Raw genomic sequence first — 115,343 nt, forward strand, 5'->3', positions numbered from 1 at the left:
TCCTGATCTGTCAAGCGTTTTTGTTTCGATTCTGTTGCCTCGAAACCGCCTGGCGATCGACCCGGAAGCTGTTCGCTTGCCGTGTCAGGGAGGCGTATGTTAGCGAATTCTGAAGGCTTGTCAACCCCCCCTTGCCACTCACTTTGTTCGATATGGCCGTCGCGGCGCGGGTGAAGAGGCTGCGCTTTCTATCCGATCTATCCGGTATACCGACATATGGGGAAGCATGTCCAGCATCACCCCACTCAACCTGACCGGCACACAGGGTCAACTACCCGGGGCCCAGCGCATTGGGGGAAGTCGACAGCGCCGTTTGCTCCAGCAATCTGCGAAGCTCAAAAACGCTGCCAAGCTAACTATAGTCAGGGGAAAAGCTCACCCGGGTTTGCGTAGTTCGTTCGGCGTGCTGCGCCACAACGTGCCGGGCCGGCACCTGGATATCGTCGCACGCATGTAACCCCGCAGCACCTTTCGACGGCCGGCTGACGCTCCATGCCCGGCACCTGCCAAGCAACTACAGGAACTCGGAAAACACCACTGGCTTGATCGGATAGGGAAAAACGCCCACCTTTATCGCGGCGATGGCTTGTTGAGATTTCTGTATCAGGTCGTCATGGTCTAGCCCCAACTCCAGAACCAGCTCGGCGCAGGAGCAGACTCCTCCTCGTGATGGCCTTCCACCCGTAGCACTTGTGGAAACGGGTATAGCGACGCGAAAGACGCTGACCCAATGGAGGCTGCCGCCTGGCGCGGTATGCGCAGCGAATTCCAGGCGCAAAAAAAACTTTCACATTTCAGTTAGTTAATGTATAGTTCGTCCCGCTTTGGCAGGAACCGCAAAGCATCGTCGGGGCGTAGCGCAGCCTGGTAGCGCACTTGCATGGGGTGCAAGGGGTCGAGTGTTCGAATCACTCCGTCCCGACCAAATACTGAAAACCCAATCATCGAAAGGTGATTGGGTTTTTTAATGCCTGCAGAACGGGTAGAAAACGGAAACAGCGGGGGGGGGGGGGGAATCGCGGCGGGGACCCGGGAGGGATTCACCGCGAATGCACACTCAGTGGGTCTTGAGCACCTGCAGCACTTCTTCCAGCTCGGCGATGGTCTGGCGGATCAGCTGCTTGTAGTGGCTGTTATCCTCCTTCGCCTCCTCACCTTCCAGACGCTGGCGGGCGCCGCCGATGGTAAATCCCTGATCGTACAGCAGCGAGCGGATCTGGCGGATCATCAGCACATCCTGACGCTGATAGTAGCGCCGATTGCCGCGCCGCTTGACCGGGGACAGCTGGGGAAACTCCTGCTCCCAGTAGCGCAGCACGTGGGGTTTGACCGCGCAGAGCTCGCTGACCTCACCAATGGTGAAGTAGCGCTTCCCGGGAATAGCCGGCAGTTCATTATTGTGGCTGGGTTCCAGCATAGGCTTCTACTCGGGCTTTGAGTTTCTGACCGGGGCGGAAGGTGACCACGCGCCGGGCGGTGATGGGTATTTCCTCGCCGGTCTTGGGATTGCGACCGGGCCGCTCGCGCTTGTCGCGCAGGTCGAAGTTGCCGAAACCCGACAACTTCACCTGCTCGTTGTTTTCCAGCGCGTTGCGGATCTCTTCAAAAAACAGTTCCACCAGTTCCTTGGCTTCACGCTTGTTGAAACCAAGCTCCTCGTAGAGATGTTCCGCCATTTCTGCTTTTGTCAGAGCCCCCATACGCACTTTCCTATTTTCTCAAGATGGCATTGAAGTCCTGCTCGAGTGAACCCAGTACCCTTTCCATGGTGGCGTTCACTTCGTCATCAGTAAGAGTGCGCGAGGAATGTTGCAAGGTCAAGCCGATCGCCAGACTTTTGCTTTCCGGATCAATGCCTTTGCCCTGATAAACGTCAAACAGTCTGAGGTTTTTCAGCACCGGCCCAGCCTCGTCGCGGATGCGCTGCAGCAGGTCGCCGGCGACAACGGACTGCTTCACCACCACGGCGATATCCCGTCGGACTTCTGGGAACTTCGAGAGTTCCGCGAAGGCCGGCAGACGTCCCTCGGTGATACCGGCAAGGCGCAGCTCGAAGAGGAAGACCGGGCCATTGAGGTCCAGCTTGTCCACCAGCTGCGGGTGCAGGGCACCGATCCAGCCAACCAGCTCGCCATCCCTGAGGATGCGGGCGCTCTGACCGGGATGCAGGGCGGGATGTTCAGCCGCCTCGAAGCGGAAGCTGTCCAGCGCACCGCCCTGCCCCAGCACCGCTTCCACATCGCCCTTGACGTCGTAGAAGTCCAGCTTGTCGGCACCATTGGCCCACCCCTCGGGCAGCCGGCTGCCAGTGGCGATGCCGGCCAGCATCGGCTCCTGCAGCAGCTCACCGCTGGGCTGGGGCACAAAGCGCAGCCCGCTTTCGAACAGCCGTACCCGTGCCTGCTGACGGTTCTGGTTGTGCTGTACCGCCTTGGCCAGACCCGGCCACAGGGAGGAGCGCATCACCGCCATGTCGCTGGAGATGGGGTTGGCCAATGCCAGGGGCTCGATCTGCGGATCGAACAGCCGGTTGAGGCCGGGCTCGACGAAACTGTAGGTAATCGCCTCCTGATAACCCCGGGCTACCAGCAGCCGGCGCAGTACCGGCAGCTCGTTCCGGGTTTCCGGGTTGGCGCTGAGGTTCAGCGATGCCCTGGGCGCGCTGACCGGCAGTCGGTTGTAACCGTACAGGCGGGCCAGCTCCTCGATCAGATCGATTTCCAGGGTAATGTCGAAGCGATGGCTGGGCACTTCCACCTGCCACTCCCCCGCCTCGGCACGAACCACCCCGAGCTCCAGGCCACGCAGGTAACCTTCGACTTCCTCTTCGCTGATCTGCAGCCCGAGCATCTGACTGACACGCTCGTTACGCAGGCGGATGCTGACCGGAGTCGGCAGCTGGGTCTCGGCCACGGCTTCGATAACCGGGCCCGGTTCACCACCCACGGTCTCCAGGACCAGGGCGGTCAGACGCTCCATGGCCTGACGCGGCAGTTGCCAGTCCACGCCGCGTTCGAAGCGGTGCGAAGCGTCGGTGTGCAGACCGTAGTTACGGGCCTTGCCGGCAATGGCGATCGGGTCGAAGAAGGCACTTTCCAGGAACAGGTCGGTGGTGTTCTCGTTGATGCCGCTGTGCTCGCCACCCATGATGCCGGCCATGCCCAGCGGACGCTCATGATCCGCGATAACCAGCGTATCGTTGCGCAGGGCGATTTCCTGGCCATCCAGCAGAGTCAGCTTCTCACCCTCCTCGGCCAGACGCACACGGATGCCACCGCGGATTTCCGCCAGATCGTAGGCGTGCAGCGGTTGACCGAGTTCGAGCATCACATAGTTGGTGATATCCACCACCGGGTCGATGCTGCGGATGTCACTGCGACGCAGGCGCTCGACCATCCACAGGGGCGTCGGGCGGCTCAGGTCGACATTGCGAATGACCCGACCGACAAAGCGGGAGCAGGCCTGGGGCGCCAGCAGCTCGACCGGGCGAACCTCATCATGCACAGGTGCCACGGCTTCGATGGCGGGACGGCTGACCGGCGCACCGTAGTTGGCCCCGACTTCCCGGGCCAGACCGGCGATCGACAGACAGTCACCCCGGTTGGGCGTCAGGTCGACCTCGATGATGGCGTCATCCAGACCCAGGTATTGGCGCAGGCACTGGCCGACCGGCGCATCCGCCGGCAGCTCGAACAGACCATCGTGGTCATCCGACAGCTGCAGTTCGGCAGCCGAGCACAGCATGCCGAAGGATTCCACGCCACGCAGCTTGGCCTTCTTGATCTTGAAGTCCTCGCCCAGCACGGCGCCAACCATGGCAAAGGGCACGCGAATCCCGGCGCGGGCGTTGGGTGCACCACAGACCACCTGGAACTCCTCGGAGCCATTGCTCACCCGGCAGACCCGCAGCTTGTCCGCATCGGGATGCTGCTCGGCGCTGAGGATCTCGCCAACCACCACGCCGCTGAACTCGCCGGCAACCGGGCTGACACTGTCGACCTCGAGGCCGGTCATGGACAGGCGCGCCACCAGCTCGTCCCGGGTTACTTCCGGATTCACCCAGCTGCGCAGCCACTGTTCACTGAATTTCATGTTTCATTCCTGCTTCAAAAGGGTTGCGGTTACGGCGTTCAGCGGAACTGCGCAAGAAAACGCAGATCGTTGTCGAAGAACAGGCGCAGATCATTGACGCCATAGCGCAGCATCGCCAGGCGCTCCACGCCCATGCCGAAGGCAAAGCCCTGATACTGCTCCGGGTCGATTCCCGAGGAGCGGAACACGTTGGGGTGCACCATGCCGCAGCCCATGACCTCGAGCCAGCCGGTCTGCTTGCACACCCGGCAACCGCAGCCGTTGCACATCACGCACTGGATATCCACCTCGGCGGACGGCTCGGTGAAGGGGAAGAACGAGGGGCGGAAGCGCACCTGCAGGTCCTTCTCGAAGAACACCTGCAGGAACTCGGCGATGGTGCCCTTGAGGTCGGCAAAGCTGACCTCCCGGTCGACCAGCAGCCCCTCTACCTGATGGAACATCGGCGAGTGGGTCAGGTCCGAGTCGCAGCGATAGACACGACCGGGGCAGACGATGCGGATCGGCGGCTTCTGGCTTTCCATGGTACGCACCTGCACCGGTGAGGTGTGGGTACGCAGCAGGGTGTTGGCATTGAAATAGAAGGTATCATGCATCGCCCGGGCCGGATGGTGGCCGGGGATGTTGAGTGCCTCGAAGTTGTGGTAGTCGTCCTCGACCTCGGGGCCTTCCGCCACGGCATAGCCGACGCGGGAAAAGAATTCTTCGATGCGCTCCATGGTACGGGTCACCGGGTGCAGACCACCGCTGGTCTGGCCACGGCCCGGCAGGGTCACGTCCACCCGCTCGGCCGCCAGCCTGGCGTTGAGTGCCGCCGCTTCCATGTCGCTCTTGCGAGCATTCAACTCGCCTTGCACGCGCTCCTTGGCCTCGTTGACCATGGCGCCGACTCTGGGCCGCTCTTCAGCGGGAATGTTGCCCAGGGTCTTCATTACCTGAGTAAGTTCGCCCTTCTTGCCAAGGTACTGGACGCGCAACTGCTCCAGTGCGTTGACATCTGCCGCCTGCTTTACGGCTTCCAGGGCCTGGGAAACTAGCGCGTCCAGGTTTTCCATTTAACACTCCAGAAACAAAAATAGGGGAAGAGCTGCAAGGCTCTTCCCCTATTAATGACGTTGCCAACCGGCGCAAGCGCCGGTGATTGTCGTAACGAGGGCTTAAGCCAGGCTAGCCTTTGCTTTTTCGACAATCGCAGTAAACGCCGCTTTTTCGTTCACGGCCAGATCGGCCAGAACCTTACGGTCGATTTCGATGGAAGCCTTTTTCAGGCCGGCAATCAGACGGCTGTAGGACAGACCATTCTGACGGGCACCAGCGTTGATACGGGCAATCCACAGAGCACGGAACTGACGCTTGCGCTGCTTGCGGTCACGGTAGGCATACTGACCAGCCTTGATGACCGCCTGCTTGGCAACCCGGAATACACGCGAACGTGCACCGTAGTAACCTTTGGCGAGTTTCAGAATCTTCTTGTGACGCTTGCGCGCCATTACACCACGCTTAACACGAGCCATTCTCTAGATCCTCAACCTTGATTAACGGAGACGCAGCATGCGTTCAACTTTCTGGACGTCTGCAGCATTGAGCTGAGAAGTGCCACGCAGTTGGCGCTTACGCTTGGTGGTCATCTTGGTCAGGATGTGGCTTTTGAAAGCGTGCTTGTGCTTGATGCCACTGCCAGTCACTTTGAAGCGCTTGGCGGCACCACTTTTGGTCTTCATCTTTGCCATGTTCATGTACTCCAAATAGAGTGGATAAGATAATCACAAGGCCTGGCGTTGCCCTGGAGATTACTTTTTCTTCTTGGGTGCAAGGACCATCATCAACTGACGACCTTCCATTTTCGGGTGCTGTTCAACGGTGCCGTATTCGGCGAGGTCGGCTTCGACCCGCTTCAACAGCTCCATGCCCAGCTCCTGATGGGCCATTTCCCGGCCGCGGAATCGCAGGGATACCTTGGCTTTGTCACCCTCGCTGAGGAACTTGATAAGGTTGCGAAGCTTGACCTTATAGTCCCCTTCTTCCGTCCCTGGACGAAACTTGATTTCCTTGATTTGAATCTGTTTCTGATTCTTCCGGGCGGCAGCCTGCTGCTTCTTCTTCTCGAAGATATGCTTGCCGTAGTCCATGACTCGGCATACAGGCGGCTCTGCATCGGGGGAGATTTCAACCAGGTCGAGCCTGGCCTCCTCGGCGGCGGCCAGCGCTTCCTGAATGGAGACGATACCGATCTGTTCACCTTCGGGGCCAATCAGGCGAACTTCACGCGCCGTGATGTTTTCGTTGATCGGCGGGCGTTGTGCGGCTCTTTTGTCTTGTCTCATCTCGCGTTTAATCTTTATTGCTCCGAATTCGGGCGGCCTCGTTGTGCGACGGCGCGGGCGAGGAACTCGGAGAACTCGGCAATGCTCATCGTACCCAGATCTTTACCCTCCCGCGTGCGCACGGCCACAGTGTGCGATTCGACTTCCCTATCCCCGATTACCAGCAAGTAGGGAGTCTTGTGCAAAGTATGCTCGCGGATTTTAAAGCCGATCTTCTCGTTTCTCAAGTCCGCGACGGCGCGATAGCCCATTTCATTGAGCGATTTCTCGACTTTCCGACAGAACTCGGCCTGGTTGTCGGTGATATTCAGCACCGCCACCTGGGTCGGCGCCAGCCAGGCCGGGAAGTCACCGGCGTAGTGCTCGATGAGAATGCCGATGAAGCGTTCGAAGGAGCCGAGGATCGCCCGGTGCAGCATCACCGGCGTCTTGCGGGTGCCGTCCTCGGCCACATACTGGGCATCCAGACGACCCGGCAGCATGAAGTCCAGCTGCAGGGTGCCGCACTGCCACACCCGGCCCAGACAGTCGCGCAGGGAGAACTCGATCTTGGGCCCGTAAAAGGCGCCCTCACCCGGCTGCAGCTCCCACTTCAGACCGGCCTCGTTCAGCGCCTCTTCCAGACCGCGCTCGGCCTGATCCCAGTCGGCATCATCACCCATGCGATCTTCAGGACGGGTCGAGAGCTTCAGCTCGACATCATCGAAGCCGAAATCGCGGTAGACCTGCAGAGTGAGGGCAATGAAGTTGGCCGCCTCGGTCTTGACCTGCTCATCGGTACAGAAGATGTGCGCATCGTCCTGGGTGAAGCCGCGAACCCGCATCAGACCGTGCAGCGAACCGGAGGGTTCGTTGCGATGGCAGGAACCGAATTCGGCCAGGCGCAGCGGCAGATCACGGTAGCTCTTGAGCCCCTGGTTGAAGACCTGGATGTGGCACGGACAGTTCATCGGCTTGACCGCGTAGTCGCGGCTCTCCGACTCGGTAGTGAACATGTTCGCCGAGTAATGCTCCCAGTGACCGGAACGCTCCCACAGCACACGGTCAACGACCTGCGGCGTACGGATTTCCTTGTAGCCGCTGTCCTTCTGCACCTTGCGCATGTACTGCTCGAGCACCTGGTAGACAGTCCAGCCGTTGGGGTGCCAGAACACCATGCCCGGCGCCTCTTCCTGTGTGTGGAACAGGTTCAGACGCTTGCCGAGCTTGCGGTGGTCGCGCTTTTCGGCCTCTTCGATCCGCTTGATGTAGGCTGCCAGCTGCTTCTTGTCAGCCCAGGCGGTGCCATAGATGCGCTGCAGCTGTTCGTTCTTTGCGTCGCCGCGCCAGTAGGCGCCGGAGATGCGAGTCAGCTGGAATGCCTTGAGGAAGCGGGTGTTGGGCACGTGCGGACCGCGGCACATGTCCACGTATTCCTCGTGGTAGTAGAGCCCCATGGCCTTCTCGTCGGGCATGTCCTCGATCAGACGCAGCTTGTATTCCTCGCCACGCTCGGTGAACACGCGGATCACCTCGTCGCGGGGCGTCATCTTCTTGATGACGTCATATTCGGTATCGATCAGCTCGCGCATGCGCTTCTCGATGGCGGCCATGTCCTCGGGGGTGAAGGGACGTTCGAAGGCGATATCGTAATAGAAGCCTTCTTCGATCACCGGACCGATGACCATCTTGGCAGTCGGGTACAGCTGCTTGACAGCATGACCCACCAGGTGAGCACAGGAGTGACGGATGATCTCCAGACCTTCCTCGTCCCGCGGCGTGATGATCTGCAGGCTGGCGTCCTGCTCGATCAGATCGCAGGCATCAACCAGGCGACCGTCGATCTTGCCGGCGACTGTTGCCTTGGCCAGACCGGCACCAATGGATTGCGCCACCTGATACACGGTGACCGGGGTATCAAATGTGCGCTGACTGCCGTCGGGGAGAGTGATTACAGGCATGGTGTCGCTCCTTTCTCAGTGGTGACCGCTACGCAAGGCCACGTGATGGAATACAGAAATGATAGAAACAAAAAAGCCCAACCACAGGTGGTCGGGCTTTGTATCTGGTAGGCACGATTGGATTCGAACCAACGACCCCCACCATGTCAAGGTGGTGCTCTAACCAACTGAGCTACGTGCCTGCGATGGAGGCGAACTATACGCACCCACCCGGAGGGCGTCAACCCCTAAGTCACTGAATATCTGCAAAAAGATCGGTACTGCAGAGAGCCGTCCCAGAGCCTCTTCCCGAGCTGTTCACAGATTGACCAGTCGCTCGCGCAACTGCTGTATCTCGTCGCGCATCTGGGCCGCCGCCTCGAACTCCAGATCCCGGGCATGCTGGTACATCTTCTCCTCCAGCTGGCGTATGCGCTTGGTGATCTCGGCAGGTGAACGCAGCTTGTCGGCCTGGTAACCCGCGCCCTCCTCGGCCACCTTGGCAGCGCGCCGCTTGTTGTTCCGGCTGCCGGGAACCACCGCACCCTCAAGGATGTCCTGCACGCTCTTGACCACACCCTTGGGCGTAATGCCATGCTCCTCGTTGAAAGCGATCTGCCTGGCCCGCCGGCGCTCGGTCTCGCCGATGGCCCGCTCCATGGAACCGGTGATCCGATCCGCATAGAGGATGGCCTTGCCGTTCAGGTTTCGCGCCGCGCGGCCGATGGTCTGGATCAGCGAGCGCTCTGATCGGAGGAAGCCTTCCTTGTCCGCATCGAGAATCGCGACGAGGGAAACTTCAGGCATATCAAGACCTTCGCGCAACAAGTTAATGCCGACCAGCACGTCGAACACCCCCATGCGCAGATCGCGGATGATCTCCACCCGCTCGACGGTATCGATATCGGAATGCAGATAGCGCACCTTGACCCCGTGGTCGGCAAGGTAGTCGGTCAGATCCTCGGCCATGCGCTTGGTCAGGGTCGTCACCAGTACGCGCTCGTTACGCGCGGTGCGCAGCCCCACCTCGGACAGCAGATCATCCACCTGGGTAGTGGCCGGGCGCACTTCGATTTCCGGATCCACCAACCCGGTGGGCCTGACCACCTGCTCAACCACGCGGCCCGCATGCGCCTCCTCATAGGGTCCCGGGGTGGCGGAGACGAAGATGGTCTGCGGAGAAATCGCCTCCCACTCATCGAAACGCATCGGGCGGTTATCCAGCGCAGAGGGCAGACGGAAGCCATACTCGACCAGGGTCTCCTTGCGCGATCGGTCGCCCTTGTACATGGCACCCACCTGGGGCACGGAGACGTGGGATTCGTCTATCACCAGCAGCGCGTTGGCCGGCAGGTAATCGAACAGGGTCGGCGGCGGCTCGCCCTCCGGGCGCCCGGACAGGTAACGGGAGTAGTTTTCGATGCCATTGCAGTAACCCAGCTCCATGATCATCTCCATATCGAAGCGGGTACGCTGCTCAAGCCGCTGCGCCTCGACCAGCTTGTTCTGGCTGTGAAGCACCTCAAGCCGCTCCCTGAGCTCGACCTTGATCTCCTCAACCGCCTCCAGCAGCTTCTCCCTGGGAGTCACATAATGTGATTTGGGATAGATAGTTACGCGAGGAACCTTGCGTAAAACCTCACCTGTGAGCGGATCAAAGAAGCTGATGGTTTCCACCGTGTCGTCAAACAGCTCGATACGGATTGCCTCCAGATCGGATTCCGCAGGGAACACATCGATCACATCCCCCCGCACCCGGTAGGTGGCCCGCGCCAGCTCCATGTCGTTGCGGGTGTACTGCAGCTCGGCCAGACGACGCAACAGCGCGCGCTGATCCAGCTGATCACCCCGGTCCACGTGGAGCACCATGCGCAGGTAGGACTCGGGGTCACCCAGGCCGTAGATGGCCGACACCGTGGCCACTATGATGGCGTCCGGCCGCTCCATGAGGGCCTTGGTCGCCGACAGGCGCATCTGCTCGATGTGATCGTTGATCGAGGCATCCTTCTCGATGAAGGTATCCGATGCCGGCACATAGGCTTCAGGCTGGTAGTAGTCGTAATAGGAAACGAAGTACTCCACGGCATTGTTCGGGAAGAATTCGCGGAACTCGCCATACAGCTGCGCCGCCAGGGTCTTGTTGGGCGCCATCACTATGGTCGGACGCTGGACCTGCTGGATGACGTTGGCAATGGTGAAGGTCTTCCCTGACCCCGTCACCCCGAGCAGCGTCTGGTGAGACAGGCCGGCCTCCAGGCCCTCCACCAGTTGCGCAATGGCCACCGGCTGATCGCCGGCCGGCTTGAAACGGGTTTGCAGCTTGAAATGTGTCATGACAGGGAAAGTACCACGGGTCAGAAGAACAGCCTCCATCATAGCACCGCAATCCCGCCCAAATGCAGGACCACCGGACTCGCACCCGCCCCCTCTCTCTGTTTATAATGTCCGGCCGCCTGCGGCACAGCCCGACAACTTCATTCACCTGTTTCGAGTCTGCCCATATCATGAGTCTGTTTTCCCCCGTTGAAATGGCGCCCCGCGATCCCATTCTTGGCCTCAACGAGGCGTTCAATGCCGATCCGCGCGCAGAAAAAGTCAATCTGGGTGTTGGCGTCTATTACGACGAGAATGGCAAGGTCCCCCTGCTGCGCGCTGTTCAGGCAGCAGAAGCGGCCCGGGTGGCCGAGGGCGCACCGCGCACCTACCTGCCGATGGAGGGTCTGGCGCCCTACGATCAGGCTGTGCAGAAACTGCTGCTCGGCGCAGACTCGCCGCTGCTGAGTTCCGGCCGTCTGGTCACGGCCCAGTCGCTGGGTGGTACCGGCGCACTCAAGCTCGGTGCAGACTTTCTCTACCGCCTGGCCGGCAAGCGGCTGGTAGCCATCAGCGACCCCAGCTGGGAAAACCATCGGGCGCTGTTCGAAACCGCCGGCTACGAAGTGGTGACCTACCCCTATTACGATCCGGCGACTCATGGCCTGAACCTGCAGGGCATGCTCGACGGCATCAAGGCCCTTCCCGAAGGCAGCGTGGTGCTGCTGCATGCCTGCTGCCACAACCCCACCGGGGTCGATCTGAACGTCGAGCAGTGGAAGCAGGTCATCGAGGTCATCCGCGAGCGCGGCCATGTGCCCTTCCTGGATATCGCCTATCAGGGCTTCGGTGACAACCTGGAAGACGATGCCGTGGCGGTACGCCTGTTCGCCGAGTCCGGCCTGCCCTGCGTCATCTCCAGCTCCTTCTCCAAGTCCTTCTCCCTGTATGGGGAGCGGGTCGGCGCGCTGACCTTCATCACGGGTACCGCCGAGGAAGGTGAGCGGGTACTGTCCCAGCTCAAGCGGGTGATCCGCACCAACTATTCCAACCCGCCGACCCACGGCGCCAAGGTTGTCGCAGCCGTGCTGAACAACCCCGAGCTGTATGCCATGTGGGTGGAAGAGCTGGCTGAAATGCGCATCCGCATCAAGCAGATGCGCAGCGCCCTGGCGGAGAAACTGCGCGCCGCCGGCGTGCAGCAGGATGTCAGCTTCATCGAGCAGCAGCGCGGCATGTTCTCCTACTCCGGTCTGAGCCGCGAGCAGGTCAGCCGCCTTGCCGAAGAATTTGCCATCTACGCCGTGGGCAGCGGTCGCATCTGCGTCGCCGCGCTCAATAACAGCAATATCGACACTGTGGCCAATGCCATGGCCAAAGTCATGCTGGAGGCCTGAAAGCGAGGCTGCGCATTTTCACTAAAATGCCTCTCAAGGTGTTGACTTGAAAAGTTTTTTTGGTAAAGTGCGCACATCGATTCCGCGATAGCTCAGTCGGTAGAGCAAATGACTGTTAATCATTGGGTCCCTGGTTCGAGTCCAGGTCGCGGAGCCAAACACGAAGCCCGACATCCTCACGGATGCCGGGCTTTTTCGTATGCGCCGATCATTCGCAGTCGATGGTGATCCGCACCCGGTTGATGGCCCGGCGGAAGAACTGACTGACCACCTCCTGCTTGCCCGGGTGCAGGGTAATGTGCCGCGGCACCGGGCGCTCCGGCCCGTTGACGAAGGCGACCCGACAGTCCAGAACAGCGGACTCCCGGCTGGTCATCAGCACCGCCGCCATATTGGCCTGATCCACAGTCCCGACAGCAATATCGAACTCCGCAGGTTGAATCTGCACATCGACCGGGAAGGCCCAGGCGGGCAGTGCCAGGGCCAGGGCCATGCCGAAAGCCAGAAAAACTTGATACATTGAGTCTCACCTTCATCAGGAAACTGAAACATCAACATAGACCGAAGGTCATTCGGATGAAAGCACCCCGGGTCACACTGGATCAATGGCGAACCCTGCAGGCGGTAGTCGACCATGGCGGCTTTGCCCAGGCGGCAGCGGCACTGCATCGTTCCCAGTCCTCCGTCAGCTATACCGTGGCCCGCATGCAGGAGCAGCTGGGCGTTCCCCTGCTGGAAATCGTCGGGCGTCGCGCGGTGCTGACAGACGCCGGCGCTGCCCTGCTGCGCCGCTCCCGGCACCTTGTGCAGCAGGCTCAGCAACTGGAAGAGCTGGCAAGAAATATGGACCAGGGCTGGGAGGCCGAGGTTCAGCTGGTGGTCGATGCCGCCTACCCCACCGAGCATCTGTCCTGCGCCCTGGAAGCTTTCATTCCCCAGAGCAAGGGCTGCCGGGTGCAGTTGCGTGAGGAGGTACTGTCCGGTGTCGAGGAACAGCTGCACAGCGGCAGCGCCGATCTGGCCATTTCCAGCATCGGCATCGCCGGGTACCTGCCGCAGCAACTGGGTACGCTGCAGTTCCTGGCCGTGGCCCATCCCCAGCACCCCCTGCACCAGCTCAGGCGAACTCTCAGCCATCAGGATCTGGAAGGCCATCTGCAGGTGGTCATTCGCGATTCGGGCCGGCGCCAGCCCCGGGACGAAGGCTGGCTGGGCGCAGAGCAACGCTGGACGGTTACCAGCCTCTCTACCGCTGCCAAGCTGGTATCACGCGGCCTCGGCTTCGCCTGGCTGCCCCGTCACGACATTGCCGCCCAGCTGGAACAGGGCACTCTGGCCGTACTGCCACTGGCCCAGGGCAGTGAGCGTGCCGCGCCCATCTACCTGTACGCCCGCAAGGACAGGCCCCTGGGCCCGGCCGCGCGCATTCTCGCCGATCTGATCATCAGCCATTCGCAATCAGACTGACATTGCCTGCGCAGGGCGTTGAGCCCCGCCGCGCTTGTGCTTACACTCGCCGAACAACACCAACGTACACCCATCTGTCCGGAGTCCTGAATGCTGAAAAGAATCATCGGAACCTGCGTCCTCGCCCTGCTCGCCAGCGCTGCCCTGGCCGACAACCCCCGCGTCCTGCTGAGCACCAGCCATGGTGATATCGAAATCGAGCTGGATGCCGAGGCGGCGCCCATCACCGTGGAGAACTTCCTGCGCTACACCGATGCCGGGCACTATGATGGCCTGATCTTCCACCGGGTGATTCCCGGCTTCATGATCCAGGGCGGCGGCTTTGACAGCAACATGCGCCAGCGCCCCGTCGGCCAGCCGATCAGGAACGAAGCCGATAACGGCCTGAAGAATGATCGCTACACCATTGCCATGGCCCGCACCCAGGTGCGCGACAGCGCCACCAGTCAGTTCTTCATCAACCTGGCCAACAACGACTTCCTCAACCACGGCGCCCGTGACTTCGGCTACGCCGTGTTCGGCAAGGTGGTCAGCGGCGAGCACGTGGTCGAGACCATCGGCAAGGTACCCACCGGCCGGCAGGCAGGGCACAGCGACGTGCCGGTCAACCCGGTCACCATCAACAGTGTCAAGCGGGTTACAAGCGACGACTGATCAGCTGATGCCTGCCGCAGGGCCCTGCTCGGCCCTGCGGTACGGCAGATAGGCCATGGCATCCTGCTGATATTCCCGTACCCCTTCCCTTTCCTGCTGCAGATAATCCGCTACCGCCTCATGCAAGCCCGGCTGCAGTCTGTGCCATGACCGGGTCAGCACGGGCTCGAATCCCCGCAGCAGCTTGTGCTCTCCCTGGGCGCCAGCATCGAAGCGCTGCAGCCCTTCGGCAATGCAGCGCTCCATTCCCTGATAGAAACAGGTCTCGAAATGCAGACTGTCATACTCCTCCAGACAGCCCCAGTAGCGCCCGTAAAGACAGTCATCCCCCACCAGAAACAAGGCACCGGCCACATCCCGCCCCCAGTGACGGGCAAATACCAGACGCACTGATTCAGCCACACCCGCGCCCAGCAACGGAAAGAATTCCGGTGTCAGATAGGGACGCCGGCCGCGCTTGAGATAGGTGGCAGCGTAGAAGGGATAGAAGCGCTCCCAGTCCGCCGGTGTTATCTCTTGCCCGGCCAGCCACTGGAACTCGATGCCCGCCCCAAGAATGCGTTCGCGCTCCCGGCGGAAGTTCTTGCGTTTGCGCGAGTTGCACGCCGCGAGAAAATCATCGAAACACCGGTAACCCCGATTGAGCCAGTGGAACTGGCAGCCCAGGCGCAGCAGCCAGCCCCGCTCCGCCAGCCAGGCATCCTCGCGCCCATCGTTGAACAGCAGATGCAGGCCGGACACCTGCCCCTCGTGCAGTTCCAGGTCCAGGTCATCGAGCAGACATCCGGCCACCTGTGCATCTTGCGCCAGCAAACGCGGGCCCTGCACCGGCGAAAAGGGAACCGCCGACAGCGCCTTGGGATAGTAGCGCCGCCCTGCCCGCTCCCAGGCGTCGGCCCACTGGAAGTCGAACACATACTCGCCGTAGGAATGGCTCTTCAGATACAGCGGCATCAGGCCCGCCAGCCTGCCATCAGCGCGCACCACCCTGTGCGCAGGCTGCCACCCGGTGGCAGCGCAGACAGACCCGCTTGCCTCCAGCGCCTGAAGAAAGCCGTGACGCAGAAAGGGGTAGCCAGAGGGGATCAGGCTGTCCCACTGCTCGGCAGCTATCTGCGAAATACTGTCCAGGCGTTCCAGACTCAGTGTGCTCATCCGCCCCTCCCCCTTGGCATGCAGCCGAGAGTATCGCACCACAGACATGAAAAAGCCCCCGCAAGCGGGGGCTGAAGGAGCAACAGACAGATACCGACCGGCTTATCTGGCCCAGTCGAGGAAGGCTTCCCGGCTCGCGGGGCTCATCAGGCGCCACAGCTGCTTGAGGGTGGTCAGGGTCGCATCGTTATGCGGCAGGGTTTCCTCGGCCTGATCGCTGGCGTCGAGGCTGGCCTGCGGACTGGGGTGCGCAGCGGCATTCAGCGGGGCGACCGTGCTCGCGGCGTCTGCCGCACCTGCCCCCATCAGCGAACTGAGCAGCGAGCTGTTGCGCTGACCGCGCTCGGCTTCCACTCGTTCACCGGTACGGGTATTGACCGCCCAGCTGATGAACTCGTCCTGCAGCAGGCGGGCCTCGGCCAGGTTGGCCGGACGCTCGAACTCCAGCTTCCAGGTCTCACCCGACTTGCCATCAATGCTGTATACCGCAGAGCGCCCCCGCACCACCTCATGACTCAGACCGCCATCCACATCAAATACGTTCTTGTAGAAGGCATTGATGCGGTACTGGCCGGGCTGCAGATGCAGGGTCTTGTCCTGGGTGCCGAACAGGGCGTTGGCTGCCGGTACCTGCTCACCGTTGATGCTCTGCACTTCCAGCTCGTAGGGCACCACCACCGTCAGCACCTGACTCTGCTGTTTGGCTGAGCCGGGGTACAGCTGCACATGGGATTGCTGCGCACAGGCAACCAGCAGACAGGACAGTGCAAGAACAAACAGGCTACGCATGAAAACTCCTTGGCATGAATGGGCGGGATATGAACCGGATCGGTTACAACCTGGAAACAAGGATAAGAAGGATTCATGTCATTCAGATGACAAAAAACCGGGTTGCCCGAAGGAACAACCCGGCCGGATACCTCCCTGTACCCACTACCGACTCAGAAGTCGTAGCGCAGACCCACCGACAGGGCGGAGGCTTTCTCACCTGCGGCACCACTGGGCGTGGCAGAGCGGCCCTGCCCCCAGGGAGTCAGGCTGCGACCGTCATCGTTGTCCACGACAGCGTAGTTGGCGTAGACCCGAACGGCCTTGTCCAGCTTGTGCTCCACACCCAGAACCCACATATCCGCATCGGCATTGTCGGCATCCGAATCCAGGGTCATCCACATGGCTTTCAGTGCAGTGGCATCAGTGAGCTTGAACTCGCCACCCAGACCGTAGGTGTCGGTGGTGTTCAGATCGCGCACCGCATCGGTAGTATCGACAACACCGTCATACTCTGTGGTCTGATAGAAGCCGACCATCTTGAAGGCGTCGGTCAGGTTGTAGGATGCTGCGGCGCGAACGGCGTCACGCTCGCCACGGCTATCGGCTTCCTCTTCAACCTTTTCGTAGGCCAGCGAGGCAGCAAAGGGGCCGGCGGCATAGTTCAGCGAGGTGCTGAACGCATCGGCATCCTGATCTTCAACCGCGGACTGTCCCGCATAGACCGAGTAGGCTACCGCCAGATTGAAACCACCGAAGCTCGGGGTGGTGTACTGCAGGGTATTGTCGTAACGCTCGTCAAAACGGGCGTTGCCGGTACGCGCCAGGTTGCGCATATCGCCCACCTGATCACCGAACAGGTTGGCCGGGCCACGGGCTTTCTTGAACGGGCTGTCAAAGCGACCCATCTGCACGGCACCGAAGTCACCCTTCAGGCCGACAAAGGTGTCGCGGGTAGCAAAGCTGTTGGAGCCGTTGCTGCCGGTGGCGAAGTTGATTTCCTGCTCGATCTGGAAGAAGGCCTTCAGGCTGGGGTTGATTTCATGATCGCCCTTGAAACCGATACGGGAGGAGTTGCTGGACAGGTTGGTTTCGGAGTAGTCGGCACCGTCGTCCAGGAAATCCACGGACACGTGGGCACGACCATAGATGCTCACATCAGCCAGCGCCAGAGCCGGCATGACAGCCGCAGCACCAACAGCAATCGCAATCAACTTCTTTTTCATCGTGAAAAGCTCCTTCGGGTATGTATGACGTCGTCCTGTCGGGCGTTGACGTCGTCGTTTTGTTTCGACGGGAGCGATTATGGAAAGCGCATATGACAGCGGGCTTGCTGTTATATGAAGATTTGAAGACAGGGGAACTTTTCAAAATTCGAAGATATAAGCAGCGGCGGCGAGACGTGCGGTTGCGGTTGCGGTTGCGGTTGCGGTTGCGGCAGGAAGGAAACGCCGAACCCGCCATGGTTGCCATGGCGGGTTCCTGTGCGGGGGCTCAGCGCTTGCGAACGACCACGCTGCCGATCGAGTAGCCGGCGCCGAAGGAGCAGATGACGCCCAGACTGCCTGCAGGCAGATCATCCTGGAACTTGTGGAAGGCAATGATCGAGCCGGCGGAACTGGTATTGGCGTACTCATCCAGCACCACAGGCGCCTCCTTCTGCAGGTCCGGATCACGTCCCAGCAGCTTGCGGGCAATCAGCATGTTCATGTTCAGGTTGGCCTGGTGCAGCCAGAAACGGCTGACCTCGGTCACCGGAATGTCCAGCTGTTGCAGCTGCTCGGCGATCAGCTCGGCCACCATGGGACAGACCTCGCGGAACACCTTGCGCCCTTCCTGGACAAAGAGCTTGTCCGGCTTGCCGATACCCGACTCATCGGCACGGTTGAGAAAGCCGAAGTTGTTGCGGATATTGTTGGAGAACTGGGTCAGCAGCCGGGTGCCCAGAATCTCGTACTGATAGGGCGAGGTGGCCTGATCTGCCCGCTCCAGGATCACGGCAGTGCAGGCATCACCGAAGATGAAGTGGCTGTCGCGGTCACGGAAGTTCATGTGCCCGGTGCAGATTTCCGGGTTGACCATAAGGATCGCCCGGGCCTGACCGGTGCTGATGCTGTTCACCGCATTCTGGATGCCGAAGGTCGCCGAGGAACAGGCCACGTTCATGTCGAAGCCGAAGCCCTGGATGCCCAGCGCCGCCTGCACTTCAATGGCCACTGCAGGATAGGCCCGCTGCAGATTGGAACAGGCCACGATGACACCGTCGATATCCGCGGCAGTACGCCCGGCACGTTGCAGCGCTTCCTCGGCAGCCTTGACCGACATCTCGCACAGAATCGACCACTCGTCATTACTGCGTTCCGGGATGTAGGGCACCATACGATCAACATCCAGAATGCCCTGCTTGTCAGTGACATGCCGGCTCTTGATACCGGAGGCCTTTTCAATGAACTCGCTGCTGGACAGCGGTGCCGGCTCCATCTCCCCGGCGGCAATGGCGGCAGCATTCTCCGCGTTGAAACGTTCCGCCCAGGCATTGAAGCTGGCCACCAGCTCGTCGTTACTGATGCTGTTCGGGGGGGTGTACAAACCTGTGCCACTGATGACTACTTTATGCACGGTCGGGCCTCTCTGGATTCAATCTGTTCAGGTGTCAGCAATGCGCGGCCTTGCAGGGGACTCTCCGGGAGTCCGACTGCGCATCCAGGACGGTATAAATGGAAAATGATCTTCGACGGCCTGAGTCAAAATCATCACCCGGGTCGCGCCATTTCGGGTCATTTTGCCACATCAGCGCCCCATCATGCAGCTGTCATGCAATATCCCGGCTGAATCCATCGGCCGGCGGGGACACGGCTCCTGTCCATCTGCCGATTGCCGCAGCCCGGGCTCCGTTGCCGGCCACCTCAGCCGGTGATCTCCTGCCAGTGTTTCTTCAGTCGCTTGTCGGATACCGGCATGCGCGTTCCCAGCTGTTGCGCGAACAGGGATACCCGGTACTCCTCCAGCATCCAGCGCCACTGATCCAGGCGTTCATCCTCACGCCCCTCCACCCGGTAACGCTGGCTGAGGGACTGGTACTGCTGCCAGAAACCCTGCAACTCATCGGTCCAGACCCGGTCGCGCTGCACCTGCCCCGGCAGCTTGTCCAGGCGCTGGGCAATGGCATTGAAGTAGCGGGGATACTGGTCCAGCCACTGGGCCGGCACCTCGCGCACGAACCCGCGGAACACCAGATTGTCCAGCTGCGTGCGAACGTCGTTCATGGCAATCGCATGGCTCAGGTCGATACGCCCCTTGAAACGCTTCTGCAGGCCGTGCCAGAGCTTCATAATCTCCAGCACCCGGGCTCCCAGCTTTTCCGCCACCGGTATCAGCTCAGCGCGACCCCGGGCGGCACAGGATTCCAGCTCCTGCGGACTGCGCGGCAGGGCACTGCCCGGTGCCAGACAGGCACGGTCGATCGCGGCCAGCAGCAGATCCTCGGTCAGCTGCTGCTGAGTGCCGAGATCCCGGTAGTAGATCGCCGCTTCCTTCGCGGTCGTCAGTTTCTGCCGCAGATACTTGACCTGCTCCGGCAGGCGCTGCAGCAGCAGGCGCTGAACCCCGTGCCTGTGCGCCTGCGCGGCCTGCAGAGGGTTGTCGAACAGCTGCTCAACGACCGCCTCGCCCTGCTCCACCCAGGCCGGCCAGAAATCCACATCGATGCCAGCCTGGCGCCGACTCACCTTGGCCGGTAACGGGGCCTGGCCTGCCTCGGCGGAAGCCTTCTCGGGTGCCGCCGCTACCGGAGCATTGACCCGTTGCTCACTGAGCTGACCGGCCATGCGCTGGCACAGCGCGCCGTAGTCCCTGCCGCTGGCCAGTTCACGGCCGTCCTCGTCGACCACCCGGATGCGCATCAGCAGGTGATCTTCCAGGCTGACCTGGTCCCAGCTGTCCTCATCCAGGCGCACGCCGGTCATGCGGGTCAGCTCGCGACTCAGCGCCTGGGTCAGCCGTCCTTCACCAAAGGACATGCGCTCCAGCGCCGCGCTGACGAAATCAGGCACCGGTACGAAATTCTTGCGTATCGACTTGGGCAACCCGCGTACCAGCGCCACGCACTTGTCATACAGCAGCCCCGGCACCAGCCACTCCAGACGCTGCTCCGGCAGCTGACGCAGCAACGCCAGCGGCACCGTCAGGGTCACCCCATCGGCCTCGTGCCCGGGCTCGAAATGGTAGCTCAGCGGCAGGGCAATCCGCTCCCAGCGCAGGGTGTCCGGATACTGCTGGGCACTGACCTCATCGGCCTCGCGCTGCAGCAGGTCGTCCCGGGTCATGTGCAGCAGCTTCGGCTCCTGCTGGCTGGCGCGCTTGAGCCAGCGTTCGAAGCCGGCCAACTGGTGGATATTGTCCGGGACACGCTGATCGAAGTAGCGATACAGGGTTTCCTCATCCACCAGGATGTCCCGCCGACGGGCCTTGGCTTCAAGTTGATCGAGTTCCTCCAGCAGCGTCTGATTGGCCCGGTTGAAGGCGGCCCGCCCATGCCATTCCCCGGCCACCAGCGCCTGACGGATGAAGATCTGCCGGGACACCACAGGATCGATCGGACCGTAATGCACCTTGCGCCTGGGCACTATGATCAGCCCGAACAGGGTTACCTGCTCATAGGCCACCACCTGCCCACGGCGTTTCTCCCAATGGGGCTCGCTGTGGCTGGTACGGGTCAGGTGTGCAGCCAGCGGCTCGACCCACTGGGGCTCGATGCGCGCCGCGATGCGACCGTAAAGCCGGGTGGTTTCGGTGAGCTCGGCCACCATGACCCAGGCCGGACGCTTCTTCGCCAGCGCCGATGACGGGTGCAGCAGAAAGCGCCGCTGCCGCGCGCCCATGTAGTCGCCATCCTCGGTCTTGTTGCCCAGATGGCTGAGCAGGCCGGCCAGCAACGCGCGGTGCACGGCATCATAGCCGGCGGGCTGGCTGTTGAAGGTCATCTGCAGATCGCGGCAGGTCAACAGCAACTGGCGATGGGTTTCCCGCCATTCGCGCAGGCGCAAATAGTTGAGAAAGTGGCGTCGGCACCAGGCGCGCAGCTGATTCTGGCTCAGCTGCTGGCGCTGCTCCTCGAAACCACGCCAGAGATTGATGAAGGCGGCAAAATCCGAATGCTCGTCGCGCCACTGGGCATGGGCCTGATCAGCGGCCTGCTGGCGCTCCACCGGCCGCTCACGCGGGTCCTGCACCGCCAGCGCACTGGCAATGATCAGCACCTCCTCGAGGCTGCCCTGCTCCGCCGCCTCGATCAGCATGCGGCCGATGCGCGGGTCCACCGGCAGCCGTGCCAGCTGGCGACCCACCTCGGTGATCTTGCCGTCCCGCTCGACTGCACCCAGCTCCTGCAGCAGATTGAAACCGTCACTGATGGCACGCCCGTCCGGCGGCTCGATAAAGGGGAAATCCTCGATGCGCCCCAGGCGCAGATGCAGCATCTGCAGTATCACCGCCGCGAGGTTGGTACGCAGTATCTCCGGGTCGGTAAAGGCCGGGCGGCTGTTGAAGTCCTCTTCGCTGTACAGCCGCACGCAGATACCCGGCGCCACCCGCCCACAGCGGCCCTTGCGCTGATCGGCACTGGCCCGGGAAACCGGCTCGATGGGCAGCCGCTGCACCTTGGAGCGCGGACTGTAGCGGCTGATGCGCACCTCGCCCGGATCAATCACGTAGACGATACCCGGCACCGTGAGTGAGGTTTCCGCCACGTTGGTCGAGAGAATCACCCGCCGACCCGCATGGCGGGAAAAGATCTTCTGCTGTTCGGCCACCGACAGCCGTGCATAGAGCGGCAGTATCTCGGTGTGTCTGAGGTTGGCCCTGCGCAGGAATTCGGCGGTATCACGGATCTCACGCTCGCCGGGCAGAAACACCAGCGCATCGCCCGGCGGCTGGCCGTTGGCGCGCTCATGCTGCTCCAGCTCGCGCAGGGCCGCGAGAATGCCCTGATCTATGGTCAGGTCTTCTTCAACCCGGTTACCGTCCTCATCGGTCTCGGCGGCCAGCGGGCGGTACCAGACGTCCACCGGGTAGGTACGGCCGGATACCTCGATGATCGGCGCCTGATTGAAGTGCGCGGAAAAACGCTCCAGGTCGATGGTCGCCGAGGTGATGATGACCTTGAGGTCCGGGCGCCTGGGCAGGATGGTCTTGAGGTAACCGAGCAGGAAATCGATGTTCAGACTGCGCTCATGGGCCTCGTCGATGATCAGGGTGTCATAGCGGCTCAGGTACCGATCGTTCTGGGTTTCCGCCAGCAGGATGCCGTCGGTCATCAGCTTGATCAGCGTGCGCTCGTTGCTCTGATCGGTGAAACGCACCTGATAGCCGACCAGCTCGCCCAGCGGCGTACCCAGCTCCTCGGCCACCCGACTGGCGACGTTGCGCGCTGCCAGTCGACGGGGCTGGGTATGCCCGATCAGCCCATGGCTGCCGCGACCCAGCTCCAGACAGATCTTCGGCAACTGGGTGGTCTTGCCGGAGCCGGTGGCTCCGGCGATCACCACCACCTGATGCTCGGCAATCGCCTGGCGGATTTCCTCCCGTTTGGCAGCAATCGGCAGACTGTCGTCATAGCGCAACGGCGGCACACTGGCTGCCCGGCTGGCCGCCCGCGCACAGGACGCCGCCAGACGACTCTGCCACTGCTCCAGACGGCCCCTGTCGGGATTCTTGCCAAGGCTCTGCAGCTGGCGCAGCAGGCGATGGCGGTCCGCAGACATGGCGGCGTCAAGTTGAGAGGCGAAAGTACTGAGATCGGTCATGCTTTCCCGTCAGAAGTCAGAAGGTTCATTGCTCGCGGCAGGGAGCGATCTCCAAACCCCACAAGGTGAGTCCGCACAAAAAAGCCCCAACCGGAAATACCGGAAGGGGCTATTGTCGCAAAGATGCGGACTCAGGTGTTATGCGGCGCCGAGTTTCTTCAGTTCCTCGTCACGCAGCTCGCGACGCAGGATCTTGCCCACGTTGGTGGTCGGCAGACTGTCGCGGAACTCGACCTCCTTGGGCACCTTGTAGGCGGTCAGTTTGTCACGCATGTGACTGCGCACATCCTCCGCGTTCAGCTGAGCACCGGGCTCCTTGACTATGAACACCTTGATCGCTTCGCCGGTCTTCTCGTTCGGCACACCGATGGCAGCACACTGCAGCACACCCGGAATGGCGGCCATGACATCTTCCAGCTCGTTGGGGTACACGTTGAAGCCGGAGACCACGATCATGTCCTTCTTGCGGTCGACAATGCGCATGTAGCCATCTTCCTGGATGATCGCTATATCACCGGTACGCAGCCAACCCTCGGCATCCAGCACCTCGTCGGTGGCCTCGGGGCGCTGCCAGTAACCCTTCATCACCTGGGGGCCTTTCACGCAGAGTTCACCAGGCTCACCTATGCCCAGCTCGCGGCCGTCATCGTCAACCACCTTGCACAGGGTCGAGGGAACCGGGATACCAATGGTGCCTACCTGCACCGCGTCCGCCGGATTGACCGAAACCACCGGGCTGGTCTCGGTCATGCCGTAGCCTTCGGAGATCTCGCAGCCGGTAACCTTGTGCCAGCGTTCGGCGGTCGCCTGTTGCAGCGCCATGCCGCCGGACAGTGTCAGTTTCATGCCGCTGAAGTCCAGCTGACGGAACTGCTCGTTGTTGCACAGCGCGGCGAACAGGGTATTGAGGCCGACGAAGGTCGAGAAGCGCTGACGGGCCATGTCCTTGACCGTCGCCGGAATGTCCCGCGGGTTGGTGATCAGGATATTGTGGCCACCGAGCATCATCACCGCCATGCAGTGAAAGGTGAAAGCGTAGATATGGTACAGCGGCAAGGGACAGATGATGACCTCCTCGCCTTCGCGCATGTTCGACGGCATCATCACCTTGCACTGAAGCATGTTGGCGATCAGATTCCGGTGGGTCAGCATGGCACCCTTGGCGACGCCGGTAGTGCCACCGGTGTACTGCAGCACGGCAGTGTCCTCGGCCGCCGGGCTGGCTTCACGCAGGCTGCAGGCCGCACCGGCCTTCAGCGCCTTGACGAAGGGCACGGCGCCCGGAATGTTGAACGCCGGCACCATCTTCTTCACCCGCTTGACCACGGTATTGACCAGCAGGCGCTTGACCGGCGGCAACATGTCGCCGACCTCGGTGACGATGACGTGCTTGACCCCGGTCCTGGGCACGACCTGTTCGGCCAGATGCGCCATGTTGGCCAGACACACCAGCGCCTTGGCACCCGAGTCGTTGAACTGGTGCTCCATCTCGCGGGCGGTGTACAGCGGATTGGTATTGACCACCACATAGCCGGCGCGCATGGCGCCGAAAACGACGATCGGATACTGCAGCACGTTGGGCAGCTGCACGGCAATGCGGTCACCCGGCTGCAGCCCGGCGTGGGTCTGGAGATAGGCAGCGAACTCCCCGGACAGGCGGTACATCTCGCCCCAGGTGATGGTCTTGCCCAAGTTGGTGAACGCCGGCTTGTCGGCAAAGCGTTCGCAGGATTCCTTCAGGACTGCCAGAACATTGGGGTACTGATCTGGATTGATCTCGGCGGGAATACCCTCCGGATACTTGTCAGCCCAAAAACTCTCTTGCATGAAGCCCCCTGGATGCGTCCGATTGCAGTGTTGCTGCTGTTTTATTTGGTAATGAACAGTACTGATCTCGACCCGTTCGTGAATATTAAGCTCATTCCGGTCGAAAAGTGGCTGAAGCCTATCAGTTTTTCAGAAACCCGGCCAGAGTTTCTGGGAGGCCCGTTACAGACCCTTACACAAGCCGGAAAACGGACCCTGAAAAAGCAAACCGGCGGACAGCGAAATACGCTGCCCGCCGGTTTGTCTGGGATGTTACCTAGGCGTCGCGAAGCTCCCGGCGCAGGATCTTGCCTACCGGCGTCATCGGCAGGGACTCCCGCAGTTCATAGTGTTTCGGCACCTTGTATCCGGTGAAGTTGGCCTTGCAGTAGGCCTTGAGCTCATCCACCGTCAGATCCGGCGAGGAAGGGACGACGAACAGCTTCACCGCTTCTCCGGATTTCTCGTCCGGCACGCCGATGGCCGCCGCGTTGGCGACTTTGGGATGGGCGGCGACCACATCTTCGATCTCATTGGGATAAACGTTGAAACCGGAGACCAGGATCATGTCCTTGATACGGTCGACGATGCTGACAAAACCGTCCTCGTCGATCACCGCCACATCGCCGGTACGGAACCAGCCCTCGCTGTCCATGACCTCGGCGGTTGCCTCGGGACGCTGCCAGTAGCCCTTCATGACCTGGGGCCCCTTCACGCAGAGTTCGCCACGTTCGCCGATCGGCAGTTCATTGCCCTGCTCGTCGATCACCTTGACCGCGGTACCGGGTACCGGCAGGCCGACGGAACCGAGGCGGGCCAGGCCGTCCCCCGGGCTGGCGCAGACCACCGGGGAACACTCGGTCAGACCATAACCCTCGCCGATGAGCACCCCCGTCTTGTTCTGCCAACGCTCGGCGGTGGCCTTGACCAGCGCTGTGCCGCCGGAAGTGGTGCTCTTGAGCCTGGAGAAGTCCAGATCCTTGAATTCGGGGTGATCCATCAGTGCGACAAACAGGGTGTTGAGGCCGACGATGGAGGAAAACTTCCACTTCTTCAGCTCCTTGACGAAGCCGGGAATGTCGCGGGGATTGGTGATCAGCACGTTGTGCTGACCGGACAGCATCATGCACATGCAGTGCACGGTGAATGCATAGATGTGATACAGCGGCAGCGGTGCAATGACCACCTCGCCCCCCTCTTCCATCAGGCGGTTGCCCTCGCGATCCAGCTGCTGCATGTTGGCGTGCACCTGCAGCATGTTGGCCACCAGGTTGCCGTGGGTGAGCATGGCGCCCTTGGCCACACCCGTAGTGCCTCCGGTGTACTGCAGTACGGCAACGTCATCCAGCGTCCGTGTAACCGGAACCGGGCTGACGCCTTCGCAGCGTGCCAGCGCACTCTTGAAGGAGACGGCCTGCGGCAGGTTGTAACGCGGCACCATCTTCTTCACGTGCTTGACCGCAGCATTGACCAGAAGACCCTTGAGCCCGGGCAGCATGTCTCCCATGCGCGCCTCGAACAGGTACTTGATGTCGGTATCGGGCAGCACCTGCTGAACCAGATGACCGAAAATGTTCATGTAGATGAGCGCGCGCGCACCGGAATCGGTGAACTGATGGCGCATTTCCCGGGCGGTATACAGGGGATTGGTATTGACCACAACCAGACCGGCGCGCATGGCGCCGAAAACCGCTATCGGAAACTGCAGCACGTTGGGCATCTGGATGGCGATCCGGTCACCCGGCTTCAGATCGGTGTACTTCTGGATATAGCCGGCAAAGGCCGCAGAGTAGCGTTCGATATCCCCCCAGGTCAGGGTCACACCCATATTGGTAAAGGCCGGGCGGTCGGCATGGGTGGCGCAGGAGGCGTCAAACACCTCGAGGATAGAGCCGAACTGGCTCAGGTCGATATCATTGCTGACCCCATTGGGGCGCTTGTCATTCCAGAACGATGCTTCCATTGGCTCCATCTCTCCCGTTGGAGTAAGCCAAGCGTCCATTTCATGCCTCGATGGACACTTGTGTTGTTATTATTCAGCCCCTAGCCGTGGCTCTGCGCCAAATTACCAGCAATACGGCAAAATACAAAACGCGCTTTTGTTTCATTTTTGTTTCCTGACACTTCCGGAGCGCTCGCGCCGGTCCGGATCAAATGGAGTCTAGTCGATGTCGATGTTGGAAAACCGTACCTATGAAGAGCTGTCCGTCGGCGATACGGCCAGTGTCACTCATCTGGTCAGCGAGCGGGATCTGATCCTGTTCGCCACTGTCTCGGGGGATGTGAACCCGGTGCATCTGGATGAGGAATTTGCCGCCGCCACCCCATTCAAGGGGCGGATCGCCCACGGCATGCTGTCCGGTGCCCTCATCTCAGCTGCCATTGCCTGTGAATTGCCGGGGCCCGGAAGTATCTATATCGGTCAGGAACTGAGCTTCCTGCGCCCGGTACGCCTGGGCGATGACATCCGCATCGAGCTGGAAATCCTGGAGAAGCTGCCGAAGAACCGGGTCCGCATCGCTACCCGGGTAGTCAATCAGGAAGGCAAGAAGGTGGTTGACGGTACCGCCACCGTGATGGCGCCGACCGACAAGGTGAAGATCGACCGGCCGACCCTGCCGCCGGTAACCTGCTGAACCTGACGCAGAAATGACAACGGCCGCTCCCTCCCCGGGGCGGCCGTTGTCGTTTCAGGCGTTGCCAGCGTTATTTCTGCTGGACGCGCGGGTCCGCCGCCAGTTCCTCGGCGCTGCGGTTGCGGGTACGAATCCAGCTCATGGCAATGGCAATGATCAGCACCAGACCTACCACACCCAGCATGGGATACACGGTACCCACCAGCTTGGTGAAGCCGGCCTGACTCAGCCCCAGACCGATGACCGCGAAGATGGCGCTCAGCACCTTGAAACTCCCGGTTTCCGGGGTGGCGAAGCGCGCACCGAATGCGAAGAACATGCCTACCGCGGTGCTGTAGATCATGCAGATCAGCGCCAGCGACATCAGCACAGCCAGCCACGGATGGATTGCCTGGGCCAGCAGCAGGGTCGGAATCTCCACACCTACCAGTCGATCAAGGTTGGCGAACAGGCCGATGTTCAGCACGATGATCAGGAAACCCAGCCCCAGGCCACCACCGATACCGCCGAGGGCTGCCGCCTTGGGCTGCTTGGTCAGACCACCGATCACCGCCAGCATGGGGAAGCCCACAGCAATGTTGAAGGACGCATACAGCAATCCGCTCAGCGCCCAGTTCGGCACTTCAGCGCCGAGGAAGGTGATGACCGGAATGTCCTCGGATACCGCCGACAACTCGGCCTGAGAACCCGTGCTGGTATAGATGGAATAGATGGTGATCGCCAGCACCATGACCAGCAGGAAGGGCATTACGGCACTGATCAGGTTGATGATGCCCTTGACGTTCAGGCACAGAGTACCGATGACCAGCACCGTCATCAGGATGGAGCCCACCAGGGGCGCCAGACCGAACTGCTGGGCCAGGGTCGAGCCCGCACCCGCCAGCATCACCACACCCACGCCATACAGGAAGAAGGAGAGGATGACATCCACTACAAAACCGGCTTTCTCGCCGAACAGGATATACAGCACCTGCTTGTGCGAACCGGCCTGCATGATCGAGCTGATCCGCGCGATCTGCATGCCCAGGAAGGCAAACAGCACCGCTGCCACTACCGATCCCGCTATACCGGCGAGGCCGTACCCGGTAAAGAACTGCAGCACCTCGTTACCGGAGGCAAAACCACCACCAATGACCACGGACATGTAGGCCAACGCGATCTGCAAGGAGTATTTATTCATTCTTCTATCTCAACTGTAATTTTATAATTCTAGTCGGCCGTCTCACTCACGCTTGACGGCGGTTACTGACATTTCCACCAGGATGTCGGACTCGCACATCCCGGCCTCCACTGTGGCCCGCGCCGGGGCAACGCCCTCGGGCAGCCAGCGATCCCACACGGCATTCATGCCGGCGAAATCGCGCTCCATATCTTTCAGGTAGATGGTTACCGAAAGAATATGCTCCTTGTCGCTGCCCGCCTCGGCGAGCAGCTCCTCTATGGCCTGCAGCGTATCGGCGGTCTGCTGCTCGATACCCGTATCGGTGTTCTCGGCGGTCTGTCCGGCCAGATAGATGGTGTCCCTATGGATCACGATCTGGCTCATGCGCCTGTTAGTGTGCAGTCGCTGGATTGCCATGCTTGCTGGCCTCCTTGTTGTTGCTGTAACGGGAAATGGCCAGACCCTCGGTGCTGATCTGGGGCTTTTTCCTGGCCAGGAGATCGGCCAGCAGGCGACCGGAGCCACAGGCCATGGTCCAGCCCAGGGTGCCGTGACCGGTATTCAGGAACAGGTTGCGGTAGCGGGTCGGCCCGATGATCGGGGTACCGTCCGGGGTAGCCGGGCGCAGGCCTGTCCACAGATTGATCTCGCTGGTATCGGCAGCATCCGGGAACAGATCATTGACGATCATCTTCAGGGTTTCACCCTTGCGCGGGTCGATCTTCAGGTCGTAGCCGCGGATTTCCGCCATGCCACCGACGCGGATGCGATTATCGAAACGGGTAATGGCCACCTTGTAGGTTTCATCCAGCATGGTGGACACCGGCGCCGCATCGGGATTGATGATCGGCACGGTGATCGAGTAACCCTTCAGCGGGTAGATGGGCGCCTTGATGCCCAGCGGCGCCAGCATCTGCCGGCTGTAACTGCCCAGCGCCAGCACGTAGTTGTCGGCGGTCAGCAGCTTGCCGTCAACCCACACACCGTTGATACGGTCACCGGCATAATCCAGACGCTCGATATTCTGGTTGAAGCGGAATTCCACACCCAGGTCACGGGCCATCTGCGCAATGCGCTGGGTGAACAGCAGGCAGTCGCCGGTCTGGTCATTGGGCAGACGCAGACCCCCGGTGAGTTTGTGGGCGACCTTGGCCAGCCCCGGCTCGGCGCTGGCCAGCGACTTGCTGTCCAGCAGCTCGTAGGGCACGCCCATCTGCTCCAGCACCTTGATGTCCTTGGCCGCCCCCTCCAGTTGCGCCTGGGTACGGAACAGCTGGGTGGTACCGCGCTGGCGGTCCTCGTAAGTGAGACCGGTCTCCACGCGCAGTTCATCCAGGCAGTCACGGCTGTATTCGGACAGACGCACCATGCGCTCCTTGTTCACCGCGTAACGGGCAGCGGTGCAGTTGCGCAGCATGCGCGCCATGAACAGGTACTGGTTGATGTCGGCAGTGGGCCGGATCGACAGCGGCGCATGCTTCTGCAGCATCCACTTGATGGCTTTCAGCGGCACCCCGGGCGCAGCCCAGGGCGAGGCATAGCCGGGTGAAATCTGTCCGGCATTGGCATGACTGGTCTCTTCCGCGACCGCCGGCTGACGGTCGATCACCGTCACCTGAAAGCCCTGCCGAGCCAGATAATAGGCGCTGGTGGTACCCACAACGCCGCTGCCAAGAACCAGAATATGCATTGCCTAACTCCTCGTCCCCGGTCGGGGGTCAATCACGAATGCCGGATTATAGGAGAGCCGTCACAGTTGATTTCACTGTTTTACCCGCTATATTTAGCGCTTAATCCCGTTCAATTAGCTTAAGGTCTAGTCAGATTCACCAATGAGAACCAAACATAAAGCCCAACGCGAGTTGGACCGAATCGATCGTCATATCCTTCGTGAACTGCAGGCCGAAGGCCGTCTGGCCTTTACCGAACTGGGCGAACGGGTTGGACTGTCCACTACCCCCTGCACCGAGCGCGTCCGTCGACTGGAGCGCGAGGGAGTCATCATGGGCTACAGCGCCCGTCTCAACCCCGAGCATCTGAACGCCAGCCTGCTTGTGTTCGTGGAGATCAGCCTGTCATACAAATCAGGCGACATCTTCGAGGAATTCCGCCGAGCGGTGCTGAAACTGCCGCATGTGCTGGAGTGCCATCTGGTATCCGGTGACTTCGACTATCTGATCAAGGCACGCATCAACGAGATGGCGTCCTACCGGAAATTGCTCGGAGACATACTGCTCAAGCTGCCCCATGTCCGTGAGTCGAAAAGCTACATCGTCATGGAAGAGGTAAAGGAATCGCTGGCGTTACCGGTTCCTGAATAACCAGGGGACTGTGGCCAGCCCCCTGGTCAATTTCAGCTTAGCTCAGCTTTGGGGTGATTGCTCGATCACGCCCTGTGCCTTGAGTTCGGCCAGGCGGTCCTGACTCAGACCCAGGCGCTCGCTCAGAACGCGGTCGGTATCCTGTCCGAGCATCGGCGGCGGCCGATGGTAACGGACCGGCGAAGCGGACAGCTTGATCGGATTGCCGACCATGGTGAAAGCGCTGTTGCGTGGATGGGGAATATTCACCAGCAGGTCCCGCGCCTGAACCTGGGGCTCGGCCAGCGCCTGGGCGATATTGTTGATCGGCCCGACCGGCACCTTGACCGCCTGGATACGCTCAACCCACTCGTCGGCGCTGGCCCCGAGAAAGTGTTCTGACAGCAGGGCCACCAGCTCCTCGCGGTGCTGCACCCGGTCGGCATTGCGCACGAAACGCGGATCTTCCGGCAATTGCGGCAGGCCTATCGCCCCACACAGGGCAACGAACTGGCTGTCATTGCCGCAGGCAATGATGAACTCCCGATCTGATGCCCTGAATACCTGATAGGGCACGATATTGGCGTGGGCGTTGCCGTAGCGCCCGGGCACCCGGCCGGATACCAGGTAGTTCATGTTCTGGTTGGCCAGGGTAGCCAGCTGGACATCGAACAGCGCCATGTCGCAGTGCTGCCCCCGCCCCGTGCGCTGGCGGTCGATGAGGGCGGCCTGGATGGCAATGGTGGAATAGAGTCCGGTCATCAGATCGGCGACCGCCACGCCGGCCTTCTGCGGCCCGCCACCTGGCAGATCGTCACGCTCGCCGGTAATGCTCATCAACCCCGCCATACCCTGGATGATGAAGTCATAACCGGGCTCCTCTGCCCGGGGGCCGGTCTGGCCGAAGCCGGTGATGGAGCAGTACACCAGACGCGGATTCAATGCGGACAGCGAGGCGTAATCCAGCCCGTAACGGGCCAGGGATCCCGCCTTGTAGTTCTCGATAAGCACATCGCAGTCCGCCGCGAGTGCCCGGACCAGCTCCTGCCCCTCGGCGGTTGCCAGATCCACCGCCACCGAGGATTTGCCCCGGTTGGCGGACTGGTAATAGGCTGCCTCGCCGCTGGAGCCGCCCTGCTCGTCCGGCATCCAGGGCGGTCCCCAGCCACGGGTATCGTCACCGCTGCCGGGTCGTTCTATCTTGATCACCTCGGCCCCCAGATCCGCCAGGATCTGCCCACACCAGGGCCCGGCCAGCACCCGACTCAGATCCAGTACCCGTATTCCTGACAGTGCGCCCATTATTCTCTCGCTATATTCTCAGTACGTCGTGGAGGCATCTTAAAAGACCCGAGACCCGGATCACACACCTCGCTTAAATTCCGCAGAGCGGTATTTGGTTTTGTTATTATTGATCATTGCCCCCGCACAGCGCTACCATGCTGCAGGCAAATTCCCCCTAACGGGACTATTTTCAAGGCACATACCGGCCCTCAGGAGAGACCATGATTCGCGATCCGGAAACCCTACAGATTCTGCTCGACTCGATCCGCCAGTTCGTCAATCAGGAACTGATTCCCCGTGAACATGAAGTCGCAGAGACCGACAGCATCCCGGCGGATATCGTCGAACAGATGAAGGAAATGGGCCTGTTCGGTCTGACCATCCCGGAGCAGTACGGCGGCCTGGGCGTGACCATGGAAGAGGAGGTGAATATCGCCTTCGAACTGGGTCGCACTTCCCCGGCCTTCCGTTCCTATATAGGCACCAACAACGGCATCGGTTCGATCGGCATCCTGCTGGATGGCACCGAAGAGCAGAAGGCCCACTATCTGCCACGGCTGGCCGCCGGTGAGTACCTGAGCTCCTTCTGCCTGACCGAGCCGGACTCCGGCTCCGACGCCGCCTCGCTGAAGACCACCGCGGTGCGCGATGGCGACTTCTATGTGCTCAACGGCACCAAGCGCTTCATCACCAACGCTCCGCACGCCGGTATTTTCACCGTCATGGCACGTACCAACCCGGAGATCCGCGGCGCTGGTGGCATCAGTTCCTTCATCGTCGAGCGCGGCACTCCGGGGCTGACCATCGGCAAGCCGGACCAGAAGATGGGCCAGAAAGGTGCGCATACCGCCGACGTCATCTTTGACAACGTCCGCGTGCCGGCCGCCAACCTGATCGGCGGCAAGGAAGGCGTCGGTTTCAAGACGGCCATGAAGGTACTGGACAAGGGCCGTCTGCATATCGCCGCCCTGTCGGTCGGCGCCGCCGAGCGCATGCTGGATGACTCCCTGCGCTATGCGGTCGAGCGCAAGCAGTTCGGCCAGCGGATTGCCGATTTCCAGCTGATCCAGGCCATGCTGGCCGACAGCAAGGCCGAGATCTATGCCGCCCGCTGCATGGTGCTGGATGCCGCGCGCAAGCGTGACGAAGGCCGCAACATCAGCACCGAGGCCTCCTGCGCCAAGATGTTCGCCACCGAAATGTGCGGACGGGTAGCCGACCGGGGCGTGCAGATCCATGGCGGCGCCGGTTACATCAGCGAGTACGCCATCGAGCGGTTCTACCGCGACGTGCGCCTGTTCCGGCTGTATGAAGGCACCACCCAGATCCAGCAGGTGATCATCGCCCGCAACATGATCCGCGAGATCGAGGACTGAGCTCCTCCGTAGGGCGAGGCCTGGGCCTCGCCCTGTCCCGTCACCCTGCCGTCTGCTGCAGGGTACGCCGCACGAACTCCACGCAACGCTGTGGCTGGGTCAGCGGCAGCATGTGTCCCCCTTCTACCAGCTCCAGCTCTCCTTTCGGCAACTGATCGGCCAGCACCCTGCCCTGTTCCTGCGGGTCCAGGATGCGGTCGCCCCAGCCATACAGGATATGCACGGGCAGCTGCAGGTCCTCGTAGCCTTCCTGCAGCCGTGGCAGTACCGGCTCAAGTGCCACCAGATCCCGGGAGGCGGCGATATAGTTGCTGGGACGCATGGCCTGGGCGCCACCGCCACGCAGGGCAAAGTGCGCAGGTACGGCCTCCGGACCGAAGGCCGTCTGCATGATCCTTTCACGCTGGCGCGCGGCCAGCGGCAGCATCAAGGTCCAGGCAAACAGCCAGCGCAGCCAGTGCCAGCGGATCCTCAGGCTGGCGAAGATACCGGGTGGCCCGCCGGCCGGCATGCGGCTCAGAGGGGCGATCAGCGCCAGCGCGCTGATCTTGTCCGGGTGCCGCAGGGCAGCAGCCAGCGCTACCGCGCCACCGAGGGAATGCCCTACCACTACCGGGCGATCCAGCTGCAGGGCATCAATCAGCCCGGCGATCACATCCGCCTGCACCGCCAGGGAGGCGGATGAGCGCAGCGGGCGCTTTGAGTAGCCGCTGCCCGGCCGGTCGATGGCTATCACCCGGCAATCCCTGGCCAGCTCGCCCAGCATGGCATAGGTGAAGTTCTGCAACACGCCGGTCAGGCCATGCACCAGCAGAACGGTGCGGGGGCCGGAGCCCTGCTCCACGTAATGGATGCGGTTGCCCATGATGGTGATGAAGCGCCCTTCGGGTGGCAGCCCCAGCTCGATCCGCCGGGCCGTCAAAAAGCTGAACACCATGAGCCCGGCGACGATCAGCAGCACAAGCAGTAACAGATATCCCATCTCTCTTTTCCTTGTTGAAACTCCGGGGTCAGGCCTTGTCGATTCCCGGCAGCAGTCGCCAGTAGTTCACCGGCATCAGGCGTTCCAGCCAGGACAGGATCAGCGCATCCTTGCCGACAATGACCCGCTCCCGGTCACGGCGAATGCCGTCGAGTATGATCTGCGCCGCCCTGGCCGGCGGCATGCGCAGCAGCTTCTCGGTGCGGCGCATGCGCTGCTCCCGTTCCGCCTCGCACAACCCCTCGGGAACCCGGGCACTGGTGGCGATGGCCGTGGCAATGCCTCCGGGGTGCACCACGGTAACCCCGACCGGACCACCGCGCAGCTCCAGACGCAGGGCGTTGGAGAAGCCCCGGACGGCAAACTTGCTGGCACAGTAGGCGGTCTGGCCCGCCGGTGTCACCAATCCGAACAGGCTCGACAGGTTGACGATGCGGGCCACCGGGCGCTGGCGCAGCAGCGGCAGAAAGGCCCGGGTCATGCAGACCACGGCATCGAAGTTGATCGCCATCAGCCAGTCGAAGTTCTCCACCGTTACCTGCTCGAAGGTTCCGCCCAGGGCGACCCCGGCATTGTTGATCAGCAGGTCCACCCTGCCGTGCCGGGCCAGCACCTGCTCCGGCAAGGCGGCCACCGCCTGCCGGTCCGCCACGTCAAGCGGGTGCTCGGAAACCACCACACCCTGGTGCCTGGCCTGCTCGGCAGTCTCCTGGAGCCGAGCCGGATCTATGTCCACCAGTGCCAGATGGCACCCCTGCTCTGCCAGCGCCTGCGCCAGCGCGCGACCGATGCCGCTGCCGGCACCGGTCAGTACTGCCACACATTCCCTGATATCCATATTCGCCCCCGGTAGTTACTGAAACCGCAGAACGCCGTCATCCAGCTCGCCATACTGGATCATCAGCTTGTCCTTCAGATAGCTCTGGTGCACGCGCCAGGCTGGCTGGTCGCCCTGTTTCGGCAGAATGTCCGCCGCGCGCTGTACATAGCCGGAGGTGAAGTCGATGAAGGGCTGCTCCTGCACGTCCGGCGTGCGCCGGGCCACTGCGACCCGCAGCCCGCGGCGATCCATGTAGCGCAGCAGCCGGGCCAGATAGTTGCAGGTCAGGTCCGCCTTCAGGGTCCAGGAGGCGTTGGTATATCCGAACACCTGGATGAGGTTGGGTACATCGCTGAGCATCATGCCCTTGTAGGTCAGGCATTCTCCGGTGTTCACCGGCTGTCCATCCACTTCCAGGCGCACCTCGCCGAGGGCGGTCAGCTTCAGGCCCGTGGCTGTGACTATGATGTCCGCCTCCAGCTCTGCGCCACTGCTCAGCTGTATACCAGCCGGGGTGAAGCGCTCTATGGTATCGGTAACAACCTCCAGCTGCCGCGCCCGCAGCATATGGAACAGATCCCCATCAGGCACGGCGCAGACACGCTGGTCCCAGGGCTTGTAGTCGGGGGTGAAGTGGCGCATGTCGACGTCCGGCCCCAGCTGCCGCTGGGCCAGTTGCAGCAGGTAGCGGCTGGCCTCCTCCGGCCGGCTGCGGGCCCGCCGATAGAAGAAGCTGCCGAGCAGCACGTTCTTCCAGCGGGTCAGGTGGTAGGCCAGCGGCAGTGGCAGCCATTTCTGCATGCCCTGGGCCAGGCGGTCGACCTGGGGACGGGCAAATACATAGCTTGGCGAACGCTGCAGCATGGTGACATGGGCGCCCTCCCGAGCCAGGGCCGGCACCAGGGTCACGGCCGTTGCACCGCTGCCGATCACCACCACCCGCTTGCCCCGACAATCCAGCCCTTCGGGCCAGGCCTGGGGATGGATGATCTGCCCGGCAAAGCTGGCTTCGTCGGGAAACCCGGGGCGATATCCCTCGTCGTAGCTGTAATAGCCGGAACAGGAAGCGATGAAGCGGGCCTGCAACTGTTCTTCTCGCTGGCCTGTGCCGTCGGTGATCTGCACCCGCACCGTCCACAGTGCCTGCTCGCTGTCCCAGCTGGCGGAAAGCACCCGGTGGCCATAGCGGATGTTGTGCACCGCACCGGATTCCTCAGCCGCTTCTTCTATATAGCGTTTGATATCCGGCCCGTCGGCAATGGCCTTGCGCCCGGTCCAGGGCTTGTCCGCATAGCCGAGGGTATACATGTCCGAATCCGAGCGGATACCGGGGTAGCGAAACAGATCCCAGGTACCGCCTATTGCTTGGCGCCGCTCAAGGATCAGATAACGCTTGTCCGGACAGCGCCTTGTCAGCGCCCTGGCCATCCCTATCCCGGACAGACCGGCACCTATGATGAGTACATCGAGGGGAGTCGGCTGAAATTGTTCTTCTTGTTGTTGATGCATGCAAGCTCTCCTGCTCCATGAAAGCAGAAGCCCCGACAGATTGCTCTGCCGGGGCCTCAATCAGCTACCGATAATGTACCTCGGTTTGCCTTCCGGGTTCAGCTATCACACACGCTCAAAAATGGTGGTGATACCCTGACCCAGACCGATGCACATAGTGGCCACGCCGATGGTGCCGCCATTCTGCTTCATCACGTTCAGCAGGGTGCCGGAGATCCGCGCACCGGAGCAGCCGAAGGGGTGACCCAGGGCGATGGCGCCGCCGTTGAGGTTGACCTTCTCGTCCATCTTGTCCAGCAGCTTGAGGTCCTTGAGCACAGGCAGCGCCTGGGCGGCAAAGGCCTCGTTCAGCTCGACGTGGTCGATATCGTCCATGGTCAGACCGGCACGCTTGAGCGCCTTCTTGGTGGACGGAACCGGACCGTAGCCCATGATGGACGGATCGCAACCGGCCACCGCCATGGAGCGGATCACCGCCATGGGCTCGATGCCCAGGGCCTTGGCGCGCTCGGCGGACATGACGATCATGCAGGAAGCACCGTCGGTGATCTGCGAGGAAGTACCCGCGGTCACGGTACCGCCCTTGGGGTTGAACGCCGGACGCAGGGCGGCCAGGCTTTCCAGGGTAGTCTCGGGACGGATGGTCTCGTCTTCGGTGAACAGGCGCAGGAAGCCGTTCTCGTCGTGACCTTCCATCGGGATGATCTCATCCTTGAAGCGGCCTTCGACGGTAGCCTGGTGCGCACGCTGGTGCGAACGCACACCGAACAGATCCTGCTGTTCGCGGGTAATGCCGTGCATCTTGCCGAGCATTTCCGCAGTCAGACCCATCATGCCGGCAGCCTTGGCTGCGTACAGCGACAGGGCCGGGTTCGGATCAACACCGTGCATCATGCCGACGTGGCCCATGTGCTCCACGCCACCGACCACGAACACATCGCCATTGCCGGTCATGATGGCCTGGGCAGCGGTGTGCAGCGCGCTCATGGAAGAACCGCACAGACGGCTGACGGTCTGGGCGCCGGAGGTGTGCGGAATCGGCGTCATCAGCGACGCCATCCGGGCAATGTTCCAGCCCTGCTCCAGGGTCTGGTTCACGCAGCCCCAGATGACATCTTCAACTTCGGCCGGGTCCACTTTCGGGTTGCGCGCCAGCAGCCCGGTGATCAGGTTGGCGGACAGGGTTTCGGCACGGACATTGCGGTACATGCCGCCCTTGGAACGGCCCATGGGGGTGCGACCGAAGTCGACAATTACAACGTCTCTCGGATTGAGGCTCATAAATTCACTCTCGCTCTGTACGTTCCGCGGTTAACCGAAGAATTTCTGGCCGTTGGCAGCCATCTCACGCAACTTTTCAGTCGGGTGGTACATGGGGCCAAACTCGGCGTATTTGTCAGCAATGGCCACGAACTCGGCCACCCCAATGGTATCGATGTAGCGCAGAGCGCCGCCCCGGAAGGGAGGGAAGCCGATACCGTAGATCAGACCCATGTCGGCGTCTGCAGCGGTCTCGACGATGCCGTCTTCCAGGCAACGGGCGGTTTCCAGGCACAGCGGAACCATCATGATCTCGACGATCTCTTCATCGGTCAGCTCGCGCTGCTCCTGCACGATCGGCTTGAGCAGTTCGTAGGCTTCGGGATCGACCACCTTCTTCGGCTTGCCCTTCTTGTCCACTTCATAGGCGTAGAAGCCCTTGCCGGTCTTCTGACCCAGGCGGTTGGCCTCGTACATGACGTCGACGGCGGTCTTGGTCTTGTCAGCCATGCGATCCGGGTAACCTTCGGCCATCACATCACGGCCGTGGTGACCGGTATCCATGCCCACCACGTCCATCAGGTAGGCCGGGCCCATCGGCCAGCCGAATTTCTCCATGACCTTGTCGACGCGCTGGAAGTCGGCACCCATGCCGATCAGGCGGGCAAAACCGCCGAAATACGGGAAGAGCACGCGGTTGACCAGGAAGCCGGGGCAGTCGTTGACCACGATCGGGGTCTTGCCCATCTTCTTGGCGTAGGCCACGGTGGTGGCAATGGCCTTCTCGCTGGACTTCTCGCCACGGATGACCTCAACCAGCGGCATCATGTGTACCGGGTTGAAGAAGTGCATGCCGACGAAGTTTTCCGGGCGCTTCAGGGCCTGGGCCAGGTAAGTGATGGAGATGGTCGAGGTGTTGGAAGCGATGATGGCGTCTTCCTTCACATGCTGCTCGACCTCGGCCAGCACGGCGTGCTTGACCTTCGGATTCTCGACCACGGCCTCGACCACGATGTCGACGTTGCCGAAGTCGCCGTAGGACATGGTCGGGCGAATGGCGTTCAGTGCCCTGGCCATCTCGGCGGGCTTCATGCGGCCCTTCTCGACCCGCTTGCCCAGCAGCTTGGAGGCTTCGTCCAGACCCAGCTGGATACCCTCTTCGCGGATGTCCTTCATCAGGATCGGCGTGCCCTTGTAGGCGGACTGGTAGGCGATGCCGCCGCCCATGATGCCGGCACCCAGTACCGCTGCCAGCTTCACTTCACCGGCCAGCTTGTCGTACTTCTTCGCCTTGCTCTTGAGCGCCTGGTCGTTCAGGAACAGACCCACCAGGGATGCAGCCACGGTGGTCTTGGCCATCTTGGCAAAACCGGCTGCCTCGATTTCCAGTGCCTTCTCGCGACCGTGGTTGGCCGCCTTCTGCATGGTCTTGATGGCTTCCAGCGGCGCTGGGTAGTTCGGACCGGCCTGCCCGGCAACGAAGCCCTTGGTGGTTTCAAAGGCCATCATCTGCTCGATGGTGTTGAGCTTGATCTTCTCCAGCTTGGGCTGGCGCTTGGCGCGGAAATCCAGCTCACCGGCAATGGCGCGGCGGACCAGATCCAGAGCCGCATCGCGCAGCTTGTCATCGGCTACCACGGCGTCCACGACACCGGCCTTCAGGGCGGCCCCGGCGCGCTGCTCGGCGCCACCGGCAATCCACTCGACGGCGTTGTCCACACCGATCAGGCGCGGCAGACGTACGGTGCCGCCGAAACCGGGATAGATACCCAGCTTGGTTTCCGGCAGACCGATCTTGGTGCTTTCAGCCATGACGCGGAAGTCGCAGGCCAGACACATTTCCAGACCGCCGCCCAGGGCCAGGCCGTTGATGGCCGCCACTGTGGGCACGTTCAGATCTTCAAAGGCGTTGAAGATGCGGTTGGTTTCGATGTTGGCCGCAACCAGCTCCTCTTCGGACAGCTTGAACGCATGCACGAACTCGGTGATGTCGGCGCCGACAATGAACACGTCCTTGCCACTGGTTACGATGACGCCCTTGATGTTGCTGTCGGACTGGATCTTTTCAACGGCTGCCTTGAGTTCGGCGAGGGTAGCCTGGTTGAACTTGTTGACCGACTCGCCCTGCAGATCGAACTTGAGCTCGGCGATGCCGTCGTCAAGGATTTGAACCGTGATGGCTTTACCTTCGTAAATCATCAACTGATCTCCACGCTGTGAAAGCACATGAGAAACACCGGTCCGACCCACTGCCGGACGGTGTCATGATTGTTCCCGATAACTATGAAGTGCTGCCTGCCTGGCAAATTCATACGCTCGTTTGATTCGGGTACGCACACCTTTATGGAAAACGCGGGCGTTGTCAATCTGCGGCGGGCAACTGACTACAAAAAACACTATAGAGCCGTTACCTCGGGAAGTCAGTTCGCAGGGGGCCGGATCAGACCCCGCGCAGGGGCTGCAGGGCTGTCACCAGCTGGTCCAGCACGGCAATATCGTCCGGCTCGCGCCAGTACACCACCACCGAGAGACTCTGGCGGTCGATACCCCGCACCTGCTCGGGCAGGCGCTCGAGCACCTCCATGCAGTGCGGCGTGGCGGCCGAGCCGCTGAGCCACAACCAGCCCTCTTCCCCTCTCCGACAGCTGAACTCGGCATCCACCCGACAGCGCTCCAGCGGCATGCGGTAGGCGATGCAGCCTGCCAGCTGGTTGACCTGCTGCGACTCGCGCAGCCACTCCACAGCCAGACCGCGATGCCTGGCCTGCTCGCGCAGCCGGTGCAGGTGAAACTCCCGGCCACGGGGCATCAGCTTGAACAGACTGGAGATCAGGATGGCCGCCACCACGGCGACTATTACCCAGGTAGGCATGATTTCGATTCCTCGTGAGGTTTTGCGTGGCCGCAGGCCGGTAAACTGTGGACCTGCCGGCAAAGACTGCTAAGATCAGCGAAAACAAGGAAGGAGAGACTCTGCATGCTCTACTCACATGTGCTGGTAGCTGTAGATCTGATTGATGAGTGTCGCGCCGTGGCCGACCATGCCCAGCAGCTGGCCAGGGCATTGGGCGCCAAGCTCACCGTACTGCATGTGGTCGAACCACTGGCCATGGCCTATGGCGGTGATGTCCCCATGGACCTGTCCATGCTTCAGCAGCAACAGTTCGAGCAGGCCAGGGAGCGCATGCAACTGTTCGCCGGGGATTACGGACTGCCCGAAGAGCAGATGCAGATTGCCTTCGGTCACCCGCGTCAGGAGATTCACCGGGTCGCCACCGAATTCGGCTGCGATCTGATCGTGGTCGGCAGCCACGGCCGACATGGCCTGGCCCTGCTGCTCGGCTCCACCGCCAACGACGTGCTCCATGGGGCCCCCTGTGACGTGATTGCGGTCCGCCTGAACAAGACCGAGAACACCTGATCTGACACGACCCTACCGATAGAGGGCGCCGCTGGCCGGCTCAGCCGGCCATGTCCTCCAGTTCCGCCCAGCGTTCCAGCGCCTGATCCAGCTCGGCCTGCTTGCTGTCCAGGGCCGCCAGAACAGGCGCCGTCTGCTCATGGGGCTGCTGGTAGAACTGCGGATCACTGACCTGCTGCTGCAATGCTTCGAGCTCGGCTTCCAGGCGCTCCAGCAAAGCCGGCATGGCCTCCAGCTCGCGCTGCAGCTTGTAGCTGAGCCTGGGCTTGGCCGCCGGCGCTGCCGTGCGCGCAGGCTCGATCACCGGAGCCGGTTGTACCGGTTTCGGTGCCGGCTCATCCAGACGCTCGGCCAGCAGTTCGACTCGGCCTCCCTGGCGCAACCAGTCGGCGTAACCGCCGACATATTCCCGGACATTGCCCTGCCCTTCGAACACCAGCGAGCTGGTGACCACGTTATCCAGAAAGGCCCGGTCGTGACTGACCAGCAGCACTGTGCCGTCGAAGCCCGCCAGGACATCCTCCAGCAACTCCAGGGTTTCCACATCCAGATCGTTGGTGGGTTCGTCCAGCACCAGGACGTTGGCCGGCTTGCTGAACAGCCTGGCCAGCAGCAGTCGCGCACGCTCCCCGCCGGACAGGGCCTTGACCGGCGTACGGGTACGCTCCGGCGAAAACAGGAAGTCACCCAGGTAACTGATCACGTGGCGGCGCTGACCGTTGATCTCGATGAAGTCGCGACCCTCGGAGAGGTTGTCGATCACCGTCTTTTCCAGATCCAGCTGATCGCGCAGCTGATCGAAATAGGCCACTTCCAGTTTGGTACCGTGCTTTACGGTACCGGAGGTGGGCTGGAGCTGGCCGAGCATCAGTTTGAGCAGGGTGCTCTTGCCCGAGCCGTTGTTGCCGATCAGGCCGATGCGGTCCCCCCGCAGCACATGGGTGGTCAGCTCACGGATCAGCGGCGGCTGGCCCGGCCAGGCGAAGCTGACCTTGTCCAGCTCGATCACCCGCTTGCCCGACGCATCGGCAGTCTCCAGCTGGAAACTGGCCTTGCCCTGACGTTCGATACGCCGTGCGCGCTCCTCGCGCATGGCCTTGAGTGCCCGCACCCGGCCTTCGTTACGGGTGCGCCGGGCCTTGATGCCCTGGCGGATCCAGGCTTCCTCCTGGGCCAGCTTCTTGTCGAACAGCGCATTGGCCGTCGCCTCGGCCTCCAGCTGCTGCTCCTTGTGCTCGAGGAAGCTGCGGTAGTCCCCCTGCCAGTCGATCAGCTGACCGCGGTCCAGCTCCAGGATCCGCGTCGCCAAGGCCTGCAGGAACTGCCGGTCGTGGGTGATGAAGAGGACCGCGCCGCGGAACTCCAGCAGCACCTCTTCCAGCCAGGCGATGGTATGGATATCCAGGTGGTTGGTCGGCTCGTCCAGCAGCAGCACATCCGGCTCGGATACCAGAGCCTGGGCCAGCAGCACCCGCCGGCGCCAGCCGCCGGACAACTCCGACATGCTCTTGTCCGCCGGCAAACCCAGTCGGGTCAGGGTAGTCTCCACCAGCTGGTTCAGCCGCCAGCCATCCCGGGATTCCAGCTGATGCTGGACCTTCTCCAGACGCGCCAGTTCGGCCTCGCCCATCTCGCCGGTAACCAGGGCATGGTACTCGGCCAGCAGTTCACCGACCCCGGCCAGGCCCTGGGCTACCACGTCGTAGACCTTGCTCGCATCCGCTTCGGGCAGCTCCTGGGGCAGCTGGCCGATCTTGAGGCCCGGGGCAAACCAGATCTCCCCTTCGTCCGCCGCCTGCTCGCCGGTCACCAAGCGCAGCAGGCTGGACTTGCCGGCACCGTTACGACCGATCAGACACACCCGCTCGCCCCGGTCCAGCTGGAAACTGACCCTGTCCAGCAGTGGATTGAGGCCATAGGCCAGGGAAACGTCGGTAAAGGAAAGCAGAGCCATAACACACCTTTTTCAGATTCAGGGTCGCATTCTACCCGCAGGCCTGTGTAACTGCATGTTTATTGCGGCCAACGGCTTTGAAGGAGACATGCAAACAGCTAAGCTGAGCTCAGCCCCGGATCCCCCGGGCATTCAGACAAGCCAGTGTCAGGTCTCCCATATCTATGCTCGTGCACGCGTCCTCTACCCTGCTCCGCGCCATTCGCCTGCTGTGTGTCAGCCTGTTGCTGCTCAGCCTGCCTGCCCAGGCCGACCGTCTGACGGAACAGCGCAGGCAGTATGACCAGGCCAGGGCCGCTCTGGAGCGCGGTGACATGGAAAGATTCAACAGCCTGAGCAGCGCGCTGACGGATTATCCGCTGTACCCCTATCTGGTCATGGAGTCGCTGCGCAAGCGCCTGGACCGGGCGCCGCACGGTGAGATCGAGCAATTTCTCAGCCGCCATGGCGACCTGCCGGCGGCCAGCAGCATCAAGGCCACCTGGCTCAAGCGGCTCCGCGCCGAAGGGGACTGGCCCCGGCTGCGTCGTCACCTCGACGCGGACAGCCTCACCGCGGAACTGGAATGCCCGCTGGTCCTGCAGGACTGGAACGAAGGCAAGGTCGAGCAGGCCCGCGAGCGTGCCCGGGAACTCTGGACAGTCGGCCATTCCCAGCCGGATGCCTGTACTCCGCTGTTCGAGCGCTGGCGCGCCTCCGGCGGCTTGACCGAAGCCGTAGCCTGGGAACGTATCCGCCTGGCCCTGCTGCACCGCCAGGATGCCCTGGCCAGGTATCTGCTGCGCTATGTTCCGAGCCAGCAGGCCCTGGCCGAGCGCTTCGTCGCCACGGCGATCAATCCGCGCATGCTGTCCGATGTGAGCAAGTACCAGCCGGGCGCCAACCAGCCACCCGAGCAGCTGACCGACATAGTGACAGTCGCCCTGCGCCGCCTGGGCCGGGACGACGCCAGCGCCGCGCTGGCGCTGTGGCCGCACTATCAGCATCTGCCCTTCAGTGACGAGCAGCGCCTGGCCCTGACCCGGGATATCGGCGTGCGTCTGGCCCGCCGCCATGAACCCCGGGCCCTGGCGTTCATGGCCGCCAACGACCCCGAGCTGAAGGATGACACCGTCACCGAATGGCGTGGTCGGCTGGCGCTGCGCACCGGTCAGTGGCACAACGTACTGGATCTGACCCGACACATGCCCGAGCACCTGCGCCAGCAGAGCCGCTGGCGCTACTGGGAACTGCGCAGCCGCCAGCTGGCCAATTCCGCCGTGGGTGAACTGACCGAGGATTACGCCAGCCTGGCCGGCGAACGCGACTTCTATGGCTTCCTCGCCGCCGAGCGCAGCCGACGCCCCTACGCCCTGAATCACCAGCCGGTGGCGGTGGACGCCCGCGCCGCAGCCCGGGTAGCCAATACCGCCGGGATCATTCGCGCCAGGGAGTTTCATGCCCGTGGCGACTATCTGGATGCCCGGCGCGAGTGGTACCACGCCGAGCGCCTGTTCAGCCGCGAAGAACTGATCGCTCAGGCCGCACTGGCCCGGCAGATGGACTGGTATTTCCCCGCCATCCGCGGCATCAGCAAGGCTCAGCACTGGGATGACCTGGAGATCCGCTTCCCCCTGGCCTACCGCGAACCCATCGTCCGTCAGGCACGCCTGCGTCAGCTTAACTCCACCTGGGTCTACGCCATTACCCGCCAGGAAAGCGGCTTCATGACCGACGCCCGTTCCCATGCCGGTGCCCTGGGGCTGATGCAGCTGATGCCCGCCACCGCGCAGGAAACCGCTCGCCGGAACAATATTCCCCTGGCCAATACCAGCAGCGCGGTACTGGACCCGGAACGCAACATTGCATTGGGAACGGCCTATCTGTCACAGCTGTACAGCCAGTTCCGGGGCAACCGGGTGCTCGCCTCCGCCGCCTACAACGCCGGGCCCGGTCGTGTACGTCAGTGGACAAGGGATCTGCCGGCGATGCCCGCGGATATCTGGATCGAGACCATCCCCTTCGACGAGACGCGCAGCTATGTGCAGAGCGTCCTGACCTATGGGGTGATCTACGGAGAGAAGCTGGGCATCCGCCAGCCGGTGATGGAGCCGCACGAGAAATACATCGAGTAACGGCACAGGGCGTGTAACGCACGCCCTGTATTCAGCACTCAGTAGTAGGCATTTTCCGTGACCGAATGGTCGGTCACGTCACGCACACCGGTGATTTCCGGAATACGCGCAACCAGGGTCTTCTCGACCCCTTCCTTGAGTGTTACATCCGCCATGCCGCAGCCCTGGCAACCGCCACCGAACTGCAGCACCGCGATACCACCTTCAACCACGTCGATCAGCTTGATCTCGCCGCCATGGCTGGCCAGGCTCGGATTGATCTCGGTCTGCAGCAGGTAGTTGATACGGTCATTCAGCGGGCTGTCCTCATTGACCATCGGCACCTTGGCATTCGGCGCCTTGATGGTCAGCTGACCGCCCATACGGTCGGTGGCATAATCCACCACCGCGTCCTCAAGGAAGGGCTCACTGACCGCATCCACCCAGACCGGAAAGGCCGCCAGGGAGATGAGCAGATCCTCCGCCTTCTCCTCACCCGGCTTGCAGTAGGCGATGCAGGTTTCAGCGTAGGGAGTGCCGGGCTGGGTGATGAACACGCGGATGCCGACACCGGTGGTGTCCTGCTTCGACAACAGCTCCGCCAGATAGGTCTGAGCAGCCTCGGTGAAGTGAATACCTGCCATGAAATGCCTCTCGGTCGATGACGTAATGCGTGTATTGTACGGGATAAGGCCCCCCGAATAAAGACCCACCAATTCACTTGGTTATTAATCTTTCGTATCCCTTTCATCAAGCTGAACCATCACGACAGGCCACGACGGGGCGTAGCAGTGCGCAGGCATGCACGTAGATGCAACCGCGTAAAACCGCGTTAACACAAGCAGACACCAACATCTGCTTGAATCAAATCAATAGCATCATGAGTTCCATTCATATCAGGCACGGGCGCCCGTCTGGTAGACTTAACCGTTTATTTCATTGCTGATCCCGGAGCTCCCATGTCTGACCTGAGTACCCGCCTGACTCTCCTGCACGAGGCCCTGCGCCAGCGCATTCTGATTCTCGACGGCGGCATGGGCACCATGATCCAGAGCTACAAGCTGAGCGAAGCGGATTTCCGCGGCGAGCGCTTCGTCGACTGGCACCGGGATCTCAAAGGCAACAACGACCTGCTGATTCTCAGCAAGCCCGAGGTGATTGCCAGTATCGAACGGGCCTATCTCGACGCCGGCTCCGACATCATCGAAACCAACACCTTCAACTCCACCCGGGTATCCCAGGCCGACTACGGCATGGAAGACCTGGCCTACGAGCTGAACTACGAAGGTGCCCGCCTCGCCCGCCGGGTCTGTGACGAAAAGACCGCCGAAACCCCGGACAAACCGCGCTTCGTAGCCGGCGTACTCGGGCCGACCAGCCGCACCTGCTCCCTGTCCCCGGACGTCAACAACCCCGGCTACCGCAACATCACCTTCGATGAGCTGGTAGACAACTACAGTGAAGCCACCCGCGGCCTGGTCCGGGGTGGCGCCGATCTGATCATGATCGAAACCATCTTCGACACCCTTAACGCCAAGGCTGCCATCTTTGCCGTTCAGGGCGTGTTCGAGGAACTGGGTGTGGAGCTGCCGATCATGATCTCCGGCACCATCACCGACGCCTCCGGCCGTACCCTGTCCGGCCAGACCACCGAGGCCTTCTGGAACTCCGTCCGCCACGCCAAACCGATCTCCGTGGGCCTGAACTGCGCGCTGGGTGCCCGCGAGCTGCGTCCCTATCTGGAGGAGCTGTCCAACAAGGCCGACACCTATGTCTCCGCCCACCCCAACGCCGGTCTGCCCAATGCGTTCGGCGAGTATGACGAAAGCGCCGCCGAGACCGCGGAACTGGTCGCCGAGTTTGCCCAGTCCGGCTTCGTGAATATCGTCGGTGGCTGCTGCGGCACCACCCCCGAGCATATCCGCGCCATCGCCGAAGCGGTGAAGGACATCGCCCCCCGGCAGATCCCCGATATCCCAAGGGCCTGTCGCCTGTCCGGACTCGAGCCCTTCACCATCGATCGCAACTCCCTGTTCGTCAACGTCGGCGAGCGCACCAACATCACGGGCTCGGCCAGGTTCGCCCGGCTGATCCGCGAGGAGAATTACACCGAAGCGCTGGAGGTGGCGCTGCAGCAGGTAGAGGCCGGCGCTCAAGTCATCGATATCAACATGGACGAGGGCATGCTGGATTCGAAGAAGGCCATGGTGACCTTCCTCAATCTGATCGCCGGTGAGCCCGACATCTCCCGGGTGCCGATCATGCTCGACTCCTCCAAGTGGGAGATCATCGAGGCCGGCCTCAAGTGCATCCAGGGCAAGGGCATCGTCAACTCCATCTCGATGAAGGAAGGTGTCGAGGAGTTCAAGGCCCACGCCCGCCTGTGCAAGCGCTACGGCGCCGCGGTCGTGGTCATGGCCTTCGACGAGCGCGGCCAGGCCGATACCGCCGAACGCAAGAAGGAAATCTGCCAGCGCTCCTATGACATCCTGGTCAATGAGGTCGGCTTCCCGCCGGAAGACATCATCTTCGACCCCAACATCTTTGCCGTGGCCACCGGCATCGAGGAGCACAACAACTACGCGGTGGACTTCATCGAAGCCTGCGCCTTTGTCCGCGACCACCTGCCCTACGCCCTGACCTCCGGTGGCGTGTCCAACGTGTCCTTCTCCTTCCGGGGCAACAACCCGGTGCGCGAGGCCATCCACTCGGTGTTCCTGTACCACGCCATCAAGGCCGGTCTGAACATGGGTATCGTCAACGCCGGTCAGCTGGAGATCTACGACCAGATCCCCGAGGACCTGCGCAACAAGGTCGAGGATGTGATTCTCAACCGCCACCCGGGCGCCACCGAGGCCCTGCTGGCGATCGCCGAGGACTACCGGGGCGACGGCTCGGTCAAGGAAGTGGAAAACGAGGAGTGGCGCAGCCTGCCGGTGGACAAGCGGCTGGAGCATGCCCTGGTCAAGGGCATCACCACCCATATCGTTGCTGATACCGAAGAAGCACGCCTGCAGTACGCCCGCCCCATCGAGGTGATCGAGGGGCCGCTGATGGCCGGTATGAACGTGGTCGGTGACCTGTTCGGCTCCGGCAAGATGTTCCTGCCCCAGGTGGTCAAGTCGGCCCGGGTCATGAAGCAGGCGGTGGCCCACCTGATTCCCTTCATTGAAGCGGAGAAAGGCGACAAGCCCGAAGCCAAGGGCAAGATCCTCATGGCGACCGTCAAGGGTGACGTGCATGACATCGGCAAGAATATCGTCGGCGTGGTGCTCGGCTGCAACGGCTACGACATCGTCGACCTGGGCGTGATGGTGCCGGCGGACAGGATCCTCAAGACCGCCATCGAGGAAAAGTGCGACATCATCGGCCTGTCCGGCCTGATCACCCCGTCCCTGGACGAGATGGTCCATGTCGCCCGGGAGATGCAGCGGCAGGGCTTCAACCTGCCGCTGATGATCGGCGGCGCCACCACCTCCAAGGCCCATACCGCGGTGAAGATCGACCCGCATTACACCAACGATGCGGTGGTCTACGTCACCGACGCCTCCCGTGCCGTGGGCGTGGCCACCACCCTCCTGTCGAAGGAGCTCAAGCCGGCCTATGTGAAGGACATCCGCGACGAGTACGCGATGATCCGCGAGCGTACCGCCAACCGGGCCAGGCGCACCGAGCGGCTCAGCTACGAGCAGGCACTGGCGGCCAAGCCCCAGTTCGACTGGAGTCAGTATCGCCCGGTGCAGCCCAGCTTCACCGGACGCCGGATTCTGGAGGACATCGACCTCAATGTGCTGGAGCAGTACATCGACTGGACGCCCTTCTTCATTTCCTGGAACCTGGCCGGCAAGTATCCGCGAATCCTCGAGGACGAGGTCGTCGGCGAAGCCGCCACTTCCCTGTTCAACGATGCCCAGACCCTGCTGCGCAAACTGATCGACGAGAAGCTGATCCGCGCCCGCGCGGTGTTCGGTTTCTGGCCGGCCAATCAGGTGGATCATGATGATATCCAGCTGTTCGACGACAATGGCAAGCCGCTCAAGCGCCTGCATCACCTGCGCCAGCAGACCATCAAGACCGACGGCAAGCCCAACTTCGCCCTGGCCGACTTCGTCGCCCCGGCCGACAGCGGCCTGACCGACTATGTGGGCGGCTTCATCACCACCGCCGGCATCGGCGCCGAGGAGGTGGCCAAGGCCTACCAGGAGGCCGGTGACGACTACAACTCGATCATGGTCAAGGCGCTGGCCGACCGCCTGGCCGAGGCCTGCGCCGAGTGGCTGCACCAGCAGGTACGCAGGGAGTACTGGGGCTATGCGCCGGATGAGCAGCTGAGCAACGAGGAGCTGATCCGCGAAAAATACCGTGGCATCCGCCCTGCCCCCGGCTATCCGGCCTGCCCTGACCATACCGAGAAGGATGCGCTATTCCAGCTGCTGGACCGGGACGGTGACAGTGGTGTGACCCTGACCGAGCATTACGCCATGTTCCCCACGGCGGCAGTCAGCGGCTGGTATTTCGCCCATCCCCAGGCCCAGTACTTTGCCGTGGGCAAGATCGACCGCGATCAGGTCGAGAGCTACAGCCGGCGCAAGGGCCAGGATATCGAGGTCAGCGAGCGCTGGCTGATGCCCAACCTGGGTTACGACATCTGAAGGGAAGACCTGACGAGTGAGCCTTGTTCCCACCCATGATCGCTTCAGGACCATCGTCATGCTGGGCCTGCCGATCATGGGGGGCATGCTCAGCCAGAGTCTGCTGAATCTGGTGGATGCCGCCATGGTCGGCAGCCTGGGCCAGGCCGCGCTGGCCGGTGTCGGCCTGGGTGGCTATGTCAACTTCATGGCCATCGCCCTGGTCATGGGTCTGGGGGTCGGGGTACAGGCCACGGTAGCCCGTCGACGCGGCCAGGGACTGGTCGATCAAAGCGCGGAGCCACTGAACAACGGCCTGCTGATCGCCGCGCTGATCGCCCTGCCCCTCAGCCTGCTGTGCTGGTTCAACGCCGAGGCCATCCTGGCCCAGCTCAGCGACGATCCCGAGGTGACGGCAATAGGCGCGGACTACTTCCGCTGGCGGGCACTGGCGATCATCGCGGTGGGCTGCAACTTCGCCTTCCGCGGCTACTGGAACGGCATCCGCCAGACCGGGCGCTATCTGCAGATCCTGGTGGTGATGCACATCTTCAATGTGGTCATCAGCTACGGCCTGATCTTCGGCCGCTTCGGTCTGCCGGAAATGGGCGCAGAGGGCTCGGGACTCGGCACCACCCTGGCCATGTTCCTCGGCACAGCGCTGTACTTCACGCTCACCTGGTTTCGCGGCCGCCGGCAGGGCTTCCTGCGCCGTCTGCCGCCGCTGGCCGAGCTGCGCCTGATGTTGCGCCTGTCGCTGCCCAACTCCCTGCAACAGCTGTTCTTTGCCACCGGCGTGACAGTGCTGTTCTGGATCATAGGCCAGATCGGCACCGCCGAACTGGCGGTGGCGCATATCCTGATCAATCTCGCGCTGCTGCTGATTCTGCCCGGGGTGGGCATGGGCATGGCCGCCACCACCCTGGTCAGTCACAGCCTCGGCGCCGGGCAGCCCCAGGACGCCTATCGCTGGGGCTGGGATGTGGTCAAGGTCGCGGCACTGATGCTGTTCCTGCTCGGCCTGCCCTTCTGGCTGATGCCGCAACTGGTGCTGCAGATCTTTACTCAGGACCCCGAACTGCTGGCGCTCGGGCAGTGGCCGCTGCGCATCACCGGGCTGGGCATGACCCTGGATGCCACCGCCCTGGTCCTCACCCAGGCGCTGCTCGGCGCCGGAGCCAGCCGCATGGTGATGGGAGTGAATCTGGGCAGCCAGTGGTTGATCTTCCTGCCCTGCGCCTATCTCATCGGGCCGGTACTGGGCGGCGGGCTGCTGGCGGTGTGGCTGTTGCAGAGCCTGTACCGGGTCATGGCCTCCGTGATCTTTGCCATACTATGGAGGCGCAAGCACTGGGCCGATATCCGGTTATGAGCGCGACCTGTCAACTCCCGCAAGAGGCAGCCATGAGCGAAAACAACAAGAACAGCGGCAGCAAGCACCAGCAGCCAGAGGACAGTTCACCCCGCAACGGACTGGGCTTTCGACAGATGCTCAGCACCATACTTTTCGGCGCCCTCGGTGTGCAGAGCAACCGGGCACGGGAGCGGGACTTCAGTCAGGGCAAGCCCAGCCACTTCATCTACTTCGGGGTGGGCTTCATGCTGGTCTTCGTGCTGGTCATCATCGGGGTGGTGAAGCTGGTACTGCATTTCGCCGGGCGCTAGAATGTCCGGCTCCGGAGTCCCTGCGACTCCGGACTGCAGTCGGAAGCCGGGGCTCGGCGTCAGTGCTGGCTGACCCAGAACACGGCGGTAGCTACTGCTATCAGAATCAGGGCGACAGCGGCGAAGGCATCCAGCCCGCTGTCGGGGCCACCGCCGGTATGAGTATCCTGTTCCTGCATGGTGCGTTCCTCTTGTTGTTCGAATGGGAATGGAGTTGATCCGGCATGGATACTCCTGCCCTGACAGTTAAGACCACTCCGATCCGACGCACAAGTAATACGCATCGGTAATGAGATTATGCGATATAAGCATATAGATAAACATTCCTTTTAAGCATAAAGAAAACCTGATATTGTCTGCCCGCCCCTGGAACCCAGTCGGGTGAAACACCGTTAGCTATGGGCCTTGGCCCACCAACAGGTTGTCAGAATGTACATTTACGACGAGTATGACCAACGTATCGTTGAGGACCGCGCCAGGCAGTTCCGCGATCAGGTACGCCGCTATCTCGCCGGCGAGCTTTCCGAGACAGAATTCCTGCCGCTGCGCCTGCAGAACGGCCTGTACGTCCAGCGCTACGCACCCATGCTGCGTATCGCCGTACCCTATGGCGTACTCTCTTCCCAACGTCTGCGCAAACTGGCCTATATCACCCGTCGTTACGACAAGGGTTACGCGCACATTACCACCCGCCAGAACATTCAGCTCAACTGGCCGAATCTGGAAGATGTGCCGGATATCCTGGAAGAACTTGCCTCGGTGCAGATGCACGCCATCCAGACCAGCGGCAACTGTATCCGCAACACCACCACCGACCAGTTCGCGGGTGTGGCCGCCGATGAGATCATCGATCCGCGGCCCTGGTGCGAGATTATCCGTCAGTGGTCGACCTTCCACCCCGAATTCGCCTTCCTGCCGCGCAAGTTCAAGATCGCCATCAATGGCGCCAGGGAAGACCGTGCTGCCATCGGCGTGCACGATATCGGTCTGAATGCCGTGCGCAACGAAGCCGGCGAGCTGGGCTTCCAGGTGCTGGTGGGTGGCGGCCTCGGTCGGACTCCCATGGTTGGCGCCGAAATCCGCGCCTTCCTGCCCTGGCAGCATCTGCTGACCTATCTCGAGGCTATTCTGCGGGTGTACAACCGCTATGGTCGCCGGGACAACAAGTTCAAGGCGCGCATCAAGATTCTGGTCAAGGCCCTGACCCCGGAAGTCTTCGGCGAGAAGGTCGAGGCCGAATGGCAGAACCTCAAGGATGGCCCGGCCACCCTGACCGAGAGTGAACTGCAGCGCGTCAGCAAGTATTTCGTCAGCCCCGAGCTGGAAAGTTTCCCGGGTGACGACGCCGGCTACCTGGACAAGCGCGGCAGCGACAAGGGCTTCAATAACTGGGCCAGCCGCAACGTGCACCCGCACCGCGCTCCGGGCTACGCCGCCGTGACCCTGTCACTCAAGCCCAACGCGGTTGCACCGGGCGACATCACCGCCGAACAGCTGGAAGCCGCCGCCGACCTGGCCGAGCAGTACAGCCTGGGCGAGATCCGCTCCACCCATTACCAGAACCTGGTGCTGCCCTACGTACGCCAGAAGGATCTGTACGAGCTGTGGCACAAGGCCCGCGAAGCCGGCTTTGCCACTCCGAACATTGGTCTGCTGTCGGACATGATCTGCTGCCCCGGCGGCGATTTCTGCTCGCTGGCCAACGCCAAGTCCATCCCGATCGCCCAGTCCATCCAGGAGCAGTTCGACAACCTCGACTACCTGTACGACATCGGCGAACTGGAACTGAATATTTCCGGCTGCATGAACGCCTGTGGTCACCACCACATCGGCCACATCGGCATTCTGGGTGTGGACAAGAAGGGCGAGGAGTTCTATCAGGTCTCCCTGGGTGGCAAGTCCGGCCGTGACGCCGCCATCGGCAAGATCCTCGGCCCCTCCTTTGCCGCCAATCAGATGCCCACCGTAGTGCAGAAGCTGATCGACGTGTATCTGGAGCACCGCACCCCTGAAGAGCGCTTCATCGATACCTACGAGCGCATTGGCATGGACCCGTTCAAGGAGCGCGTATATGCGGCTGATCATTAAGGACAACCAGGTCGTCCCGGATACCTGGGAACTGCTGCCCAAGGACGCCACCCTGGACCAGTTGACCAATACCGGCGACGTCATAGTGCCTCTGGCCATGTGGCTGGAGCACTCCCACGCCCTCAAGGCGCGGGACGGGCGCCTGGGCGTCTGGCTGGATGCGGACGAGGAAGCCGAGTGCATCGCCGAGGATCTGGACAGTTTTGCCGTGATCGCCTTGAACTTCCCGGTGTTCAGCGACGGGCGCAACTACTCCAACGCCCGGCTGCTGCGTGACCGCTACCAGTATCAGGGCGAGCTGCGCTCGATCGGCGACGTGCTGCGTGATCAGCTGTTCTTCATGCGCCGCTGCGGCTTCAATGCCTACGCCCTGCGCGAAGATCACGATCCCCACGCGGCGCTGGCCAGTCTGCAGGACTTCTCCGAGGTCTATCAGGCCGCCACTGATCAGCCGCTGCCGCTGTTCAGACGACGCTGAGCCTGCCACAGCACCGGACGCCCGTCCGGTGCTGTCCCCACCCAGCTCATCCTGCTTCCCCTTGCGTTAGCCCAGCGACTGGATAACTTCAGCCCGGCTGACGATACCCAGAGCAAACGCAAGCGCCCTCCCCCGGACGGGATGGCGGGGGGGGCGACTGGCGTGGGGTAGACTTGCGCAGGCTGTTTTCTGCTGATTCCGGACCCGCACAACCCATGCAACTTGCCATAGCCGCCCTTATCGCCCTGCTGCCGATCATCAATCCCTTCAGTACCGCCCCGATGTTCCTCGCCATCACCGAGGGGGACACGGACGCAGAACGCCGCGACCAGGCCCGCAAGGCGGTGATCTACATGATCTGCATTCTGGTGGCCTTCCTGATCGGCGGGAGCTTCATCATGAAGTTCTTCGGTCTGTCGCTGCCCGGCCTGCGCATAGCCGGCGGCATTCTGGTGGCCGGGGTCGGCATGCGCATGCTCTACCCCAGGGACAACGCCGGTCAGACGGCAGCGGAGCGCCAGGAGTCCAGGCGCAAGCGTGATGTGTCCTTCACTCCGTTGGCCATGCCCAGTCTGGCCGGGCCGGGGGCCATTTCCGTGACCATAGGTCTTACCTCGCTGGCCCGGGGCTGGCTGGATTTCGTCTCCATCATCATCGGCATACTGCTCGCCGCCGCGGTGGTCTACATCACCCTGCGGCTGTCGACCCGCCTGGTACGGGTGTTGGGGGTCAACGGTCTGCACGCCATGACCAAGATCATGGGCTTTCTGATCCTCTGTGTCGGCGTGCAGTTCATCGTCAACGGCGTGGTGGAAGTGGCCCAGAGCCCCGAACTGATCGAAGGCATCATCCGGGAGATAGATGCCGCGCGGGAAAAAAAGGCCCCATGAAACAGCTGCTCTGCACGCTGACCCTGCTGGCCAGCGTGCTCGCCTCAACCAGTGCCGTCGGCGCAACCATGCGCTGCAATGACGGCATCGTCTCTACCGGCGAGAGCACTCAGGGCGTGCTGGATAAATGCGGCGCGCCCTCCTCACAGGTTACCGACAGTCCCGCTATCGACGAGAACGGTTTTGTGGTGCGCGGTGCCGCTACGGTCAAACACTGGACCTATACGCCCCCGGGCGGCATACGCTATCAGCGCGCTTTCTTGACGACAGGCTGGTGGAAATTCGCAGCAGGAGGGATTAATCAGCCTTGTTTGATCCGGCACGGCGCAGGGTGAGATTGATCCGCTGGCTACCCAATTGTGGGTGTGGCACATCGGCAAGCGGCAGCACGCCGTGAAAGCGCAACCGGTCAACGCCGCCCCATACTGCTACATCCCCGTGCTGCAGCAGAGTTCGGGCCGGGCGATCGCTGCGGTTGTGACCGCCGAACAGGAAGGTGGCCGGCATACCCAGGGAAATGGAGACGATAGGCGCGCTGAAGTCCCTCTCATCCCGATCCTGATGTAGTCCCATGCGGGCGCCGGGAAGGTAGCGGTTGATCAGACAGGTGTCGGGTTGAAAGCTCTGGAACCCGGCACTGTCGGCGGCGCGCTGGGCCAGTTGCAGCAGACACTCGGGGATGACCGGCCAGGGCTGCCCCGTGGCGGGATCGATCGGGCTGTAACGATAGCCGAATTCGCTGCAAACCCAGCCCACATCGCCACAGGCACTGCTCTGAACCGACATGCGCCGACCACCCCGGGTCGTCATCTGACGCAGCGGTGACCGTTGCAGCACCCGCTCCAGGGCGGGCAACAGCGTCGCCAGCCAGGGCTCGGCAAAGCCGGGCAGCATGAAGGCCTGGGCGCCCATCGCCACCCGCTGCTGCGGCTGGTGAAACAGATCCTGAGTCCTCACTGCACCTCAACCAAGGTTCACCACCGCCCGGCCGGTCATGCTACCAGCGAGAATGGTATCAATATGGTCTGACAGCTGATCCAGCGTGATCTCCCGCTCCAGACGGCTGAGATCGGTCTTCCACTGCAGGGACAGGCGATCCCACATGGAGGCCTTGGCTACCAGCGGCTGCTCCACCGAGTCGACACCCAGCAGGTTGACGTTGCGCAGAATGAACGGGAAGACACTGGCCTGGAACTGCCCCCCTGCGGTCAGGCCGCAGCAGGCAACACTGGCGTCATAGCGTAGCGACTTGACCACGTTGAACAGGATGTCGCCACCGACGGTGTCCACCGCCGCGGCCCAGCGCTCAGCCAGCAGCATCTTGCCGGTACCGGACTGCAGCTCCTCCCGGCTGATCACCTCGCTGGCGCCCAGCCCGCGGAGGAAGTCGGCCTGATCGGTCTTACCGGTCATGGCCACCACCTCGTAACCCTGCTGAGCGAGCATGGCCACCGCAATACTGCCTACCCCACCGGTAGCGCCGGTAACCAGCACCGGCCCCGTGTCGGCGGTGAGCCCGGCACGCTGGAGCTTGTCGATGCACAGACCCGCGGTCAGACCGGCAGTGCCCAGCACCATGCTCTCGCGCAGACTCAGCCCCGCCGGGCGCTTCAGCACCCAGCCGGCAGGTACGCGGATGTACTGACCGAAGCCGCCCGGGGTATTCATGCCCAGGTCGTAGCCGGTGACTATCACCTCGTCACCGGGCACCAGCTCGGGCACCGCACTGGCCTCCACCACGCCGGCCGCATCGATCCCGGGGGTATGGGGATAGTGACGGGTCACGCCCCGGTTGCCACTGGCGGACAAGGCATCCTTGTAGTTCAGTGATGACCAGTGCACGCGGATCAGCACCTCTCCGGCGGGCAGCTCATCAATGCGGCGGAGCACCACGCAGCGGGTGAACTGCCCCTGCTCCTCGCTCACCAGCAGTGCCTTGAATTCGGACATGCAAAACTCCTCGTATTACAGACAGGGTGGCTGCCAGGCAGCACCGCGGATCGGCGGAGCTACCAGAAGCGCTGATTGTAGAGTCGGGACACCCAGGTCAACAGCAGGCGGTCCAGCGCCGCTGACATGGTTGAGCTCAAGCGATCCTGCAGCTTCTTCGGACGATGGAAGTGCACTTCAAACACATCGGCCTGGCGGATGCGCTGGCTGATGTACTCATCACTGGTACGTATCTCGTCGGCCAGGGCTTTCTGCAGTGCCTCGGTACCGAACCAGACCTCGCCCGTGGCCACCTCGTCGACGTTGAGAACCGGTCGATAACGGGAAACGAATTGCTTGAACAGCCGATGGATGTTCTCCAGGTCCTCCTGGAACTTCTCCCGGCCCTTCTCGGTATTTTCACCGAACAGGGTCAGAGTGCGCTTGTACTCCCCGGCGGTGAGCATCTCGTAGTCCACATCATGCTTCTTCAACACACGGTGGAAGTTCGGCAGTTGCGCCACCACCCCGATCGACCCGAGCATGGCAAAGGGCGCCGCCAGTACCCGATCACCGATACAGGCCATCATGTAACCCCCGCTGGCCGCCACCTTGTCGACGCATATCGTCAGGGGCACCCCGGCATCTCGAACACGGGTCAGCTGCGATGCGGCCAGTCCATAGGCGTGCACCATGCCCCCGCCGCTTTCCAGGCGCAGCACTATCTCGTCCCGCGGGGTGGCCAGCTCCAGCACGGCGGTCACCTCATGGCGCAGACTTTCCAGGGCGCTGGCCTTGATATCACCATTGAAGTTGAGCACGAACACCTTGTCCCGATCAGCGCCGCCCTTGCTGCGGGCCCGGGCCTCCTGCTTGCGGCTCTTGTGCAGCGCCTTGAGCGCCGGCTTGTCGAGCACCGCCTGGCCCAGGCGATCGGTCATGTCCGCTAGTTGATCATTGAGCCGGGTCACCTGCAGTACCCCTTCCCCCCGACGCTGACGCCCCCTCAGGGAAGCCACCATTACCAGGATGATGAACACCACCACCAGCGCGGTCAGCGCCTTGGCTGCAAACAGTCCGTACTCGGCAAGCCACTCCACAGATATCTCCTTACAGGTTCACTGAATTGCAAGCATACCCCATGCGTCTTCTTATGCAGACAGCGCTTGGCAGGGGGAATTCAAACGACCGTATGATTTTTGTTGACAGCCCGACCGACCCGCCCTACCCTCTGACGAGTCACATACCCGTGCATGCAACGGAGTTACCGTTGCCCAATGAAACATCCGATAAAGGAAGAGTCCATGACTACCGTTGCTGAAATCATCAAAAACATGGAAGGCAAGTTCAACCCGGCGGCCGCTTCCGGCCTGGACCTGACTTTCCAATTCAACATCGAGGATGATTCCAACTTTTACGCCGTGATCAAGGATGGCACCTGCAACGTTGCCGAAGGCGATGCTGAGGATCCGAACGTGACCCTGATCATGGATTCCGAGACCCTCAACGGCGTGATCACCGGCGAGACCGATGGCATGCAGGCCTTCATGAGTGGCAAGCTGCGCGCCGAGGGCGACATGATGCTGGCCCTGAAGCTGGGCGAGCTGTTCCCGGTCTGATCGACCCCATCCCCGAAAACCGGAGCCAGGCTCCGGTTTTTTTATGCCCCGCCAACACGGTGCCTGATAACCCGGCCCGTTGGTTGGCAGCCAGCGGTCCCTGCAGTAGATTGACCGGCAAACCCGATTCAAGACAAGGACAAGCCCATGCAGAAAACCCAACTGTTTGATCTGGACGGCAAAATCGCCCTGGTTACCGGCGCCAGCCGTGGCATCGGCGAAGCCATCGCCCGCCTGCTCGCTCAGCAAGGTGCCCATGTGATCGTCAGCAGCCGCAAGATCGACGACTGCCAGCAGGTAGCCGACTCCATCGTCGCCGCCGGCGGTCAGGCCAGCGCCATGGCCTGTCACATCGGCGAAATGGAACAGATTACCGCCACCATCGAGGCGATCCGCAGCCAGTTCGGCAAACTGGACATCCTGGTCAACAACGCCGCCACCAACCCCTACTTCGGCAACGTGCTGGACACCGACCTGTCCGCCTTCCAGAAGACCGTGGACGTCAACATCCGCGGCTATTTCTTCATGTCCGTCGAGGCCGGCAAGCTGATGCGCGAGAACGGCGGCGGCGCCATCCTCAACGTCGCTTCGGTCAACGGTCTGGTTCCGGGCCTGATGCAGGGTATCTACTCCATCACCAAGGCCGCGGTGATCAACATGACCAAGGTCTTCGCCAAGGAGTGCGCCCAGTTCGGTATCCGTTGCAATGCCCTGCTGCCGGGTCTGACCGACACCAAATTCGCCTCGGCGCTGGTGAAGAACGACAGCATCCTCAAGCCGGCACTGCAGCGCATTCCCATGGCGCGCCCGGCTGATCCGACCGAAATGGCTGGTACCGTGCTGTATCTGGTGAGCGACGCCTCCAGCTACACCACAGGCGCGGCCATCAACGTCGATGGAGGCATGCTGTCCTGAGGCGTAAGGGCGCGCACAGGCGCGCCCTTGACCCCATCGGCGAACGGATTTTCCGGAAAACCCGCCTACTCCAGCCCCTTCATGGCGTCCAGTGCCTGGGTGTTCATTGCCACCGGTGACAGACCGGTCACTCCTATCTCCACCGCAAAGCGCGCGCCATCGGCGATGGGCATGAAACGGATGGTGAAGGCATCGGCATACAGCCAGGAAAGATTCAGCTGATCAAGCCAGTGCCAGGCGTCACGCCAGGCGGGCGTACCATGCAGTGAGTGGCTCAGGCCCGAGCCCATTTCCTGTTGCTGTTCCAGGGTCAGATAGCGCCCTCTCAGCCGATCCAGCCGGTAGCCATCCTCCAGACCGAGCATGTGTGGCAGACCGCGCCAGCGCAATACCTGCACATCCAGCTCCCAGAGGTCCCCGTGCAGCGGCAGCGGCGAGCTCATCGCCGGTGCCAGATAAACCTCGTGCTGCTTGTCCGCCAGCTGGCGGAAGTCCAGGGTCGCTATGCGTGCGCCGTCGACGATGGGCTGAAACCGGGAGAATTCCCAGGCCAGCAGGGCGAGACCACCGCACAGCGCCAACAGCACCAGCAGGGCACACCCCTTGAGCCAGCCCAGCAGCCACTCCAGGCGCCAGCCCAGACGCAGTGTGATGAACAGCAGAAGCAGGCCGAAGCAGCCTGTCAGCACCGCCAGTCCCAGGTATTGCATGTACGCTCCTTGTAGAAGATCAGGCCGGAACCGGCGGCTCCGGCTGGCCGGCCAGCCTGGCCAGGTAACAATCGATCAGCCACCGGGAAATGGTGCCCCGCGGGGGGATGGCCGGCAACTGGTCGACATGCCACCAGTGGGCCTCTTCAATCTCGCCGGGCTGCGGGACAATCTCGCCGCCGGCGTATTCGGCGTGGAAACCGAGCATCAGGGAATTGGGGAAGGGCCAGTTCTGGCTGCCGAGATACTCGAGGTTGCGCACGTCGATACCCACCTCCTCCATGACTTCCCTGCGCAGCGCCTCTTCCGCCGACTCGCCGGGCTCGATGAAGCCGGCCAGGGTACTGAAGAAACCGCTGCGGAAGTTGGGCGAGCGTGCCAGCAGCACCTCATTGCCACGGGTGACCAGCACTATGATGCAGGGGGCCAGCTTGGGGTATTGGCGGTTGCCGCACGCCGGGCACTCCATGGCCCGTTCATCGTCCCGCAGGTGGGTCCGTTCGCCGCAGCGTCCACAGAAGCGATGGGTGTCATACCAGATATCCAGCTGCTGGGCGACACCGAGCAGGCGGAAGGTGGTGTTGTCCACGTTGCCCAGCAGCCCGCGCAGCCCCTGCCAGGAAAGACCCGGCAGGTCGACCTGCTCCTTGACCCGCACAAGCCGGCAAGGACGGTCATCAACCAGCCCCAGGGTCACCTGATATTCGGCATCGCCCAGGTAGCGAGCCATGTCCGGATCATGCAGCAGGTTGCCCTGATAGATGGCAAAGGACTGCTCATGCCGAATCAGCACCCAGCCATCCGCCCCCGCTTGCGCAGAGAAGGATGAGGTAAACCGGGTGATCTTCTGCATCTTCAGCTGCCTACCTTGTATCCCAGTTCGGCGAGGCTCTCCTCCGCCAGGGCCAGTACATCGCCCTTGTTGACCGAGGAGCGCTCAGCCGACTCCAGATAGAACTCGATACTGGTCAGCGCATCGGCCAGCACTTCCAGTTTGGACTCCGCCGGGGCCTTGCTGCCATCGACCAGCGCTTCCTGAATGAAACGTGCCGCGGCACGAATGATCTCGGCTGCACGGGTCATGCCCAGGAAGATCAGGCCGCCGCGTACGGTTTCCAGTGTAGCGGGCACATTCATCAGGTGCATGCGGTCGTGGTCGGATTCGACGTAGGCGGTCAGGGCCCGGCGTGCCAGCGCCAGCCCTGCCTGGGATTCCTCGACCAGCACGATATGGGCTTCCTTGAGTTCCACCGGCGCGCTGTGCTGGTCATTGCCCAGCGAACCGATGACCTCCCCTGCGGTTTCCATGCGTGCCACCAGCAGCTCGGCATGCAGGACAGCATCGGCCACCAGCTCCAGGGTCTGGGTATCCCCGGGCTGCCAGCCTTCGAGCTGAACAGCAGCGTTGCGGATCTGCTCGGAGGTGGCGGGCATGTCGAGCACACTCAGTGTCTTCCACAGGCGCTGCAGGGAGGCATCCAGGGTTTCCAGCGCCTGATCGGTGTCGCCGGCATTGCGCGCCAGCAGGTCGAGCATGTCCTTGGTCGAGGTGATCTCTTCCTGCAGTGCTTCGGCCACCGAGCGCATGACGTCGGCGCCCGGCCCGCGCAGGCTTTCAAAGGCCTGCTTCAGACTGGCCTCGGTATAGCCGGGATCCGGCAGATTGATGGTGCGCCGCACTTCCTGGCACAACTCGCACTGCTCGCCGGCCAGCGCCACCAGATACAGCAGCTCAACCCGCAGCTGGGCGGTGCCCTGGGTCTCCGGCTGCCCGGCATACAGACGCTTGATCTCCCGGTCCAGACGGGAAAACAGCAGCTTGCGCTCGCGGGTCAGATCCAGGGGGGTCTTTTCGATGGCCTCAAGGGCTGCGGAGGCGATCCAGCTGAGGGTCGCCACATGATCATTCATGCGGGCTTCCCAGCGCTGCAGGGCACGCTTCTTGAGATTGATGCCGGCACCGGACTCGTGACGGATGACATCCAGCAGGCCCAGCTGGAACATCTGCCGCAGTCGCGCGAAGGTCTTGGGCTCAAGCATGTCGCGGGAACCGTTGCGCAGTGCCGGCGGCACCCGGGCAGGATCCAGTGGATAGAAATGGCTTTCGGGCAGGGGTTTGGTGTCCGGCCGGTGCGAGCGCAGCTCGTTGATCAGCGGCAGCAGCAGCTCGGGGCGCTCGCCCCCCTGCTGACGGCAGAAGTGCAGATAGCGGCGCAGAAGGAAGAGGCTGTTGCACAGGGCGGACAGGGGAGCGTTGAGCACATCACCTTCATGGACCGGAATGTCGGTCGCCAGGGCAACCATCTCTTCCAGCAGCAGCGCCGCTCCGTGCAGCTCGATCAGATTCAGGGTTCCCCTGAGCTGCTGCAGCCCCTCGATGGCCTGCTGCAGCAGGTGACCACTGTCCCGCTGCTCGAGGAACTGCTGCAGCAGATCCTCCACTTCGCCTACGCTGACGAACAGCTCGTCCCTGACCAGATCAAGTGATGTAGCACCTGTTAACATCGCTTCAGTCTCCCTCATCCCTGCAATCAGACTGGATCTTCAGTCGGCAAACTCGGCCGGCTTCTTGCTCATGTGCGCAGCAACCGCCACCTTGAGATCTTCCGACTGGAGCATGGCTGCATTCCAGGTCGCTATGTAATTCAATCCGTCCGCCACGCTGTGGTCACGGCTGTAGCGGATCATTTCCTTGGTTCCGCGAATGGCTAGTGGTGACTTTGCAGCAATCTGCCGGGCTATGTCCATCACTCCTTCAAGGAGCGCGTCATGATCGGCAAACACCTGATTGACCAGGCCGATACGCGCCGCCTCTTCACCGTATACGGGACGCCCGGTATAGGCCAGTTCCCGCATGATGCCATCGCCTATCAGACGCGGCAATCGCTGCAGGGTTCCCACGTCGGCCGCCATTCCCATGTCGATTTCCTTGATCGAGAAGTGGGCATCCGGGGTGCAGTAGCGCATGTCACAGGCGGAAATCAGGTCGATGGCACCGCCAATACAGTAACCATGGACTGCCGCGATCACCGGCTTGCGGCACTCGTCGACGGCATTGAAGGCGCTCTGCAGCTTGAGGATGTTGTGACGGATACGCTCGGCGTTGCGACCGATGTCGGCGACCATGCTGCCGGCGGCCTGCGCCAGCATCTGCAGATCGATGCCCGCGGAAAAATTCCTGCCCACCCCGGAGATGACCGCCACACGCACGCTGTCGGTCCGATCAACCCAGTCGAACACCTCGACCATCTCGGTCCAGAAAGCCTCATCCATCGAGTTGGCCTTGGCCGGGCGATTGATCATGACATGGGCAATGGCGCCCTGCTGCTCCACCAGCAGCGATTGGTACTCACGCATGCGTAACTCCCTGACAAACTGCTTGTTCTTATCAAGTCATGCACTATATCAAGCATGGCCCCCGGCGGCATACCCGGGATTTGCTCCCCGTGCCTGTTCTGTGGAAAGTGCCGCAGATTCAGGCCTCAATCGCTTCCATCTGCCGCCACAAGGCAAAACCCGCCGCCTTCTCTATGGCAGCCAGACGCTGCTCGTGGGCCGCCAGCTCCTCCTCGGTCGCCCGCACCACCGGCAGCACCGGCCGTGACTGCGGGTCGAGGCGACGGATCTCCCCGGGCTGGTCCGCACTGCCCTCGGACCCCTGTCCCGCCAGTACCAGCGCCGTCTGGCCGCCGGTCATGATCAGATAGACATCCGCGAGAATCTCGGCGTCCAGCAACGCGCCGTGCAGCTCCCGCTGGGAGTTGTCCACCCCGTAGCGCTTGCACAGGGCGTCCAGGGTGTTGCGCTGTCCGGGATGCTTGTGCCGGGCCAGCAGCAGGGTATCCACTACCGAACAGTGGTCGGCCACGCAACCGTGACGGCCAAGCCGCTCCAGCTCGGCATCGATGAAGCCCACGTCGAACGCGGCGTTGTGGATCACCAGCTGGGCGCCGCGGATGAAGTCCATGAACTCGTCGGCCACGTCGGCGAACAGCGGCTTGTCCGCAAGAAACTCGTCGGAGATCCCGTGGACCTGGAAGGCGCCCTCTTCCACCTCCCGCTCGGGATTGATGTAGACATGGAAGTGCCGGCCGGTCAGGCGCCGGTCGAGCAGCTCGACACAGCCGATCTCGATGATGCGATGACCTTCCCTTACCTCGATACCCGTGGTTTCGGTATCCAGAACGACTTCACGCATTCACCGCACTCCCCTTCATCATGACCTCTTCCACTCCCCGGTTGGCCAGCTGGTCGGCCAGCTCGTTCTCCGGATGACCACTGTGGCCCTTGACCCACTGCCACTGCACATGGTGCTGACTGACCAGCTCATCCAGCTGACGCCAGAGATCGGCATTCTTCACCGGCTGGCGGCCAGCGGTTTTCCAGCCGCGCTTCTTCCAGTTGGGCATCCATTCGCAGACACCCTTCATCACATACTGCGAGTCGGTGGTCAGCCGGACATTGGCCGGGGCCTTCTTCAGGGCCTGCAGACCGCGGATGGCCGCCATCAGCTCCATGCGGTTATTGGTGGTCTGCGGCTCGCCGCCGAACAGGGTCTTCTGATATTCGCCCAGACGCAGCAATACGCCCCAGCCGCCCGGGCCGGGATTGCCCTTGCAGGCGCCGTCGGTAAATATCTCGATTACATGCGTCATGTCTTGTCCCGTTTGTGCGCCCGGCGGTTTCCTGCGACCAGCGGCGGCAGACCCAGGGCCGGAAAGGCGATGGTCCGCTGCCGGCGGGGTATCGCACCGAGGGTCTGCCTGCGGGCACGCAGGAAATAGAAGCCGCCCCCCGGCAGCTGGTGACGCTGCCCCCAGCTGTCCAGCCAGCTGAAACGCTCCAGCCAGGCGCTTGAATTCAGCGGCGGACGATAACATCCATCGACTCTTTTCTCCACCGCAAAACCCAGCAGTTCCAGCCAGTCCGTCAGCCGTGCCGGACTGATGAATCCGGCCTCGCTGAACCAGTCCCGACCGGCGAAATGATTGAGTCCCCAGCAGCTCCATGGGTTGAAGCCGAACACCAGCAGATGCCCGCCGGCACGCACCGCCTGACTGGCTTCACGCAGCAGGCTGCGTGGCGACAGGCAGAAATCCAGGCCGTGGTGCAGCAATACCACGTCCAGTGAGTGGGGAGCGAAGGGCCAGCTCGTTTCGTCCACCGGCAGGCAGTCCGGACCGACCTGAAGGTCCAGGCGCCAGTGGTTGCGCAAGACCGAATGCTGCTCATCCAGCAGCCCCGGCAGCAGGCCATACTGCACCAGGTGCTGACCGAAGCATTTCTGCAGCTCCTGCTGCACTATGCAGCGCTCGCTGCTGAGCAGCATCTGGCCGGGAGCGCTGTCGAGCCACTGCCGAGCGACACAGATGAGCCTGAGCAGATCCTCCTGACTGATGGAACGGGATTGTTCGGGAATCTCCATGGGGCCTCCGGGTTGGCCTGGGCACGCCAACCTCCTATAAGATAGCTGCAACTACGATTCCGGAAAGCGAGCCTGTCATGCCGACCTTCATTGCCCTTCCCGCCTTTCAGGACAACTACATCTGGCTGCTGACAGATGACACCTCTTTCAAGGTGACGGCTGTCGACCCGGGTGACGCCCGACCGGTGATAAGCTGGCTCGGCCGCCACCCCGAATACCAGCTGAGCACGATTCTGCTGACCCATCACCACCGGGACCATACCGGCGGGGTACTGTCGCTCAAGGCCGCCACCCAGTGCCGGGTTCTGGGGCCGGACAACCCGGCCATCGACGGTATCGACCGGACACTCGCCGACGGTGATCAGATCAACCTGGCCGGCCAGAGCATTCGCGTCATCGCAGTGCCCGGTCACACCCTGGATCATATTGCCTTCTTCTGCGATGACCCGCAGGAACCCTGGCTGCTCAGTGGCGACACCCTGTTCGCCGGTGGCTGCGGACGGGTTTTCGAAGGCACCCCGGCGCAGATGCACGACTCGCTCCAGCGCCTGGCTGCCCTGCCGGATGCCACCACCATATATTGCACCCATGAATACACCCAAGCCAACCTGCGTTTTGCCCAGGCGGTGGAACCGGACAACCCGGACATCCGCGTACGTCTGGAGGTAGTGGAAGACCTGCGCCGGGATGGTCAGATCACCCTGCCCACCACGCTGGCCCTGGAGAAGCGGACCAATCCCTTCCTGCGCAGTGCGGAGCCGGCGGTGGTCGAGGCCGCGAGCCGCCAGGCCGGTGGCGAGGTTACCCCCGGCGCCGAGACATTTGCCGCAATACGTGCATGGAAGGACATATTCTGACATAGTTCAGCCAACCGGCGGCAGGCCGCTCTGGCGCCGCTGCATCATGGCGCGGCGCCACGTGCGACAGATGGCCTCTGCCAGCTCGGTTGACCCTCGGGAAGTGACTCCCTAGAATCGGGCAAATTTCAAAGGATGGCCCCCATGACTGTTACGCCCAACGTTCTCAGAAATGGACTCCTGACGCTGTGGCTCCTGGTGCTTGTCGGCTGCCAGACCACCACCAACCGCACCGACCAGTCCGCAGCACCTCGAATCAGTTCCGCCCCCGCCGCCAGCAGTGATCACAGACCCAATCGCCTCGGCAACTGGCGCAGCACCCGCAAGGCCGATGAACCCTATACCCTGTGGACCCGCATCCGCGACGGCTTCCAGCTCGACCCGACCCTGCTCGACAGTCCGCGGGTAGACAAGCAGCGGCTGCACTATGCGTCCCAGGCCCGCTATTTCGAAGTCACTTCCGAGCGCGCCAGACGCTATCTGCATTATGTCGTGGAAGAGCTGGACAAGCGCGGCATGCCGCTGGAGCTGGCACTGCTGCCCTTCGTCGAGAGCGGCTACAACCCCATGGTCTACTCGCGCTCCCAGGCCGCTGGCATCTGGCAGTTCATCCCTTCGACCGGACGGGTCTTTTCGCTGCACCAGGACGACATCTATGACGGCCGTCGGGACATTACCGCCTCGACCAATGCCGCACTGGATTATCTGACCCGACTGAACAACATGTTCGACGGCGACTGGCTGCTGGCGGTCGCGGCCTACAACTGCGGCGAGGGCTGCATCGGCCGGGCCGTGAAGCGCAACCAGGAACTGGGTCTGCCGGCTGACTACTGGAACCTGCAGCTGCCCAGCGAGACCATGGATTACGTGCCGCGGCTGCTGGCCCTGGCGCAGATCGTCAGCACGCCGGAGCAGTTCGGCATCAGCCTGCCCGACCTGAACGATGAGCCCTATTTTGCCCAGATCACCATCCGCCGCCCGCTGGACCTGCTCAAGGCAGCCGAACTGGCGAGTATCAGCGCGGACGAAATGCGCTACCTGAACCCGGCGTTCAAGCACCGGGTTGCCACACCGCGCCAGCCGTACCAGTTGCTCGTACCCGTAGCCCAGGCCGAGCAGTTCAGCGCCGCCCTGGCCCGTTTGCCCGACAGCGAGCGCGTGCCCTTCAGCCGCTACACGGTGCGACGCGGTGACAACCTGTCGGCCATTGCCCGTCAGCACGGCTCCAGCGTGGAAGCACTGCGTCAGGCCAACAACCTGCAGAGCAACCTGATCAATGTCGGTCAGCAACTGATCATCCCCAGCGCCGGTGCTACCCAGCTTGCCGGTAACACCCCGACCGGCAGCGCGCCGAGAAGCAATCGGCCACGCACCTACACCGTACAGTCGGGTGATTCGCTCTATAGCATCGCCCGCCGGTTCAATGTCGAGGTCAAGCAGCTGCGCGCCTGGAACGGGGTGGATACTCTGCTCAAGCCCGGCCAGCAACTGACGCTGCATCTGCCCTGATCAGCCGAACCCGGGATGGCAACTGACATGCTGGCATCCCGCCCGCTTTCGCTTGTGCTCGCACAATGGTAGCGTACGCGCAGACCATGCTTACACGATCCCCGATCCGCCCATTGCTTCTCCTGCTCGTCCTGCTGCTGACAGCCAGCCTGTCGGGGCTGGTGGACGCGGCCATCTATCGTCAGCACGGTTACTCCGTGTTCGGCCTGCCCAGGTACGCCGAGGACTTCAGCCATCTGGATTACGTCAACCCCGAGGCGCCCAAGGGCGGCACCCTGCGGGTCATGGGCAGCGGCACCTTCGACACCCTGAATCCCTACACGCTCAAGGGCACCAGCCCTATCGCTACCGGCAACTTCTACCAGTACGGCATCAGCGAACTGAACGAGCCGCTGATGGTCGGCAGCGGCATCTATGACCCTTCGGGCGACGAGCCCTTCTCCGCCTACGGCCTGATCGCCGAGAGCCTGGAGTTTCCCGACGACCGCAGCTGGGTGGTGTTCAACCTCAGGCCCGAGGCGCGTTTCCATGACGGCCGCTCCATCACCGCCCACGACGTTGCCTTCAGCTACCGGTTGCTGCGCGAACAGGGTCACCCCAATTACCGGGCCATGCTGCAGGACGTGGCCCGCTACGATCTGCTCGGCCCCCATCGCATCCGCTTCATCTTCAAGCAGGCAGACAACCCGCTGCTGATCCTGCGTCTGGGCGAGTTGCCTGTGCTGCCGGAACATTACTGGCGCGATCGCCCCTTCGGCGAAACCACCTTCGAGCCGGCGCTCAACAGCGGCCCCTACCGCATCAGCGAGGTGGCGCCCGGCCGCCGTCTGGTATTCGAACGGGTCAGGAACTACTGGGGACAGGATCTTCCGATCAACCGGGGCAAGTACAATGTCGACCGCATGGAGGTCGAGTTCTACCGCGACAACAACGTCGCCTTCGAAGCCTTCAAGGCCGGCGAGTTCGATATCTATCTGGAACACAAGGCCAGCAACTGGGCCAACGCCTACGACTTCCCGGCGGTGACCAGCGGGGCGGTGCTCAAGCGGGCCATCCAGCACGAAATCCCCGCCTCCACCCAGGGCCTGTTCTTCAATACCCGGCGCGCGCCCTTCGACCGGCGGGAGGTGCGGCAGGCGCTGGGCATGCTGTTCGACTTCGAATGGTCCAACCGCGTGCTCTTCCATGAAGCCTATCGACGGTCCCTGAGCTACTTCCCCAACAGTCCGTTCAGCGCCACCGGGCTGCCCGCCGGCCAGGAATTCCTGTTTCTGGAGCCATTCCGCCAGCACCTGCCGCCGGAGCTCTTCCTGCAGCCCTTCACCCTGCCGGTGACCGATGGCCGGGGCATTCCCCGGGAAACCCTGCGCGAGGCGGTGGCGCTGTTCAACCGGGCCGGCTGGAAGCTCAGCAACGGCAGGCTGCAGAACGAAGCGGGGCGCCCGCTGGTGTTCGAGGTGCTGCTGGTCAACCCGAGTCTGGAGCGCATTCTCCTGCCCTGGCGTACCAATCTCGCGCGCCTCGGCATAGAACTGCGGGTGCGCACCGTGGATCGGGCCCAGTACAAGGCCCGGCTGGATCAGTTCGATTTCGACATGATTCTCACCACCCTGCCCCAGAGCCTGTCGCCGGGGCATGAACAGTACACCTACTTCCATTCCTCCCAGCGCAACGTCAAGGGCAGCCGCAACTATGCCGGCATCGACAACCCGGTGGTCGACGCACTGGTGGACGAGCTGCTCAACGCCCGCACCCGCAACCGCCAGGTCGCTGCCGCCCGTGCACTGGACAGGGTGTTATTGTGGGAGCACTACATGATTCCGAACTGGTATATTGACTACCACCGCGTTGCCCATCGCAGTTATCTGCGATCACCAGCAACGCCACCCTATTCGCTGGCCATCCGGACCTGGTGGATGGATTGATCCGAACGATAACAAGGTCATCTGATGCTCGATAAGCTGACAACCGCTCTGGGCTGCCTGCTCCTGTCACTGGCCTGCACCGCCAGCGCCGCCAACGGCAGCCACGCCCTGACCCTGTACGGCGAACCGCCGAAATATCCCGCCGACTTCCAGCACTTCGACTATGTCAATCCCGAAGCCCCCAAGCGCGGCACCCTGCGCCTTTCCGCCTTCGGCAGTTTCGACTCCTTCAACGGCTTCATCAGCCGCGGTACCGCCGCCGACCAGCTGGGACTGATCTACGACACCCTGACGGTCCATTCGCTGGATGAACCCTTTACCGAGTATGGCCTGATCGCCCACAGCATGGAGCAGGCCGAGGACAATACCTGGGTGCGCTTCCACCTGCGCCCCGAGGCCCGCTTCCATGATGGCCAGCCGATTACCGCCAGCGATGTGGTCTTCACCTTCAACACCCTGCTGGAGAAAGGCGCGCCCTTCTACAAGGCCTATTACGGCGATGTAAAGGAGGTGGTGGCCGAGGACGAGCACAGCGTCATCTTTCATTTCACCCACGCTCGCAACCGCGAGCTGCCGCTGGTACTCGGTCAGTTGCCGGTGCTGCCGGAACATTACTGGTCCGAACGCGACTTCAGCCGCACCGGACTGGAACCGCCCCTGGGCAGTGGCCCCTACCGCATCGGCCAGGTACGCCCCGGGCGCACAGTGACCTTCGAGCGGGTCACCGACTACTGGGCAGCGGATCTGCCGGTCCGCCGCGGCTTCTACAATTTCGATCGCATCGTCGTCGACTACTACCGGGATCTGGGTGTGGCCCTGGAGGCCTTCAAGGCCGGCCAGTTCGATTTCAACGAGGAGTTCAGCGCCAAGAACTGGAGCACCGGCTATGACAGCCCGGCGCTCAGCGACGGACGCATCATCAGGGAAGAGATCCCCAACCTGAATACCCGGGGCATGCAGGGCTTCGTGTTCAATCTGCGCAAACCGTATTTCCAGGACGTGCGGGTGCGCAAGGCCATCGCCCTGCTGTTCGACTTCGAATGGGCCAACAGCCGCCTGTTCCATGGCGCCTATGAGCGCAGCTCCAGCTTCTTCGGCAACTCGGAACTGGGCGCCGAAGGCCTGCCCGGTGAAGACGAGCTGGCCCTGCTCGAGCCCCTGCGCGAGCAACTGCCCGCCGAGGTGTTCGGCCCGGCCTATGTCCCTCCGGTCACCGATGGCAGTGGCAACATCCGCGATCAGCGCCGCCAGGCCTACGAGCTGCTGCAGGAGGCCGGCTGGCGGATCGAGAATGATCAACTGGTCAATGCCGATGGCGAGCAGCTGAGCTTCGAATTCCTGCTCATCCAGGCGGATTTCGAGCGGGTGCTGCTGCCCTTCAAGCGCAACCTGGCCTCGCTGGGCATCGACATGCAGCTGCGCCGCATCGATGTGTCGCAATACGTCAATCGCCTGCGTTCCCGCGACTTCGACATGGTGGTCACCAGCTTTGCCCAGTCCAACTCGCCGGGCAACGAACAGCGCGAGTACTGGCACTCCTCCAGCGCCGACAATCCAGGCAGCCGCAATCTCATGGGGCTGCGTGATCCGGCCATCGATCAGTTGGTTGAAGGGCTCATCCAGGCCGATTCCCGAGCCGAGCTGATCACTTACACCCGTGCGCTGGACCGGGTGCTGCGGGCCGGCCACTACCTGATACCCAACTACCACACCAGCGTGTACCGGGTGGCCTACTGGAACAAGTTCGCCCACCCCGAGCAGCCACCGAAGTACGACCTGGGCCTCTACACCTGGTGGGCTACCGAGGAAGGCACCCAGCCCGCCCCGGTGCTGCTGCCCGAACCCGAGCAGGAGCCCTAAGCCATGCTGGCCTACATCATTCGGCGTCTGCTGCTGATCATTCCCACCCTGTTCGGCATCCTGATGATCAACTTCCTGATCATCCAGGCCGCCCCGGGCGGCCCGGTGGAACAGATGATCGCCAACCTCGAGGGCTTCGAGGGCGCCACCAGCCGTATTTCCGGCAGCATGCACGCGGAGGTCGCCAGCGGCAGCAGCTACCGCGGCGCCCAGGGGCTGGATCCTGAGATCATCGCCGAGATCGAGCGCATGTACGGCTTCGACAAGCCGGCCCATGAGCGCTTCTGGCTCATGATCAAGGGCTACCTGACCTTCGATTTCGGCGACAGCTTCTTCCGTGATGCCAGCGTCATCGATCTGATCATCGAGAAGATGCCGGTGTCCATTTCCCTCGGCCTGTGGACCACCCTGCTAACCTATCTGATCTCCATCCCCCTGGGCATCCGCAAGGCCATCCGCCACGGCTCGGCCTTCGATGTCTGGACCAGCTCGCTGATCATCGTCGGCTACGCCATTCCCGGCTTCCTGCTGGCCATTCTGCTGATCGTGCTGTTTGCCGGCGGCAGCTACTTCGACTGGTTCCCCCTGCGCGGGCTGACTTCCAACAACTGGGAGGAATTGAGCACCTGGGGCAAGATCACCGACTACCTCTGGCACCTGGTGCTGCCGATCACCGCCATGGTCATCGGCAGCTTCGCCACCCTGACCATGCTGACCAAGAACTGCTTCCTCGACGAGATCGGCAAGCAGTACGTGGTCACTGCCCGCGCCAAGGGCCTGTCGGAAAACCGCGTGCTCTACGGCCACGTGTTCCGCAACGCCATGCTGCTGATCATCGCCGGCTTCCCGGCAGCCCTGATCAGCGTATTCTTCACCGGTGCCCTGCTGATCGAGGTGATCTTCTCCCTCGACGGCCTTGGCCTGCTCGGCTTCGAGGCGGCCATCAACCGGGACTACCCGCTGATGTTCGGCACCCTGTACATCTTCACCCTGCTCGGGCTGGTGGTGAAGCTGATCGGTGACATCGCCTATACCCTGGTCGATCCGCGCATCGACTTCGAAAGCCGGGAGGGTTGAGCATGTCACGTTTCAAATTGTCTCCGCTCAACCAGCGCCGCTTTGCCCGCTTCCGCGCCAACCGCCGCGGCTGGTGGTCGCTGCACATCTTCCTGGTGCTGTTCGTCCTCAGCCTGGGTGCCGAGCTGATCGCCAACGACAAGCCGCTGGTGGTCGGCTACCAGGACGAGCTGTACTTCCCGGTGTTCAAGCGCTATGCCGAAACCGAGTTCGGCGGTGAGTTTCCCATCGAGGCCGACTACCGCAGCCCCTATGTGCGCGAGCTGATCGAGGAGGCCGGTGGCTGGATGCTGTGGCCGCCGATTCCCTACAGCTACGGCACCATCAACTACGATCTGCAGGTTCCGGCACCGGCACCGCCCTCGGCGGACAACTGGCTGGGTACCGACGATCAGGCTCGGGACGTGCTGGCCCGGGTGATCTACGGCTTCCGCATCTCGGTACTCTTTGCCCTGACCCTGACCATCCTCAGCTCCATCATCGGGGTGGTGGCCGGGGCCATCCAGGGCTTCTACGGCGGGCGCATCGACCTGTTCGGGCAGCGTTTCATCGAGGTCTGGTCGGGACTGCCGGTGCTCTACCTGCTGATCATCCTGGCCAGCTTCGTGCAGCCCAACTTCTGGTGGCTGCTGGGCATCATGCTGCTGTTCTCCTGGATGGCACTGGTGGATGTGGTGCGCGCCGAATTTCTGCGTGGGCGCAACCTGGAGTACGTGCGCGCGGCCCGCGCCCTGGGCGCCGGCAACGGTACCATCATGTTCCGCCACATACTGCCCAACGCCATGGTCGCCACCCTGACCTTCTTCCCCTTCATTCTCACCGGCGGGGTGATCACCCTGACCTCGCTCGACTTTCTGGGCTTCGGTCTCCCGCCCGGCTCGCCCTCACTGGGTGAGCTGATCGCCCAGGGCAAGGCCAATCTGCAGGCGCCCTGGCTGGGCATCACCGCCTTCGTCGTGCTGTCGGTGATGCTGTCGCTGCTGGTATTCATCGGCGAAGCCCTACGCGATGCCTTCGACCCGAGGAAATGACATGACCGAGCCATTGATACGGATCGACAACCTCAGTGTGGCCTTCCGCACCGAGCGCGAGGAAACCCTGGCAGTACGTGGCGTGAGCTTCGATATCCAGCCCGGGCAGACCCTGGCGCTGGTCGGCGAGAGCGGTTCGGGAAAGTCGGTGACCGCCCACTCCATCCTGCGCCTGCTGCCCTACTCCCAGGCCCGCCACCCCAGTGGGCGCATTCTCTATCAGGGCAAGGACCTGCTGGCGATGAGTGAGAAGCAGCTGCGCAAGGTGCGCGGCAACCGCATCTCGATGATCTTCCAGGAGCCGATGAGTTCGCTGAACCCGCTGCACACCATCGAGCGGCAGATCAGCGAGGTGCTGTTCCTGCACAAGGGGCTGGACAAGAAGGCTGCCCGCGTCCGCACGCTGGAGCTGCTGGAGCTGGTCGGCATCCCCGAGCCGGGCAAGCGTCTGGGGGCCTACCCCCACGAGCTGTCCGGTGGCCAGCGACAGCGGGTGATGATCGCCATGGCCCTGGCCAACGAGCCGGAGCTGCTGATTGCCGACGAGCCGACCACCGCACTGGACGTGACGGTGCAGCAGAAGATCCTCGAACTGCTGCAGTCGCTGCAGCAGAAGCTGGGCATGGCGCTGTTACTGATCAGTCACGATCTGAACCTGGTACGCAAAATTGCTCACCGAGTATGTGTCATGTACCGCGGTGAGGTCGTCGAAGAGAATGATTGTGCCGAACTGTTCGCCAATCCGCAGCACGAGTACACCCGTCAGCTGATTGCCGCCGACCCGTCCGGCGCCCCGGTGGAAGTGCAACCGGATGCGCCCGTGGTGATGCGCGCCGAGCAGCTGCGGGTCTGGTTCCCGATCCGCAAGGGCGTGTTCAAGCGCACCGTGGGTCACATCAAGGCAGTGACCGATGCCAGCTTTACCCTGCAGTCGGGGCAGACCCTGGGTATCGTCGGCGAAAGTGGTTCGGGCAAGACCACCCTGGGCCTGGCGCTGCTGCGTCTGGTCGAGAGCCAGGGCCTGATAGAATGCAACGGTCAGCGCCTGGATGGACTGGGCCAGAAGGCGGTACGCCCTGCCCGGCGCCAGTTCCAGGTGGTGTTCCAGGACCCCTTCGGCAGTCTGAGTCCGCGCATGTCGGTGGAGCAGATCATCAGCGAAGGGCTGGAGCTGCACCGCATCGGCACCGCCGCCGAACGGGAGCAGATGGTGATCAACGCCCTGCGTGAAGTGGGACTGGATCCGGACAGCCGGCATCGCTATCCGCACGAGTTTTCCGGCGGGCAGCGCCAGCGGATCGCGATCGCCCGGGCACTGGTGCTCAAGCCGTCGCTGATTTTGCTGGACGAGCCGACCTCGGCACTGGATCGTACTGTGCAGAGCCAGGTGGTGGAGCTGCTGCGGGACCTGCAGCGCAGGCACAATCTGAGCTATCTGTTTATCAGCCACGACCTGGCGGTGGTCAGGGCCCTCAGTCACCAGCTGATGGTCATTCGCCAGGGTGAAATTGTAGAACAGGGGCCGGCGGAGCAGATATTCGCCTCACCGCAACATGACTATACCCGTCAGTTGCTCGAGGCAGCCTTCGCCAACCCGGTATCCGAAAGAACGGCCTCGTTGTGAGGCCCAGAGAAACAGGAAAAGAACATGGGATTTCTTAGCGGAAAGCGCGTACTCATCGTTGGTGTAGCCAGCAAGCTGTCCATTGCCTCGGGCATCGCCGCAGCCATGCACCGCGAAGGTGCCGAGCTGGCCTTCACCTACCAGAACGACAAGCTCAAGGGCCGTGTGGAAGAATTCGCCGCCGGCTGGGGTTCCAGCGCAGACATGTGCTTTCCCTGTGACGTGGCCGACGATGCCCAGATCGAGCAGGTATTCGCCGAGCTGGAGAAGAAGTGGCCCGAGGGCATCGACTGCATCGTTCACTCGGTCGGTTTCGCCCCCGGTGACCAGCTGGATGGCGATTTCACCGAAGTGACCACCCGCGAAGGCTTCAAGATCGCCCACGACATCAGCGCCTACAGCTTCGTCGCCCTGGCCAAGGCCGGCCGTGAAGCCCTGAAGAAGCGCAACGGCAACCTGCTGACCCTGAGCTATCTGGGCGCGGTACGCACCATGCCCAACTACAACGTCATGGGCATGGCCAAGGCCAGCCTGGAAGCCGGTGTACGCTACCTGGCCACCAGCCTCGGCCCAGACGGCATCCGCGTCAACGCCATCTCCGCCGGTCCGATCCGCACCCTGGCCGCCTCCGGCATCAAGAGCTTCCGCAAGATGCTGGCCTACAACGAAGCCCGCACCCCGCTGCGCCGCAACGTCACCATCGAGGAAGTCGGCAACGCCGGTGCCTTCCTCTGCTCCGACCTGGCCTCCGGCATCTCCGGCGAGATCCTGTATGTGGATGGTGGCTTCAACACCACCGCCATGGGCAGCATCGATCAGGAGTGATCCTGACCCCGGGGCGGGCTGGCGCCCGCCATTCGCCCCGGGGGCCGGGGCTCCCACACTAATCCCCGCCCCGCTCTACCCTTCTACCCCACCCCGTAGGAGCAGCGCCCCCGCTGCGAACGGCGTGCAAAGCACGCCCCAGCGCAAGCCAGGACCACCTCTTCCTCACTCCCGGCACTACCGCCACCCCGACCTGTAGGAGCAGCGCCCCGCTGCGAACGGCGTGCACAGCACGCCCCTCCGTTCTGCCCCGGCCCGGGAAAACGGCCCTACTCCCCCAGCACCGACTGAATCACCGGATCCTCCAGATCCCACCCTCCGCCGATAATTGCCGCCAGCTGCACAGTGGCGGCCAGCCGCTGGGCATGGATATCCACCGCCACCCGACGAGCAGCCAGGGTAATATTCTGCGCCGTTACCACTTCCAGGAAAGACACCTGTCCGGCCCGGTAACGGTTGTTCGCCACCCGCTCGTTCTCCTCCGCCAGCTGCAACAACGCCGCCTGCTGTTCGGCCTTCTCGCCGAGGATCTGCAGGGTCGCCAGCACATCTTCCAACTCCCGCAGGCTGTCGATCACCGTCTGCCGATAGAAGGCCGCCTGCTCTTCGTGCCGGGCCACGGCCAGTTCCAGGGCAGCGCTGCGCTGGCCACCGTCCAGCAGGGTCTGGGCCAGGCTCGGGCCCAGTGACCACACCCGCGCCGGGGCATCGAACAGGCCACTGAAACTGCCGCTCTGCACGCCACCCCAGAGATCCAGAGTGACATCCGGCAGCCAGGCGGTGCGGGCCACGCCGATGCGTGCGTTGGCGGCAGCGACCTGGCGCTCAGCCGCCACCACATCGGGGCGCCGGGCGATGAGCGTGGCCGGCAGACTGCGCGGCAGCGTCGGCACGACAGGCAGTGTGCCCTGCTCGGCCAGGCTCAGCTGTACCGGTGCCACGCCGAGCAGCGCCGCCAGGGCATTCTGTTCCCGGGCCCGGGCTGCCTGCAGGTCATACAGGTCGGTGCGCAGGGACTGCAGCTGGGTTTCCGCCTGGATCACATCCGAACGGGCGACTATGCCCGCCTGATACTGGTTGCGGGTCAGGCTGGCGGAGCGCTCGTAGCCGGCCAGGGTATCGCGCAGTATCTCCTGCTGCCGGTCAAGCGCGCGCAGGTTGATATAGGACTCGGCTACCGCCACCTGGAGCGCCAGTCGCACGGCCGCCAGATCCGCGGCGCTGGCCTGCATGCCGGCCTGATCCGCCTCGATGGTGCGTCTTACCCGCCCCCACAGATCCGGCGCCCAACCGACCTGCAGCCGGGCATCGTACTGACTGGCAGTGGAGCGGTCGCTGCCGCCGCTGCGCGTGGCGCCCAGCCCCGCGCCCAGCTCGGGCACCCGCGCGCCCCGGCTCTGGCGCCACTGCGCTTCGGCGGCACGGTAGCGCGCTTCGGCCTGGGCCAGGGTCTGGTTTGCCGTCAGGCTCTGTTCGACCAGCTGGCTGAGTGCCTCGTCATCAAAAGCCGTCCACCAGCTGCCACTGGCCGCCCAGCTGTCCGCCGGCACCGGCTGCCAGCCGTCCTGGTAGCGAAGCTGGGTGGTATCTATGGTATCCGGCGGCACATGATCCGGCCCCAGGGTGCAGGCCGACAGCAGCAGGCAGGCGGAGAGTGACAGTGTGGAAATAGGGATCTTCATGGCGATGCATTCACAGGATCGGCCGGGGTATTCCGGCGGCGCAGCACCCGCTGACGCAGGCGCTCAAGATAGAGGTAGATCACCGGCGTGGTATACAGGGTCAGCAGCTGGCTGACCGCCAGACCGCCGATGATGGCGATGCCCAGGGGTCGGCGCATTTCGGCGCCTTCACCGAACCCGAGCACCAGCGGGACGGCGCCGAGCAACCCGGCCAGGTTGGTCATCAGAATGGGGCGCAGGCGCAGCAGTGCGGCCTGACGGATGGCCGCCTGCGGGGACAGACCGTCCCGGCGCTGCCCCACCAGGGCAAAGTCGATCATCATGATCGCGTTCTTCATCACCACGCCGATCAACAGAAAAAGCCCGAGCAGCGCGATCAGACTGAAGTTGGTTCCGCTCAGTTGCAGTGCCAGCAGCGCACCGACCCCGGCCGAGGGCAGCGTGGAGAGAATGGTCAGCGGGTGCAGGGTGCTTTCATAGAGCACACCCAGCACCAGGTACACCGCCAGCACCACCCACAGCAGCAGCCAGGGCTGATTGAGGTTGACGCTGAAATCCGGGCGGCCGGCGGACGCGGGCACCGTATGCACCGAGGCCGGCAGCATGATCTCGGCGAGCATCCGCTCGATGGCCTGCTCCGCCTCATAGGCAGTCACCCCCGGAGCCAGAGCATAGCCGACGCCGACCGAGGCGAACTGGCCGTCGTGCCGTACCCGGTCACTGGCCATGCCGTAGCCCCAGCTGGCGAAGGTCGACAGCGGAACCCGGCTACCCTCGGCGGTGACTACCTCGACCTGCTCCAGCACGGCAGGATCACTGGTGAATCGCGGGTCCAGCTCCATGACTACCCGATACTGGTTCAGCTCGTCGTAGAGGGTAGCGACCTGGCGCTGTGAGAAGGAGTTGTTCAGCACCGAGGCAATGGTGGCCATGTCCACGCCCAGACGCCGAGCAGCCTCCCGATCGATATCCAGTACCACCTGGCGGGTTTCCTCACCGCCGGCCGCGTCCACATCCACCAGTTCCGGCATTGCCTGCATGGCTTCCGACACCCGTCGTGACCACAGCTTGAGTGCATCCAGCGAGTCCGAGCGCAGCACCACCTCATGCTCGCTGCGACGGAAGGGTGAACCCAGGTAGATATCCTGATCGACCATGAGGAACATCATCGCCCCCGGGATCTGCGGGGTGCCGTTGCGCAGGCGTTCGATCACCTGCTGGGCCGACACGCCGCGCTCCTCCAGCGGCTTGAGATTGATCGACAGCTGGGCGTTGGTGGTGCCACCGGCGCCGCCGCTGGTGCCGGTCAGATCCTGTACCGCCGGGTCGGCCAGGATGTGCTGGCGGAAGGCATCTATCTTCGGCTGCATGACCTGGAAGGAGAAGCCGTCATCCCCGCGCACGAATCCGCGAATCTGCCCGGTGTCCTGCTGTGGCAGGGTTTCCTTGGTGATGTTCACGTACAGCCAGGCGTTGCCGGCAACCACCGCCGCCAGCGCCAGCAACACCAGCACGCCGTGGCGCAGACTCCAATCCAGGCTGCTGCGGTAGCCATCCTGCAGCCCGCCGAACAGGCTGGCGGTATAGCGGGCCAGACGACCCGGCGACTGCTCCTGCCGCCCCTTGAGCCAGAGCGCGCAGAGGCTCGGCGTCACCGTCAGGGAGACCAGCAGGGAGATCAGCATGGCCGCCGCCAGGGTGATGGAGAACTCCCGGAACAGACGTTCCACCACCCCGCCCATGAACAGGATGGACACGAATACCACCACCAGCGCCAGGTTCATTGCCAGCAGGGTAAATCCCACCTCGCCGGCCCCCCGAAGGGCGGCACGCAGCGGCGGCAGACCGCTTTCGATATGCCGCTCGACGTTCTCCAGCACCACTATGGCATCGTCCACCACCAGCCCGGCGGCAACAATCAGCGCCATCAGCGACAGGTTGTTCAGCGAGAAGCCGTACAGGTACATCACCACGAAGCTGCCGACCAGGGATACCGGCAGGGCCACCGACGGAATCAGTGCGGTGCGCGCACTGCCGAGGAACAGCCAGACCACCAGTACCACCAGCAGCGAGGCCAGCATCAGGGTGAACTGCGCCTCGTTGAGGGTCGCGCGGATCACCGGCGAGCGATCCATGACCACCGCCAGCTCGCTGTCAGCCGGCATCAGGGCCTGCAGGTGCGGCAACTGCGCATGAATGGCATCTATGGTGCGAACAATATTGGCCCCGCTCTGGCGGCTGATCATCAGGATCACCGCCGGATCATGGTTGTGGAAGCCGCTGGTGTAACGGTTTTCCACCGAGTCGGTCACGGTGGCCAGGTCACCCAGACGGACCACGGCGCCATCGCGGTGGCGGATGACCAGATTGCGGTATTCCTCGGCGGTGCGCAGCGAATCGCTGATGCCCAGCCGCCAGCGATGGGCCTGCTCCTCGACGAATCCCAGCGGATACAGGGCGGTGCTCTGGGTGATGGCGTTGCGGACTTCATCCAGCGCGATGCCGTTGTGCAGCAACGCCCCGGGATCCAGCTGCACCCGCACCGCCGGCAGCGAGGCCCCGGAGACACTGACCTCCCCTACCCCTGCAATCTGCGCCAGCTTCTGCGCCAGGATGGTGGAGGCCGCATCGTAGAGGGCGCTGGAGGCGAGATTGGGCGAGCTCAGCGCCAGGGCCATGATCGGCGCCTGGGACGGGTTGACCTTGCGGTACTGGGGGTTGCCGGGCATGCCCGCGGGCAGCTCGCCGCGCACCGAGTTGATCGCCGCCTGCACCTCTCTGGCCGCCTCGTCGATGTCCCTGTCCAGCTCGAACTGCAGCATGATCTGGGTACTGCCCTGATTGCTGCTGGAGGTGATGGCCACCACGCCTGATATGGCGCCCAGGGCCCGCTCCAGGGGTGTGGCCACGGTGGCGGCCATGCTTTCCGGGCTCGCGCCCGGCAGGCTGGCATTGACCGTGATCACCGGAAAATCCACCTCGGGCAAGGGCGCTACCGGCAGCAACCGCCAGCACAGCAGCCCGCAGGCCAGCAGCGCCAGGGCCAGCAGACAGCTGGCCACAGGTCGACTGACGAACAGGCTGGCCGGGTTCATCCGACCTGCACCCGCACGTCCGGCGCCGGCCCAGGACGCCGACTGAAGCGGTCGAACAGCAGATAGACCACGGGCGTGGTGAACAGCGTAAGCACCTGACTTACCAGCAATCCGCCCACCATCACCAGACCCAGCGGCTGGCGCAGCTCGGCCCCCGAACCGCTGGCCAGCATCAGTGGCAGCGCGCCGAACAGAGCCGCCAGGGTGGTCATCAGGATGGGGCGGAAACGCAGCATGGCGGCGCGGTGGATGGCCTCACGGGGCGCCATGCCCTGGACCCGCTGGGCCTCCAGGGCGAAGTCGACCATCATGATGCCGTTCTTCTTCACCAGCCCGATCAGCAGCACCACCCCGACCACGGCAATCATGTCCAGCGCCCGGCCGGTAAGCAGCAGGGCCAGCAGCGCGCCAACGGTGGCCGAGGGCAAGGTAGACAGAATGGTCAGCGGGTGAATGGTGCTCTCGTAGAGCACCCCCAGCACTATGTACATGGTCAGGATCGCCGCCAGGATCAGCCACAGGCTGTTGGCCAGTGACGCCTGGAAGGCCTGCGCCGCGCCCTGGAAGCGGATCTCGATATCCTCCGGCAGCTGCAGCTGCTGCTGAACCTGCTCGATGGCGTCCACCGCTTGCCCCAGGGAGGTGCCCGCAGCGAGATTGAAGGACACGGTGGCGACCGGGAACTGACCCTGGTGATTGACCATCAGCGGCGTCGCCCGCTGATGCAGGCGGGCGAGACTGGCCAGGGGTATCTGACCACCGGGCGCAGGCACATGGATACTGCGCAGGGCGTCAGGTCCGGCAGCCAGCGCCGGGTCCATCTCCAGTACCACCCGGTACTGGTTGGACTGGGTGAACAGGGTCGAGATCTGGCGCTGACCGAAGGCGTTCTGTAGCACCTGGGCAACGGTGGACACGCTCACACCCAGCCGCGCCGCTGCGTCCCGGTCGATCTCCAGATACAGCTCCTGACCACGGTGCTGCAGATCCGCCGCCACGTCGGTCAGCTCCGGCCGCTCGCGTAACTGCTCGATCACCCTGGGCACCCATTCCCCCAGGGTCTCGCTGTCCAGACTGGTGAGGGTGAATTGGTACTGGGTACGGGCCACCCGGTCCTCGATACTGAGTTCCTGCACCGGCTGGAACCAGGCCTGGATGCCCTCGACCTCGGTGGCCCGGTCCCGCAGCCGGTCTATCACGGTGAACACCGACTCGCTGCGCTCGCTGTGCGGCGGCAGGTTGATGAACATGCGGCCGCTGTTGAGACTGGGATTGGTGCCGTCTACCCCGATGAAGGATGACAGGCTGACCACACCCTCATCGGCCAGCAGCGCCTCGGCCAGCAACTGCTGCCGCTCGCCCATGGCGGCAAAGGAAATATCCTGGGGCGCCTCGGTGACCACCTGAATCACGCCGCTGTCCTGAGCGGGAAAGAAGCCCTTGGGAACCAGGACATAGAGCAGCACCGTCAGTCCTATGGTGGCCAGCATCACCAGCAGCATCAGCGGTTGACGGTCCAGCGCCCAGTCGAGCATCCGGCCGTAACGGCGGATCACCCGCCCCATGAAGCCGGCCCCGTGCTCCTCTGCATCCGCTGTCGAGGTCGAGGTCAGCATGCGCGCGCACATCATCGGCGTCAGGGTCAGGGATACCACCAGAGAAATGGCGATGGCCACCGCCAGGGTGACGGCGAACTCGTGGAACAGTCGACCGACCAGATCGCCCATGAACAGCAGGGGAATCAATACCGCGATCAGGGACAGTGTCAGGGAAATGAGCGTGAAACCGATCTGCGCCGCGCCCCTCAGCGCCGCCTGCAACGGCGAGGCGCCCTGCTCGCGGTGCCTGGCGATGTTCTCCAGCATGACGATGGCATCGTCCACGACGAACCCCGTGGCGATGGTCAGGGCCATCAGGGTCAGGTTGTTGATCGAATAACCCATCAGGTACATGAAGCCGAAGGTGCCCACCAGCGACAGGGGCACGGCGATCCCGGGGATGATGGTCGCCGGTACGCTGCGCAGAAACACGAAGGTCACCAGCACCACCAGGCCGATGGCAAACAGCAGCTCATGCTGGACATCCCGCACCGAGGCGCGGATGCTCTGGGTGCGGTCGGTCAGCACCATGACATCCACCGCCGCCGGCAGGGTCGCAGTCAGCTGCGGCAGCAGCGCCTGCACCCGATCGGCGACCTCGATGACATTGGCCCCGGGCTGACGCTGCACATTGAGCAGCACCGCCGGCTGGGTATCGGCCCAGGCTGCTAGGAAGCGGTCCTCGGCACCATCGATGATCTGTGCCACATCGCCCAGGCGCAGCGCCGCGCCCTCCTCCCAGGCCAGAATCAGGTTGCGGTAGTCATCCACCGAGCGGATCTGGTCGTTGGCATCCAGCATGGTGGTGCGGTGCGGGCCGTCGAAGCTGCCCTTGGGCTGGTTGACGTTGGTCGCGGCAATCGCCGCCCGCACATCTTCCAGGCTCATGCCCCGGGCCGCCAGCGCTCCGGGATTGACCTGCACCCGCAATGCCGGGCGCTGGCCGCCGGCCAGGCTGACCATACCGACACCGGACAACTGGGCCAGCTTCTGCGCCATGCGGGTATCCACCAGGTCGTGAACCACCGGCAGTGGCAGCGTATCCGAGGTGATCGCCAGCGTCAGTATGGGGGCGTCGGCCGGGTTCACCTTGCGGTAGATCGGCGGGGCGGGCAGATCATTGGGCAGCAGGCTGTCGGCAGTGTTGATCGCCGCCTGCACCTCCTGCTCGGCCACGCCCAGATCCACCTCCAGGGCAAACTGCAGGGTGATCACCGAGGCTCCGGCGGAGCTGGTGGAGGACATCTGCTTGAGCCCGGGTATCTGCCCCAGATGCCGTTCCAGAGGCGCGGTAATGGTGCGCGAGGTGACCTTGGGCCCGGCCCCGGGCTGGAAGGTGAATACCTGAATGATGGGATAGTCCACCTGGGGCAATGCCGCCACCGGCAGCAGCCGCCAGGCGATCAGCCCGGTGATCAGAAAGGCCAGCATCAGCAGCGAGGTGGCTACCGGCCGGAGGATGAAGGGGCGGGACAGGCTGTTCATGCCGGCATGCTGTCAGCAGGGTCGAAGTTCATCACTCTCCGTCCCGCTCGCTGATGATCACTTCGCGCCCATCGCGCAGGCGGTCCAGCCCCTCCAGCACCACCAGATCCCCCTCGTCCAGCCCTTCGACCACGGCCACCCGGCCGTCGGCACTGGCCCCGAGGGTGATGACCCGGGAGTAGGCACGGTTCTCCTCCGGGTTGACCAGATACACATAGGTGCCGCGTGAGCCGAACTGCACCGCATCCGAGGGGATGGTGATCACCGAGCTGAGGGTCTGCAGCTTGAGGCTGACATTGACGAACTGGTTGGGGAACAGCGCAGTATCCTCGTTGGCGAACACCGCCTTGGCTCTGAGGGTACCCGTGCCCAGATCGATCTGGCTGTCGAGGGTCTGCAGGCGGCCGCTGGCCAGCAGGTTGCGGCCATCACGGTCCAGGGCCTGCACCGCCAGCTCGCCGTCAGCTGCCATCGCCCGACGCAGGGCCGGGACATCCGGCTCCGGGACGCTGAACTCCACAGCGATGGGGCGCATCTGGGTGATGGTCACCAGCCCCTCGGTATCACCACTGCTGACCTGGTTGCCGGGATCGATGCGTCGCAGACCCAGGCGGCCGGCAATGGGGGCCACGATGCGGGTCCAGGACAACTGCAGCCGCGCATCCTCGACCTGGGCGGTATTGGCCTTGAGACTGCCCTGCAGCTCCTCAACCAGCGCGCGCTGACTGGTCAGCTGCTGGCGGGCGATGGAGTCCTGTTCCCAGAGCCCCTCGTAGAGTTCCAGATCGGCCCGGGCGTTGGCCAGCTGAGCCTGAATCTGCTGGGCCTGCCCTTCGGCCTGGGCCAGGCGGGCCCGGTAGGGGGCCGGGTCGATTTCCGCCAGCAACGCGCCCTGCTCTACCTCGCTGCCTTCGTTGAAGTGCACCCGCAGCAGCTCACCATCGACCCTGCTGCGCACTACCACAGAGTGCAGCGGAGTGACTGTCCCAATGGCCTTGATCTGCACATCGAGACTGCCGCGCGCAGCCGGCACCACATGTACCGGGGTGGCCTGGTTCCACGCGCCCCGCTGAAAAGCCGGCGCAGAAGGCGGCGTACGTGACAGCAGATACCAGATCCCGCCGAGAACCAGGATGAGCAGAAGGATACCGATCAGGCGTTTGTGGCGGACAGACAAGGACGGAGCATCGGTCATGGAAACATGCAAACCCGTAAGTTGGGGGCCAGAGCACATCATGGCCCAATAGCAGCAGCGGAAACAGTAATAGATCGGCCAGCGGCGTGCAAAGGATTCCGTTTACAGGAAGTATCCTTAAGCCCTTGTTTCATGACAGAAAACACACCGGGTCCGGGAGATTGCCGGCAGCCAGGCGACCTGGCACGGATTTACAGGCAAGCAGCTTGAACAAAAAAACCGCATATCCATCGCTGGACATGCGGCTTTCCTGGGAACCGCCCCGTTCAGGGAGGCGGCTGCGCCGGGTTCAGTAGCGCTCTACGTCGGCGTCCTTCTCCAGCGCTTCACGCAGCGCGGCGAAGTCCTGCTCACCGGTCTGGCCGGCGATGTAGTAGCCGTACATCGGTTCCTGCGCCTGGGCGGCAGCCTCCTCGGGGATGGATACGCCGCGCAATTCCACTATCCACTGGCTGCCGTCCGGCTGACGGAAATGCCCGTAGACCGGCGCGCCGTCCGGGCGCGGCATGGTGAACACCTGGCGCAGCAGCGCCTGGGGCACGTCCCGATCATTGCGACCGACCGCTTCGTGCAGGTTCCACTCGGAACCCAGCTGTTCGGCCAGGGCCTCGGCCGTCAGATCACCGGAGCGCAGACCATCGACCAGCTCGCCGGCACGCTGCTCCGCCTGTTCCACCGCCAGCTGGTACTGGAGGCGATCGGCGATCTCGCTGCGTACTTCATCCAGCGAACGCTGCTCGGAAGCGATGTGCTCCTTGACCCGTACCACGGCCACGGTATCGGCATCCAGCTCGATCAGCTGGCTGTTGCGCCGGTCCAGCAGCACTTCCTCGCTGAAGGCCGCCGCCATCACCCGCGGGTTGGCTGTGATGCCCTCGCCACCGCTGCGCTCAAGCGGGCCATGGGTCTCCAGCTCGACGTTCAGCGCACGGGCCGGCTCGCTCAGGTCAGGGGATTCATAAGCAAGATTGGCCAGCTCCTGGGAGGCTTCGACGAAGCGCCGTGCCACCTGCTCGCTTTTGAGCTCCTGCTCCAGGGTCGGCCGCATCTCCTCCAGAGTCGGCACGTCGGCGGACTGCAGCTTGGTCAGTTTGATCAGGTGATAACCGAATTCACTGAGTACCGGCTCGGACACCTCATTCTCGGCCAGGGCATAGAGGGCATCCTCGAAGGCCGGATCGAAGCTGTCACGCTCGACGTAACCCAGATCGCCACCACGGTTGCGGGTACCGGGATCCTGGGAGAACTCCCGGGCCAGCTCGGCAAAATCCTCACCGGCATCAATGCGCGCCTTGACCGCCTCGGCCTGTTCGCGGGCGGCCGCCTCATCACCATCCACCTGGAACAGGATGTGGCTGGCCCGACGCTGCTCGGCCAGATTGCCGATCTCGCGCTGGTACATGGCTTCCAGAGCCGACTCGTCCACTTCAACCTCGTCGAAGAAGTCGCTGCGCGACAGGGTCAGTGTCTCCAGCACGACTTGCTCGGGACTCATGAAGTCAGACAGATTATCCTTGTAGAACTGCTCGATGCGTTCGTCGCTGACGCTCACCGCGTCGCGATCCAGCTCCATCCGCACCACGGCAAAATCACGGCTCTGGTTCTCCAGCAGTGCCAGCTGCTCGCGCTCTCTGGGCGTGGCAAAGGCCGTAGCCTGGAAGCCGTTGCGCAGCTGGGCCAGCATCAGTTCCTGACGCACCAGCTCGCGGAAGGCCATGCGCGAACTCATGCCCATGTTGCGGATGACCACATCGAAGCGGTTGGCGTCGAACTGGCCATTGACCTGGAAGTCCGGCGTGTTGAGCAGCATCTGGTCGATCATCTGCTCGGAGACGCGCAGATCGGCATCCCGGGCAGCGTCCAGCAGCACGGCCCGATCGATCAGCCCCTGCAATACGGAGCGGCGCAACACCTGCTCGTCGATCATGTCGGGATCGAACTGCTCACCCAACTGCTGCAGCTGCTGACTCAGCTGACGACGCTGCTGGGACACGGCCTGCTCCAGCTCGGCGGTGCTGATGACGGTACCATTGACTTCTGCGGCTTTCTGCTCGTTGCTGGTGAAGCGGCTGATCGACTCCCAGCCTGTCATCGCGAAAACCAGAACAATGACGCCGACGATCACTTTCGCGACCCAGCTCTGCGCCTTGTCCCTCATATTCTGAAGCATCGTGCCCCCAAAATTCTTCTGATCGCCCGGCGTGCCGGACAACGCGGCAGGGTCATGCCCTGCCTGTTTATTCTGTGCAATAAAAAAGGCGCACCTGATGATGCGCCTTTCGGGAACTGACTGAACCTCTGTGTCTGTAATGCTGACCAGGAGTCCGTTGCATACCGCACATGGTGCCGGGTGCGGGTATGTCCTGTCAGTTACGTGACGCTATCAGTTGACAGCGTCCTTCAGTGCCTTGCCAGCCTTGAAGCCCGGGATCTTGGCGGCGCTGATCTCGATCGGCTCACCAGTTTGCGGGTTGCGACCGGTGCGAGCAGCGCGCTCTTTGACGGCGAAGGTACCAAAACCAACCAGAACAACCGAATCACCTGCTTTCAGAGCACCGGTAATGGACTCGATGACGGCGTCCAGAGCACGACCGGCAGCAGCTTTGGGAAGATCGGCAGATGCAGCGATGGCATCAATCAGTTCAGACTTGTTCACTCTAAGTCCCCTTATATCTCTCAATGAGTTAGTTAGTCGTTATGTAAGCTTGTGGTTCTAGCAACGCTGTAGCCAGTCAGCATACCTGCTTTGGTCGAAGCACGCTTTATAACAAGCGCTTAAAAACCATGTCAAGGAATGCTTGCGGTAACGGTAGCGTGGCGCTGGGCCGGGGTTTACCGCCCCGCACCCGTTGGTGGCCAGCTTACCATCAATGCGTACTGATGCGCCCTTTTACATCAGTTTTGTGAGGCTCTTCCTTGGCTATCATTTCCTGTCCTTCCTCCTGCAAGGGCTTCGGCATGTATTGCAACGCAACTTGCAGTACCTCGTCAATCCATTTTGCCGGGATGATCTCGATATCCTCCTTGATATTGTCGGGAATCTCCTTCAGGTCTTTCAGGTTGTCATGGGGAATGATGACGGTCCTGATTCCACCGCGATGTGCCGCCAGCAGTTTTTCCTTGAGCCCGCCAATGGGCAGCACCTGACCGCGCAGGGTGATCTCACCGGTCATGGCCACATCGGCGCGTACCGGAATCCTGGTCAGTGCCGACACCAGCGCGGTGCACATGCCGATACCGGCGCTGGGGCCGTCCTTGGGCGTGGCCCCTTCGGGCACGTGAATATGCACGTCGTGCTGCTCATGGAAGTCGCTCGGCAGACCCAGACTGGCAGCGCGGCTGCGCACCACGGTCATGGCCGCACTGATCGACTCCTGCATCACATCGCCCAGGGACCCGGTCTTGATCTGACGGCCCTTGCCGGGCATCACTGCCGCTTCCAGGCTCAGCAGTTCACCCCCGACCTGGGTCCAGGCCAGGCCGGTAACCTGACCGATCTGGTCACTTTCCTCGGCCAGCCCGTACTTGAACTTGTGTACACCCAGGTGTTTCTCCAGCAGCTCGCTGTCCACCAGCACCTTCGGGTAACTGCGCTGACCGGCGTGCTCACGCACCACCTTGCGGCACACCTTGGCAATCTGACGCTCCAGGCCGCGCACGCCGGCTTCCCGGGTGTAGTAGCGAATCAGGTCACGCAGGGAGTCCTCGGTGAAGGCCAGCTCGTCCTTCTTCAGCCCGTTGTTCTTCAGCTGCTTGGGCACCAGGTACCGCTGGGCAATATTGATCTTCTCGGCTTCGGTATAGCCGGGAATGCGGATCACCTCCATGCGATCGAGCAGCGGCCCGGGGATGTTCATCGAGTTTGCGGTGCAGACGAACATCACCTCGGACAGGTCGTAATCGACCTCCAGATAGTGGTCACTGAAGGCGTGGTTCTGTTCCGGGTCCAGCACCTCGAGCAGTGCCGAAGCCGGATCGCCCCGCATGTCCTGGGCCATCTTGTCGATCTCGTCGAGCAGGAACAGCGGGTTCTTCACCCCGACCTTGCTCAGCTTCTGGACCAGTTTCCCGGGCATGGAACCGATGTAGGTACGACGGTGACCGCGGATCTCCGCTTCGTCACGCACGCCACCCAGGGCCATGCGCACGAACTTGCGGTTGGTGGCACGGGCCAGGGACTCGCCGAGGGAGGTCTTGCCCACACCGGGCGGGCCGACCAGGCAGAGCACCGGGCCTTTCAGCTTGCGTACCCGCTTCTGGACCGCCAGATACTCGACAATGCGCTCCTTGACCTCATCCAGCCCGTAGTGGTCGCTGTCCAGCACCTTCTGGGCGTGATCCAGGTCATGCCGCACCTTGGTGGTCTTCTTCCAGGGTACATTGGCCAGCCATTCGATATAGGAGCGCACCACGGTCGCTTCGGCGGACATCGGCGACATCATCTTGAGCTTGTTCAGCTCGGCCTTGGCCTTCTCCAGGGCCTCCTTGCTCATGCCCGCCGACTCGACGCGTTTCTGCAGCTCATCCAGCTCGCTGGAGCCGTCCTCGGACGCCCCCATCTCCTTCTGGATGGCCTTCATCTGCTCGTTCAGATAGTACTCGCGCTGGCTGCGCTCCATCTGCTTCTTGACCCGGCCGCGGATGCGTTTTTCCACCTGCAGCAGGTCGATCTCGGTATCCAGCACACCCAGTACATGCTCGACCCTGTCGCGCACCGAGGCGATTTCCAGGATCTGCTGCTTCTGCTCGACCTTGAGGTTCAGGTGGGCAGTCATGGTGTCAACCAGTCGTCGCACGTCCTCTATACCGGACAGGGAGCTGACCGCCTCCGGCGGTACCTTCTTGCCCAGATTGACGAACTGCTCGAACTGGCTCATCAGGGTGCGCGCCAGTACCTCGGCCTCTCGCTCCTCCGGCAACGGCTCCTCGACCAGCTGGACGCGGGCCTGCTGATAACCGTCAACTTCCTCCAGCTGCTCGACCTGGGCGCGCTGTTCACCCTCCACCAGCACCTTGACGGTACCGTCCGGCAACTTGAGCAGCTGCAGTATGGTGGCCAGGGTGCCTACGCGGTACAGGTCCTCTGCCTCGGGGTCATCGACGGCGGGGTTGCGCTGGGTCATCAGCAGAACCTGCTTGTCGCCCTGCATGGCGGCTTCCAGTGCCTCGATCGATTTGCTGCGACCAACGAACAAGGGAATGACCATGTGGGGGAATACCACCACATCACGCAGTGGCAGTAGCGGAAAAACGCTGGAACTCGTCATGGCTTGTGCTCGCTCGCTGTGGGGTACAGACACTGGCTGCACCCGGAATTGATATCTTTCATGGGTTCAAGATGAGGGCGCCACCGGAAAATTACAAGGCATGAGTGGGCATAAAGCATTCCGCATGCGTTCGCCGGGTAGCCGATGGTGTCCGGGCTTCGGGGCGGTGGCACAAGGGGGATAAATCAGATGGGTACTGCGGACGGTCGATGCGCCGCCGGAGCGGCGGCGCATCGGGTAGTGCTCAGTCTTCCGGCATGGCCTTGGGCGGCTGCTCGGCGCTCTCGTAGATCAGCAGCGGCTTGGCGTTGCCACTGATCACGTTCTCGTCGATGACCACCTTGCTGACGTTCTCGATCGAGGGGATCTCGTACATGGTATCCAGCAGTACGTTCTCCAGGATCGAGCGCAGGCCGCGGGCGCCGGTCTTGCGCTTGAGCGCGCGCTGGGCAATGGCCTTCAGCGCGTCGGTGCGGAATTCCAGCTCGACCCCTTCCATCTCGAACAGGCGACCATACTGCTTGGTCAGCGAGTTCTTCGGCTCGGTGAGGATCTGGATCAGCGCCTCCTCGTCCAGCTCGGACAGGGTAGCGATGACCGGCAGACGACCAACGAACTCGGGGATCAGACCGAAACGCACCAGGTCGTCGGGCTCCACCTGCATCAGGGTATCGCCTACCCGCTTGCCATCGTCCTTGCTGCGCACGCTGGCATTGAAGCCTATACCGCTCTTCTCGGAACGGTCACGGATGACTTTCTCCAGACCAGCAAAGGCGCCGCCGCAGATGAACAGGATATTGCGCGTATCCACCTGCAGGAACTCCTGCTGGGGATGCTTGCGCCCACCCTGGGGCGGAACCGAGGCAACAGTGCCCTCGATCAGCTTCAGCAACGCCTGCTGCACGCCCTCGCCCGATACGTCGCGGGTGATGGACGGGTTGTCCGACTTGCGGGAGATCTTGTCGATCTCGTCAATGTAGACGATACCCATCTGGGCCTTCTCCACATCGTAATCGCACTTCTGCAGCAGCTTCTGGATGATGTTCTCGACATCCTCACCCACGTAACCGGCCTCGGTCAGCGTGGTCGCGTCGGCAATGGTGAAGGGCACATTGAGCAGACGAGCCAGGGTTTCCGCCAGCAGGGTCTTGCCGGAACCGGTGGGACCGATGACCAGGATATTGCTCTTGCCCAGCTCCACGTCATCCTTTCCATCGCGCTGGTTGAGGCGCTTGTAGTGGTTGTAGACCGCTACCGACAGCACTTTCTTGGCCTGTTGCTGGCCAATCACGTACTGGTCGAGGATGCCGCAGATTTCCATGGGCGACGGCAGCTTGTGCTCACCGGTATCGCTCTGGCTTTCCTGCACTTCCTCACGAATGATGTCGTTACACAGATCGACACACTCGTCACAAATGAATACGGAAGGGCCGGCAATCAGCTTGCGCACTTCATGCTGGCTCTTGCCGCAGAAGGAGCAATACAGCAGCTTGCCGTTGTCATCACCCTTGCCAGTCATATCTGTCATCTAAAACCCCTGCTTACGGAACGCTCTTGCAACCTAAGATGAGGGCAACCCCTGCTCTTTGCAAGTGTAACCTGCCGACCTCACCCACCGGCGGGGCCAGGCTGACTGGATAGTTGTCGGCCCCGTTCTGCCGGGGCCGGTTGAAGCAATTGTTTACTCGGCGCTGGGACGGCGCTCCAGCACCTGGTCGATCAGGCCGTATTCAGCGGCCTCGGCGGCGCTCATGAAGCGGTCACGATCGGTATCCCGGGCAATCACGTCCAGCGGCTGGCCGGTGTGATGCGCGAGGATCTTGTTCAGGCGCTCGCGAATATACAGGATCTCGCGGGCATGGATCTCGATGTCCGACGCCTGACCCTGGAATCCGCCCAGCGGCTGGTGGATCATCACCCGCGAATGTGGCAGCGCGAAGCGCTTGCCCTCGGCACCGCCGGCCAGCAGGAAGGCGCCCATGCTGCAGGCCTGACCGATGCACAGGGTGCTGACGTTAGGCTTGATGAACTGCATGGTGTCGTAGATCGCCATGCCCGCCGTCACCGACCCGCCCGGTGAGTTGATGTACAGGTGGATGTCCTTGTCCGGGTTCTCCGACTCCAGGAACAGCAGCTGCGCCACGACCAGGTTGGCCATGTAGTCCTCGACCTGACCCACCAGGAAGATGACCCGCTCCTTGAGCAGACGCGAGTAGATATCGTAGGAACGCTCACCCCGGGCCGATTGCTCGACGACCATGGGGACCAGACCGCCAGCGGCCTTAATTTCCGGCGGAAAACCGGTATAGCTGTTATGAATCATGCTCTGCTGTCACTCCACTTTGCCTGTCGCGTAAACCCCGGGGCGCCGATGATCGGGGTTTCCATAAACACATGAGCCAGCCCTAGGGCTGGCTCAGTGCACTGCATCACTTCAGCAACGATTATTCGTCTTCGCTGCCTTCTGCCGCCTCTTCCAGCTCAGGCTGGGCCGGCTTAACGGCCTCTTCATAGGAGACCTTCTTCTCAGTCACCTTGGCCTTCTGCAGGACAGTATCCACGACTTGCTCTTCCAGCACAACAGACTGGATCTCGGCCAGCTGCTGCTCGTTCTGCATGTACCAGTTGATCACCTGCTGCGGCTCCTGGTAGGCAGAGGCCAGCTCTTCCACCATGGCGCGGACGCGGTCCTCGTCAGGCTTGATCTCGTTCTGCTTGACGATCTCGGCGACGATCAGACCCAGGGTCACGCGACGCTTGGCCTGGTCCTCGAACAGCTCGGCCGGCAGCTGGCTGGGATCGAAGTTGGCACCGCCGAACTGCTGAACGGCCTGCTGACGCAGACGATCGATCTCGCTGCTGATCAGCGCCTTGGGCACTTCGACTTCGTTGGTCTTGAGCAGACCGTCCATTACCTGGGTCTTGGTCTTGCCCTTGATGGCCTGACGCAGCTCACGCTCCATGTTCTTGCGAACTTCGGCGCGGAAACCTTCCAGACCACCCTCTTCCACGCCGAAACGGGCGAAGAACTCGTCGTTCAGCTCGGGCAGCCTGGCCTCGGCGACTTCGTGGACCATGATTTCGAACTCGGCGGCCTTGCCGGCCAGATCCAGGTTCTGATAATCCTCGGGGAAGGTCACGCTGACAGTGCGGCTTTCACCGGCCTTGGCACCGACCAGACCGTCTTCGAAACCGGGGATCATGCGACCGGAACCCAGCACCAGCTTGGTATTGCTGGCGGTACCGCCGGCGAAGGCTTCACCATCAATACGACCGGTGAAGTCAATGGTCAGCTGATCGTCATTGGCAGCTTCGCGCTCCACGGCTTCGTAGCTGGTGTGCTGCTTGCGCAGGATTTCCAGCATGTTGTCCAGGTCGGCGTCGGTCACTTCGGACTCGATGCGCTCAACGGAGATCTGGGCGAAGTCGCCCAGGGTCACTTCCGGGTAAACCTCGAAAGTGGCGATGTACTCGAAGTCCTTGCCTTCACTCAGCTCCTTCGGCTCCACGCTCGGCGCGCCGGCGGGGTTCAGTTTTTCCTGAACGATGGCTTCATAGAAGGAAGACTGGATGACTTCACCGATGACTTCCTGACGTGCGGATGCACCGAAGCGCTTGCGAATGACGCTCATCGGCACCTTGCCCGGACGGAAACCATCAATGCGCGCACGACGAGCAGTCTGCTGCAGGCGCTTGTTGACTTCGTTTTCGATGCGCTCGGCAGGAATGCCGACAGTCATGCGGCGCTCAAGACCGGAGATGGTTTCAACCGAAACTTGCATGTAGAGCCCTCGTTGAACAGACAGAGTATGTGAGTGATCAAATAAAAGGCGAACATTCTAGAGGCTGATGACCTCTCCCCGCAAGCCGGATTACCCACTATCACCTGCCACCTCGCTTTTTCCTTGAATCTTTCCCCTGCGCGCAGCTCGAAACAGATAGCCACCGCACAGGATACGACCATGCAGACACTGACCCAGTACCAAGCCGATAAGACCGACATCCGCGCGCTGTACCAGAGTCTGCTGCACGCGCCCACGCACCACCTCAGCGAGGCGCGGCACTTCCTGCGCAGCCAGCTGCAGCTGACCGCCCCGCATCTGGCCGACCTGCCGGAAAGTCCCGCCAGGCTCGAGGCCCATATTCTGATGAACAACGCCCGCACCGCCCGGGCCTACCGGGAATACATCAAGGCCCGCCGCCAGGGCCAGCCCCGGCGCTTCTTCACCAATCGCGCCCATGCACTGTATTTCCTGCGCAACGTTGCTCCTACCAAGCTGGTCGATGGCGCCTGGCTGTACGGCGTGCTGCAACAGTGGCACGACCCGCGCATGCATGACCTGGTGCGCACCTATCTGGAGGAGCTGGGCGATGGCGAGCCGGATCAGAACCATGTCCTCATCTATCGCGACCTCATCGCCCGCAAGGACATCCAGGACCTGGAATCCCTGCCGGACGACCGTTTCCTCCAGGGCACGCTGCAGCTGGCGCTGGGGCAGCTTGCCGGCGAATTCCTGCCGGAAATCATCGGCTTCAATCTCGGCTACGAGCAACTTCCCCTGCACCTGCTGATCAGCACCTACGAGCTCACCGAGCTGGGTATCGATGCCCATTACTTCCGCCTGCATATCACCATCGACAACGCCTCCACAGGCCATGCACGACGGGCAGCCCGAGCGGTACTGGATAACCTCCCCAGCGAAGGGCAGCAGGCGTTCTGGCGCCGTGTACGTCAGGGCTATCAGCTCAACGAGCTGGGCGCCTCCTCCACCAGCGTGATCACCGAGTTCAACCTGGACCGGGAGCTTTGCCGCGTGCTGGAAGACAAGGCGCGGGTAGCGCGGCACATGCACTCGGACTTCTGTCGCATCGACGGCCGCACCATCAATGAATGGCTCGACAGCAGCGGTCAGATCGCCGCCCTGCTGGATGCGCTGCAACAGAAAGGCTGGATCAAACGCCATCAGGACCCGGCCAATAGCCGTTTCTGGCGGCTGATCCAGAGCAATCGCGCGCCGATGTTCGGCGTCTTCAGTGATTATGAACTGCAGCTGCTGCACGACTGGATAGCCGGCGAATGGCTGGAAGAACAGCAATTGCGCATCACCGGCCGCCGCGGCTCACCCTCTCAGCAGGATCCGCTGGTGGAGGCCAGCCACAGGAATGAGGAAGTAGCACTGCAGAAAACCCTGGCGACCCTCCCCGAAGAAGAGCGCACCCGACACCTCATCGAGCTCATGGCCCCGGCCCGGCATTTCACCCCTCAGGGCCTGGCTGCCACCCGTCTGTTCAGCCGGCGGCTGAGCTAGAGCCAGCGCAGGGTCGCGGCGGCAAGCAGCAGGTAGCGCCCACCCTTGGCCAGGGTCACCAGCAGCAGGAAGCGCCACAGCGGCTCGCGCATGACCCCGGCAACCAGGGTCAGCGGGTCGCCGACAAGGGGCATCCAGCTCAGCAGCAGGGACCAGTAGCCATAGCGCTGATAGGCTCCGCGCGCCCGCTCAAGCTGCGGTGCTGACACCGGAAACCACCGCCTGCCCTGCCAGCGCAGCAGATAGCGCCCCAGCCACCAGTTCACCAGCGAGCCGAGGACATTGCCCGCCGTGGCGACCACCAGCAGGGCAAGCACGCTGGCCGGACCCGCCATCAGCAGACTGACAAGCACCAGCTCCGACTGCAGCGGAAGCAGGGTCGCAGCGACCAGAGCGGAGCTGAACAAAAGGAAATAGCCGGACAGCGACCACATCTCAGGCAATCCCGGGAGAGTCTGTTGAAGGCGGGGGACAACCGGGGGAAAATCGAATCAGATGGTGCGGACGGAGAGACTCGAACTCTCACACCTCGCGGCGCCAGAACCTAAATCTGGTGTGTCTACCAATTCCACCACGTCCGCCAATCTGGTGCAGATACAAAAACGCCAGGCAGTGCCTGGCGTTTTCGCTGAAAATGGGGTGGACGATGGGGATCGAACCCACGACACCAGGAGCCACAATCCTGTGCTCTACCAACTGAGCTACGCCCACCATCACAGCTTGCTACACTATCACAACTCAGCCCGATTTCATTACAACTTCGAAGACCTGACCATGCATGCTGGCACGCCCGGCAGGATTCGAACCTGCGACCACCCGCTTAGAAGGCGGGTGCTCTATCCAGCTGAGCTACGGGCGCCGTATGCACATATTCAATCCCGAAGGCCTGAAATGCTGGAGCCTTATCGCCTTCCAAACCGACTTCGTTGTGTTTGTGAAGCGGGGCGAATAATACTCAGCCCCCACCCTGCCGTCAACGCCCGAATCACTTTTTTTTCAAATATTTGAGTAGCTTAAGCATCCGGCGCCCCATGGTCTTTTGCCAAGGCCCCGTCGCATGCGACAATCAGCGAATTCCACGCACTTCCCAGGAACGTCATGAAAGCCCAATTGATCGATGGCAAGAAGATTGCCGCCAATCTCCGGCGTGAAATCGCCGACAAGGTAAACCAGCGCAAGCAGCAAGGGCTGCGCATCCCGGGTCTGGCCGTCATTCTGGTCGGCAACGATCCCGCTTCCGAAGTCTATGTCTCTCACAAGCGCAAGGACTGTGAAGAGGTGGGCTTCATCTCCCTTTCCCACGACCTGCCCGCCGACACCACTCAGGAAGAGCTGCTGGCGCTGATCGATCGGCTCAATGATGACCCGACCGTCGACGGCATCCTGGTACAGCTGCCGTTGCCCGCCCACCTGGACTCCTCCCAGCTGCTCGAGCGCATTCGCCCGGACAAGGACGTGGACGGCTTTCATCCCTATAACATCGGACGCCTGGCCCAGCGGGTGCCCCTGCTGCGCCCCTGCACTCCCCTGGGCATCATCCGTCTGCTCAAGAGCACCGGCGTCAGCCCCTACGGACTGAACGCCACCGTGGTCGGCGCCTCCAACATCGTCGGCCGCCCCATGGCCCTCGAGCTGCTGCTGGCCGGCTGCACCACCACAGTCGCACACCGCTTCACCCGTGATCTGGAAGAGCACGTACGCCGCTCGGATCTGGTGGTGGTCGCCGTGGGCAAGCCTGGCCTGGTCAAGGGCGAGTGGATCAAGCCCGGAGCCATCGTTATCGACGTGGGCATCAACCGCATGGAAGACGGACGCCTGCAGGGCGACGTGGACTTCGAAAGCGCGGCGGAACGGGCCGCATGGATCACCCCGGTCCCCGGTGGCGTCGGCCCCATGACCCGGGCCTGCCTGCTGGAGAATACCCTCATCGCCTGCGAGAAACTGCACGACTGAGGATGAATGAAAGAGTGCAGCCGGCATCAGCCGGCTGCCTTCGCAGAGTCAGAGACTGGCGGTCGCGCCGCCATCCACCGGCAGATTGATCCCATTGATATAAGCCGCCGCAGGCGAGGCAAGAAAGCCCACCGCATTGGCGAACTCCTCCGGCTCGGCAAACCGCCGGATCGGCAGCTCCAGCATCATCTCCTTCTCGATCTCCTCCTCGCTCCGGCCAGCCACCTGGGCGCGATGCCTCATCAGGCTTTCCAGCCGTGCCGTGCGGGTCAGACCGGGCAGCACGTTATTCACCGTAATACCATCGGCCGCCAGCTCCCGTGACAGGGTCTTGGCCCAGTTGGCCATGGCTGCACGAATGCTGTTGGATACTCCAAGATTGGCAATCGGCGTCTTCACCGAGGTGGACAATACATTGATGATGCGCCCGTAACCCAGCTCGCGCATGCCCGGCAACAGCAGCTGCAGTATCACCTGACTGCCCGGCAGGTGCTGGCTGAATGCGTGGACGAATTCCTGCGGCGACGCCAGATGGGCCGGCCCCGGCGCCGGGCCGCCGGTATTGTTGACCCAGACGGAAATCGGGCCGCCATCGGCAAGACAGGCCTGCAGCTCGGTCGACAGATGCGGCAGGTCGCCCGAGTCGGCCTTGATGAAGCTGTGCTTCTGGCCCTCGGTGGTCGGCAACTGCCTGATCAGTTCGGCGAGTTTGTCTTCATTGCGGGCCAGGGCTATGACCTCCGCCCCCTGTCTCGCCAACTGCCAGGCACAGGCAGCGCCCAGGCCCTGGCTGGCTCCGCCGATCAGTGCACGTTTACCTGCGAGATTCAGATTCATCGTTGACTCCAGTCAATGTAGGTTCGGGTGAGTCCGGGTCTGATAATCATAGCGCTTTCATTCGACAGCAAGATAACGACTGCCATACTTACCGCTACGCTTGATGGTCTGCCACACAACCCCAGTGCGGCGGTGCTCGTCCAAGGAGAACGATGATGACAGATAAGCCAAAACTGACAACCGTAGCCGGCGCACCGGTCAGTGATAACCAGGACTCGGCCACCGCTGGCAAGCGCGGGCCAATGCTGCTGCAGGACGTGTGGTTCCTGGAGAAGCTCGCCCATTTCGACCGCGAGGTGATTCCCGAGCGCCGCATGCACGCCAAGGGCTCGGGCGCCTTCGGCGAGTTCGTCGTCACCCATGACATCACCCGGTACACCAAGGCCGCGCTGTTCTCCCGGATCGGCAAGCGCACTCCCCTGTTCGCCCGCTTCTCCACCGTCGCCGGTGAGCGGGGTGCGGCGGACGCGGAGCGCGACATCCGCGGTTTTGCTCTGAAGTTCTACACCGAGCAGGGCAACTGGGACATGGTCGGCAACAACACGCCGGTGTTCTTCTTCCGCGACCCGCTGAAGTTTCCCGACCTCAACCACGCCGTCAAGCGCGATCCGCGCACCAACATGCGCAGCGCCAACAACAACTGGGACTTCTGGACCAGCCTGCCCGAGGCATTGCATCAGGTCACCATCGTCATGAGCGACCGCGGCATCCCCGACGGCTACCGGCACATGCACGGCTTCGGCTCCCATACCTACAGCTTCATCAGTGCTGATAACCGGCGCTACTGGGTCAAATTCCACTTCAAGACCCAGCAGGGCATCAAGAACCTCACCGACGAACAGGCCGCCGCCATCGTCGCCAACGACCGGGAAAGCTCCCAGCGCGACCTCTACGAAGCCATCGAACGCAAGGACTTCCCCCGCTGGACCATGTACGTACAGATCATGCCGGAGGCAGAGGCGGCCACCTACCGCTTCCACCCCTTCGATCTGACCAAGGTCTGGTCGAAGAAGGACTACCCGCTGATCGAGGTCGGCTACTTCGAACTCAATCGCAATCCGGATAACTACTTCCAGGACGTGGAGCAGGCCGCCTTCACTCCGGCCAACGTGGTCCCCGGCATCAGCTTCTCGCCTGACCGCATGCTGCAGGGCCGGCTGTTCTCCTACGGGGACGCACAGCGCTACCGCCTCGGTGTGAACCACCATCAGATCCCGGTGAACGCACCGCGCTGCCCAATACACAGCTTCCATCGTGACGGCCAGATGCGGGTCGACGGCAATCAGGGCAGCCGCCTGCATTACGAGCCCAACAGCTACGGCGAGTGGCAGGAGCAGCCGGACTTCAGCGAGCCGCCGCTGGCGCTGGAAGGCGCGGCCGACCGCTATGACTTCCGCGCCGATGACAGCGACTACTTCACCCAGCCCGGCGACCTGTTCCGCCTGCTGCCCGCCGACGAGCAGGAGCGTCTGTTTGCCAATACCGCGCGGGCCATGCAGGGCGCGGAACGCCACATCATGATCCGCCACGCCCGCCACTGCGCACTGGCAGACCCGGCCTACGGCGCTGGGATCGCTCGCGCCCTGGGGCTGACCGAGGCAGAACTGAAGGGCTGAACAGGGCAATGACAAAAGCCCCGCCGGGGAGACCCGGCGGGGCTTTTTCGCTGGCGCGACCTCAGATGGTATCCGCCGGTACCCGTACCCAGCCTTCCATCAGAATCCGCGCACTGCGACTCATGATCGCCTTGGTCACGGTCCACTCGCCATTGACCTGACGTGCCTCCGCGCCAACCCGCAGAGTACCGGAGGGATGCCCGAAACGCACCGACTGACGCTCCCCGCCACCGGCGGCCAGGTTGACCAGGGTGCCCGGTACCGCCGCCGCGGTACCGATGGCCACCGCACAGGTGCCCATCATCGCGTGGTGCAGCTTGCCCATGGACAGCGCCCGCACCAGCAGATCCACCTCGCCTGCACTGATCTGCTTGCCGCTGGAAGCCCGGTAGTCCTTCGGCGGCGCGACAAAGGCGATCTTCGGCGTGTGCTGACGCTTGAGCGCCTCCTCCGGTGTCTTGATCAGCCCCATGCGCAGGGCACCCGCCACCCGGATCTGCTCGAAGCGCGCCAGCGCCTCGGGATTGCCGTTGATATCCTCGCGCAGCTCGGTACCCTGATAGCCGATATCCTCGGCATTGACGAACACGGTGGGAATGCCCGCCGCAATCATGGTCGCCTTGAGCGTCCCAATACCCGGCACCTCCAGATCGTCCACCAGGTTGCCGGTGGGGAACATGGCACCGCCCTCTTCCCCGTCATCCGACGGGTCCATGAACTCGAGCACTATCTCCGCCGCCGGGAAGGTTACCCCATCCAGCTCGAAGTCGCCCAGCTCCTGTACCTGTCCGTCAGTCACCGGCACATGGGCAATGATGGTCTTCTGGATATTGGCCTGCCAGATACGCACGGTACAGGTGCCGTTCTCCGGGATACGCGCCGGATCCACCAGCCCCGCATGAATGGCGAAGGCACCGGCCGCGGTGGAGAGGTTGCCGCAGTTGCCGCTCCAGTCGACAAAGGGGCTGTCGATGGATACCTGACCGTAGAGGTAGTCCACATCGTGCTCAGGCTGACTGCTTTTGGACAGGATCACGCACTTGCTGGTACTCGAGGTCGCTCCCCCCATGCCGTCGATATGCGCTGCGTAGGGATCGGGACTGCCGATCACCCGCATGAACAGCCGGTTCCGGGCCTCGCCCGGCACCTGACAGGACGCGGGCAGGTCCTGCAGACGGAAGAACACACCCTTGCTGGTACCGCCACGCATGTAGGTGGCGGGAATTCTGATTTGTGTGGCTTTGGTCATCATTTGCTCCTGGGTGGTACGGTGGTCGCCAGAGCAGCTTTTCCGCATCGGACATATTGCGGTGCAGCTGTCTGGCGACGTGTTTCTGGTCCACTTCCATTCCCCGGATGATTCTCTGATGCTGAGCCTTCAGCGGATCAACAGCAGAAAATCATGCCTGAAGGGTAGAAAGGTGAACCCCCACCGCTGCGCACGGGAGGTGCGTCACGGTTTGAGACCTTTCAGGACCGCTCCGCTTACACCTTCCCTTCCAGAAAGTCCTGCGCAAACCGCTGCAGTACCCCACCCGCCTCGTACACGGTCACTTCCTCGTCGCTGTCCAGACGGCAGGTCACCGGTACTTCGAGCCGCTCGCCGTTGCGGCGGTTGACGATCAGGGTCAGTTCGGCGCCGGGAGCGCGCTGGCCGATGACGTCGTAGGTTTCGGTGCCGTCCAGCTCCAGGGTCTTGCGGGTGGTGCCCGGCTTGAACTCCAGGGGCAGCACGCCCATGCCGATCAGGTTGGTGCGGTGGATGCGTTCGAAGCCTTCGGCGACGATGGCTTCCACGCCCGCCAGGCGCACGCCCTTGGCTGCCCAGTCACGGGAGGAGCCCTGGCCGTAGTCGGCGCCGGCGATGATGATCAGCGGCTGCTTGCGGTTCATGTAGGTTTCAATCGCTTCCCACATGCGCATGACCTTGCCGTCCGGCTCGACCCGGGCCAGCGAGCCCTGGCGTACGCTGCCGTCCTCGTTCAGCACCATCTCGTTGAACAGCTTCGGGTTGGCGAAGGTGGCGCGCTGGGCGGTCAGGTGGTCGCCGCGGTGGGTGGCGTAGGAGTTGAAGTCCTCCTCCGGCAGGCCCATCTTCGCCAGATACTCACCCGCGGCGCTGTCCAGCAGGATGGCGTTGGACGGCGACAGGTGGTCGGTGGTGATGTTGTCCGGCAGGATCGCCAGCGGGCGCATGCCCTTGAGAGTGCGCTCACCGGCCAGCGCACCTTCCCAGTACGGCGGACGGCGGATGTAGGTGGACATCGGACGCCAGTCGTACAGCGGGCTGTCCGCTTCCTTGATGGTACCCAGGTCGAACATGGGGATGTAGACCTGCTTGAACTGCTCGGGCTTGACGTGGGCGTTGACGATGGCGTCGATTTCCTCGTCGCTCGGCCACAGGTCCTTGAGGGTGATCGGCTTGCCATTCTGGTCGTGACCCAGCACATCCTGCTCGATGTCGAAGCGCACGGTACCGGCAATGGCGTAGGCCACCACCAGCGGCGGTGACGCCAGGAACGCCTGCTTGGCATAGGGGTGGATACGACCGTCGAAGTTGCGATTACCGGACAGCACGGCGGTGGCGTACAGGTCGCGGTCGATGATCTCCTGCTGGATCTTCGGATCCAGCGCGCCGGACATGCCGTTACAGGTGGTGCAGGCATAGGCGACGATGCCAAAACCCAGCTTCTCCAGTTCGGGCAGCAGGCCGGCCTCTTCCAGATACAGGCGAGCCACCTTGGAACCCGGGGCGAAGGAAGTCTTGACCCAGGGCTTGCGTACCAGCCCCAGTTCGTTGGCCTTCTTCGCCACCAGGCCGGCGGCCACCACGTTACGCGGGTTGGACGTGTTGGTGCAGCTGGTGATGGCAGCGATGATCACCGCACCGTCGGGCATCAGCCCCTTGGCTTCTTCGGCGCGGGCCGCTTCCAGCAGGTCCGCACCGGCAATGCCCCGCTCCTGCAGCGCTGTGGTCGGCAGCCGGCGATGCGGGTTGGACGGACCAGCCAGGTTGCGCACCACGCTGGACAGGTCGAACTCCAGCACCCGCTCGTATTCGGCGCTGGTCAGAGCACTGCTCCACAGGCCCAGCTGCTTGGCGTACTGCTCGACCAGGGCCACCTGCTCCGGCTCGCGGCCGGTCAGCTTCAGGTAATCGATGGTCTGGCCGTCGATGTAGAACATCGCCGCAGTCGCACCGTACTCCGGACACATGTTGGAGATGGTCGCGCGGTCACCGATGGACAGGCTGTCAGCGCCTTCGCCAAAGAACTCCAGATAGGCACCCACCACCCGCTGGCTACGCAGGAATTCGGTCAGGGCCAGCACGATATCGGTGGCGGTGATGCCGGGCTGACGCTTGCCGGTCAGTTTGACGCCGACGATGTCGGGCAGACGCATCATCGAGGGGCGACCCAGCATCACGGTCTCGGCTTCCAGACCGCCGACACCGATGGCGATCACACCCAGGGCGTCGACGTGCGGGGTATGGGAGTCGGTGCCCACACAGGTATCCGGGAAGGCCACGCCGTCACGGGCCTGGATCACCGGGCTCATCTTCTCCAGGTTGATCTGGTGCATGATGCCGTTACCGGCGGGGATCACGTCGACGTTCTTGAACGCGGTCTTGGTCCATTCGATGAAGTGGAAACGGTCCTCGTTGCGGCGATCCTCGATGGCGCGGTTCTTCTCGAACGCATCCGGCTCGAACCCGGCATGCTCGACCGCCAGAGAGTGGTCGACGATCAGCTGGGTCGGCACCACGGGGTTGACCTTGGACGGGTCACCGCCCTTCTCCGCGATGGCATCGCGCAGACCGGCCAGGTCGACCAGAGCGGTCTGACCGAGAATGTCATGGCAGACGACCCGCGCCGGATACCAGGGAAAGTCCAGGTCCCGCTTGCGGTAGATCAGCTGCTCCAGCGAGGCGGTCAGCTTTTCCGGCTGGCAACGGCGCACCAGCTGCTCGGCCAGCACCCGGGAGGTATAGGGCAATTTCGCCCAGGCGCCGGGCTGGATGGCATCCACAGCGGCGGGGGCGTTGTAGTAGTCCAGGTCGGTGCCCTGGAGTTTTTCACGGTATTGGGTGTTCATGGTTTTGCCTGTCTGAGCGTGTGTGGGCTGCCCCAGAAAACTTACTTGCGATCCTTCAGCGGTACGAACTCCAGATCCTCCGGTCCCACATAGTTGGCGCTGGGGCGGATGATCTTGCCGTCGATGCGCTGCTCGATCACGTGAGCGGACCAGCCGGCGGTGCGGGCGATCACGAACAGGGGCGTGAACATGGCAGTGGGCACTCCCATCATGTGATAGCTGACCGCGCTGAACCAGTCGAGGTTGGGGAACATCTTCTTGATTTCCCACATCACGCTCTCCAGACGCTCGGCGATGTCATACATCTTCCGGTTGTTCTGTTCATCGGACAGCTGCAGTGCCACCTTCTTGATCACCTCGTTGCGCGGATCGGACACTGTGTAGACCGGGTGACCGAAACCGATGACCACTTCCTTGCGCCCTACCCGCTCGCGGATGTCGGCCTCGGCCTCGTCCGGATTGTCGTAGCGTTTCTGGATCTCGAAGGCCACCTCGTTGGCACCGCCGTGCTTGGGACCACGCAGGGCGCCGATGGCGCCGGCGATGCAGGAATACATGTCCGAACCGGTACCGGCGATCACCCGGCTGGTGAAGGTCGAGGCGTTGAATTCGTGCTCGGCGTACAGGTTCAGCGAGGTGTGCATGGCGCGGACCCAGGACTCGCGGGGCTTCTCGCCGTGCAGCAGGTGCAGGAAGTGGCCGCCGATGGAGTCATCGTCGGTTTCCACATCAATGCATTTGCCGTTGTGGCTGTAGTGGTACCAGTAAAGCAGCATGGAGCCCAGCGAGGCCATCAGCTTGTCGGCGATGTCGCGGGCACCCGGATGATTGTGGTCATCCTTCTCCGGGGTCAGGCAGCCGAGCACGGAAACACCGGTCCGCATCACGTCCATCGGGTGGGCGGAAGGCGGCAGCTGTTCCAGGGCAGTCATCACCGCGGCGGGCAGGCCGCGCAGGGATTTGAGCTTGGCCTTGTAGGCGGTCAGTTCGGCCACGGTGGGCAGTTTGCCGTGGACCAGCAGGTGAGCGATTTCCTCGAATTCACAGGTGGTGGCGATATCCAGGATGTCGTAGCCACGGTAGTGCAGATCGTTGCCGCTGCGACCCACGGTACACAGGGCGGTATTACCGGCAGCGGTGCCGCTCAGGGCGACGGACTTCTTCGGCTTGAAAGTCGGGTTGTTCGATTCGTTGGCGCTCATCGCACGTTCTCCTCTTGTGCCCGGCCGCAGGGTCGACCGGGTGTTTCTTGTTCAACGTGCCGCCTGCTCTTTCAGGCGGCGCGGGGAATCACTTCTTGCCGGCGGCGAACAGCGCGTCCAGCTTCTGCTCGAAGGCGTGATAGCCGATGCGGTCATACAGCTCGGCCCGGGTCTGCATGCTGTCGATCACGCTCTTCTGGTGGCCTTCGGTACGGATGGCGTTGTAGACATTCTCCGCCGCCTTGTTGGCCGCCCGGAAGGCGGACAGCGGGTACAGTTGAATGGCCACGCCGACGGAGGCCAGCTCCTCGCGGGTGAACAGCGGGGTGGCGCCGAACTCGGTGATGTTGGCCAGCACCGGTACGTTCAGTTCCTTGACGAAGCGCTCGTAGGTCGGCAGGTCGTAGGCGGCCTCGGCGAAGATGGCATCAGCGCCCGCCTCGACATAGCGCTTGCAGCGCTCCAGAGCCGCTTCCACACCTTCAGCCTGGATGGCATCGGTACGGGCAATAAGGAAGAAGTCGGGATCGGTCCTCGCGTCAGCGGCAGCCTTGACCCTGTCCACCATCTCCTCAGTGGAGACGATTTCCTTGCCGGGACGGTGGCCGCAACGCTTGGCACCGACCTGATCCTCGATGTGGGCCGCTGCGGCGCCGGCCTTGATCAGACTCTTGACGGTACGCTCGATATTGAAGGCGCTGGGTCCGAAACCGGTATCGATGTCCACCAGCAGCGGCAGATCGCACACGTCGGTAATCCGGCGCACGTCGATCAGCACATCCTCAAGGGTATTGATACCCAGATCAGGCAGACCCAGGGAGCCGGCAGCCACACCGCCGCCGGACAGGTAGATGGCCTTGAAACCGGCACGCTTGGCCAGCAGCGCATGGTTGGCGTTGATGGCGCCGATCACCTGCAAGGGTTTCTCTTCTGCCAGTGCCTGACGGAAACGTTGGCCCGGGGTCTTGTTCATTGCTTGCTCCCTCCTGAGGATGTGATGGCGTCGCGCTGTTCCAGCATGCGACGCTCGATGTTGCGGCGAGATGCGCTGATATGACGGCGCATCAGCATTTCCGCGAGTTCACCATCACGGTCGGCGATGGCTTCAACGATTCGATGGTGCTCGGCAAAGGCTTTCTGAGGGCGTTTGGGGGCCGAGGAAAACCGGTAACGGTACATGCGCACCAGGTGATAGAGATCGGCGCAGAGCATGTCGCTGAGGGTGCGATTCTTGGAGCCCTGGATGATCACGAAGTGGATATCCAGGTCGCCCTCCTGCTGATAGTAGGACTGGTTGGCCTGCAGACCGGCATGACGCTCGTGGGTCGCCAGCACCTCGCGCAGATTGACGATTTCCTCGTCGGTCATGTTCTGCGCCGCCAGACGGCAGGCCATCCCCTCCAGCGCTTCGCGCACATGGTACAGCTCGATCAGCTCCTCATAGCTGAGCGACACCACGCGCACGCCGGCATGGGGCACCCGCACCACCAGCCGACGACCCTCCAGTCGACGGATCGCCTCGCGCAGCGGTCCTCGGCTGATGCCGTAGGTACTGGAAAGGAACTGCTCACTGATCCGGCTGCCCGGAGCAATCTCCCCTTCCACTATCGCTTTCTGCAGGCGCTGAAAAGCCCCATCCGACAGTGTAGCAGCAGGTGTGTGAGTATCAGATTCAGCCAATTGTATACAACCTCGGAGAAATCCAGCGCCAGAAACCGCGCATCTGAGGGGGATACTGCCAGCGAGACCAATGAATTGTCAACAATCCATCAATAGACCAAAGTCCTGTCTACACTGATGCAGGGAACTTTGGACACTGGGTGCCGGTCGGTTTGCCGTGCTACTATCGCACCCGTCCAATCGCTGCCTGTTCCAGAACGATCCAGGGAATGGAGCAGCAGTCTGAAACTGCCGCTGAGAACGCCATGCAATCGATCAATACGCATCTCAAAATACTGATTTTCATCATGGTCAGTCTGGGTCTGCTGGTTACCGGTTACCAGATCTGGGTACTTGAGATTCCCATTCGCGAGGACGAAACCGACGATATCTGGAGTCTGGATGCGAAGGTCGACTTCCGAGCTACCCCCGGCGTTCCGGTCAAGGCGCAGTTGTTCATCCCCCCTCTCAACCAGGAATACGTGACGCTCAACGAGAGCTTCATCTCCAACAACTATGGTGTCAGCGTCAACCAGCTGAACGGCAACCGCCGTGTCACCTGGTCCGCCCGTCGGGCCAGCGGCACCCAGAGTCTCTACTACCGTCTGGTACTGACCAAGCGCTATGGCGCCGAGCCGATCGAGTCCCGTCCCCCGGCGGCCCGACAGCCGATCGCCCTGGACGGTCCGGAACAGGTCGCTGCAGACGCCCTGATCAACCCGATTCGGCAGCATTCGGCGGATATCGAGACCTTCATCAGCGAGACCATCCGCCGCGTCAACGACATCACCGACGACAACGTACGGCTGCTGCTGGACGGCCAGCCCACCCCGCTGAACAAGGCGCGGGTAATAGATCTGCTGCTGTCCAACGCCCGCATCCCGCTGGAGCTGGTACACACCATCCGCCTGGAACCCTCCACCAATCAGGAGCCCGAGCTGTGGCTGCGCAGCCACAACGGCGAGCGCTGGCTGTACTTCCACCCGGAAACCGGCCAGCAGGGCATTCCGGACAACCGTCTGGTGTGGTGGACCGGCAATCTGCCGCTGCTGCAACTGGAGGGTGGCCGCGCCGGCACCGTCAGCTTCACCATCAACAACAGTGAAATGAACGCCCTGCGCCTGGCCAAGATGACCACCGAGGCCAGCCCCTCGGCGCTGCTCGAATACTCCCTGTACGGCCTGCCGCTGCAGGCCCAGCAGGTCTACCAGGTGATGATCATGATCCCGATCGGGGTACTGGTGATCCTGGTCCTGCGCAACCTGATCGGCATCCAGACCCTGGGTACCTTCACCCCGGTCCTGATCGCCCTGGCATTCCGTGAGACCCAGGTCGGCTGGGGCATAGTGCTGTTCACTCTGATCACCGCACTGGGTCTGTCGCTGCGCTCCTATCTCGAGCATCTCAAACTGCAGATGCTGCCGCGCCTGTCGATCGTGCTGACCTTCGTGGTCATCATCATTGCAGTAATCAGCCTGTTCAGTCACAAGCTGGGCATCGAGCGGGCCCTGTCGGTGTCCCTGTTCCCGATGGTGATCCTGACCATGACCATCGAGCGCCTGTCCATCACCTGGGAAGAGCGTGGCGGTGGCCACTCCTTCAAGGTCGCCCTGGGCACCCTGATTGCCGCCACCCTGTCGCACCTGCTGATGACGATTCCGGAGCTGACCTACTTCGTCTTCACCTTCCCCGGCGTGCTGCTGGTACTGGTGGGCTTCATGCTGGCGATGGGTCGCTACCGCGGCTACCGTCTCACCGAACTGATGCGCTTCAAGGCGCTGACCAAACAGGGTTGAGGGCAGCCGCATGCTTTTCTGGAAAACCTGGAAGGCCCTGAGCGAAGCCGGCGTGATGGGCATCAACCGTCGCAACGCCGACTATGTGCTCAAGTACAACAAGCGGCACCTGTATCCGGTGGTCGATGACAAGATCCTGACCAAGGAACGGGCCATCGCCGCACAGATCAACGTGCCCGACCTGTACGGCATCATTGATACCGAAAAGGACATCGGCAAGTTCACCCAGCTGGTGGAGAACCACAAGGACTTCGTCATCAAGCCGGCCCAGGGCGCCGGCGGTGACGGCATCCTGGTGATCGGCGACCGCTACGAAGGCCGCTATCGCACGGTATCCGGCAAGATCATCAGTCTGGAGGAGATCGAGCATCACATCTCCAACATCCTCTCCGGGCTGTACTCCCTCGGTGGTCACCGCGACCGGGTGCTGATCGAATACCGGGTCAAGCCCGACCCCATCTTCAAGAGCATCAGCTATGAGGGGGTGCCCGACATCCGCATCATAGTGCTGCTCGGCTACCCGGTGATGGCCATGCTGCGCCTGCCCACCCGGCAGTCCAACGGCAAGGCCAACCTGCACCAGGGCGCGATCGGCGTGGGCGTCGACCTGACCACCGGCATCACCCTCAAGGGCACCTGGCTGAACAACAAGATCAGCAAGCACCCGGATACCGCCAACGAGGTAGCTGGCGTACAACTGCCCGACTGGGACGGCTTCATGCGCCTGGCCACCTCCTGTTATGAGCTGTCCGGGCTCGGCTATATCGGCGTGGATCTGGTACTGGACGAGAGGAAGGGGCCGCTGATCCTCGAGCTCAACGCCCGCCCCGGCCTGAACATCCAGATCGCCAACGATGCCGGCCTGACCCACCGCTGCCACGCTGTGGAACGGCATGTTGCCGAACTGAAGAAGGCCGGCCGCACCGAAACCGTGGAGGAGCGCATGGCGTTTTCCCAGCAGCATTTCGGCAAGCCGGTGTTCCTCAGCGCGGATGAAGCCCCCGTGGAAGAACCCCCCGTCGAACCGGACACACCCGCCCCCGACGCATGACCCGCCCCTACCGTCTGACCCCACTGCCCTGGCAGGCTGATCCGCTGCCGGGGCTGCTTGCCATTCGCGACCTCGGCCACCCCGTGCTGCTGGATTCGGCCGCCAGCGAAGACCCGCGCGGACACTACAGCATCCTGGCCGCAGGGCCGACCCAGTTGATCAGCGCTGCGGACAACGAATCGGGGTTGTCGACAATCCAGCGCCTGCGCGCGGCGCTGGCGGCAATCGAGCCGGCCAGTTGGCCGACGGGCACCGGCCTGCCCTTCGGCGCAGGCGCCATGGGCTTCATCAGTTACGACTTCGGCCGGGCGCTGGAACGCATTCCGGCACAGGCGCTGGCCGACATACGGCTGCCCGGCCTGCACATGGGCCTCTACCTGTGGAGCCTGGTCACAGACCATCGCCGGCAGCAGCGCTGGCTGGTCTGCCACCCGAGCCTGACCGCAGCCCGGGAGCGCGAGCTGCTGGAACGACTGCAGAACACCTCAACAGGGCCCGGCAATTTCGCCCTGCGAGCGCCCTTCTCCGCCGAGCAGAGTCGGCAGCAGTATCTGCAGTCCTTTAAGCGCATCCAGCACTACATCCGCGCCGGAGACTGCTACCAGGTCAATCTGGCCCAGCGTTTCAGCGCACCCTGCCAGGGCGACCCCCTGAGCGCCTACCAACGGCTGCGCCAGGCCTGCCCCACCCCCTTTGCCGCCTATCTCGAAGCGCCGGACTACAGCCTGCTCAGCCTGTCCCCCGAACGCTTCCTCAAGGTCCGCGACGGTCAGGTGGAAACCCGCCCGATCAAGGGCACCCGCCCCAGGGGCATCGATGCCGGAACGGACAGTCGACTGGCCGAAGAGCTGCGCAACAGCCCCAAGGACCGCGCAGAGAACCTGATGATCGTCGACCTGCTGCGCAACGACCTGGGCCGCAGCTGCGCTTTCGGCAGCGTCCGGGTACCCGAGCTGTTCAGCATCGAGAGCTACCCCAATGTGCACCATCTGGTCAGCAGCATCACCGGCGCCCTGAAGCCCGACCTGGATGCCCTCGATCTGGTTGCCGGCGCCTTCCCCGGCGGCTCCATCACCGGCGCCCCCAAAATCCGCGCCATGCAGATCATCGAGGAACTGGAGCCGGTACGGCGCAGCCTCTACTGCGGCAGCATCGGGTACATCGGCTGCGAAGGCCAGATGGACCTGAACATCGCCATCCGCAGCCTGGTGCATCAGAACGAGCGTCTGTACTGTTGGGGAGGTGGCGGCATAGTCGCCGATTCGGACGGCGAGGCCGAGTACCAGGAGACCCTGACCAAGGTCCGGGTATTGTTGGAAACCCTGGGAATATGAGGGAGGGCCGGGTTCTATCCCGGCCGCTTGGGATTGGCAGCGCCGGGAACGTCGAGCACCGGCTCGATGAGCGGACTCGTCGACACCGTCGGACTCACTGCCACACGCAAAGGACGAGCTGGTGCCCGTCCCTCCCGGGATCTTACAGGCTCAGCTTGCGATTGGACGCCTTGATGAATTCCTTTTTCAGATCCTCGAAGGTATGCACCGCGGGGAACTGGGGGAATTCGGCGATGACGTTGTCCGGGGCGTGGAACAGGATGCCGGCATGGGCTTCGGACAGCATGGTGGTGTCATTGTAGGAGTCACCGGCGGCGATCACGCGATAGTAGAGACTCTTGAAGGCGATGACCGACTGACGCTTGGGGTCCTTCTGGCGCAGCTGATAGTCCACCACACGATCGGTCTCGTCGGTGATCAGCCTGTGGCACAGCAGCGTGGGGAAACCCAGCTGGCGCATCAGCGGCTGGGAGAACTCATAGAAGGTGTCGGACAGGATCACCACCTGGAAACGCTCACGCAGCCAGTTGACGAACTCCACGGCACCGTCCAGCGGCTTGAGGGTCCCGATCACTTCCTGGATATCACCCAGCTTCAACCCATGTTCGTCAAGAATGCGCAGGCGCTGTTTCATCAGCACGTCGTAATCGGGAATATCCCGGGTGGTCGCGCGCAGCTCGGCGATACCGGTTTTCTCGGCGAAGGCAATCCAGATTTCGGGGACCAGAACACCTTCGAGGTCAAGGCAGGCGATTTCCACAGAATACTCCTGAAGCAATTATGGGATGGCTGATTGGATGGCGTGACAATCTACCGGCTACGCTGGCGTGGTGCAATCTCCAGCCGCCGGCCTGCCCATCATCAATAGCACTGAGGCATAAAACTATAACCAAATAGAAGGACAAGTGCTAAGTGTCAGCGGGTAGAATGTGCGGTCCACGATGCTCCGAAGAGAGCTGCAATGCAGGAGAGCCTGATGTCCAGCCCGTTGTTCGATGTTGATGCCCTCGCGGTCGAATATGCCGCCAAATCCCCCCAGGAAGTGTTAAAGCTGGCCTTCGAGCATTTCGATGATCTCTGGCTGTCCTTCAGTGGCGCCGACGATATCGTGGTGCTGGACATGGCCTGGAAGCTCAATCCCGGACTCAAGGTCTTCACCCTGGACACCGGCCGCCTGCACCCGGAAACCTACCGGTTCCTGGAAGAGGTACGCAAACACTACGGCATTCAGCTCGAGGTTCTCTCGCCGGACCACCAGGTGCTGGAAGCCTACGTCCGGGAGAAGGGCCTGTTCGACTTCTATGAAAACGGTCACGGCGAGTGCTGCGGCATCCGCAAGATCGCCCCGCTGCGCCGCAAGCTCGCCACCGTGGATGCCTGGATCACCGGCCAGCGCCGTGACCAGAGCCCCGGCACCCGCGCCAATGTGCCTGTGGTGGAAGTCGATGCGGCCTTCTCCACTGCCGACCGCCAGCTGATCAAGTTCAACCCGCTGGCCAACTACAGCAGCCAGGACGTGTGGAACTACATCCGCATGCTGGAAATTCCCTATAACAAGCTGCACGAACGTGGCTTTGTCAGCATTGGCTGCGAGCCCTGCACCCGTCCGGTCCTGCCCAACCAGCATGAACGGGAGGGCCGCTGGTGGTGGGAAGAAGCCACGCAGAAGGAGTGCGGGCTGCATGCAGGCAATCTGATAGCAAAAAACTGACGTTTAGCCAGAGATTCCCATCGCCACTTCCGATCTCGTCAGATAAAAATCATTTCCCTGAGACAAAGGAAGGATCCTGTACTCAAAGGGTCGAGATCATGCAATGAGGGATCATCAATGAAGTGGTACAACTGGCGCGTCTATTGCCTCGCCTACGCGCCTCGCAAGGCACATTGCCGAGAAATCACCGACCGCAACGGTCGCTGGCAACGACTGTTCGGGGGGTGGTTCTTCAGAGTGGATTGATACAAGACTGCCAATCGACTCAGACGCGAAAAAGCCCCGACAGCCAGGCTCTCGGGGCTTTTTCTGTCAAGTGCGGGACAGATAAGCCGCTCAGTAGGTCGGCAGATCGACGGACTCGAACAGCGCCTCTACCTCTGCCCTGGTGGCACACTGCAGGACCTCTTCGATCCGCTCGCGAGTCAGGTGCGGTGCGAAGGCCTCGATGAAATCGTACATGAAGCCACGCAAAAAGGTCCCCTTGCGAAAGCCCAGGTGCGTCACGCTGGGTTCGAACAGGTGGCTGGCATCAATTATCTCCAGATCGCTGTCCAGCTTCGGGTCCACTGCCATGCGGGCGACGATACCCACACCCAGGCCGAGTCGCACGTAGGTCTTGAGCACGTCGGCATCCGCCGCGGTGAACACCACCTTGGGTTGCAGTCCCTTGTGACTGAAGGCCTCATCCAGCTTCGAGCGGCCGGTGAAGCCGAACACATAGGTGACTATCGGCTGTTCTGCCAGCAGCTCCAGGGTCAGGGGGCCGGCTTCCAGCAGCGGGTGCCCCTTGGGCACTATCACGCAGCGGTTCCAGCGGTAGCAGGGCATCATCACCAGCTCGTTGAACAGCTCCATACCCTCGGTGGCAATGGCGAAATCAGCGGTGCCGTCCACCGCCATCTCACTGATCTGGGTCGGCGTGCCCTGGTGCATGTGCAGGGACACTTCGGGGTAGGCCTCGATGAAGCGAGCAATCACCGGCGGCAGCGCATAGCGCGCCTGGGTATGGGTGGTGGCGAGCGTCAGGGTGCCGCGGCGCTCGTGGCTGAATTCCTGCGCCACCTGCTTGATGTTCTCGCACTTGCGCAGGATCTCTCCGGCAATCTGGATGATGCGCTCACCAGCAGGTGTGATGCGGGTCAGATGCTTGCCGCTGCGGGAAAACACCTCGACGCCCAGCTCATCCTCCAGCAGGCGGATCTGCTTGCTGATGCCCGGTTGCGAGGTATAGAGGCTCTGAGCGGTAGCCGACACATTCAGGCCATGATGGGCCACTTCCCAGATATAGCGCAGTTGCTGCAATTTCATCGATGCAAACCCCCTGTTCGTGCAAGCCCAACATCATGAACCCTTTATAACCGAAATGGTAGATGCAAGGCAGAGCTTAGACCATTAACAGGGGTAGTGAAGAGACAGCGACCAATGGCGCGCTGGTAAAACCCCAGGCGCCGTGCAGGGCGCCCGGGACAACGAGCATCGGTCGTCGGAGGAGTTCGGCTGCGCTTACTGATAGCCGTCCTGAATGAACTGCAGCATATCCCGCAGGGCCGCGATCCGGGGCATCGGCCGGCCGGCCTGCTCGGCACGGCGCAACGCCTCACCATAGAGGTTGTCCAGCTCCATGGGGCGTTTGTGTTGCCAGTCCTGATGCATGCTCGGCAGATAGTCCGGAATCATCTGGGTACCCATGAGCAGCTTGTCTGCCAGCGCTTCGGGCATCGGATGACCACAGGCCTCAGCCGCGTCCACCACCTCCTGCATCAGATCACGAATCAGCTGACGACTGGCCGGATTGGCAAGCAGTGCATGGGTGCCGGCGTTAAGTACCACCGACGCACCATTGAAGGGAGCGTTCCACACCAGCTTCTGCCACCGGGCGCTGTCCAGGTTGTCCTGCTCCCG

The 115,343-nt window shown here is 62.6% G+C and carries 90 protein-coding genes, 6 tRNA genes and 1 pseudogene (1 of these 97 running past the window's edge); 34 read left to right on the forward strand and 63 right to left on the reverse strand.

Translation table 11 applies throughout. The features are described 5' to 3' along the window. Positions 1 to 848 precede the first annotated feature (848 nt). Positions 849 to 925: transfer RNA gene (locus tag BM046_RS03105), tRNA-Pro, on the forward strand. A 132-nt stretch (positions 926 to 1,057) separates the two neighbouring features. Here the strand turns inward: BM046_RS03105 and BM046_RS03110 are convergent. From BM046_RS03110 to uvrB, 10 genes are all read right to left on the reverse strand, one after another. Continuing rightward, entirely contained in the window at positions 1,058 to 1,417 is a 360-nt protein-coding gene (locus BM046_RS03110; RefSeq protein ID WP_090536914.1) for a MerR family transcriptional regulator, read from the reverse strand. Next, positions 1,395 to 1,700 carry an integration host factor subunit alpha gene (ihfA, locus tag BM046_RS03115; protein ID WP_090536916.1) on the reverse strand — a complete coding sequence of 102 codons (306 nt, stop codon included), beginning with the start codon at positions 1,698 to 1,700 and terminating at the stop codon, positions 1,395 to 1,397. Before ihfA ends, BM046_RS03110 begins: the two co-directional genes overlap by 23 nt. Before the next feature lie 10 nt (positions 1,701 to 1,710). After that, complete coding sequence (pheT, locus tag BM046_RS03120; RefSeq protein ID WP_090536918.1) at positions 1,711 to 4,092, reverse strand: phenylalanine--tRNA ligase subunit beta; 2,382 nt, start codon at positions 4,090 to 4,092, stop codon at positions 1,711 to 1,713. A gap of 38 nt (positions 4,093 to 4,130) precedes the next feature. After that, on the reverse strand, positions 4,131 to 5,147 hold the full coding sequence (gene pheS / locus BM046_RS03125; protein WP_090536920.1) for a phenylalanine--tRNA ligase subunit alpha: 1,017 nt from the start codon (positions 5,145 to 5,147) through the stop codon (positions 4,131 to 4,133). Between the two features lie 102 nt (positions 5,148 to 5,249). Next, positions 5,250 to 5,606, reverse strand: coding sequence for a 50S ribosomal protein L20 (gene rplT, locus BM046_RS03130; RefSeq protein WP_080050768.1), 357 nt, complete (start codon positions 5,604 to 5,606; stop codon positions 5,250 to 5,252). A 21-nt stretch (positions 5,607 to 5,627) separates the two neighbouring features. Continuing rightward, positions 5,628 to 5,822 (reverse strand): 50S ribosomal protein L35, encoded by a 195-nt coding sequence (gene rpmI / locus BM046_RS03135; protein WP_090536921.1) that lies wholly within the window; start codon positions 5,820 to 5,822, stop codon positions 5,628 to 5,630. Between the two features lie 60 nt (positions 5,823 to 5,882). After that, complete coding sequence (gene infC / locus BM046_RS03140; protein ID WP_177197793.1) at positions 5,883 to 6,434, reverse strand: translation initiation factor IF-3; 552 nt, start codon at positions 6,432 to 6,434, stop codon at positions 5,883 to 5,885. Then, on the reverse strand, positions 6,431 to 8,356 hold the full coding sequence (gene thrS / locus BM046_RS03145) for a threonine--tRNA ligase (RefSeq protein WP_090536924.1): 1,926 nt from the start codon (positions 8,354 to 8,356) through the stop codon (positions 6,431 to 6,433). The genes infC and thrS overlap by 4 nt, the downstream gene beginning before the upstream one ends. 105 nt (positions 8,357 to 8,461) lie before the next feature. Next, a tRNA-Val gene (locus BM046_RS03150) sits at positions 8,462 to 8,538 on the reverse strand. A 115-nt stretch (positions 8,539 to 8,653) separates the two neighbouring features. Continuing rightward, a complete protein-coding gene (gene uvrB / locus BM046_RS03155; RefSeq protein WP_090536926.1) occupies positions 8,654 to 10,669 on the reverse strand; it encodes an excinuclease ABC subunit UvrB in 2,016 nt (671 codons plus the stop codon). A gap of 170 nt (positions 10,670 to 10,839) precedes the next feature. On the opposite strand from uvrB, the gene BM046_RS03160 reads away from it, so the two are divergent. Together BM046_RS03160 and BM046_RS03165 are read left to right on the forward strand one after the other, a co-directional pair. Continuing rightward, complete coding sequence (locus tag BM046_RS03160; protein WP_090537711.1) at positions 10,840 to 12,045, forward strand: amino acid aminotransferase; 1,206 nt, start codon at positions 10,840 to 10,842, stop codon at positions 12,043 to 12,045. A gap of 81 nt (positions 12,046 to 12,126) precedes the next feature. Next, positions 12,127 to 12,202: transfer RNA gene (locus BM046_RS03165), tRNA-Asn, on the forward strand. A 51-nt stretch (positions 12,203 to 12,253) separates the two neighbouring features. Here BM046_RS03165 and BM046_RS03170 read toward each other — a convergent pair. After that, positions 12,254 to 12,565, reverse strand: a complete 312-nt coding sequence (locus BM046_RS03170) for a hypothetical protein (protein ID WP_090536928.1) — start codon at positions 12,563 to 12,565, stop codon at positions 12,254 to 12,256. 56 nt (positions 12,566 to 12,621) lie between these two features. Between BM046_RS03170 and BM046_RS03175 the strand changes: the two genes are divergently transcribed. Next, a complete protein-coding gene (locus BM046_RS03175) occupies positions 12,622 to 13,512 on the forward strand; it encodes a LysR family transcriptional regulator (protein WP_090536930.1) in 891 nt (296 codons plus the stop codon). A gap of 90 nt (positions 13,513 to 13,602) precedes the next feature. After that, entirely contained in the window at positions 13,603 to 14,166 is a 564-nt protein-coding gene (locus BM046_RS03180; RefSeq protein ID WP_090536932.1) for a peptidylprolyl isomerase, read from the forward strand. Here BM046_RS03180 and BM046_RS03185 read toward each other — a convergent pair whose 3' ends face one another. The 7 genes from BM046_RS03185 to BM046_RS03215 all read right to left on the reverse strand — a co-directional run bounded on the left by BM046_RS03185 (position 14,167) and on the right by BM046_RS03215 (position 26,661). Then, positions 14,167 to 15,321 carry a GNAT family N-acetyltransferase gene (locus tag BM046_RS03185; protein WP_090536934.1) on the reverse strand — a complete coding sequence of 385 codons (1,155 nt, stop codon included), beginning with the start codon at positions 15,319 to 15,321 and terminating at the stop codon, positions 14,167 to 14,169. Positions 15,322 to 15,423: 102 nt separating this feature from the next. Then, positions 15,424 to 16,110, reverse strand: a complete 687-nt coding sequence (locus BM046_RS03190; RefSeq protein WP_090536937.1) for a DUF2057 family protein — start codon at positions 16,108 to 16,110, stop codon at positions 15,424 to 15,426. Between the two features lie 152 nt (positions 16,111 to 16,262). Then, positions 16,263 to 17,315 carry a porin gene (locus BM046_RS03195; protein ID WP_090536939.1) on the reverse strand — a complete coding sequence of 351 codons (1,053 nt, stop codon included), beginning with the start codon at positions 17,313 to 17,315 and terminating at the stop codon, positions 16,263 to 16,265. Between the two features lie 268 nt (positions 17,316 to 17,583). Further along, a complete protein-coding gene (locus tag BM046_RS03200) occupies positions 17,584 to 18,708 on the reverse strand; it encodes a beta-ketoacyl-ACP synthase III (RefSeq protein ID WP_090536941.1) in 1,125 nt (374 codons plus the stop codon). Between the two features lie 287 nt (positions 18,709 to 18,995). Continuing rightward, positions 18,996 to 22,892 carry an ATP-dependent RNA helicase HrpA gene (gene hrpA / locus BM046_RS03205; RefSeq protein ID WP_090536943.1) on the reverse strand — a complete coding sequence of 1,299 codons (3,897 nt, stop codon included), beginning with the start codon at positions 22,890 to 22,892 and terminating at the stop codon, positions 18,996 to 18,998. A 138-nt stretch (positions 22,893 to 23,030) separates the two neighbouring features. Continuing rightward, positions 23,031 to 24,719, reverse strand: coding sequence for a long-chain-fatty-acid--CoA ligase FadD1 (gene fadD1 / locus BM046_RS03210; protein WP_090536945.1), 1,689 nt, complete (start codon positions 24,717 to 24,719; stop codon positions 23,031 to 23,033). Positions 24,720 to 24,975: 256 nt separating this feature from the next. Next, positions 24,976 to 26,661 carry a long-chain-fatty-acid--CoA ligase gene (locus tag BM046_RS03215; RefSeq protein ID WP_090536949.1) on the reverse strand — a complete coding sequence of 562 codons (1,686 nt, stop codon included), beginning with the start codon at positions 26,659 to 26,661 and terminating at the stop codon, positions 24,976 to 24,978. 205 nt (positions 26,662 to 26,866) lie between these two features. Here BM046_RS03215 and BM046_RS03220 point away from each other — a divergent pair, with 205 nt between their 5' ends. Beyond that, positions 26,867 to 27,334, forward strand: a complete 468-nt coding sequence (locus BM046_RS03220; protein WP_090536951.1) for a MaoC/PaaZ C-terminal domain-containing protein — start codon at positions 26,867 to 26,869, stop codon at positions 27,332 to 27,334. Positions 27,335 to 27,404: 70 nt separating this feature from the next. Here the strand turns inward: BM046_RS03220 and BM046_RS03225 are convergent, their stop codons facing one another. Genes BM046_RS03225 through BM046_RS03235 form a run of 3 tightly spaced genes read right to left on the reverse strand, consistent with a single transcriptional unit; the run spans position 27,405 to position 30,186 of the window. Continuing rightward, complete coding sequence (locus BM046_RS03225; protein WP_090536953.1) at positions 27,405 to 28,514, reverse strand: YkvI family membrane protein; 1,110 nt, start codon at positions 28,512 to 28,514, stop codon at positions 27,405 to 27,407. Positions 28,515 to 28,556: 42 nt separating this feature from the next. Beyond that, on the reverse strand, positions 28,557 to 28,913 hold the full coding sequence (locus BM046_RS03230) for a RidA family protein (protein ID WP_090536955.1): 357 nt from the start codon (positions 28,911 to 28,913) through the stop codon (positions 28,557 to 28,559). Next, positions 28,888 to 30,186, reverse strand: coding sequence for a D-amino acid dehydrogenase (locus tag BM046_RS03235; protein ID WP_090536957.1), 1,299 nt, complete (start codon positions 30,184 to 30,186; stop codon positions 28,888 to 28,890). The genes BM046_RS03230 and BM046_RS03235 overlap by 26 nt, the downstream gene beginning before the upstream one ends. 142 nt (positions 30,187 to 30,328) lie before the next feature. On the opposite strand from BM046_RS03235, the gene BM046_RS03240 reads away from it, so the two are divergent. Beyond that, positions 30,329 to 30,817: an Lrp/AsnC ligand binding domain-containing protein gene (locus BM046_RS03240; protein WP_090536959.1), complete on the forward strand. Its 489-nt coding sequence runs from the start codon at positions 30,329 to 30,331 to the stop codon at positions 30,815 to 30,817. A 42-nt stretch (positions 30,818 to 30,859) separates the two neighbouring features. Here the strand turns inward: BM046_RS03240 and BM046_RS03245 are convergent, their stop codons facing one another. Further along, positions 30,860 to 32,098, reverse strand: a complete 1,239-nt coding sequence (locus BM046_RS03245; protein WP_090536961.1) for a CaiB/BaiF CoA transferase family protein — start codon at positions 32,096 to 32,098, stop codon at positions 30,860 to 30,862. Positions 32,099 to 32,301: 203 nt separating this feature from the next. On the opposite strand from BM046_RS03245, the gene BM046_RS03250 reads away from it, so the two are divergent. Next, complete coding sequence (locus BM046_RS03250; protein WP_090536963.1) at positions 32,302 to 33,456, forward strand: acyl-CoA dehydrogenase family protein; 1,155 nt, start codon at positions 32,302 to 32,304, stop codon at positions 33,454 to 33,456. A 40-nt stretch (positions 33,457 to 33,496) separates the two neighbouring features. Here the strand turns inward: BM046_RS03250 and BM046_RS03255 are convergent, their stop codons facing one another. From BM046_RS03255 to BM046_RS03280, 6 genes are all read right to left on the reverse strand, one after another. Next, positions 33,497 to 34,438 (reverse strand): alpha/beta fold hydrolase, encoded by a 942-nt coding sequence (locus BM046_RS03255; protein WP_090536965.1) that lies wholly within the window; start codon positions 34,436 to 34,438, stop codon positions 33,497 to 33,499. Positions 34,439 to 34,466: 28 nt separating this feature from the next. Beyond that, positions 34,467 to 35,276: an SDR family NAD(P)-dependent oxidoreductase gene (locus BM046_RS03260; protein WP_090536966.1), complete on the reverse strand. Its 810-nt coding sequence runs from the start codon at positions 35,274 to 35,276 to the stop codon at positions 34,467 to 34,469. A 15-nt stretch (positions 35,277 to 35,291) separates the two neighbouring features. Next, complete coding sequence (locus BM046_RS03265) at positions 35,292 to 36,767, reverse strand: flavin-containing monooxygenase (protein WP_090536968.1); 1,476 nt, start codon at positions 36,765 to 36,767, stop codon at positions 35,292 to 35,294. Positions 36,768 to 36,872: 105 nt separating this feature from the next. After that, a complete protein-coding gene (fadA, locus tag BM046_RS03270) occupies positions 36,873 to 38,048 on the reverse strand; it encodes an acetyl-CoA C-acyltransferase FadA (RefSeq protein ID WP_090536969.1) in 1,176 nt (391 codons plus the stop codon). Positions 38,049 to 38,078: 30 nt separating this feature from the next. Beyond that, positions 38,079 to 40,226, reverse strand: a complete 2,148-nt coding sequence (fadB, locus tag BM046_RS03275) for a fatty acid oxidation complex subunit alpha FadB (protein WP_090536971.1) — start codon at positions 40,224 to 40,226, stop codon at positions 38,079 to 38,081. A gap of 241 nt (positions 40,227 to 40,467) precedes the next feature. Further along, a complete protein-coding gene (locus tag BM046_RS03280; protein WP_090536973.1) occupies positions 40,468 to 40,899 on the reverse strand; it encodes a hypothetical protein in 432 nt (143 codons plus the stop codon). 105 nt (positions 40,900 to 41,004) lie between these two features. Here BM046_RS03280 and BM046_RS03285 point away from each other — a divergent pair, with 105 nt between their 5' ends. Further along, positions 41,005 to 41,448: a universal stress protein gene (locus tag BM046_RS03285; protein WP_090536975.1), complete on the forward strand. Its 444-nt coding sequence runs from the start codon at positions 41,005 to 41,007 to the stop codon at positions 41,446 to 41,448. 40 nt (positions 41,449 to 41,488) lie between these two features. On the opposite strand, the gene BM046_RS03290 is transcribed toward BM046_RS03285, so the two are convergent. Next, entirely contained in the window at positions 41,489 to 43,402 is a 1,914-nt protein-coding gene (locus BM046_RS03290; RefSeq protein WP_090536978.1) for an ATP-binding cassette domain-containing protein, read from the reverse strand. Positions 43,403 to 43,566: 164 nt separating this feature from the next. Between BM046_RS03290 and BM046_RS03295 the strand changes: the two genes are divergently transcribed. Next, complete coding sequence (locus tag BM046_RS03295; protein ID WP_090536980.1) at positions 43,567 to 45,516, forward strand: transglycosylase SLT domain-containing protein; 1,950 nt, start codon at positions 43,567 to 43,569, stop codon at positions 45,514 to 45,516. Positions 45,517 to 45,554: 38 nt separating this feature from the next. Here BM046_RS03295 and nfuA read toward each other — a convergent pair whose 3' ends face one another. Continuing rightward, positions 45,555 to 46,139 (reverse strand): Fe-S biogenesis protein NfuA, encoded by a 585-nt coding sequence (gene nfuA, locus BM046_RS03300; RefSeq protein ID WP_090536982.1) that lies wholly within the window; start codon positions 46,137 to 46,139, stop codon positions 45,555 to 45,557. 315 nt (positions 46,140 to 46,454) lie between these two features. On the opposite strand from nfuA, the gene metH reads away from it, so the two are divergent. The 7 genes from metH to BM046_RS03335 all read left to right on the forward strand — a co-directional run bounded on the left by metH (position 46,455) and on the right by BM046_RS03335 (position 55,582). Further along, positions 46,455 to 50,147, forward strand: a complete 3,693-nt coding sequence (metH, locus tag BM046_RS03305) for a methionine synthase (RefSeq protein WP_090536984.1) — start codon at positions 46,455 to 46,457, stop codon at positions 50,145 to 50,147. A gap of 16 nt (positions 50,148 to 50,163) precedes the next feature. Continuing rightward, a complete protein-coding gene (locus BM046_RS03310; protein WP_235818557.1) occupies positions 50,164 to 51,498 on the forward strand; it encodes an MATE family efflux transporter in 1,335 nt (444 codons plus the stop codon). Between the two features lie 116 nt (positions 51,499 to 51,614). Further along, a complete protein-coding gene (locus BM046_RS03315) occupies positions 51,615 to 51,791 on the forward strand; it encodes a DUF2970 domain-containing protein (protein ID WP_235818573.1) in 177 nt (58 codons plus the stop codon). Positions 51,792 to 52,220: 429 nt separating this feature from the next. Continuing rightward, positions 52,221 to 53,879, forward strand: a complete 1,659-nt coding sequence (locus BM046_RS03320) for a nitrite/sulfite reductase (RefSeq protein ID WP_090536989.1) — start codon at positions 52,221 to 52,223, stop codon at positions 53,877 to 53,879. Next, complete coding sequence (locus BM046_RS03325; RefSeq protein WP_090536991.1) at positions 53,863 to 54,357, forward strand: DUF934 domain-containing protein; 495 nt, start codon at positions 53,863 to 53,865, stop codon at positions 54,355 to 54,357. Before BM046_RS03320 ends, BM046_RS03325 begins: the two co-directional genes overlap by 17 nt. A gap of 215 nt (positions 54,358 to 54,572) precedes the next feature. Then, positions 54,573 to 55,247, forward strand: a complete 675-nt coding sequence (locus tag BM046_RS03330) for a MarC family NAAT transporter (protein ID WP_090536993.1) — start codon at positions 54,573 to 54,575, stop codon at positions 55,245 to 55,247. Beyond that, on the forward strand, positions 55,244 to 55,582 hold the full coding sequence (locus BM046_RS03335; RefSeq protein ID WP_090536995.1) for a DUF2845 domain-containing protein: 339 nt from the start codon (positions 55,244 to 55,246) through the stop codon (positions 55,580 to 55,582). Before BM046_RS03330 ends, BM046_RS03335 begins: the two co-directional genes overlap by 4 nt. Here the strand turns inward: BM046_RS03335 and alkB are convergent. Genes alkB through sohB form a run of 3 tightly spaced genes read right to left on the reverse strand, consistent with a single transcriptional unit; the run spans position 55,545 to position 58,276 of the window. Beyond that, positions 55,545 to 56,159 carry a DNA oxidative demethylase AlkB gene (gene alkB, locus BM046_RS03340; protein WP_090536997.1) on the reverse strand — a complete coding sequence of 205 codons (615 nt, stop codon included), beginning with the start codon at positions 56,157 to 56,159 and terminating at the stop codon, positions 55,545 to 55,547. The genes BM046_RS03335 and alkB overlap by 38 nt on opposite strands. A gap of 51 nt (positions 56,160 to 56,210) precedes the next feature. After that, positions 56,211 to 57,197: a YhdH/YhfP family quinone oxidoreductase gene (locus BM046_RS03345; RefSeq protein ID WP_090536999.1), complete on the reverse strand. Its 987-nt coding sequence runs from the start codon at positions 57,195 to 57,197 to the stop codon at positions 56,211 to 56,213. Positions 57,198 to 57,256: 59 nt separating this feature from the next. After that, on the reverse strand, positions 57,257 to 58,276 hold the full coding sequence (gene sohB / locus BM046_RS03350; protein WP_090537001.1) for a protease SohB: 1,020 nt from the start codon (positions 58,274 to 58,276) through the stop codon (positions 57,257 to 57,259). A 204-nt stretch (positions 58,277 to 58,480) separates the two neighbouring features. Between sohB and BM046_RS03355 the strand changes: the two genes are divergently transcribed. Both BM046_RS03355 and BM046_RS03360 read left to right on the forward strand, forming a co-directional pair. Next, a complete protein-coding gene (locus tag BM046_RS03355) occupies positions 58,481 to 58,795 on the forward strand; it encodes an SCP2 sterol-binding domain-containing protein (RefSeq protein ID WP_090537003.1) in 315 nt (104 codons plus the stop codon). Positions 58,796 to 58,942: 147 nt separating this feature from the next. Beyond that, on the forward strand, positions 58,943 to 59,710 hold the full coding sequence (locus BM046_RS03360) for an SDR family oxidoreductase (RefSeq protein WP_090537005.1): 768 nt from the start codon (positions 58,943 to 58,945) through the stop codon (positions 59,708 to 59,710). Between the two features lie 65 nt (positions 59,711 to 59,775). Here BM046_RS03360 and BM046_RS03365 read toward each other — a convergent pair whose 3' ends face one another. The 7 genes from BM046_RS03365 to BM046_RS03395 form a co-directional block, all read right to left on the reverse strand. Further along, positions 59,776 to 60,420, reverse strand: a complete 645-nt coding sequence (locus BM046_RS03365; protein WP_090537007.1) for a hypothetical protein — start codon at positions 60,418 to 60,420, stop codon at positions 59,776 to 59,778. Positions 60,421 to 60,439: 19 nt separating this feature from the next. Then, positions 60,440 to 61,273 carry an NAD(+) diphosphatase gene (gene nudC, locus BM046_RS03370; RefSeq protein ID WP_090537008.1) on the reverse strand — a complete coding sequence of 278 codons (834 nt, stop codon included), beginning with the start codon at positions 61,271 to 61,273 and terminating at the stop codon, positions 60,440 to 60,442. Positions 61,274 to 61,275: 2 nt separating this feature from the next. Continuing rightward, positions 61,276 to 62,925: a hypothetical protein gene (locus BM046_RS03375; protein ID WP_090537011.1), complete on the reverse strand. Its 1,650-nt coding sequence runs from the start codon at positions 62,923 to 62,925 to the stop codon at positions 61,276 to 61,278. A 39-nt stretch (positions 62,926 to 62,964) separates the two neighbouring features. After that, positions 62,965 to 63,777 (reverse strand): crotonase/enoyl-CoA hydratase family protein, encoded by an 813-nt coding sequence (locus BM046_RS03380; RefSeq protein ID WP_090537012.1) that lies wholly within the window; start codon positions 63,775 to 63,777, stop codon positions 62,965 to 62,967. Positions 63,778 to 63,895: 118 nt separating this feature from the next. Further along, a complete protein-coding gene (dnaQ, locus tag BM046_RS03385; RefSeq protein ID WP_090537014.1) occupies positions 63,896 to 64,618 on the reverse strand; it encodes a DNA polymerase III subunit epsilon in 723 nt (240 codons plus the stop codon). Then, a complete protein-coding gene (gene rnhA / locus BM046_RS03390; RefSeq protein WP_090537016.1) occupies positions 64,611 to 65,075 on the reverse strand; it encodes a ribonuclease HI in 465 nt (154 codons plus the stop codon). Before rnhA ends, dnaQ begins: the two co-directional genes overlap by 8 nt. Beyond that, a complete protein-coding gene (locus tag BM046_RS03395; protein ID WP_090537018.1) occupies positions 65,072 to 65,845 on the reverse strand; it encodes a class I SAM-dependent methyltransferase in 774 nt (257 codons plus the stop codon). Before BM046_RS03395 ends, rnhA begins: the two co-directional genes overlap by 4 nt. 77 nt (positions 65,846 to 65,922) lie before the next feature. On the opposite strand from BM046_RS03395, the gene gloB reads away from it, so the two are divergent. The 8 genes from gloB to fabI all read left to right on the forward strand — a co-directional run bounded on the left by gloB (position 65,923) and on the right by fabI (position 76,553). Next, complete coding sequence (gene gloB, locus BM046_RS03400; protein WP_090537020.1) at positions 65,923 to 66,702, forward strand: hydroxyacylglutathione hydrolase; 780 nt, start codon at positions 65,923 to 65,925, stop codon at positions 66,700 to 66,702. A gap of 144 nt (positions 66,703 to 66,846) precedes the next feature. Further along, complete coding sequence (locus BM046_RS03405; RefSeq protein WP_235818558.1) at positions 66,847 to 68,211, forward strand: LysM peptidoglycan-binding domain-containing protein; 1,365 nt, start codon at positions 66,847 to 66,849, stop codon at positions 68,209 to 68,211. Between the two features lie 86 nt (positions 68,212 to 68,297). After that, positions 68,298 to 70,136 (forward strand): extracellular solute-binding protein, encoded by a 1,839-nt coding sequence (locus BM046_RS03410; RefSeq protein WP_090537713.1) that lies wholly within the window; start codon positions 68,298 to 68,300, stop codon positions 70,134 to 70,136. Positions 70,137 to 70,160: 24 nt separating this feature from the next. Continuing rightward, the gene (locus BM046_RS03415; RefSeq protein WP_090537023.1) at positions 70,161 to 71,996 is read left to right on the forward strand and encodes an extracellular solute-binding protein; all 1,836 of its coding nucleotides are present in this window, start codon (positions 70,161 to 70,163) and stop codon (positions 71,994 to 71,996) included. 3 nt (positions 71,997 to 71,999) lie between these two features. Beyond that, a complete protein-coding gene (locus BM046_RS03420) occupies positions 72,000 to 73,073 on the forward strand; it encodes a microcin C ABC transporter permease YejB (protein WP_090537025.1) in 1,074 nt (357 codons plus the stop codon). A gap of 2 nt (positions 73,074 to 73,075) precedes the next feature. Beyond that, on the forward strand, positions 73,076 to 74,104 hold the full coding sequence (locus tag BM046_RS03425) for an ABC transporter permease (protein WP_090537027.1): 1,029 nt from the start codon (positions 73,076 to 73,078) through the stop codon (positions 74,102 to 74,104). A gap of 1 nt (position 74,105) precedes the next feature. After that, on the forward strand, positions 74,106 to 75,728 hold the full coding sequence (locus BM046_RS03430; RefSeq protein ID WP_090537029.1) for an ABC transporter ATP-binding protein: 1,623 nt from the start codon (positions 74,106 to 74,108) through the stop codon (positions 75,726 to 75,728). Positions 75,729 to 75,752: 24 nt separating this feature from the next. Next, positions 75,753 to 76,553 (forward strand): enoyl-ACP reductase FabI, encoded by an 801-nt coding sequence (gene fabI / locus BM046_RS03435; RefSeq protein WP_090537031.1) that lies wholly within the window; start codon positions 75,753 to 75,755, stop codon positions 76,551 to 76,553. Positions 76,554 to 76,822: 269 nt separating this feature from the next. Here the strand turns inward: fabI and BM046_RS03440 are convergent, their stop codons facing one another. The 10 genes from BM046_RS03440 to tig all read right to left on the reverse strand — a co-directional run bounded on the left by BM046_RS03440 (position 76,823) and on the right by tig (position 94,657). Further along, on the reverse strand, positions 76,823 to 78,235 hold the full coding sequence (locus BM046_RS03440) for an efflux transporter outer membrane subunit (RefSeq protein WP_090537033.1): 1,413 nt from the start codon (positions 78,233 to 78,235) through the stop codon (positions 76,823 to 76,825). Then, complete coding sequence (locus BM046_RS03445; protein ID WP_090537035.1) at positions 78,232 to 81,330, reverse strand: efflux RND transporter permease subunit; 3,099 nt, start codon at positions 81,328 to 81,330, stop codon at positions 78,232 to 78,234. The genes BM046_RS03440 and BM046_RS03445 overlap by 4 nt, the downstream gene beginning before the upstream one ends. Then, positions 81,327 to 84,413 carry a multidrug efflux RND transporter permease subunit gene (locus tag BM046_RS03450; RefSeq protein ID WP_090537038.1) on the reverse strand — a complete coding sequence of 1,029 codons (3,087 nt, stop codon included), beginning with the start codon at positions 84,411 to 84,413 and terminating at the stop codon, positions 81,327 to 81,329. The genes BM046_RS03445 and BM046_RS03450 overlap by 4 nt, the downstream gene beginning before the upstream one ends. 31 nt (positions 84,414 to 84,444) lie before the next feature. Further along, entirely contained in the window at positions 84,445 to 85,608 is a 1,164-nt protein-coding gene (locus tag BM046_RS03455) for an efflux RND transporter periplasmic adaptor subunit (RefSeq protein WP_090537040.1), read from the reverse strand. Between the two features lie 289 nt (positions 85,609 to 85,897). Continuing rightward, positions 85,898 to 87,778, reverse strand: coding sequence for a SurA N-terminal domain-containing protein (locus BM046_RS03460; RefSeq protein WP_090537042.1), 1,881 nt, complete (start codon positions 87,776 to 87,778; stop codon positions 85,898 to 85,900). A 213-nt stretch (positions 87,779 to 87,991) separates the two neighbouring features. Beyond that, positions 87,992 to 88,264 carry an HU family DNA-binding protein gene (locus BM046_RS03465; RefSeq protein ID WP_090537044.1) on the reverse strand — a complete coding sequence of 91 codons (273 nt, stop codon included), beginning with the start codon at positions 88,262 to 88,264 and terminating at the stop codon, positions 87,992 to 87,994. Positions 88,265 to 88,475: 211 nt separating this feature from the next. Continuing rightward, positions 88,476 to 90,875 carry an endopeptidase La gene (gene lon / locus BM046_RS03470; protein WP_090537046.1) on the reverse strand — a complete coding sequence of 800 codons (2,400 nt, stop codon included), beginning with the start codon at positions 90,873 to 90,875 and terminating at the stop codon, positions 88,476 to 88,478. Between the two features lie 244 nt (positions 90,876 to 91,119). Then, the gene (gene clpX / locus BM046_RS03475; protein ID WP_090537048.1) at positions 91,120 to 92,403 is read right to left on the reverse strand and encodes an ATP-dependent Clp protease ATP-binding subunit ClpX; all 1,284 of its coding nucleotides are present in this window, start codon (positions 92,401 to 92,403) and stop codon (positions 91,120 to 91,122) included. A 153-nt stretch (positions 92,404 to 92,556) separates the two neighbouring features. Beyond that, complete coding sequence (gene clpP, locus BM046_RS03480; RefSeq protein ID WP_090537050.1) at positions 92,557 to 93,198, reverse strand: ATP-dependent Clp endopeptidase proteolytic subunit ClpP; 642 nt, start codon at positions 93,196 to 93,198, stop codon at positions 92,557 to 92,559. A gap of 121 nt (positions 93,199 to 93,319) precedes the next feature. Further along, on the reverse strand, positions 93,320 to 94,657 hold the full coding sequence (gene tig, locus BM046_RS03485) for a trigger factor (protein ID WP_090537052.1): 1,338 nt from the start codon (positions 94,655 to 94,657) through the stop codon (positions 93,320 to 93,322). 180 nt (positions 94,658 to 94,837) lie between these two features. Between tig and BM046_RS03490 the strand changes: the two genes are divergently transcribed. Continuing rightward, positions 94,838 to 96,184, forward strand: a complete 1,347-nt coding sequence (locus tag BM046_RS03490; RefSeq protein WP_090537054.1) for an iron-containing redox enzyme family protein — start codon at positions 94,838 to 94,840, stop codon at positions 96,182 to 96,184. Here the strand turns inward: BM046_RS03490 and BM046_RS03495 are convergent. The 4 genes from BM046_RS03495 to BM046_RS03510 form a co-directional block, all read right to left on the reverse strand. Then, positions 96,181 to 96,618 (reverse strand): YqaA family protein, encoded by a 438-nt coding sequence (locus tag BM046_RS03495; protein WP_090537056.1) that lies wholly within the window; start codon positions 96,616 to 96,618, stop codon positions 96,181 to 96,183. The two genes, BM046_RS03490 and BM046_RS03495, sit on opposite strands and share 4 nt — an antisense overlap. 62 nt (positions 96,619 to 96,680) lie before the next feature. Next, positions 96,681 to 96,765, reverse strand: a tRNA-Leu gene (locus tag BM046_RS03500). A 54-nt stretch (positions 96,766 to 96,819) separates the two neighbouring features. Further along, a tRNA-His gene (locus BM046_RS03505) sits at positions 96,820 to 96,895 on the reverse strand. Between the two features lie 71 nt (positions 96,896 to 96,966). Continuing rightward, positions 96,967 to 97,043 (reverse strand) — tRNA-Arg (locus BM046_RS03510). A gap of 239 nt (positions 97,044 to 97,282) precedes the next feature. On the opposite strand from BM046_RS03510, the gene folD reads away from it, so the two are divergent. Continuing rightward, positions 97,283 to 98,137, forward strand: a complete 855-nt coding sequence (gene folD, locus BM046_RS03515; RefSeq protein ID WP_090537058.1) for a bifunctional methylenetetrahydrofolate dehydrogenase/methenyltetrahydrofolate cyclohydrolase FolD — start codon at positions 97,283 to 97,285, stop codon at positions 98,135 to 98,137. A gap of 48 nt (positions 98,138 to 98,185) precedes the next feature. Here folD and BM046_RS03520 read toward each other — a convergent pair whose 3' ends face one another. After that, entirely contained in the window at positions 98,186 to 98,974 is a 789-nt protein-coding gene (locus BM046_RS03520) for an SDR family oxidoreductase (RefSeq protein ID WP_090537060.1), read from the reverse strand. 155 nt (positions 98,975 to 99,129) lie between these two features. Here BM046_RS03520 and BM046_RS03525 point away from each other — a divergent pair, with 155 nt between their 5' ends. Beyond that, positions 99,130 to 100,590: a catalase gene (locus BM046_RS03525; RefSeq protein ID WP_090537062.1), complete on the forward strand. Its 1,461-nt coding sequence runs from the start codon at positions 99,130 to 99,132 to the stop codon at positions 100,588 to 100,590. A 61-nt stretch (positions 100,591 to 100,651) separates the two neighbouring features. On the opposite strand, the gene prpF is transcribed toward BM046_RS03525, so the two are convergent. From prpF to BM046_RS03550, 5 genes are all read right to left on the reverse strand, one after another. After that, the gene (prpF, locus tag BM046_RS03530; RefSeq protein WP_090537064.1) at positions 100,652 to 101,839 is read right to left on the reverse strand and encodes a 2-methylaconitate cis-trans isomerase PrpF; all 1,188 of its coding nucleotides are present in this window, start codon (positions 101,837 to 101,839) and stop codon (positions 100,652 to 100,654) included. Positions 101,840 to 102,075: 236 nt separating this feature from the next. Further along, complete coding sequence (gene acnD / locus BM046_RS03535; RefSeq protein WP_090537066.1) at positions 102,076 to 104,685, reverse strand: Fe/S-dependent 2-methylisocitrate dehydratase AcnD; 2,610 nt, start codon at positions 104,683 to 104,685, stop codon at positions 102,076 to 102,078. Positions 104,686 to 104,726: 41 nt separating this feature from the next. Further along, positions 104,727 to 105,887, reverse strand: coding sequence for a bifunctional 2-methylcitrate synthase/citrate synthase (gene prpC, locus BM046_RS03540; protein WP_090537068.1), 1,161 nt, complete (start codon positions 105,885 to 105,887; stop codon positions 104,727 to 104,729). 88 nt (positions 105,888 to 105,975) lie between these two features. After that, complete coding sequence (gene prpB, locus BM046_RS03545) at positions 105,976 to 106,860, reverse strand: methylisocitrate lyase (RefSeq protein WP_090537070.1); 885 nt, start codon at positions 106,858 to 106,860, stop codon at positions 105,976 to 105,978. Further along, positions 106,857 to 107,573: a GntR family transcriptional regulator gene (locus tag BM046_RS03550; RefSeq protein WP_090537072.1), complete on the reverse strand. Its 717-nt coding sequence runs from the start codon at positions 107,571 to 107,573 to the stop codon at positions 106,857 to 106,859. Before BM046_RS03550 ends, prpB begins: the two co-directional genes overlap by 4 nt. A 239-nt stretch (positions 107,574 to 107,812) precedes the next feature. Between BM046_RS03550 and rloB the strand changes: the two genes are divergently transcribed. From rloB to pabB, 3 genes and pseudogenes are all read left to right on the forward strand, one after another. After that, positions 107,813 to 109,342: an osmotic stress tolerance membrane protein RloB gene (gene rloB, locus BM046_RS03555; protein WP_090537715.1), complete on the forward strand. Its 1,530-nt coding sequence runs from the start codon at positions 107,813 to 107,815 to the stop codon at positions 109,340 to 109,342. A 10-nt stretch (positions 109,343 to 109,352) separates the two neighbouring features. Then, positions 109,353 to 110,312 (forward strand): annotated as a pseudogene (locus tag BM046_RS03560) (alpha-L-glutamate ligase-like protein); the annotation flags it as partial. 77 nt (positions 110,313 to 110,389) lie between these two features. Beyond that, positions 110,390 to 111,727 (forward strand): aminodeoxychorismate synthase component I, encoded by a 1,338-nt coding sequence (gene pabB / locus BM046_RS03565; RefSeq protein ID WP_090537076.1) that lies wholly within the window; start codon positions 110,390 to 110,392, stop codon positions 111,725 to 111,727. 142 nt (positions 111,728 to 111,869) lie between these two features. On the opposite strand, the gene thrH is transcribed toward pabB, so the two are convergent. Next, a complete protein-coding gene (gene thrH / locus BM046_RS03570) occupies positions 111,870 to 112,487 on the reverse strand; it encodes a bifunctional phosphoserine phosphatase/homoserine phosphotransferase ThrH (RefSeq protein ID WP_090537078.1) in 618 nt (205 codons plus the stop codon). 216 nt (positions 112,488 to 112,703) lie between these two features. Between thrH and BM046_RS03575 the strand changes: the two genes are divergently transcribed. Continuing rightward, the gene (locus BM046_RS03575; protein WP_090537717.1) at positions 112,704 to 113,438 is read left to right on the forward strand and encodes a phosphoadenylyl-sulfate reductase; all 735 of its coding nucleotides are present in this window, start codon (positions 112,704 to 112,706) and stop codon (positions 113,436 to 113,438) included. Positions 113,439 to 113,774: 336 nt separating this feature from the next. Here the strand turns inward: BM046_RS03575 and cysB are convergent, their stop codons facing one another. After that, the gene (cysB, locus tag BM046_RS03580; RefSeq protein WP_090537080.1) at positions 113,775 to 114,749 is read right to left on the reverse strand and encodes an HTH-type transcriptional regulator CysB; all 975 of its coding nucleotides are present in this window, start codon (positions 114,747 to 114,749) and stop codon (positions 113,775 to 113,777) included. A 195-nt stretch (positions 114,750 to 114,944) separates the two neighbouring features. Next, positions 114,945 to 115,343 carry the end of a putative 2-dehydropantoate 2-reductase gene (locus tag BM046_RS03585; RefSeq protein ID WP_090537082.1) on the reverse strand. Its footprint extends 543 nt past the window's final position, so the window shows 399 of its 942 coding nt (coding positions 544-942); its start codon lies beyond the right edge, outside the window — the gene reads right to left on this strand; it ends in the stop codon at positions 114,945 to 114,947.

It is taken from the genome of Halopseudomonas formosensis (genome assembly GCF_900115905.1).
GTDB lineage: Bacteria > Pseudomonadota > Gammaproteobacteria > Pseudomonadales > Pseudomonadaceae > Halopseudomonas > Halopseudomonas formosensis.

What these genes read in the sequence shown, in the direction of transcription:
- BM046_RS03225 (WP_090536953.1), bottom strand. Translation starts at nt 28,514, where the DNA reads ATGAATAAATACTCCTTGCAGATCGCGTTGGCCTACATGTCCGTGGTC.
- BM046_RS03240 (WP_090536959.1), top strand. Translation starts at nt 30,329, where the DNA reads ATGAGAACCAAACATAAAGCCCAACGCGAGTTGGACCGAATCGATCGT.
- BM046_RS03235 (WP_090536957.1), bottom strand. Translation starts at nt 30,186, where the DNA reads ATGCATATTCTGGTTCTTGGCAGCGGCGTTGTGGGTACCACCAGCGCC.
- BM046_RS03180 (WP_090536932.1), top strand. Translation starts at nt 13,603, where the DNA reads ATGCTGAAAAGAATCATCGGAACCTGCGTCCTCGCCCTGCTCGCCAGC.
- BM046_RS03250 (WP_090536963.1), top strand. Translation starts at nt 32,302, where the DNA reads ATGATTCGCGATCCGGAAACCCTACAGATTCTGCTCGACTCGATCCGC.
- alkB (WP_090536997.1), bottom strand. Translation starts at nt 56,159, where the DNA reads ATGGGCGCCCAGGCCTTCATGCTGCCCGGCTTTGCCGAGCCCTGGCTG.
- metH (WP_090536984.1), top strand. Translation starts at nt 46,455, where the DNA reads ATGTCTGACCTGAGTACCCGCCTGACTCTCCTGCACGAGGCCCTGCGC.
- rloB (WP_090537715.1), top strand. Translation starts at nt 107,813, where the DNA reads ATGCAATCGATCAATACGCATCTCAAAATACTGATTTTCATCATGGTC.
- BM046_RS03420 (WP_090537025.1), top strand. Translation starts at nt 72,000, where the DNA reads ATGCTGGCCTACATCATTCGGCGTCTGCTGCTGATCATTCCCACCCTG.
- BM046_RS03265 (WP_090536968.1), bottom strand. Translation starts at nt 36,767, where the DNA reads ATGCATCAACAACAAGAAGAACAATTTCAGCCGACTCCCCTCGATGTA.
- ihfA (WP_090536916.1), bottom strand. Translation starts at nt 1,700, where the DNA reads ATGGGGGCTCTGACAAAAGCAGAAATGGCGGAACATCTCTACGAGGAG.
- rpmI (WP_090536921.1), bottom strand. Translation starts at nt 5,822, where the DNA reads ATGGCAAAGATGAAGACCAAAAGTGGTGCCGCCAAGCGCTTCAAAGTG.
- BM046_RS03320 (WP_090536989.1), top strand. Translation starts at nt 52,221, where the DNA reads ATGTACATTTACGACGAGTATGACCAACGTATCGTTGAGGACCGCGCC.
- uvrB (WP_090536926.1), bottom strand. Translation starts at nt 10,669, where the DNA reads ATGACACATTTCAAGCTGCAAACCCGTTTCAAGCCGGCCGGCGATCAG.
- prpF (WP_090537064.1), bottom strand. Translation starts at nt 101,839, where the DNA reads ATGACCAAAGCCACACAAATCAGAATTCCCGCCACCTACATGCGTGGC.
- BM046_RS03405 (WP_235818558.1), top strand. Translation starts at nt 66,847, where the DNA reads ATGACTGTTACGCCCAACGTTCTCAGAAATGGACTCCTGACGCTGTGG.
- BM046_RS03315 (WP_235818573.1), top strand. Translation starts at nt 51,615, where the DNA reads ATGCTCAGCACCATACTTTTCGGCGCCCTCGGTGTGCAGAGCAACCGG.
- BM046_RS03280 (WP_090536973.1), bottom strand. Translation starts at nt 40,899, where the DNA reads ATGCCTACCTGGGTAATAGTCGCCGTGGTGGCGGCCATCCTGATCTCC.
- prpC (WP_090537068.1), bottom strand. Translation starts at nt 105,887, where the DNA reads ATGAGCGCCAACGAATCGAACAACCCGACTTTCAAGCCGAAGAAGTCC.
- BM046_RS03355 (WP_090537003.1), top strand. Translation starts at nt 58,481, where the DNA reads ATGACTACCGTTGCTGAAATCATCAAAAACATGGAAGGCAAGTTCAAC.
- BM046_RS03455 (WP_090537040.1), bottom strand. Translation starts at nt 85,608, where the DNA reads ATGACCGATGCTCCGTCCTTGTCTGTCCGCCACAAACGCCTGATCGGT.
- BM046_RS03575 (WP_090537717.1), top strand. Translation starts at nt 112,704, where the DNA reads ATGTCCAGCCCGTTGTTCGATGTTGATGCCCTCGCGGTCGAATATGCC.
- BM046_RS03175 (WP_090536930.1), top strand. Translation starts at nt 12,622, where the DNA reads ATGAAAGCACCCCGGGTCACACTGGATCAATGGCGAACCCTGCAGGCG.
- BM046_RS03415 (WP_090537023.1), top strand. Translation starts at nt 70,161, where the DNA reads ATGCTCGATAAGCTGACAACCGCTCTGGGCTGCCTGCTCCTGTCACTG.
- rplT (WP_080050768.1), bottom strand. Translation starts at nt 5,606, where the DNA reads ATGGCTCGTGTTAAGCGTGGTGTAATGGCGCGCAAGCGTCACAAGAAG.
- BM046_RS03345 (WP_090536999.1), bottom strand. Translation starts at nt 57,197, where the DNA reads ATGTCCGAATTCAAGGCACTGCTGGTGAGCGAGGAGCAGGGGCAGTTC.
- BM046_RS03285 (WP_090536975.1), top strand. Translation starts at nt 41,005, where the DNA reads ATGCTCTACTCACATGTGCTGGTAGCTGTAGATCTGATTGATGAGTGT.
- BM046_RS03375 (WP_090537011.1), bottom strand. Translation starts at nt 62,925, where the DNA reads ATGTTAACAGGTGCTACATCACTTGATCTGGTCAGGGACGAGCTGTTC.
- BM046_RS03335 (WP_090536995.1), top strand. Translation starts at nt 55,244, where the DNA reads ATGAAACAGCTGCTCTGCACGCTGACCCTGCTGGCCAGCGTGCTCGCC.
- tig (WP_090537052.1), bottom strand. Translation starts at nt 94,657, where the DNA reads ATGCAAGTTTCGGTTGAAACCATCTCCGGTCTTGAGCGCCGCATGACT.
- BM046_RS03445 (WP_090537035.1), bottom strand. Translation starts at nt 81,330, where the DNA reads ATGAACCCGGCCAGCCTGTTCGTCAGTCGACCTGTGGCCAGCTGTCTG.
- clpP (WP_090537050.1), bottom strand. Translation starts at nt 93,198, where the DNA reads ATGATTCATAACAGCTATACCGGTTTTCCGCCGGAAATTAAGGCCGCT.
- nudC (WP_090537008.1), bottom strand. Translation starts at nt 61,273, where the DNA reads ATGCAGAAGATCACCCGGTTTACCTCATCCTTCTCTGCGCAAGCGGGG.
- BM046_RS03490 (WP_090537054.1), top strand. Translation starts at nt 94,838, where the DNA reads ATGCAGACACTGACCCAGTACCAAGCCGATAAGACCGACATCCGCGCG.
- hrpA (WP_090536943.1), bottom strand. Translation starts at nt 22,892, where the DNA reads ATGACCGATCTCAGTACTTTCGCCTCTCAACTTGACGCCGCCATGTCT.
- BM046_RS03450 (WP_090537038.1), bottom strand. Translation starts at nt 84,413, where the DNA reads ATGAACAGCCTGTCCCGCCCCTTCATCCTCCGGCCGGTAGCCACCTCG.
- gloB (WP_090537020.1), top strand. Translation starts at nt 65,923, where the DNA reads ATGCCGACCTTCATTGCCCTTCCCGCCTTTCAGGACAACTACATCTGG.
- BM046_RS03195 (WP_090536939.1), bottom strand. Translation starts at nt 17,315, where the DNA reads ATGAAAAAGAAGTTGATTGCGATTGCTGTTGGTGCTGCGGCTGTCATG.
- fabI (WP_090537031.1), top strand. Translation starts at nt 75,753, where the DNA reads ATGGGATTTCTTAGCGGAAAGCGCGTACTCATCGTTGGTGTAGCCAGC.
- prpB (WP_090537070.1), bottom strand. Translation starts at nt 106,860, where the DNA reads ATGAACAAGACCCCGGGCCAACGTTTCCGTCAGGCACTGGCAGAAGAG.
- BM046_RS03440 (WP_090537033.1), bottom strand. Translation starts at nt 78,235, where the DNA reads ATGAAGATCCCTATTTCCACACTGTCACTCTCCGCCTGCCTGCTGCTG.
- BM046_RS03430 (WP_090537029.1), top strand. Translation starts at nt 74,106, where the DNA reads ATGACCGAGCCATTGATACGGATCGACAACCTCAGTGTGGCCTTCCGC.
- thrS (WP_090536924.1), bottom strand. Translation starts at nt 8,356, where the DNA reads ATGCCTGTAATCACTCTCCCCGACGGCAGTCAGCGCACATTTGATACC.
- clpX (WP_090537048.1), bottom strand. Translation starts at nt 92,403, where the DNA reads ATGACAGATATGACTGGCAAGGGTGATGACAACGGCAAGCTGCTGTAT.
- BM046_RS03215 (WP_090536949.1), bottom strand. Translation starts at nt 26,661, where the DNA reads ATGGAAGCATCGTTCTGGAATGACAAGCGCCCCAATGGGGTCAGCAAT.
- BM046_RS03425 (WP_090537027.1), top strand. Translation starts at nt 73,076, where the DNA reads ATGTCACGTTTCAAATTGTCTCCGCTCAACCAGCGCCGCTTTGCCCGC.
- lon (WP_090537046.1), bottom strand. Translation starts at nt 90,875, where the DNA reads ATGACGAGTTCCAGCGTTTTTCCGCTACTGCCACTGCGTGATGTGGTG.
- fadA (WP_090536969.1), bottom strand. Translation starts at nt 38,048, where the DNA reads ATGAGCCTCAATCCGAGAGACGTTGTAATTGTCGACTTCGGTCGCACC.
- BM046_RS03160 (WP_090537711.1), top strand. Translation starts at nt 10,840, where the DNA reads ATGAGTCTGTTTTCCCCCGTTGAAATGGCGCCCCGCGATCCCATTCTT.
- BM046_RS03360 (WP_090537005.1), top strand. Translation starts at nt 58,943, where the DNA reads ATGCAGAAAACCCAACTGTTTGATCTGGACGGCAAAATCGCCCTGGTT.
- BM046_RS03525 (WP_090537062.1), top strand. Translation starts at nt 99,130, where the DNA reads ATGACAGATAAGCCAAAACTGACAACCGTAGCCGGCGCACCGGTCAGT.
- BM046_RS03380 (WP_090537012.1), bottom strand. Translation starts at nt 63,777, where the DNA reads ATGCGTGAGTACCAATCGCTGCTGGTGGAGCAGCAGGGCGCCATTGCC.
- acnD (WP_090537066.1), bottom strand. Translation starts at nt 104,685, where the DNA reads ATGAACACCCAATACCGTGAAAAACTCCAGGGCACCGACCTGGACTAC.
- BM046_RS03190 (WP_090536937.1), bottom strand. Translation starts at nt 16,110, where the DNA reads ATGCGTAGCCTGTTTGTTCTTGCACTGTCCTGTCTGCTGGTTGCCTGT.
- BM046_RS03460 (WP_090537042.1), bottom strand. Translation starts at nt 87,778, where the DNA reads ATGCTTCAGAATATGAGGGACAAGGCGCAGAGCTGGGTCGCGAAAGTG.
- pheT (WP_090536918.1), bottom strand. Translation starts at nt 4,092, where the DNA reads ATGAAATTCAGTGAACAGTGGCTGCGCAGCTGGGTGAATCCGGAAGTA.
- nfuA (WP_090536982.1), bottom strand. Translation starts at nt 46,139, where the DNA reads ATGGCAGGTATTCACTTCACCGAGGCTGCTCAGACCTATCTGGCGGAG.
- BM046_RS03520 (WP_090537060.1), bottom strand. Translation starts at nt 98,974, where the DNA reads ATGAATCTGAATCTCGCAGGTAAACGTGCACTGATCGGCGGAGCCAGC.
- BM046_RS03260 (WP_090536966.1), bottom strand. Translation starts at nt 35,276, where the DNA reads ATGGATATCAGGGAATGTGTGGCAGTACTGACCGGTGCCGGCAGCGGC.
- BM046_RS03290 (WP_090536978.1), bottom strand. Translation starts at nt 43,402, where the DNA reads ATGGCTCTGCTTTCCTTTACCGACGTTTCCCTGGCCTATGGCCTCAAT.
- BM046_RS03495 (WP_090537056.1), bottom strand. Translation starts at nt 96,618, where the DNA reads ATGTGGTCGCTGTCCGGCTATTTCCTTTTGTTCAGCTCCGCTCTGGTC.
- BM046_RS03230 (WP_090536955.1), bottom strand. Translation starts at nt 28,913, where the DNA reads ATGGCAATCCAGCGACTGCACACTAACAGGCGCATGAGCCAGATCGTG.
- BM046_RS03395 (WP_090537018.1), bottom strand. Translation starts at nt 65,845, where the DNA reads ATGGAGATTCCCGAACAATCCCGTTCCATCAGTCAGGAGGATCTGCTC.
- BM046_RS03185 (WP_090536934.1), bottom strand. Translation starts at nt 15,321, where the DNA reads ATGAGCACACTGAGTCTGGAACGCCTGGACAGTATTTCGCAGATAGCT.
- BM046_RS03410 (WP_090537713.1), top strand. Translation starts at nt 68,298, where the DNA reads ATGCTTACACGATCCCCGATCCGCCCATTGCTTCTCCTGCTCGTCCTG.
- BM046_RS03330 (WP_090536993.1), top strand. Translation starts at nt 54,573, where the DNA reads ATGCAACTTGCCATAGCCGCCCTTATCGCCCTGCTGCCGATCATCAAT.
- folD (WP_090537058.1), top strand. Translation starts at nt 97,283, where the DNA reads ATGAAAGCCCAATTGATCGATGGCAAGAAGATTGCCGCCAATCTCCGG.
- pheS (WP_090536920.1), bottom strand. Translation starts at nt 5,147, where the DNA reads ATGGAAAACCTGGACGCGCTAGTTTCCCAGGCCCTGGAAGCCGTAAAG.
- pabB (WP_090537076.1), top strand. Translation starts at nt 110,390, where the DNA reads ATGACCCGCCCCTACCGTCTGACCCCACTGCCCTGGCAGGCTGATCCG.
- dnaQ (WP_090537014.1), bottom strand. Translation starts at nt 64,618, where the DNA reads ATGCGTGAAGTCGTTCTGGATACCGAAACCACGGGTATCGAGGTAAGG.
- BM046_RS03255 (WP_090536965.1), bottom strand. Translation starts at nt 34,438, where the DNA reads ATGGGATATCTGTTACTGCTTGTGCTGCTGATCGTCGCCGGGCTCATG.
- BM046_RS03245 (WP_090536961.1), bottom strand. Translation starts at nt 32,098, where the DNA reads ATGGGCGCACTGTCAGGAATACGGGTACTGGATCTGAGTCGGGTGCTG.
- fadB (WP_090536971.1), bottom strand. Translation starts at nt 40,226, where the DNA reads ATGATTTACGAAGGTAAAGCCATCACGGTTCAAATCCTTGACGACGGC.
- BM046_RS03170 (WP_090536928.1), bottom strand. Translation starts at nt 12,565, where the DNA reads ATGTATCAAGTTTTTCTGGCTTTCGGCATGGCCCTGGCCCTGGCACTG.
- cysB (WP_090537080.1), bottom strand. Translation starts at nt 114,749, where the DNA reads ATGAAATTGCAGCAACTGCGCTATATCTGGGAAGTGGCCCATCATGGC.
- BM046_RS03295 (WP_090536980.1), top strand. Translation starts at nt 43,567, where the DNA reads ATGCTCGTGCACGCGTCCTCTACCCTGCTCCGCGCCATTCGCCTGCTG.
- BM046_RS03365 (WP_090537007.1), bottom strand. Translation starts at nt 60,420, where the DNA reads ATGCAATACCTGGGACTGGCGGTGCTGACAGGCTGCTTCGGCCTGCTT.
- BM046_RS03110 (WP_090536914.1), bottom strand. Translation starts at nt 1,417, where the DNA reads ATGCTGGAACCCAGCCACAATAATGAACTGCCGGCTATTCCCGGGAAG.
- rnhA (WP_090537016.1), bottom strand. Translation starts at nt 65,075, where the DNA reads ATGACGCATGTAATCGAGATATTTACCGACGGCGCCTGCAAGGGCAAT.
- BM046_RS03325 (WP_090536991.1), top strand. Translation starts at nt 53,863, where the DNA reads ATGCGGCTGATCATTAAGGACAACCAGGTCGTCCCGGATACCTGGGAA.
- BM046_RS03220 (WP_090536951.1), top strand. Translation starts at nt 26,867, where the DNA reads ATGTCGATGTTGGAAAACCGTACCTATGAAGAGCTGTCCGTCGGCGAT.
- fadD1 (WP_090536945.1), bottom strand. Translation starts at nt 24,719, where the DNA reads ATGCAAGAGAGTTTTTGGGCTGACAAGTATCCGGAGGGTATTCCCGCC.